Raw genomic sequence first — 115,343 nt, forward strand, 5'->3', positions numbered from 1 at the left:
CCTCGCCTCCCCGAATCCGTTTGGTGTGCCCCACCCGTTAGGCTGGGCCGAGGAGCGCAGGCAAAAGCGGATCAGGGCTCGCGATTGTCTGAGCCGCAGGCGAGTTCGAGCGAGACCCCGCTTTTACCGAGCACCGCAGGTTGCCCGCAGCGAAGCGGAGGGACCCAGACTGTCGGGTCGCCTTTTCTTTGGTGACTTTCTTTTGGCGAAGCAAAAGAAAGTTACTTGCCGCCGGGCAACCCCCGGCCAACGGTCGCAGCCTCGCCCAAGGACCTGCGGGACAGCCACATGCTAGCCCGCCTCCAAACCCTGCCCCGCGACAGCCGCGACACCCTCTTCCTGCTGGTGGTCATCGCCTGGGTGCTGCTGCCGCAAGTCAGCGAGCTGCCCTGGTGGTGCAGCGCGCTGGCGGCCGGCATGCTGCTGTGGCGCGGCCGGCTGGCCTTGGGCAATAAACCGCTGCCGAACAAATGGTGGCTACTGGGTCTGCTGGCCATTTCCATCGCCGCCACGCTGGCGACCCACCGCACATTGCTGGGCCGGGATGCCGGCGTCACGCTGATCGTGATTTTGCTGGCGCTCAAGACGCTGGAGCTGCGTGCCCGGCGCGACGCCTTTGTGGTGTTTTTCCTGAGCTTCTTCACGATGCTGACCAACTTTTTCTACTCCCAGTCGCTGCTGACGGCCTTCAGCATGCTGCTGGGTCTGCTGGGCCTGCTGACGGCCCTGGTCAACGCCCACATGCCCGTCGGCAAGCCGCCGCTGCTGCAGGCCGCCAGAACCGCCGGCTGGATGGCGCTGCTCGGTGCGCCGGTGATGGTGCTGCTGTTTGTGCTGTTCCCGCGCCTGGCGCCGCTGTGGGGCGTACCTTCGGATGCCATGACGGGCCGCAGCGGCCTGAGCGCCACCATGCAGGTCGGCACCATTGCCAGCCTGGCACTCGACAGCAGCATCGCCATGCGGATCGCGTTTGAAGGCCGGCCGCCACCCCAGCGCGAGCTGTACTTTCGCGGGCCGGTACTCTCCGCTTTTGACGGTCGCGAGTGGCGGCCCTCGACCCGCTCGGGGTTTCCGTCCCGCTACAAGCTGGCCGACAACCTGAGCGTGCAGGGCGTGCCTATTGCCTACCAGGTCACGCTGGAGCCGACCAGCCGGCCCTGGCTGTTTGTGATGGAGGCCGCGGCTGAAAGCCCCCGCCTGCCGGGCTACCAGACCCGCATGAGCAGCGACCTGCAATGGCTGACCGACCGGCCCATCACCGACCTGGTCCGTTACCAGGTGAAGAGCCACCCGGTGTTCAGGCACGGGCCCGAGCGGCAGGAAGTGGGCCTGCAGGAGTTTGTCGAACTGCCGCCCGGGTTCAACCCGCGCACGCTGGCGCTGGCCGCCGAGATCCGGCGCGACCCGCGTTACGCCCAGGCCGGTGGGCAGGCGCTGGTGCAGGCCGTGATGGACCGCCTGCGCACCGGCGGCTACACCTACACGCTGGAGCCCGGCGTGTACGGTGCCAACACCGCCGACGAATTCTGGTTCGACCGCAAGGAAGGGTTTTGCGAACACATCGCATCCGCCTTTGTGGTGTTGATGCGCGCCCTGGACGTGCCGGCCCGCATCGTCACCGGCTACCAGGGCGGTGAGCTCAACGCCGTCGATGGCTTCTGGACGCTGCGCCAGAGCGACGCCCACGCCTGGACCGAAGTCTGGCAGGCCGGCCAGGGCTGGGTGCGGGTAGACCCGACCTCGGCCGTCGCGCCCGGACGCACCGGGGCCTTCCAGCGACTGGCTGCACCGCAAGGGCTGGTTGGGCAGGCCCTGGGCACCTTCAGCCCGACACTGGCGGCGCAACTGCGCGCCACCTGGGAAGCGGTCAACAACCGCTGGAACCAGCTGATCCTCAACTACACGCAAGGCAAGCAGCTGCAACTGCTCAAGGACATCGGTTTTGAATCCCCGAGCTGGGAAGACCTGGCTTATGTGCTGATCGCCATCGTCGTGGCGGTCAGCCTGGCCGGTGTGGCCTGGACCCTGTGGGACCGCAGCCAGCACGACCCCTGGCTGCGCCTGCTGGGCCGTGTCCGCAAGCAGCTGGCCAGGGCCGGGCTGGACAGCCACGGCGCAAGCTCACCGCGTCAGCTGGCGCGTCAGGTTTTGCTGCGGTATGGCGACGAGGGCCGGGCGCTGCATGACTGGCTGCTGCAACTCGAGGCCCAGCGTTATGCCGGCACGCCCGCCGGCGGCACCGCCACCCCCTTGGCCCAACTCAAGAAACAATATGCCGGCCTGCGCTGGCCGGCCTGACTTTTTTTCCCGCTCGACACAACGGGGTATGCGCTTGGCGCCATACTGTCAGCCCGCCGCGCATTGTTTCCGTTTTTCTGGACCCGCCCCCTCCGCATGATTGCCCGCCCGTTATCTCCCCTTGCCTCGCCCCGCCTCTTTGCTGCTCTGCTTTTGATAGCTATCGGCGCAGGCACAGCAAGCGCCAGCACCGCAAAAGACCTCAAACCCCGGAGGATCAAGGTGCAGCAGGCGACCGAACAGGACAGCGCCTACGCCAGCCGACCCGAAGCCATGCGTTTTGCCGACGACCTGGCCAGCCGGCGCGACCTCGACGTGGCTTGGGTACGCAACGCCATCGGCCAGGCGCGCTTCAGCCCCACCGTTGTGCGGCTGATGCAGCCGCCGGCCAAAACCTTCACCAAGAACTGGCGCGTCTACCGCAGCCGCTTCATTGACCCCATCCGCATCGCAGCCGGCGCCGCCTTCTGGCAGGAGAACCAGGCCAGCCTGGCGCGCGCTGAAGCGGAATACGGCGTCCCCGCCGAAATCATCGTCGGCATCATCGGCGTGGAAACCATTTACGGCCGCGACACCGGCAAGTTCCGCGTGCTGGACGCCCTGACCACGCTGGCCTTCGACTTTCCGTCTGCCCATCCGCGGGCCCGCGAACGCAGCGAATTTTTCAAAGGCGAACTCGAACAGTTCCTGAGCCACCAGAACCGCCTCGGCGGCGACCCCTTGGTGCCGCGCGGCAGTTATGCCGGCGCCATGGGCATGCCGCAGTTCATGCCCTCCAGCTGGGTCAAGTACGCGGTGGACTTCGACGGCGACGGCAAGGTGGATTTGTGGAACAGCCCCGCCGACGTGATCGGTTCGGTCGCCAGTTATTTCAAGGCCTTTAACTGGCAGCCCGGCATGCCGACGCATTACCCGGTCCGGTTTGATGCGGCCACGCTGAACATGGACACGCTGATGGCCCCCGACATCCTGCCAACCTTCAGCGTGCCCAGCTTCACCGCCAAGGGCGCCGTGCTCGAAGGCCAGGCGCTGAGCCACACCGGGCCGCTGGCGCTGATCGAACTGCTCAACGGGGACCCCAACAACGGCGGCAGCGCGCCCAGTTACGTCGCAGGCACGGAAAATTTTTATGCCATCACGCGCTACAACTGGAGCAGTTATTACGCGATGGCGGTGATTGAGCTGGGACGGGAAGTGGCGGCGCGGGTGAGGTGAACCGCCATCGCGGATCAGGCTGGATTCACACCGGCTCGATCGTGATATCCACGAGCATCTCTTCCTCCCCGCCGCCATGGCGTATGCCCTTGATGGGCGGGCACGCGTTGTAGTCCGTGCCGACGGCCAGGCGCACATGGCGCTCATCGATCACGCAGCTGTGCGTCACGTCGATGCTGACCCAACGCCGGGCCGCCACGTCGAGGCAGATGTCGGCCCAGGCGTGGCTGGCCAGGTCCGGCTCGTTGGCGGCATAGAAATAACCACTGACGTACCGCGCCGGAATACCCAGGCTGCGACAGATGGCCACCATCACATGGGCCTGGTCCTGGCAGACACCGGCGCCGGCTTCAAAGGCCTGCAGCGCCGTGGTGGTCACGCTGGTGCTATTTTTTTGATAGCTGACGGCGCCCGCCACGCCTTGGCTCAGGGCCAAAAGCATGCCCAGATCGGTGACACCAGGCAGGCTGGACGGCTGCACAAAGCGGCGACCGAAAGCGGCCAGCGAAGGATGCGGCGCGGCCAATGCCGTCGGCCTGAGAAAAAAAGCCGGGTGCGGCATCGCCGCGTCGTCGGTGAATTCGGCCACGCCCAGCGTGTTCACCTGCCCCGCCGCGTTGACCAGGCTGCCCGTCACATGGGCCGCGGCATCTGCAACAAAGGTGTACGAGTGGATGCTGTTGCCGCAGCCGTCATGCTGCTCGTGCAACACCCCGGGCGCGCCCAGCGTCCAGAAGAGGACGGTTTGCGAGGGGCCGGACTTCGGCGTCAGCCACAGCGTCTGCAATGCATAACGCAGGGGCTCGGTGTAGCGGTAACGCGTGGTGTGCCGGACGTGTAACTTCATGGAGCCCCCACGTTCGCTCGATTCGAGCCTGCGGCAGCTCCCTGCCCCTCGCACTGGTAAAGGGGCTGCTGCGCCTGCGGCCCGGCAAAGCCGGTTCCGCGGCCCCTGCTTGAAGGGGATTTGACCCCCACCTTCAGAGGGTGCATAGGATCGCAGTTCACGCCGTCGCCGGTACCAGGAAGTCGCGGCTGATGTGGGCGCCGAGTTCGTTCACGCGGTCGAGGAACTGCGTCAGGTAGGCGTGCAGGCCGGTGGCCAGGATCTCGTCAATGCGCGCGTACTGCAGGTCGGCATTGAGCTTGCCGGCGCGGCGCACGGTCTCGCAGGTCTGGTCGTCGGTGACCCTCGCCAGGTTGCTCACCACCTCCTGCAGGCTGGCGGCCAGCGAGCGCGGCATGTCGGCGCGCAGGATCAGCAGCTCTGCCACGCGTTCGGGCTTGATCACGTTGCGGTAGACACGGCGGTAGATCTCGAAGGCGCTGACGCTGCGCAAAATCGCGCTCCAGTGGTAGAAGTCGTATTCCTGGTCTTTCACGCTGGCCGCGCCGTAGAAGTCGCTTTGCACCGCGTGAAACTTCACATCGACCAGGCGCGCGGTGTTGTCAGCGCGCTCGAGAAAAGTCCCCAGCCGCATGAAATACAGCGCCTCGTCCTGCAACATGGTGCCGACGGTGACGCCGCGCGACAGGTGGGAGCGGAACTTGACCCACTCGAAGAACTGGCCCGGGTCGCGCTCGAAGTCGCCATTGCGCAGCATGCGGAAAATCTCGAGGTAGGTCTGGTTCTGCGTTTCCCAGACCTCGGTGGTCAGCGTGCCGCGCACGGCGCGCGCATTCTCGCGCGCGTTTTTCAGGCAGGAGATGATGCTCGACGAATTTTTCTCGTCGCGCACCATGAAGTCCATCACGTCGCGCGCGTTCACGCCGCCGTATTTGCCTTCATAAGCGGCCGAGAGTTCGCTGATGCTGAGCAGCCCCTGCCAGCCCACTTGCGCCACGGCGGTCGATTGCGGCAGCAGCGAGGTCTGGTAGTTCACATCCAGCATGCGTGCGGTGTTTTCGGCGCGCTCTGTGTAGCGGGACATCCAGAAGAGGTGATCGGCGGTGCGTGACAACATTATTTGCTTCCTCCCTGCGACTGGCTTTGTGAATGCCCGGACTGCGATTGCGATTGCGACTGGGAGGGCGCACTGCTGTCGCCGTCTTCGAGTACCCAGGTGTCCTTGGTGCCACCGCCCTGCGAGGAGTTGACCACCAGCGAACCTTCTTTCAGCGCCACGCGGGTCAGGCCGCCCGGCACCATCTGCACGGTTTTTCCGCTCAGCACAAACGGCCGCAGGTCGATGTGGCGCGGCGCGATGCCGCTGTCGACATAGGTCGGGCAGGTCGACAGGCTCAGCGTCGGCTGGGCGATGTAGCCGGCCGGGTTGGCCAGCACGGCCTTGCGGAAATCCTCGATCTCGGCCTGCGTCGCTGCCGGGCCGACCAGCATGCCGTAGCCGCCGGCGCCGTGCACTTCCTTGATGACCAGGTCTTTCATGTTGGCCAGCGTGTACTGGAGGTCGTCCGCGTTGCGGCACATGTAAGTGGGCACGTTTTTCAGGATGGGTTTTTCACCGAGGTAGAACTCGATCATCTTGGGCACGTAGGGGTAAATGGACTTGTCGTCGGCCACACCGGTGCCGATGGCGTTGCACAGCGCGACATTGCCGCTGCGGTAGACATTGAGCAGGCCGGCGCAACCGAGGGTCGAGGTCGGCCGGAAGGCCAGCGGGTCGAGGAAGTCATCATCGACGCGGCGGTAAATCACGTCGACACGTTTCGGGCCGCGCGTGGTGCGCATGTACACGAAGTTGTCCTTGACGAACAGGTCCTGTCCCTCGACCAGCTCGACACCCATCTGCTGCGCGAGGAAGGCATGTTCGAAATAGGCCGAGTTGTACATGCCGGGCGTCAGCACCACCACCGTCGGCTCGGCGCGGTGTGCCGGCGAGTTGTCGCGCAGGGTCTCCAGCAGCAGGTCAGGGTAGTGCGCCACGGGCGCCACGCGGTTCTCGCTGAACAGGTCGGGGAACAGCCGCATCATCATCTTGCGGTCTTCCAGCATGTAGCTCACACCGCTGGGCACCCGCAGGTTGTCTTCCAGCACGTAGTACTCGCCCTCGCCCTGCGCGTTGGGGGCCCGCACGATGTCGATGCCGCTGATGTGCGAGTAGATGTTGCCCGGCACCTCGACGCCCATCATTTCCGGGCGGAACTGCGCGTTCTGGAAAATCTGCTCGGACGGGATCACGCCGGCCTTGATGATTTCCTGGTCATGGTAGACATCGTGGATGAAGCGGTTCAGCGCGGTGACACGCTGGATCAGCCCTTTTTCCATGCTGGCCCACTCGTGCGCGGGGATGATGCGCGGGATCAGGTCAAACGGAATCAGCCGTTCGGTGCCGCCGTTGTCGGGGTTGCCGTCGTCCTTGTCGCCATACACGGCAAAGGTGATGCCGACGCGGCGGAAAATCATTTCGGCTTCGGCGCGCCTGGCCTGCATGGTCGCTTCGGGCTGCCGGGCCAGCCAGCGCTGGTAGGCCTGGTAGTGCTCACGGACGCTGGACGCCGTGGCATTCATCTCATCAAACATGGGGCGGCTCATCGGCAGGGTCTCCAGCAGTTTTACGAATGGATCGTTATGCAGCTAGCTTAGCAAGTAATGCGCCAGTCGTTCGTAGGCCAATCACTATTTGTGTGGATTTCTAGCGCGGCGCGTCCATCCGGTGCTGCCAGTAACGCAGCGCCGCCTGCCGCTGGCAGCGGACCTCGGACGGGAGTTGGCTGGCCCAGCTCGCGGCGCCGCAGACCGGCGAGCTGACCACCACAATCCCGCGCTCGCTGTAGCGCGCCAGTACCAGTGGCGCCGGATGGCCAAAACGGTTGCGGTAGCCGGCCTGCGCGAACGCCAGCGTGGGCTGCACGGCATCCAGAAACGCCGCGCTGGACGAGGTCTTGCTGCCGTGGTGCGGCACCAGCAACAAGTCGGCCCGCAGCGTCGCGCCGGCCGCCACCAGCCGCAGCTCCTGCGCCAGCTCGATGTCGCCGGCCAGCAAGGCGCTGCGCCGGCCGTTGGACAGGCGCAGCACGCAGCTCATGGCGTTGGAGCGGGCCGGCATTGCATAGTCGCCGGCGGCCGGATGCAGGACCTCGAAGTCGACGCCATCCCATTGCCAACGCTGGCCCGCCACGCAGCGGGTGGCCGGGCGCAGCGCCTGCAACTCGTGGCCGTCTTCGATGGAACTGAGCAGGGCCGCCTGCGGCTGCATCGCCAGCACGGCCGGCGCGCCGCCAATGTGGTCGCTGTCGCGGTGGCTCAGCATCAACGTGTCCACACGTTCCCCCAGGGCGCGCAGCAGCGGCACCAGCACCCGGTGCCCGGCGTCGCTCTCACGCGAAAAGCGCGGCCCGCTGTCATAGACCAACGTGTGGCCAGCCGTGCGAACGACCAGTGCATTGCCCTGCCCCACGTCGGCGGCGATGAGCTCGAACTCGCCGGCCGGCGGCCGCAGCGGCTGCCAAAGCAGCACCGGCAGCAGCAGCGGCACCCCCAGCGCCCGCCAGTGCCAAGGCAGGCGCATGGCCAGCAGCAAACCGCCAGCCACACCGGCCACCGCACACCACAGCGGCGCAGCCGCCACGCTGATGCTGGCCAGCGGCCAGCGCGCCAGCCACTGCAGAAACAGCATCAGCGCCGCCACTGCGCCGGCCGCCAGGTCCCAGAACGGCGCCCAGAGCACCCCCAGCATGCTCAGGGGCGTGACCAGCAGGGTCACCCAGGGAATTGCCACGCCGTTGGCGAGCAGGCCGACCAGCGAGACCTGGTTGAACAGCAACAGCGACAGCGGCGTGAGCGCCAGGGTGACGATCCATTGCTCGCGGACGGACCGAAGCACCGCGCTGACCGCCGCGCCCAGCGAGGCGGGCAGCAGGGCCGTCCAGCGCGAAGTTTGAGAGCCATTTTGGCCTCCAGCCCTTACTGCATAAGCGCGATCAGCTCCTGAATCCGTAGCAAACAGGACACCCACCGCCACAAACGACAGCCAGAAGCCGGCCTGCAGCAAGGCCCAGGGATCCAGCGCCACCACGACCGCCATGGCCAGCAACCACACCTGCGGCCAGGGCCAGCGTTTGCCGCTCTGGTGCAGCAGCACCACGGCCGCCAGCATCCAGACCGTGCGTTGCGCCGGTACACCCCAACCGGAAAACAGCGCGTACGCCGCGGCCAGCAGCAGGCCGCCCCAGGCGGCAGCGCTGGCCGCAGGCAAAGCCAGACACAGGGCCGGGCTCCAGCGTGCCGAGCGCCGCCAGAGCCAACCGACGGCCAGCGCGGCCAGCCAGGCAAACATGGTGATGTGCAATCCGGAAATGCTCATCAAATGCGCGACGCCGGTGGCGCGGAACACATCCCAGTCGGCGCGTTCGATGGCGTTCTGGTCACCGACCAGCAGGGCCGCCACCACACCGGCCAGCTGGCGATCGCTCACGCGCGCATACACCGCCTCACGCATCCACTGCCGCGCCCGCTCGACCGGGTGGCGCCAGCCGTCGGCCAGCAGCTGCGGCGGCGCATCGCGCGGCCCGGCGCGCACATACCCGGTGGCCTGCAGGCCCTGCTCCCAGAGCCAGAGTTCGTAGTCGAAGCCGTGCGGGTTGCTGTTGCCATGCGGCGCCTTCAGTCGCACCGTCATGCGCCAGGTTTCACCGGCACGCAGGTTCTGCGGCTGGCGTTGCAACGCAAGCAGCGCCGCGGGGGCATCCAGGCTTTCAGCGTCGGCGGGTTCCCGGCTGCCAAAACCCGCATACCAGCCGAGGTAGACCTGCGCCGGCAACACCACCGGCTGCCCGTCCAGCCGGGCGCTCTGCACCGCAAACCGGAAACGCAGGCCATCGTCGCCGCGCTGGGGCATCGCCAGCACCCGGCCGGTGACCTCGATGTCCCTGCCTTCCAGCGCCGGTGCCAGTGCGCCGACCTGGAAGGCAACCGCGCGCAGGCCGGTCAAGGCAAACCCGGCCGCCAGCGCCAGCAGCAGCGCCGCCAGGCAACGCGCGGACCAGGCCGCTGTCGCCGGGGACGTGGTGAGCACCACTAGGCCGGCCAGCACGGCGGCACCGATGGCGATGCCCGCATACCCTCCGGCCTCCCACAGCCCACGCTGCTGCAACTGCAGGGCGGCGCCCGCCACAAAGCCGAGCAGGACCGCGCCCAGCAGCCTGGCCCCGGGAGGCGTCGCGGCTGACATCACTTTCACCAAACGCCCCCCTTGTTTGTTCTGCCCTGCGGTTTCCGATCCCGTGCTTAACGGAGAACTCAGGCGCTGCGCTGACAGCCATGTCGGCCTTTGGCGCAGCTCTTGCTTGCATGGACCGCATTAAAACCGTTATTCAGGGGGCCAGTCGCCGAAAGCATGCTGTTTCTGCGGCATAGTGCCAACACAGCTCCTGAAATATTCGAAAAGCGAGATTGCCTTGTCCATCCATGTAGCCCTCAGTCACATCACCCACTACCAGTACGACCGGCTGGTTCGCCTCGGCCCGCAGGTGGTCAGGCTGCGGCCGGCGCCGCACAGCCGCACCAAGGTGCTGTCGTATTCGCTGACGGTCGAGCCCAAGGGCCATTTCATCAACTGGCAGCAGGACCCGTTTGCCAACTACCAGGCGCGGCTGGTGTTTCCCGAGCCGACGCGCGAGTTCAAGGTCACGGTGGATCTGGTCGTCGAGATGGCGGTGTTCAACCCGTTTGACTTCTTCCTCGAGCCTGAAGCCGAGGAGTTCCCCTTCAAGTACAGCAAGGAACAGGCGCACGAACTGGCGCCCTACCTCGCCACCGAGCCGGCCACACCGCTGCTCAAGAGTTATCTGGCAGCCATCGACCGCACGCCCAAACGCACCATCGACTTCCTGGTCGGGCTGAACCAGAAGCTGCAGCACGACATCAAGTACGCCATCCGCATGGAACCCGGCGTGCAAACGCCGGAAGAAACCCTGCAGCTGGCCGTGGGTTCCTGCCGCGACACCGGCTGGCTGATGGTGCAGCTGTTTCGCCACCTCGGGCTGGCCGCACGTTTTGTCTCGGGTTACCTGATCCAGCTCAAGGCCGACGTCAAGTCGCTCGACGGCCCCAGCGGCGCCGAGGCCGACTTCACCGACCTGCATGCCTGGTGCGAGGTGTTTCTGCCCGGCGCCGGCTGGGTCGGCCTGGACCCGACCTCCGGCCTGATGGCCGGCGAAGGCCACATCCCGCTGGCCTGCACGCCCGAACCTTCGAGCGCGGCGCCGATTGAAGGCGGTGTGGACGAAAGCGAAGTGGAGTTTGCCCACCACATGGGTGTGCAGCGCATCTTCGAATCGCCGCGCGTGACCCAGCCCTACACCGACGCCTTGTGGGCCGATGTACTCAAACTCGGTCACCAGGTGGATCAGGACCTGGTCGCCGGCGACGTGCGCCTGACCATGGGCGGCGAGCCGACCTTTGTTGCCACCCAGGACCGCGACGCCGCCGAATGGAACATCGACGCGCTGGGCCCGACCAAACGCGGCTACGCGACCGAACTCGTGCAGAAGCTGCGTGCCGAATACGGCAACGGCGGTTTCCTGCACTTTGGCCAGGGCAAGTGGTACCCGGGCGAGCAGTTGCCCCGCTGGGCGCTGAGCATTTTCTGGCGCAAGGACGGCCAGCCGGTCTGGCAGAACCCGGCGCTGTTCACCGACGAACGCCAGCCCTGCAGCTACACCAGTGACGATGCACGCCGTTTCACCGAGACGCTGGCCGGCAAGCTGGGCCTGTCCGCCCAACACATCACGCCGGGTTACGAAGACACCTGGTACTACCTGTGGCGCGAGCGCCGCCTGCCGGTCAATGTGGACCCCTTCGACACCAAGCTCGACGATGCAATGGAGCGCGCCCGCCTGCGCCGCGTGTTCTCGCAGGGTCTCGATGCGGTGGTCGGGTATGTGCTGCCGCTCAAGGTGCGTGATGAAGACGCAAAAGGCAAAGGGCCCCAGTGGTCCACCGGCCCCTGGTTCTTCCGCGACGAACGCATGTATTTGATGCCCGGCGACTCCCCCATGGGTTACCGCCTGCCGCTGGACTCGGTGCCCTGGGTCTCGGAAACCGACTTCCCCTACATGACCGAGGCCGACCCGTTTGCACCACGGGACGAACTGCCCTCGACCGCCGCTTTGGCCGCGCGTTACAACGCGGCCACCGGACAAGCCGCACCCAGTCCCGCACCTGCAGCGGCCGCACCCGTCACCGGCCATAACAGCGCGACCATGCTGGCGCAGTACATGGCGCGTTACATGACGGGCAGCGGCCCGCGCAACGAAGCCAGCCGCCTGCTGCAGTTCAGGCCGGCCACGTTCAGCACGGATGCGCGCTTCGTCCAAAGCGTGAAAACGCCCCCCACGGCAGCCAAGCCGGCCCCTGCGGCCGTGGATGACAACGCCCGCATGCCCAAACCCGGCGAGTCCGCCGCCTGGCTGACACGCACCGCGCTGTGTGTGGAAGTGCGCGACCCGACACGCGCCAACGGCCCCCAGGACAAGCCAAAGGCAGCCAAGGCAGCACCGAAAGAAAAAGGCGCGAAGGCCGAAACCGGCGCGCTCTACATCTTCATGCCGCCGCTGGAGCGCCTCGAAGACTACCTGGACCTGCTGGCGGCCGTCGAAGCGAGCGCGCAAGCGCTGGGCCTGCAGATCGTGCTCGAAGGTTACCCACCCCCGCGTGATCCGCGCCTGAAGATGCTGCAGGTCACGCCCGACCCCGGCGTCATCGAGGTCAACATCCACCCTGCCTACAACTGGAACGAGCTGGTCGAGCACACCGAGTTCCTCTACAAGATCGCGCACGAAACGCGCCTGTCGGCCGAGAAGTTCATGACCGACGGCCGCCACACCGGCACCGGCGGCGGCAACCACTTCGTTCTCGGCGGCGCCACGCCACCGGACAGCCCCTTCCTGCGCAAGCCGGAAATGCTGGGCAGCCTGATCGCCTACTGGCACAACCACCCGTCGCTGAGCTACCTGTTCTCGGGCATGTTCATCGGCCCGACCAGCCAGGCGCCGCGTGTTGATGAAGCGCGCAACGACCAGCTGTATGAACTGGAGATCGCGCTGCGCGAGATCGCTGCCAACCGCGAGAAATACGGCGAGGATATGCCGCCGTGGATCGTGGACCGCACGCTGCGCAACATCCTGGTGGACGTCACCGGCAACACGCACCGCAGCGAGTTCTGCATCGACAAGATGTACTCGCCCGACTCGGCCACCGGCCGCCTCGGCCTGCTGGAGTTGCGCGCTTTCGAGATGCCACCGCATGCACGCATGAGCATCGTGCAGCAGCTGCTGCTGCGCGCGCTGGTCGCGCGTTTCTGGAACAAGCCTTACCACGGCCGTATGACGCGCTGGGGCACCGAACTGCACGACCGCTTTCTGCTGCCGGGTTTTGTGCGTATGGATTTTGCCGACGTGCTGACCGAACTCAACGAAGCCGGCTACGCCTTTGACATGTCTTGGTTTGACCCCCACTTCGAGTTCCGCTTCCCGATGATCGGCCAGGTGAAAGCCAACAGCATCGAGCTGACCTTGCGCAGCGCGCTGGAGCCCTGGCACGTGATGGGCGAAGAAGGCTCGTCCGGCGGCACCGTGCGTTACGTGGACTCCTCGCTGGAACGTGTCGAGGTGCATGTGACGGGCCTGAACGACAACCGCTACGTGATCACCGCCAACGGCCGCGCGCTGCCGCTGCAAAGCACCGGCACCGTCGGTGAATACGTGGCCGGCGTGCGTTACAAGGCCTGGAACCCGCCCTCGGCCCTGCACCCGTCAATCGGCGTGCATGCGCCGCTGACCTTTGACATCGTGGACACCTGGATGGAACGTTCCCTGGGCGGTTGCCAGTACCATGTGGCGCATCCGGGTGGCCTGAGCTACGACACGCTGCCGGTCAACTCCTACGAAGCCGAAAGCCGGCGCCTGAACCGCTTTTTCCAGATGGGCCACAGCCCCGGCAAGATGCGCGTTCAGCCGGCACAGCCGAGCCGGGAATTTCCGTTCACGCTGGATCTGCGCTGACGCTTACCACCCGCGTCTGTCTTGCGGCAACAACAACAGCGGTCCCTTACCGTGTGATCGTGCGCTGAACCGCGTCCCGATGCTGCCTGAACGGCCTGCAAGGTAAGCATAAAGGCATACTTGGGCCACCGTGGATAACAACCCCTCTCTTTTTGCAGCCGCCGCGCTGGAAGCGCCTGGCGATCTGGCGCTGGCCCTGGCGCTGCCGGCTTCCGCCGGTCACTTTGACGAGCTCCACGGTCGAACCCTGGACAAGGCCGCGCCCGTGGCCAGTCAGATGCAGGGCCAGAGCCACGGCCAGACCCAGCAAATGCTGCAGCTGGCGGGTACCGCCGTGGCGCCCGCGCCAGCACCCGGCGCCGGCACCACCGCTGCCCCGGCGGCCAGCCTGGCGCCCGACTGGAGCCGCTTTTTCAACTTTCTCGGGGGCGACGGTTTTGACGACCTGAACCACCGCACCGCCAACCTGCAGCGCCAGATCCGCGACAACGGCGTGACCTACAACGTCTACGCCGACGCCAACGGCCCGCAGCGACCCTGGTCGCTGGACCTGTTTCCGCTGATCCTGTCGGCGCAGGACTGGGCGCAGATCGCCGCCGGTGTGCAGCAGCGCGCCCGGCTGCTGGAGCGCATCATGGCCGACGTGTACGGCCCGCAGCAACTGCTGGCGCTGGGCCTGCTGCCGGCGGCGCTGGTGCAGGGCCACCCCGGCTACCTGCGCGCCATGCACGGCGTGCAGCCGGCCGGCGGCACCTTTCTGCACATTGCCGCCTTCGACCTGGCACGCGGCCCCGACGGGCGCTGGTGGGTGGTGTCACAACGCACCCAGGCGCCTTCGGGCCTGGGTTACCTGCTGGAAAACCGGCTGGCGATCTCGCGGCTGTTTCCCGAGGCCTTCCGCGAACTGAAGGTGCAGCGCCTGGCCGCTTCCTACAAGGCGCTGGTCGACGGCATGAAGGCGGCCAGCCCGGCGCGCGCACGCGGCGAGGAAAGCCGCATCGTGCTGTTGACCCCCGGCCCCTACAACGAGACCTATTTCGAACACGCCTACCTCGCGCGTTACCTCGGCCTGACCCTGGTGGAAGGCAGCGACCTGCTGGTGCGCGACGACAAGCTTTACCTCAAGACGCTGCAGGGCCTGGAACCCGTGCATGGCCTGCTCAAGCGCCTGGACGACGAGTTTCTCGACCCGCTGGAACTGCGGTCGGACTCCACGCTCGGCGTGCCGGGTTTGCTGCAGGCGATACGCGCCGGCAACGTGCTGGTGGCCAATGCGCCAGGCTCGGCCTTTCTCGAATCCAGCGCGCTGCTGGGCTTTCTGCCGGCCCTGTCGCGCCACCTGCTCGACGAGCCGCTGGCCCTGCCCTCGCTGGCCACATGGTGGTGCGGCGAGCAGGCCGCGCTGCAGGCGGTGCTGCCGCGTCTGAAGGAATGTGTCATCAAGGGCACCTATCCAGAGTCGGGCATTGAATCGGTGATTGCGCAGACGCTGTCGCGCCGCGAACTCGATGAATGGGCCGGCCGCCTGGTCCGGCGCAGCGAAGACTACACCGTGCAGGCCTACCTGCCGCTGTCCCAGACGCCCACCTGGCAGGGGCAGCGGATTGCCCCCCGCTCGACCATGCTGCGCGTGTTTGCGGTGGCCGACGGCGCGGGCTCCTGGCAGGTCCTGCCCGGCGGGCTCGCGCGGCTGGCCGGTCCCAATGACAAGATCGCCTCCATGCAGCAAGGCGGCAGCAGCGCCGATGTGTGGGCGCTGGCCGACTCTGCACCACCGCGCAAGACGAGCACCGGCGCCGCCACGCCCCCCCCTGCCGACGGCGCGCCGTCGGCGGCGGGTCTGACGGCGGAACCGGGCGCCCAGCCCCGGGCGGCAAGCCCGGCACGGCACAAACCGCCGGTCACCAGCCGCGCCGCCGAAAACCTGTTCTGGCTGGGCCGCTACACCGAGCGCACCGAAAACGCGATCCGCATGGCCCAGCTGACGCTGCAGTCCCTCAACGGTGAAGACCAGTCCTCGCAACCTCTGCTGGCCTGGCTGTCCGAGCTGACCATGAAAAACGGCCTGGTGATGGACTCGGTGCCGCCTGCGACGCAGTCGCGCCGCGTGTTTGAACGCTCGCTGATTGCCAGCCTGGCCGACACCGAAGACGCCGCCAGCGTCGGCTACAACCTGCGCGCGCTCAAGGGCGCGGCCTCGGCGGTGCGTGAGCGGCTGTCGCAGGAACAGTGGCACGTGATCATGCGCGCCGAGGCCGATTTTTTCTCACGCTGCAAAGCCTTCAGCGGATCCGAACACCCCGCGTCGCAAGCGGTCGAATACTCCTCGGTGGAAGCGCTGGCGGCGCTGGAGTCGGCCAGCGGCTTCCTGGCCGCCATGACCGGCGCGCAGACCGACCGCATGAGCCGCGACGACGGCTGGCGCCTGCTCAGCACGGGGCGCCACATCGAACGGCTCAACACACTGGCGTCCTCGCTGATCCTCGGCTTTGAAACCGGCGCCGTGTTCGACGAAGGCGGCTTCGGCGCCATCCTCGCGCTGTTCGACAGCACCATTACCTTCCATGCCCAGTACCAGCAGCAGCGCGATGTGCCGGCGCTGCTGGACCTGCTGGTGCTGGACCGCGACAACCCGCGCTCGCTCGGCTGGGTCACCCAGACGCTGCGCGGCCGCCTGGCGCGCTTGGCGGAAAACACCGTGGGTGCACCGCAGCCGGTGCCTGACCTGACGCCCACCCTGCCCGACCCGGGCAGTTGGCGGCTGGACGACCTGTGCTCCCCCGCTCCCGGCGCGCAGGGCAGCGAACCGTACGCGGGCCTGCTGGCGCAGCTCGAGCTGTGCTGCAGCGCCGCCTTCGAGCTCTCGGACACGCTGAGCCGGCGTTACTTCAGCCACGTGGCCCCGGACGAACACAGCCTGGGCGCCTGAACGGCGCCGGCTTTCCTTTTTTCTCCCGCCATGCTGCTTCACCTTGTCCATGAGACGCGTTATGCGTACAGCCCCACCGTCGAAAGCGCCCACCATGTGCTGCACCTCAAGCCGGCCAGCCATCCTGGCCAGCAGCTGCTGCGCCACCGGCTGACGATCAGCCCGCAACCGGCACGGCTGCAGGAGCTGACCGATGTGTACGGCAACACGCGCACCTATTTCTCGCTGCACACGCCGCACGACAAGCTGACGGTGGTCGCCGACAGCATCGTCTCCACCCTGGCGCTTGCCGCAACGCCGGGCGACGCGCCAGCCGGCCTGCCCTGGGAGCAGGTGCGCGAGCAGTTCCGCTACCACGCCGGCGCAGCCTATGACAGCGCCTGCGAATTCCTGTTCGCCTCACCCTACATCCCGCGCGACGAGGCGTTTGCGGAGTTCGCCCGGCCCAGCTTCACGCCCGGACGTCCCTTGCCCGAGGCGGCGCAGGACCTGATGGAGCGCATCCACACCGACATGGCCTACGACAGCGAAAGCACCGAGGTGGGCACGCCGGCGCTGGAGGCGCTGCAACTGGGCAAGGGCGTGTGCCAGGACTTTGCCCACATCATGGTCGCCTGCTGCCGCGCCATGGGCGTGCCGGCGCGTTATGTCAGTGGGTACCTGCTGACCAACCCGCCGCCGGGCCAGCCGCGTCTGATCGGCAGCGATGCCTCCCATGCCTGGGCCTCGGTGTACTGCCCCGTGGAAAGCGAGGCCGGCGGCCTGGCGCTGGCAGAAGGCCAAAGCCCGGGCGTCTGGCTGGACTTCGACCCCACCAACAACCGCGCACCGGGCGAGGACTATGTCACCCTGGCCATTGGCCGCGATTTCCTGGACGTCTCGCCGATGCGAGGCGTGATACGCGGCGGCGCGCGCCACGTGCTGGACGTGGCCGTGACGATGACACCCATCACCAAGCTGCCCGAATCCGAGTGATGCCACCAGACGGCAGCACCGGGACTAAAATTGCTGGCCCTCCTCCGGAGAAGCTATCTTTTTCATAGCTGCTTGCGCCCGTCGTATAAGGGCCTGGCGCCTTTTTCGTTCATATTTTTCAAACCACCCCTTTCAGGAGCGTTTCATGACCCAAGCCACCGGCCCCATTTACGACAAGCTCAAAGCCCTGGGCATCACCCTGCCACCGGTCTCCACGCCGGCAGCGGCCTATGTGCCTTTTGTGCAGACCGGGAAACTGGTTTTCCTCTCAGGCCACATTGCCAAACAAGAAGGCAAAGCCTGGGTTGGCCAGCTCGGCAAGACCATGGGCACGGAGGAAGGCAAGGCCGCGGCCCGCGCGATTGCGATCGACCTGATGGGCACGCTGCAGGCGGCCGTCGGTGACCTCGGCAAGATCACACGCATCGTCAAGCTGATGAGCCTGGTCAACTCGACCGGCGACTTCACCGAGCAGCACCTGGTGACCAACGGCGCCAGCGAACTGCTGGGCGAGGTGTTCGGCCCTGTCGGAAGCCATGCCCGCAGCGCTTTTGGTGTCGCGCAAATCCCCATGGGCGCCTGCGTCGAGATCGAGCTGATCGCCGAAGTGGCCTGAGAACCTCGATGCCATGAAAAAAGGACGGCATGGCCGTCCTTTTTTATTGCGCCAAGAGCCGCCCGGCCCGCCGCCTCAGGCGCGCTCGGCCACCCAGCCCTGCACCGAGGCCAGCGCCGCCGGCAGTTTTGACGCATCGGTGCCGCCGGCCATGGCCATGTCGGCCTTGCCACCGCCCTTGCCACCGACCTGCTGGGCCACGAAATTGACGAGTTCGCCAGCCTTGACCTTGCCCACGCTGTCGGCGGTCACACCGGCCGCGATCTGCACCTTGTCGCCATCGACCGCGGCCAGCACGATGACCGCGGTTTTCAGCTTGTCCTTGAGTTTGTCCATGGTGTCGCGCAGGGTTTTGGCGTCGGCGCCTTCGAGCTTCGCGGCCAGCACCTTCAGGCCCTTGACATCGACGGCCTGCGCCATCAGCTCATCGCCTTGCGCCGAAGCCAGCTTGCCCTTGATGGCCGTGATTTCTTTTTCCAGATCGCGCATCTGCTCGAGCAGGCTGCTGACACGCGCCGGCACTTCATGCGGTGTGACCTTGAGCGTTCCCGCCACGCCGCCGAGCGTGGCTTCCATGGCCTGCACATAGTTAAGCGCCGCCAGGCCGGTGACAGCCTCGATGCGCCGAACACCGGCCGCCACGCCGCCCTCGGCGGTGATGGTGAAGAACCCGATGTCGCCGGTGCGCGCCACGTGAGTGCCGCCGCACAGCTCCTTGCTCGAACCAATGCTCAGCACTCGCACCTTGTCGCCGTACTTCTCGCCAAACAGCATCATGGCGCCTGTCTTCTGCGCGGCTTCCATGTCCATCACGCTGGCGTCGGTGGCGACGTTGGCCAGGATCTCGGCGTTGACGCGCGCTTCAATCTCGCGGATCTGTTCGTCGGTCACCGGCGCGTTGTGGGCAAAGTCGAAGCGGGTTTTCTCGGCATCGACCAGCGAGCCTTTCTGCTGCACATGGTCGCCCAGCACTTCGCGCAAGGCCTTGTGCATCAGGTGAGTGGCGCTGTGGTTGCGCACGGTGGCGGCACGCATGGCGAGGTTGACGCGCGCCGACACATGGTCACCCACGTTGAGCGTGCCCTGCGCCACGCTGCCGTGGTGGCCGTACACATCGGCCTTGATCTTCTGGGTGTCACCGACTGCAAAATGCGCCGAGCCGCTGATCAGTTCGCCCTGGTCGCCCACCTGGCCGCCGCTTTCGGCATAAAACGGGGTGTTGTCCAGCACCACCACGCCCTGCTGGCCGGTCTTGAGCGCTGCCACCGGCAGGCCGTCGGCGTACAGGGCCACAATTTTTCCGCTGGCTTCCAGGGCTTCGTAGCCGGTGAACACATTGCCTTCGCCGGTGTAGTCGAGCGCGCGGTCCATCTTGAACTTGCCGGCAGCGCGTGCCTGGTTTTTCTGTTTGTCCATGGCGGCGGTGAAGCCGGCTTCGTCGACCTCGACACCGCGCTCGCGGCAGACATCGGCCGACAGGTCCAGCGGAAAACCGTAGGTGTCGTGCAGCTTGAAGGCCACGTCGCCGGGCAGCACTTTCGCGCCACCGGCCAGGGCAGTGTCCAGAATCGTCATGCCGATTTCCAGCGTTTCAAAGAAACGCTCTTCCTCGGCCTTCAGCACGGCAGTGATGCGCGCCTCGTCGCTCCGGAGCTTGGGATAAGCCTCGCCCATCAGCTTGACCAGGTCGGCCACCAGCTTGTGGAAAAACGGCGTTTTCTTGCCCAGCTTGTAGCCGTGGCGGATCGCGCGGCGGATGATGCGGCGCTGCACATAACCGCGACCTTCGTTGGACGGGTTGACGCCGTCGCTGACCAGGAAGGCGGTGGCGCGGATGTGGTCGGCGATGACAAACAGGGACTTGTTGCCCAGGTCCTTCTCGCCGGTTTCGCGCGAGGCCGCCTTGATCAGCGCGTCAAAGATGTCGATTTCGTAGTTGCTGTGCACATGCTGCAGGATGGCGGCCAGGCGCTCCAGCCCCATGCCGGTGTCCACGCAGGGCGCCGGCAGCGGCTTGACCGACCCGTCGGGCTGCATGTCGAACTGCATGAACACGTTGTTCCAGATCTCGATGTAGCGGTCGCCGTCCTGCTCGGGCGAGCCGGGTGGGCCGCCGGCGATCTCGGGGCCGTGGTCGAAGAAAATTTCGCTGCAGGGACCGCAGGGGCCGGTGTCGGCCATCATCCAGAAGTTGTCGCTGGCGTATTTGGCGCCCTTGTTGTCGCCGATGCGCACCACGCGCTCGGGCGGCAGGCCGATTTCTTTTGTCCAGATGTCGTAGGCCTCGTCGTCGTCGATGTAGACCGTGGCCCAGAGTTTGTCGGCCGGCAGCTTGTAGACCTCGGTCAGCAGTTCCCAGGCCCATTTCAGCGATTCACGCTTGAAGTAGTCGCCAAAGCTCCAGTTGCCCAGCATTTCGAAGAAGGTGTGGTGGCGTGCGGTGTAGCCGACGTTTTCGAGGTCGTTGTGCTTGCCGCCGGCGCGCAGGCAGGCCTGCACCGAGGCCGCACGCACATAGGAGCGTTTGTCGGTGCCGAGGAACACGTCCTTGAACTGCACCATGCCCGAGTTGGTGAACATCAGGGTCGGGTCGTTGCCCGGCACCAGCGAGCTCGACGGCACCACGGTGTGGCCCTTGGACGCGAAAAAGTCCAGAAAGGTCTTGCGGATGTCGGCGACGGTGAATGTGGGTGTGCTCATGTTTTGGTAGTTGCTGGTGACGCCGGCGCCGGCCGGGCGAGGGCCCCGGAGCGGCCGACCGCACCGGGATGCTGGGTTTGCCTGAGCCTTGAATTATAAGTTTCGCGGACCCGGCGCCCGGCCGCCCTGCGTAAAGCCGTCCGAGGCGCTATGCTTGTGGGCTGTTGCCACTGCGCCGCTGCCGGCGGCCGCTTTCGAAAGAGACTTCCATGGACATGAAAACCTCCCCGATTTCGCTGCTCAAAGACCCCAGCCTGCTCAAGACCGACGCCCTGATCAACGGCCAATGGGTCAAGGGCACGGCCCGTTTTGATGTGAACGACCCCGCCACCGGCCTCAAACTCGCCGACGTGGCCAACCTGGGCGCCAAGGAGGCGGAAGCCGCGATTGCCGCCGCCAACGCGGCCTGGCCCGCCTGGCGCAGCAAGACCGGCAAGGAGCGCCACGCGATCCTGCTCAAGTGGTACCAGCTCCTGATGGCCAATGTCGAGGACCTGGGCCGCATCATGACCGCCGAGCAGGGCAAACCTTTTCTAGAGGCCAAGGGTGAAGTGGCCTATGGCGCGAGTTTTGTCGAGTGGTTTGCCGAAGAGGCCAAACGGGTCAACGGCGAAACCCTGCCTCAGTTCGACAACAACCGCCGCCTGATGGTCTTGAAGCAACCCATCGGTGTCTGTGCGGCGATCACGCCGTGGAACTTCCCGCTGGCCATGATCACCCGCAAGGTCGCGCCAGCCCTGGCCGCCGGCTGCCCGGTGGTGATCAAGCCCGCTGAATTGACACCGCTGACGGCCCTGGCCGCGGCCGAGCTGGCGATGCGTGCCGGCGTTCCCGCCGGGGTACTGAACGTGCTGACCGCCGACAGCGACAACTCCATCGCCGCCGGCAAGGTCTTTTGCGCCAGCGACACCGTGCGCCATATCAGCTTCACCGGCTCCACCGAGGTCGGCCGCATCCTGATGGCGCAAAGCGCACCCTCGATCAAGAAGCTGGCGCTGGAGCTGGGCGGTAACGCGCCCTTCATCGTGTTCGACGATGCCGATGTGGACTCGGCCGTGGAAGGCGCCATGGCCAGCAAATACCGCAACGCCGGCCAGACCTGCGTTTGCGCCAACCGCATTTATGTGCAGGACGGCGTGTATGACCAGTTCGTCGAGAAATTCGCCGCCAAGGTCAAGCTGCTCAAGGTCGGTAACGGCTTCGAGGACGGCGTGGTGCAGGGCCCGCTGATCGAGGATTCCGCCGTGGAGAAAGTGCAGCGCCATGTGGACGACGCAATCGCCAAGGGCGGCAAGCTGCTGGCCGGCGGCAACAAACTCACAGGCCAGTTCTTCGAACCTACCGTCATTTCCGAAGCCACCGGCGACATGCTGTGCGCCAAAGAGGAAACCTTCGGCCCGTTTGCGCCGGTGTTCCGCTTCAAGCATGAGCAGGAGGCGATTGACGCGGCCAACAACACCGAGTTCGGCCTGGCCAGCTACTTCTACAGCCGCGACATCGGCCGCATCTACCGCGTGGCCGAAGCGCTCGAATACGGCATGGTCGGCATCAATGCCGGCGTGATTGCCATCGAACACGTGCCTTTCGGCGGCGTCAAGCAGTCGGGCCTGGGCCGCGAAGGCTCCAGCCACGGCATGGAAGAGTACCTGGAAATGAAATATCTTTGCCTGGGAGACATCCTCAAATGAACCGCCGACTTTTTATCCATGCCGGCGTCGCCGTCGCAGGCGCTACATTTTTAGTAGCTGCCGGCGCCCAGGGGACGGGGGCTTCAGGCCAAAAACGTCACAAACTCGTGATCCAGGTCAGTGACAACGATCCGGCCAAATGGAACCTGGCGCTGAACAATGCCAAAAACGTGCAGGACGACGTGGGCGCGGCCAACGTGGACATCACCCTGGTCGCCTACGGTCCGGGCATAGGCATGCTGAAGCTGGAGTCGCCCGTGGGCGCGCGTGTTGCCGAAGCCCTGAAAGCCAATGTGCGCGTGGTGGCCTGTGAAAACACCATGCGCGGCGCAAAACTGGGCAGGGACGACATGCAGTCCGGCATCAGCTACGTGCCAGCCGGCGTGACCGAGATCATGAAGAAGCAGGGTGAAGGCTGGGCTTATTTGCGTCCCTGAGCGTTTTTTGCCGGCAGTTCACTTTTATAATCAGCTGAGCTTTTCAGCCTGAAGGCGGGTGTAGTTCAATGGTAGAACTTTTGCTTCCCAAGCAAATAGCGTGGGTTCGATTCCCATCACCCGCTCCACATCTTCCCGCCCCGGCTTCCGGCCGCGGTACCTCTCACACGGCGACGGCCGGACTGTCCACCACCACCGCGCCCAGGGTGAAATAAAACGTAGCCCCCTGCCCTTCGGAAGCCTCGGCCCAGACGCGGCCGCCATGCCGGTCGATGACGCGCTTGACGGTGGCCAGCCCGATGCCGGTACCGGCGTAGTCCGTGGAGGAATGCAGCCGCTGGAAGGTGCCGAACAACTTGTCGACATAGGCCATGTCGAAGCCGGCGCCGTTGTCCCTGACGAAATAGCGGGCTTCGCCGTCTTCCCCGGTTTCGCAGCCCACATCGATGCGTGCCAACGGCTGCAGGGACGTGAACTTCCACGCGTTGCCCAGCAGGTTCTGGATCACCACCGACAGTAGCAGAGGATCACCGCGCGCCAGCAGCTTCTCCTGGATGTGGATCTCCACCTCGCGTTCCGGCTCCCGCTCGCGACACGACTGAAACACTTGCGTGGCGATCTTTGCCAGATCCACCGTCCCGGCGCGCAGCGGGTCCCGCGACAGCTTGGCGAGCAAAAGCAGTCCTTCGATCAGCTCGCCCATCTGACGGGTGCCGGCACGGATACGGCTAAGGTAGTGTTTGCCCTTTTCGCCCACCTTCTCCGATGCCATGCGCTCCATCAGCTGACTGAAACCATCAATGGTGTTGAGCGGGGAACGCAGGTCGTGTGAGACGGAATAGGAAAACGCTTCGAGCTCGCGGTTCACCGCCTCGAGCTGCGAGGTGCGCTGCCTCACCCGCTCCTCCAGTTCTGCATTGAGGCGCAGGATGCTTTCCTGGGCCTGCTTGCGCTCGGTGATGTCCTGGGTCGAGCCATGGAGCCGGATGACCTTGCCGCTGTCATCACGCACCACTTCGCCAATGACCCTGACCCAGACCCGGCGTCCGCTGCCAACAATGATTTCCATTTCTTCATCAAAGGGCGTTCCGCTGTCGATGCAGGCTTCCATGACTGCTTCTATCTTCGCCCGCCATCCGGGCGACCCGTAAAACTCCAGGGCTTGCTGCAGGGAGGGATGGGTTCCGGGCGGCACCTCGTGGATATTGCAGACCTCGTCGGACCAGACCACATGATCCGCCGGCAAATCCAGCATCCAGCCGCCTATCCGCGCGGTGCGCCCTGCAATCCTGAGCAAGGCTTCGCTCTGGCGCAGCTTGTCCTGGATCGCCCGGCGCTCGGTGATGTCTTCGGTCACCGAGATGATGTGTGTGGCCTCCCCTGACGCGGACCGCACCATGGACACTGTGGAATGAACCCACACGGCGGATCCATTCTTTTTCAGGTAGCGCTTTTCTTCCGAGAAGCTTTCCAGCTCACCAGCCAGCATCCGGTCCCTCTGCGCGGCGTAGCGGGTCCGGTCTTCAGGATGGGTCAACTCCCGCGTGTCCATGGCCTGCAACTCGGCCTCGGTGTAGCCCACGATGGCGTAGTAGGCCGGGTTGGCCATCAGGAAGCGTCCGTCAGGCGTGTTCATCACGATGCCTGTTGCGGCGGTGCCAAACATCAGCTGAACCATGTCCTGGCTGACCTTGAGTTGCTGCTGCGCCTCGGTCCGCCGCAACACCTCGGCCTGCAGCTGCCAGGTGCGCTCGCGCACACTGCGGCGCATCTGCAGATTCCAGAGAAGCACCAGGGCCATCAGCGCGACGACGCCAAAAAGCGCGCCGGCCAGCCACCGCACCAGGGAAGGCGGCAGGCCCGTGCGCGGTTCGAACATCAGCCCCGCCAGGGAGTAGTCCGCCTTGACCATGCCCAGGCTCGCCAGCGTCCGCGCAATCGATTCCAGTCGCCCGGGGTTCAGGTGCCCGATCTCCACCAGATCGGGCAGCACCAGGGGCCGCATCTGCATCGCCTCGCCCAGCAGGGCCTCGCGGGTCAGTCCGCGCTGGCGCACACCCTGCATGCCGACGATCAGGTCGGCGATTTCCTGTTCGTGGGTGAAGGCATATTCCCAGCCCTTGCGGGTGGCGCGCAGAAAGGCGGCGGTGCGCTCCGGCGCACGCTCTGTCTGGGCCTCGGTCGTAAAGAGGATGTCACCATAAAAATCAACGCCATAGTCCAGGCTGCGCATGGTCGCGGGCACCACGCCGCGGGCGCGGAGCATGGCGGGTTCCACCGTCGAATAGGCGGACACAGCATCCACCCGACCCTCGATCAGGTCATCGAGCTTCCAGGACTGAGGAAGAATGTTGACGCGCTGGGGGTCGATGCCCTCGCGCTTGAGCACGGCGCGAAGCTGGATGCTGCCCTGCCCGTCAGAAAGCATGACCTTGGCGCCCACCAGGTCGCTGGGCGCGCGGATCTGGCGGTCGGCCCGGCTCATGAGGATGTAAGGCGAATGCTGGAATATCGCCGCCAGCGCCACCAGCGGCTGCCCGTTGATGCGGTCGATCAGCAGGTCCGAATCCCCGATGCCGTAATGCGCATCCCCCTTGAGAACCGTGGCAATCACCGGCCGGTCTGCACCGCCCTCGCGAATCGTGACGTCCAGACCTTCATCGCGGTAAAAGCCCTTGGCCAGCGCGGCGTAATAACCGGCAAACTGGAACTGGTGCAGCCACTTGAGCTGCAGGGTGACGCGTTCGGGTGGTTGGGTGTCGGGGGCGGCATGCACCGGACTGGTGCAAGCGAGCCAGAGGGCAATCACCGTAAAAAGGGTCAACCCCGCCACCGCCCGACTCACCGGATTCGGCAAAGACTTTGGCGAGCGGCGCGAGCGAAACATTGTGAATTCAGTCTAGCACGCGCTTACCTTGTTCTTGAGGGAAAGTACTACTTTCGATGACCCAGATCAAGCTCCGTTTTTGATAGCGGAAAGCGCACGACTGCCTTCGATTGGCAAGCTGTTTCAACCAAAAAAAACGGGCTCGAGGCCCGTTTTTGTTTTACCAGAAAAGGCGGATTACATCGTCTTGCAGATTGTGTAGATGTTGGTGTCGATGTACCCGTTTGCAGCCAATACCGCTGCGCCCGGCGCGGTATTTGCACCGACCACACCCAAAGTCGCTCGGAACGAACCACCATCCGTAACTCCGTCGTCCAGCATCGTATCCAGCGCGCGGGCTGCTTTCCCGGGAACCTGGGATGCGCACACAGAGCTTCCAGTCATGCCGGTCACGCCGGGACCGACGCTGATCAGGCCGTTGTAGGCGCTACGAGGCAAAGCGGCAATACCAGCGTCAGCAGGATTCCCGGTAATGAAGCCTGCTGCCTTCAAATGCTGGAAGAAAGCCACGCCTTCGCCCACGGCTGTAAACGTATTGGCTTGGAGAATCGTGAGAATGCCGTCGTTGTTGCCAAAGGCCGTGACAGTTGCCCAGTTGCCCCCGCGAGCCGTCAGCGTAGCGAGAGGGCCATCATCACCCGGTATTCTCTTGAACCGGTCGGTGTAGCTGATCATGCCCGCCGCAATGGCGTCCATGTCCTTACCCAGATTCTTCGCCCGGCTGCTCTCAATCAGTTCCTGACCTTTGAGCACGCCTGCCAACAGCAAACCCACAATCACCAGCACGATTGCGATTTCCACCAATGTGAAACCGGCTTGTTTCTTGAATGTTTTCATTCATCAACTCCAAATTAGACGGCGCGAACTGCACCGGTAAGAAAATGTATCTTTTGTTTTAAGAATGTGGGAGTCAGGATTTTTTACAGGGGATAGACAGCACCACCCGGATGCCGTCGCCAAGAGGTTCAGCGAAAAGCTCCCCCCCCGCTGCCTGCGCCTGTTTGCGCGCCTGGTACATGCCCAGACCCTTGTTAACCGTCCCGGACGTCGCCCAGGGCTCAAAAAGTCTGTCCAACGGAATCTCCAGCGGCAGCTGCGGTGTTTCGAAATGAACAACGATGTCCTGTCCTTCTTCCATCACCCGTACCCTGCAGTGTGCCGGCAGAACGCGCTCGCGCGACAAGGTGGACACATTGCCCAGCACATTGTCGAGCACTGTCGCGAGCGCCTGCTCGTCCCACTGCAACCATGCACCGCCTTCGAGCTCGATCTCGACCTGGTGCAATTCTCCGGCCTGGCGGATGTGTTCATCCAGATCCAGCATGGGCGCAGCCTCGGGATGTTCCCGCGAGGTCAGCGGCGCTGAGAGTGATGGCTGCCAGGTGGGATTGAGCAAGGCCTTCGCCATGCGCTCTGCCCGGTTGGCCGCCAAGGCGGCATTGCTGCGCAACCGCCGCGCGCGGACCATCAGCGTCTGGTCGTCCTGTGCCGCCGCAAAGTCTTCTGCCACCAGCTGTACCCATTGCGCCAGGTTGCGCATGTCGTGCTGGAGAAAAACACCGACCCGCGCACGCTGGCTGACCGCTGCCACCAGCGCGAGCTGGCGGGCCGCAAAGGCCCCTTGAAGCATGGCAAACAGCACCTCGGCAGCCTGCACGGCAAACAGGTGGCGCTCACCGCGCAAGCCCTTGAGCCCGATGCGAAAGTCCAGCGAAATATCGTCAAACTGAAAGCTCTGACAAAGCACGCGGTCATCCAACCGCCGCCGGCCCCCCCCATCGGGCGCCGCCCCATGCACGATGGCCGGAATGGGCGGCCCCATGCGGGTGAGCACCGGCGAGCCATACCAGTTCCCCCGCCAGTCCATGCTGACCAAGCCCAGCTGCGCAAGCGTGCGCTGGTGCAGCACCAGCGTGCCCAGCAAGTCATCATGCAAGGCCTCGCGCAAGGCCAGCAGCTGGCCCATGCGCCGACGATGCAGGCGGCTTAGGTGGCGCAGCCACAGCATCGTGAAACCGATGCTCAGCCCGGCCACCACCAGGGCCACCGCGGCATCGTAGAGGTCGATCAAGACGCCACTCTTTCAATGCCGAACTTTTTCATGAAGTAATACAGATGCTCACGGGTCAAGCCCAGCTTGCGGGCGGCCTGCGCCACATTGAACTGGCTTTCGGCCAGCACCGACCGCACCAGTTTTTCCTGCGCCGCCTCGCCGAACTCACGGACGCCTTCGCTGATCGGCGCGGTCAGCGTCATGCGCGCCTGTCCATCGGTGCTGAGCTGCTTTTCTGCCTGCAGAAACAACACCGCGCGCGCCAACGCCTCGCGCACACGCTGGCTGCTCGCGGGTTTGTTCAGAAAGTCAAACGCACCCAGGCCGATGGCGGTGAGTGCCACCGCGGGTTCGTCCTGGCCCGTCAGCACGATCGCCTTGAGCGAAGGCCGCTCCAGCATGAGCAGGCGCAGCAACTCCAGCCCCTCCGTGGGGTCGTTCGGATGCGGTGGAAGGCCCAGGTCGAGCACGGCAAGGTCAAACGGCGCCTGCGCCTGCCGGGCAATCACCAGCGCTTCAGCAGCAGAGCCCGCCGAAAGCACGCTGTAACCCATGTCTTCAAGCGAGCCGCACCACCAGTCGCGCAGAGAGGGGTCATCTTCCACAACAAGGACAGTGCGCCGATCTGTCATGGTTTAAGTACTATTTTTTAAAACAGTTGAAGCCAGAGTGCCGCATCGAATCAGAAACCCCGTCCCTTAGGGCAATACGCCGTTCGCCTGCATACGTTGCGTCAATTGGGCGCCAGTGACCCATGCGATCAAGTCGTCGAAGTACAGATTAACCGGTGTAGTTGCTTCGATACGTTCATGCAAAACAAAAATCCGGTTGTTATCTGTGTTAGCCGCTTCGTCCACGCTTAGAGCTGGCGGAGCGGCATTGAGATTCGCGCCAGTGGAAAACACCAGAAAGGCAGGATTCGCGAGTTGTCGAGCTCCGGCTCCGGCGCAATTGGGGTTGCCCAAGGCGTTGCAGATAAATATGTCGCTGACGGTGTCGATGGTCGGGTTGTAGTAGGCATTCCGAATTCCGTCACTGTGCGTGAATGGATAACAGGTAGAAGCACCTCCGGCGCACTGAGTTGAACCCACGGGGACAGAAAAGGACAACGTGACACTGCCGTTGTTAACCGTCGTGTTCGTTGTAGTGGGCACCACATAGCGCAAGGGTCTCGCCCAAGAATCCACAACAAGGCCATCCACTGCGCGTTGGCCTGGTAAGCCCAACGTCGCTGCCGGCAAGAACCCCCCATTCGCCGTATTCGGGTTGGCTGTTGTGAAGCATCGACCACGCTCCTGACCCGCAGACGTCGCGGGCGGGACGACTTCAGCGCCACCACACCCCCCCGCCGCATTGGTGCAAAAGCTTTCCAAGCCATTACTTGTCAAGGTGGCAGGACAGGGAAGGCGGCGGTTGACCATTGCAAAAGCGACAATGGCTTCGCTCGCATCCTGCAACTGGCGTTGCGTGTCGGAAAACCTTTTGTTTATCAATTGCGGGCCCAAGGCAGCGAGTCCCGCCCCGAGGGCAAGACCTGCAATGACCAGCACCAACGCAATCTCTATCAAACTGAATCCGCGCTGGCGGATTTTTGGCGAGGGGCTCAGGCCCTCAGCTTTCAGGGGGATACGAGACTCGAGTAAACGCAGGATCATTTTCTTGGCTTCATTGGTCATATCGTTCCTCAGGTTTTGGCATCACCGCGCTATCACTTTCGGCGGAATAATCCGGATTGACCCCGGCGGCAACAAATCCACCGACTGCCCGGAAGGCACATCAATCACCTGCCCCGGTCTGGCTTTGAGTTGCATGTCCTGGCCCCCAGGCTGCAGCACCCCCGCCTGCCCCGCCAAAGAGCGCAAAGGATTGGCTGCGGCACGGCCATACAGCGGCTGGTCATTGACCCACACCGTGCTGCGGTTGCCCGAACGGACCACCACGCCACTGACGACCAGGGTATCCGGCAAGCCCGTGGCGGCTTCACCTGATGCATCCTTTGGGAGTACCTGCACGCCGCCGTCTGCATTGCCGACGGCATTGCGTGCCGATTCAAGATTTCGGCGCTGAGCAGGCGAAAGGATCAGCGTCCCAAGTTCGCGGGACATAGGGCTTAGGCCAGGCACGGTCAGCGCCGGCCCTGCTGTCTGCGCCATGGCTGCACAGGCCGTGAACGCTGTCATGCCAACCGCGACCACCCGGGCCCCGAACCCTGGCGTCTTGACAGACATCAAGAAGAGTTTCATCACGGGCTCCGCCTTCATGGCGCCTTGGGCGCCGCGCCTTCGGCCACCACGTACAACCACGACAACTCACAACGCACATCGACCGCTGGAACCGAGCGGCCCGCATTGGTGAATATTTTCTGGTCGTAACCGCAGTTGTCGGTCGTGTAATAACCAGCTTTGCCGCCTTGCAGGCGCGCCAGCAGGCTCATCCACTCTTCCTCATGGACACCGCTGACACCGAGCTTCATGGGTACCCGTACCAGGTGGGCGACCGTTTCCCCGGTCTTGTCGTCGTTCAGGGGTTTGATTTTTTCCTGCGCGCCCAGTTCCCACACCAAGGTACTTTTGCGCAGGTCGCGGGCAGCGGCCTCCAGCACTTCGAGCAGGGTGAGCCGGTCGGGCGTATGGGCAAAGCGCGACTGCTGGAGCTTGCCAAACATCTGCAGGTTCTCCTCCAGCCTGACCCGGTCCGACTGGGTGTTCGCTAGCGACTGGTTGGCGGCGGCCAGCACAGCTTGGGCCTTGCTTTGCTCCTGTGCAATGCTGCCAGCCAGCCAGCTTGCGCCGCCGGCCAGCGCCGCAGCGATGACGCACATGACCGCACCCAGCACCAGCGGCCGGGCCGCCATACGCCAGACGCTGCGCGGGGTTTGCAGGTCCGTCATGGCGCCACCTTTTCCAGACACAGGTCCAGCGTCCGTGCGCCCACCTCGCCGAGCGTGCCAGTCTGGACCTGCACAGGGTCCAGCGTCACTGTGGACTTGAGCAGAAAGGCAGACCAGCCCCCGGTATTCAAACCGGCCAGCAAGCCATCCTGCAGTTGCAGCGCCTGCCGCTGCGTCAATGCCAGAGGAAGCGTCGCCGTAAAGCTCAGCAAGGCCAAGGCTGGCTTGGCAGGTTCCGCAGCAGGCGCCGCCGCTGCTGCAGCGACATCGACCACCTTGGGGCAGCCAAAAGGTTGAACCGCCGCGGGAGGCGCGCCGGCGGCCTGCACCTGCAGACGTGGCAATGCCCAGCTGATCTTCTGCACCTCCACCCCGGGCGCAACTTTCAATGCGCCGGCCAGATGTTGAAGACCGGCAATCTGGTCGGGCTGCGACGCGAGGGTTTGCTGCCAGGCCTGGACCGACGCCACCGCGAGGCCGGCCTGGCTCAGGTCCCCCTTGGCGCGAAGGACTTCCTGGCTGGCCTGCTGATTGATGACTGCCGCGCGCGCCAGTTGCTCCTGGGCCAGGTTGCGCTTGCCCCATGACAGCCACAACAAGTCGGCCGACCACAACACGGCCAGGGCCAAAGCCGCGATGCCGCCGTACTTCGCACCGGCGGAGATCTGCGCGGCGCGCCATTGCGTGCGTGACTCGTCCGGCAAAAATTGCAGTTGTGCAGAGGCCGACTTGAGGCGCGGCAGCAGCCGGGCATAAGCGTCGGTCACGCCTTCAATGAATTGCACGTCCAGTGCAGGGTCAGCACCAACTTCGGCAAGTGCCTGCTGGTCGTCAAACGGCAACCACATCTGCGTGGCGACCGGCTGGTCGGCACTGCCCAGCCACTCCTGCGAAATCAGGTACTGGACGGTTCTGCGCGCCTCGGCCAGCACAAAGGCCGCTGACAGGCTGCCTTCGCCCACACTCAGCGCCAGCCGCGAAAACAAGGGGGTCTTGCCGCGAACCAGCACCTGCCGCAACCCGGCAGGAGTGGCCACCAGGGCCAGCGTGGGCCGCAGGCTGGCTGGCTCCGGCGGCACTGGTGGGCCTTGCACCAGCGGATCGGTGCGCGGCCGCCGTGGCAACTTCTGCTTGACCTCCAGCGCGATCAGGGCCGCCAGCGGCCACAAGCCCTTGACGCGAATATGGTGCGCTGTGAGGGCAGCCAGCCACTGCGCGATGCGCTCGCCTTGCCCCATACCGATCAGGCTGACGCGGGTCGGCGGCCGCCATGAGCCGGAGGGCACCAGCACGGCAGCGCGGTACGGGTTGTCACGCATCTGCTGCAACAGCCGGCGCTGCAGCAGCTGCTGCCGGGTGCCGGCCAGCCAGATCGGCGGCAAGACGTTGCGGATGTAGGCCTCGTCCATGATGTCGCTAACCAGCGAGCAGTTGCCGCGCGGCGGCATGTGGGCGGCGATCCAGGCGAGCGGGTCGTCCCCGGCGCCCGCCGTTGCGACAGGTTCGGCGCTGGCCCCGCTCAACCGGTACAGGTGGACCGACTGCTGCGCGATGACAAGGGCAAATTCAGACATACCTAAAACTTGACCTTGGAAATCAGATCGTAAATCGGCAACATCACGGACGACATGATCCAGGCAATCATGCCGCCCAGCACCAGCGTAAGCACCGGCTGTATCAGCCCCTGCAGCTTTTCAATGGCATCGTTGACTTCCCGGGTGTAGAAATAGCTGACGTTTTCCAGCGCCTTGTCCAGGCCGCCGGTGCTTTCGCCGACCCGGATCATGCGCACGACCAGCGCGGGGAACAAGGTGGTTGCAGCGAAGGAATCCGACACCTTCTGTCCCTGGGAAATGCTCAGCGCTGCACCGCTGATGGCCTTTCGATAGGCGGCGTTGTCCGAAAGGCTCAGGCAGAACCCGAGCGCGTCGAGGACCGAAACGCCGCTTTTGTACATCAGCCCAAAGGACTTGGCAAAACGCGCCATGATGATTTTCTTGAGGATGGGGCCAAAGATGGGGGCCCGCAATTTGGCGCTGTCTATCCAGAGCCGGGCCGCCGGCGACAGGCGCACGGCCGTGATCCACGTGACCGCCACCAGAACAACCACCAGGGGAATGGTGTACCAGTAATTCACCAGAAAGCCGGAAAATGCCACGAGCGCGCGCGTCTGGATGGGCACCGTGCCGCCCAGATTCTTGATGAAGCCAAGCAACTGTGGAACGAGGTAGATCATCAGAAAACCAACGGCACCCAGCACCACGGTACCGGCAAACACCGGGTACATCAGCAGTTTTTTGGTCTGCGCGGAAATCTCGTCCGACCACTTCAGGCTTTCCACAAGCTCGGCCAGCACTTCCGGCAACTTGCCCGTGGCCTCGCCGGTACGGATCAGGTTGACGTTGACCTTGTCGATGCCGGCAGGCGATTGCTCGAGCGCCTCCGACAGGCTGGCACCGCCCTCGATGCGGTCCACCAGGTCCGAGATAAACCGCCGCACGGTAGGTGTGTCGGCAGAGTCGCGCAAATCGATCAGCGATTCAAACAGGGGCACACCCGCATGGCTCATCGTCTGCATGTGGATGAAGATGTTGATGAGTTCCTTGCTCTCCAGCTTCTTGCGCGCAAACAACGTGGCGGCCCGCACAGGCGTGGCCTTCAGAAGCTCCAGCTGCATGCGGCCCAGACGCGCTTCCAGGTCCGACTCGCTGGTGGCGGACTGGCGCCCCGAGATGGTCCGGCCCTCGGCCGTGATCGCGCGGTAGTTGAACTCCAGCATCAGTTGGCCAGCCGGGTCAGGTCCACCACGCGGGCCACTTCTTCGAGCGAGGTCGTGCCTGCCAGCACGCGGCCCAGCCCGTCTTCGGCCATGGTGGTGAAACCGTTGCTGCGCGCGTGGGCCAGCAGCTCGGGTGTGCGGGCGTTGCGCGACAGCAGGTCGTCCAGTCCCATGTCGAAACGCAGCAACTCCATGATGCTGGTTCGACCCTTGTAGCCCTGGTTTTTGCAATGGGTGCAGCCCACGGCGCGGTACAGGCTGAGCGGTAGATGGTGTGCAACGCCCAGCAGCGACTTTTCCACATCGCCGGCGTCGTAGGCCACCTTGCACTTGGGGCACAGCAGGCGCACCAGCCGCTGCGCGACGATGCCGATCAGGTTGCCGGTCATCACGCTCACGGGAATGCCCAGGTCCAGCAGCCGCGCAATGGCCAGCACCGCCGAATTGGCGTGCAGGGTGGAAAACACCTGGTGGCCCGTCATGGCGGCACGAAAAGCCATTTCTGCCGTCTCATGGTCGCGGATCTCGCCCACCAGGATGATGTCCGGATCCTGCCGCATCATGGAGCGGATGCCATTGGCAAAGTCCATCTTGGGGTTGTCGGCGGCCGACGCCTGGCGGATGCGCGCCATCGGGTATTCGACCGGGTCCTCCAGCGTCATGATGTTGACACTCTCGGTGTTCATCTCGTTGAGGATGGAGTACAGCGTGGTGGTCTTGCCGCTGCCGGTCGGCCCGGTCACAAGGATGATGCCGTAGGGCCGCGCCAGCATCAGCCGCAAGGTGTTCATGCGGTCGGCAGGCAGCCCCATCTTGTCCATCGGCACGATGGACTTGCGCCGGTCCAGCACACGCAGCACGAAGTTCTCGCCGTGGATGGTCGGCTGTGCGGCCGCACGAAAGTCGACGTCGTGCCCGCGGATGACCATGGAAATACGTCCGTCCTGCGGCGCCCGTGTCTCGGCAATGTCCATGCCCGACAGGACCTTGAGCCTGACCAACAGCGCCGCCCAGTACTGCCTGTGCAGCACGCGCACCTGGCGCATGACGCCGTCGATGCGGTAGCGAATGCGCAGAAAACCCTCTTCAGGTTCGAAGTGGATGTCGGAAGCACCTTCGAGTACAGCATCGGCCAGCAGTGCATCGATGAGCCGGACAATGGGATGCGCAAACGCCTCCGCGCCGCGCATGGACAGCGCGCTGTCGTCCATCTTGCCGGTGCGCAGTCCCTTGAGGATGTCGTCAATGGAGAGCACGTAACCGTAGAAACGGTCGATCGCGGCCTTGATGTCCGCCTTGGACGCCAGCCGCCAGCGCAGTGAAATGTCCGCAGGCACCGCAGAGCGGCACTGATCCATGGCCACCACGTCATTGGTGTCGCTGATGGCCACCGTCAACTGCCGGCTCTCGTCGTCAAAACCAACCGGGAAAACATCGTAGTTCTGTGCCAGCGTTTTCGGGATGAGCTTGATCGCCCCGTCGTCGGGGACCATGTCGTCGAGGCGGATGGCTTCCGTCGCGCTGGCTGCCGCCATGATGGCCGTGAGGTCGTCGAGAGACAACATGCCCAGGCTGACCAGGATGTCACCGAAAGAGCCGCCGCGCTTTTCACGCTCGGTCCAGGCGATCTCGGCTTGGTCGTGGGTGATCAGGCCGCTGCGCTCAAGCTCAAGGTAGAACGACGTCGGGTTGTAGACGTCGAGTTTGGCGTTCATCGGGAAGCCCCCGCAGCTGCGCTAGCCCTCAGTGCGGCCAGCCGGCTGCGCGCGCTGTTTTCGTCAAACCCCGAAGCACGGCCCTGGGCCAGCCCGATCGCAGTTTCGTAGTACTGCGCCGCGAGGCCGGACTTGCGCAGGTGATCCAGCGTGACCGCCAGGTTGTAGGCAAATTGCGGCTCCTGGGGCGCAGCGGAATGGGCCTTGAAAAACAGGGGTTGCGCCTCGGACCAGCGCTTTTCGCCGGACAGGACCAGGCCCAGGGCGTTGTTCAGGTCGGCCTCCTGCGGGGAACGGGCCAACATTTCCCGCAGCCTGGACTCCTGCTGGGGTTCGCCCGCGTTGGTGACCAGGCTGCTCAGGCCGGCCAGCGCGGTGGCGTTTTGCGGCTCCAGGCGCAAGACGCGCTTGTAGGCGTCCATGGCCGGTTCGCGCTGGTTGCTGGCATGAGCAATGACGGCCAGGCCGAGCCAGGCATCACGCTGGGCCGGATCGGCCCGGAGAACCTCCTGATAAAGCCGGGTGGCCTCGGCGGTCTTGCCCGCCTGGTAAGCCGCATAGGCAGCGTCCATGAGCGAGGCAGGTCTGGCAACGTTGGGACGCAACGCCACGCCCGGCTCGCCAGCGGCGACACCCGCCCCTTGGCGGCTGTCGCCGCTGGCTGGCGCCTGCCTGGCGACGGTGTTGCGCGCAGGGCTTTGCGCAACCACGCGGGGCCGAGACACCACCGCCACTGGTCGCGAGGATGGGGGGCTCTGGCCGCGAGCCGCGCCTGACGCGGGCGGCGGGACCATGCCGGCAACCGGCTGTGCAGCGGCGGGGGCGCTCCTGTCTGCGCTGGGCGCACCCCTCGTTTCAGCGGTCGCCACCGGCACGTTGCCGGTTGCAGCAAGCTCGCCAGGGGGCGCCGGGGATGCTTCGGGCGCCGGGACCTGCGGGGCGACGACTGGCACGATGGGTTTGCCCGCAGCCAGTGTGCTGGACGACCCGAAAAGTGCATCCCCGAACAGCAGAAAAGCGGCCACGGGCAGTGCCACCACCAGCGCCACGGCGGCCAGCAGCCATTGCCGCCGCTGCGGCTTGTTCGGCGCCTTCCGGGTGCTGGCACCCGCCATCGCGCTCGCTGCCGAGATCGCCTGGCGTTGGGTGGTTCCCGAAACCGGAGCGACCCTGTCCAGGGGCCCCGCAGCAATCGGCGCTGCGTCGGGGGCTGGGGACACGGTAGCTCGCCCGGCGAAAGGCCCCGTTGAGGGGCGAACCGGTTCGCGAGCCACTTGGGCGGCGGCCCAGCCCCCCGCGCCAGGACCCGCAGACTGGCCAGCTTCTGCGCCAGTTGGCCGGGCATAACGTCCGTAGGGCTGGATCGGAGTCCGGGGATCGGGAGCCACGGTCACGGTTGGAGGCGCGGCTTGCGGCAACGGCGCGGCGACAGGCTCCTCCGACACCAGCGTCAGGTCCGGAAAATCCGTCTCGGGCGCTGATGCCTGGGGCACCAGGAACGTCTGCGCACCAGTGCCGGTCGGCTCCATGCTCGGTACCAAAGGCGGTGTCTGCGCCTGCAAGGTCAACTCGGCACCGGACGCCTGCGCTGGGTTCGCAGGCGTCGGCCCCACGGGTACCGTGGGTGCCGGGCCGGCGCCGGTCGCAGACGCGTCCAGCTTGCGCTTGCGGGAGTCCTCCTCTGCCCGGCGGAGCGCGTCGAGCAACAAGCTCATGGCCGGCGCCCCACAGGCACCGGTGTACCGATGGAAAGCTGGCTACGGATAAAGGAGGCGTCGCCGTCAATGCTCGAATCGCGCAGGATGGTGGGACGCAGGAAAATGACCAGTTCACTTTTGTTGGACTGGTTGCTGCGGACCTTGAACAGTTCGCCGACAACCGGCACATTGCCCACGCCGGGAATCTGGTCCGTGGCGTTGTTCTGGTCGTCCTGCATCAGGCCACCCAGCACCGCGGTCTCGCCGTCCCGCACCTTCATGATGGATTCGAACTCGCGTGTCTGAATTTCAGGAATCCGGTTGGTGACACCGGCAAGCGCCAGCGCCGGACTGGGATCATTGACATAACTCATGATCCGGGACACCGACGGACGCAGGTTCAGCGTGATTTCACTGTCATCACCTACCTGGGCCGTCACATTCATGAGAAAACCCACCGGCACGGTGTTGATGGTGGTGGTGTAAACCGCTGCGGTGGGGGCTACGCCAAGGGATCCTGGGGTTCCCGGCGTCACCGAGATCGTGAAATACACCTTGTTGTCCACCACCTTGAGCAGCGCAGCCTGGTTGTTCATGACACTGACCTTGGGGCTGGAAAGCACACGGGTCTTGCCGAACGATTCGAGGAGGCGAACCGTGCCCGCAATGTCCGAGCGTCCGGGTCCGGTCCGCGCAAAACCCAAGGTGCCAAGAAAAGGTGGATTGCTGCCGGTCAGCAAGGCACTCCCTCCCCCCGGCGCCTGGATGAACGAAAGCGCGGTGTTGCCCACGCTCAGTGCGTTGCGGATCACCGACCAGTTGATGCCCTGCTGGTAGTCGTTGGAAAGGCCGACTTCCACAATGGTGGCCTCGATCAACACCTGGCGCCTGGCATTGCCCACCACCTGGTCGAGAAACTCGCGCACACGTGCATGCTGTTTGCCCGTGGCGCGAACGCTGATCACGCCCGTCTCCGGATTGGCGATCACCGAGGCGGCCTCGCGATACAGCGGTTGCGGCGCGGGAGCCGCTGCGGGCGCAGCTGTGCCGGTGATGGTTCGGGCGGCAGCGCCCAGCGCGCCGGCCACGGACGTGGCAGGTGCCGGCGCAGCGGGCACCGCAGCAGGCGCGGCGGCCGTGGTTTCAATGACCTTGTCGGTTTCCCGGAGCAGGTCACGGAGGTTTTCCGTGAGCGTGACCCAGAACCGGTTGTTGGACGTGTTGCGAATGGACGCGGACGAGGAGTTGCCGGTGCCCGAGGCGGTGCCCTGCCCCGTGGTCGCGACCTGCGACTCGGAACCGGTGCTGCTGACCGAATCGCGCGAGATGTTGGGGTAGTCCGCCTTGTACAGCCGCAGAAACGGCGCATCGGGCAACACGAACAGGTTTTTGCCGTCCAGCTCGTACCGCATGTCCACCTGTCGTGCCAGGCGATCCAGTAGTTCGGAAATCGTCTGGTCCAGCGCATTGAGCGTGACGGTGCCGGTTATGCCCGGGTGAATATCGAGGTTCAATTTGGCATCGCGGGCCAATGCAAACAGCAGGGTCTGAACGTTGACGTTGCTGACCACCACGCTGTAGGTTTCCTGAGGTTTGACCGCCCGGGGCGCGGGCAGACGCGGTGCGCCGGCCGAAAGCGGGGGAATGCTGACGACCTCGCTGGAAGCCTGGGCGAGCGGCGGAACCGGGGCGGGCTCATCGACCAGGTGTCCCCTGGACATGGGTGGCGGCGGTGTGGCACAGCCTGCCAGCACCAGCGCGGCCAGCAAGACCGGCTTCCAGGCGGGGCAAAGGGTTTTCAAGGGACAGGTTCCTTACGGATGGCGTCGAGGCTGCGCACAACCGGGTTGTAGCGCCTGATGGCAGCAGGAGCAGATTGAATGAACGCCAGGGCGTCCGCACGAGTGTCGAAGTGCCCTGCATAGAGGGCGTGGGAGAGCTGGCGCTGGTAGAGCCGGTTGTGGACGAGCACCGGCGCGGCGGACTGCGCAGCGCCATCCAGCGCCGCCTGGACTTCGTTGGCCATCGCCAGCAGCTCGGCATCCCGCGGGGCGCGCTGGGACAGCAGCTGAACCGTGAACCCCTGGCTGGAGGGCCTGGCAATGAACTCGTCCGTGGCCTGCATGCGAACGGCCAGGGAGTTGTCCTTCAGCTTCGCCACCAGCGCAGGCTCGGCGAGCGACGCTTTGGCAGCAACAGGCGACGGCGAATGCGGGGCTGCAGGGACTGCACCGGTGGCTGAACTGCCGGACGGGGCAGCGGCAACAGCAGCGGCAGCTGGTGTTGGTGTTGGTGTTGCAGCGGAAACGACCGGACCTTGCGCCACGCGGGCGGCCGCGACCGGCTGTGATGGCGACGGCGGCTGGCTGGCGGACGGACGCAAAGCCGCCTCGGCAACCAGCGGCGTCACCGGCTGGGTCATCGCCACGCGCTCATTCCTGTCCGGTCCGCGTCCACCACCCAGAAAATACCCCACGCCCAGGGCGACCAGCACCCCGAAAGCTGCCAGCGCAGACCGGCGCCACAGGCCTGCAGAGTGTCCGCCCGTGGTGGAAGCAAACAGGCTGGCGCGCCTGGTGGTTGGCAGGCTGTCGCCGACCGCGCGGCGCACCTGGTCGATACCCACTTGCGGCACGCCTTCCGCATACGCGGCCAGCAGGGACTTGTCGGCCAGCATGTTGAGCTTGCGAGTACGGCCTTCGGAGGCCTGAACCAGCAGGCGCAGCGCGGCAGCATCAAACAGCTCGCCCCCCTTCCATCCGGCCTTGTGCAGGCGGAACATCAAGTAAGCCGACGCGTCCTGGGCATCGAGCGGCTGCAGTTCAAACCGGTGGCTGATCCTGTCCTTGACCTGCCTGAGTTGCGGCGCGGCCAGCAGTTCGTCCAGCTCGGGCTGGCCGAACAGCACAATTTTCAGCAGCTTGTTCTGGGTCGTCTCCAGGTTGGACAGCAGGCGGATTTCCTCCAGCGTGGTCGCCGGCATGCTGTGGGCCTCGTCAATCACAACGACCACGCGCCGGCCCTGGGAGTAACGCTCGATGAGCACGGACTCCAGCGCCGCCAGCATGTGGGCGCGGTTGCCTTGCGGCGGCTCGGGCATCAGGTCGCGCGCAATGGCGCCCAGAATTTCGTCGCGGTCAAACACCGGGTTGGCCAGGTAAACCGTGTCCGACGCCAAGGGCCGCAGCCGCTCCAGCAACATGCGGCTTAGCATGGTTTTGCCCATGCCGATTTCACCCACCACGCTCACGATTCCCTCGTCATGCATGGAAGCGACGATCAATCCTTCGAGGATGTCGCCACGCTGGCCTCCGGTAAAGAAGAGTCCTGTGTCGGGTGTAATTCGAAAAGGATCCGTCGACAAGCCGAAGTGATCTAGGTAAAGAACACTCATGTTTTCAAATACTTGTTAAGGAATGCTCATGTTGCGCATGGTCGTTTTCCAAGGGCGCTTGTAAGAAGGATTATGCGTTTGAAACCGAAAATGCAAAAATTTGTTACACCCCCAAAGGGAGCGACTGTTGCTTTCCGGGAATCAAGGGCGTGGCCGCGGGACGGCCACCCTTGGCCGTGCACATTCACGAAAAGGGCATCCGGGCGCCCGAGCGGCTGACGCGAGGACGCCAATTCTTGCGGTTGGAGCGGGACAGGCGGCCGGGCCGGCCGGCGCCAGTCAGTGACGCGCCACCGTCTGCCCGGACGGCGCGCGCCCAGCCCCGGAAAATGGGCGGGGGTGGGGAAATTTGTTGTTGTCGTCAGGCAGCGTGAACGCGCCTGACGACGCAGGGTTGCCTAGAGCAGCTTGCAGCCGGTCTTGGCCTGCAGGGCCTCAAGGGTCACCCCGGGTGCCAGTTCAACCACTTTCAGGCCCTCCGGCGTGACATCCATCACGGCCAGGTCGGTGATGATGCGGTCCACCACACCGACCCCGGTCAGGGGCAAGGTGCATTTTTCGAGGATTTTCAGGTCTTCCGTGCCGTCTTTCTTCTTCGCGACATGCTCCATCAGGATGATGACCCGCTTGACGCCGGCCACCAGATCCATCGCGCCGCCCATGCCCTTGATCATCTTGCCCGGAATCATCCAGTTGGCCAGGTCGCCGTGTTCGCTGACCTGCATGGCCCCCAGGATGCTGAGGTTGATCTTGCCGCCGCGAATCATGGCAAAGCTGTCGTGGCTGCCGAAAATCGACGAACCCTTGATGGTGGTCACCGTCTGCTTGCCGGCGTTGATCAGGTCGGCGTCCACCTCGTCTTCATACGGGAAGGGGCCAATGCCCAGCATGCCGTTTTCGCTTTGGAGCCACACCTCGATGTGGTCGGGCACGAAGTTGGCCACCAGCGTCGGGATGCCGATACCGAGGTTCACATAAAAACCGTCTTCGAGTTCCTGCGCCGCGCGCGCGGCCATTTGGTCCTGGGTCCATGCCATGTTCGTGCTCCTCAAACTTTACGGTCGCGGGTGGTGCGCTTTTCAATGCGCTTCTCGGGCGTGGGGTTGTGCACGATGCGGTGCACGTAGATGCCGGGCAGGTGGATGTCGTCGGGCGCCAGCTCGCCAGTGGCGACGATGCGTTCCACTTCCACGATGCAGATCCTGCCCGCCATGGCAGCGGCCGGGTTGAAGTTGCGCGCCGTCAGATTGAAGCGCAGGTTGCCCGAGCGGTCGGCGATGTCGGCCTTGACCAGCGCCACATCAGGCACCAGCGAGCGCTCCATGAGATAGGTTTCACCATCGAATTCGCGCAGTTCCTTGCCTTCGGCGACGAGGGTGCCGACACCGGTCTTCGTGAAAAACGCCGGGATGCCGGCGCCGCCCGCGCGCAGCTTCTCGGCCAGCGTGCCCTGCGGTGTGAACTCCAGCTCCAGCTCGCCGGCCAGGTACTGGCGCTCGAACTCCTTGTTCTCGCCGACATAGCTGGAAATCATCTTTTTGATCTGCCGGGTCTCGAGCAGCTTGCCCAGGCCGAAGCCATCGACACCGGCATTGTTGGAGATCACGGTGAGGTTTTTGACCTGGCTGGCTTTCAGCGCTTCGATCAGGGCCTCGGGAATGCCGCACAGGCCAAAACCACCGACAGCCATCAGCTGACCGTCCTTGACGACGCCCTTCAAGGCCTCATCAGCGGAGGGGAAAATTTTATTCACAGAAATCTCCTGCAGAGCTTCAACACGAACTTCAAAAGCCTTACGATACTACCTAACTACATACGTAGTTATCCCTAAAGTCAAACCCGCACTCCCGGCTCACCTGCACCACCATGGACATTGATTACCGCCTGGCATTCGACATGGCTCCTGTGGGTCTGGTGCTGTCGCGCAACCGGGCCATTGTGGACTGCAACCAGCATCTGTGCGAGATGTTCGGGGCCACGCGCGAGCAACTCACCGGCCAGTCCTTCCAGATCCTCTATCCGAGCGCGGACGAGTATGAACGCATAGGCGCGCGCATGCTGCCCATTCTCAATGCCAAGGGACACTACGCCGACGACCGCATCATGAAACGGGTGGACGGCCGCCTCAAGGGCGAGACCTTCTGGTGCCATGTGACGGGGCGCGCACTGAACCGGGCGGCGCCGCACGAGTCCGGCATCTGGACCTTCGAGGACCTCAGTTCACGCCGGCCCGTCAAGGCCGAACTCACCGCGCGCGAACGCGAAGTGGCCGCGCACCTGATGGACGGCCTGACGTCCAAGGAAATCGGCCGCGCCCTGGTCATCAGCCACCGCACGGTGGAGATCTACCGCGCCCGCCTGATGCGCAAGTACAAGGCCTCGACGACCGCTGACCTGGTGCACAAGCTGATGGCGGGTTGAGTCAGACGCTCCTCTATTGATAGCAACTCCCGCCCGCCCACAAAGGGCTGACGGCATTTTTGACTCCTATTTTTCTAAATCATCACCTTGGACACCCGCGCAGGCCTGTCGGCCAGGTGGTCTTGGGCGTAGCCGCGGTCGGTCGCGGCCAACTGGTCGAACGGCAACGCCTGCTTGACCAGCACCACGGTGCACGGCGCTGCCATGGCAACGCGGATGGGCACCGTGGCCAGCAGCCGCTGCATCTGCAACCCGTGGGTGGCCGCACCCATCACGATCATGCTGACCTGGTTGCCTTGCGCATAACGCAGCAGGGCCTGGGCGACGTCCCCGTTTTCGAGGATGTGGAAAGACACGGTCTGGCCGCTGAGGTCCAGCGGCTCGGCCCATTGCCGCAGCATGCCGAGGTAGCGCCGGTGCACCGTGGTCTCGCTGGAGGCGCTATCGTGGCCCGGCGTTTCTGACGGGTCGATGACACTCACACAGGCCAGCCGTGCACCGGGTACGGTACCAAGGGCACGCGAGACCGCCCCGCGCAGGGAGTACAGGGTGGCATCACTGACGTCACGGTTGGGAACCGCCACCATGATGATGGGCACCTCGTCGATCTGCCGTGACGGCAGTGCGCTCGGCTGGTAATGCATGCCGGCGGCGCGCACCCAGCGTTTGAGGTGCGCCCAGAACCCCGTGGCCCGGATGCGGCGTCCACGATCGGTCACCTGCACCTGCTGCGGATGGGACAGGTCGAAGGCCAGGTGCGCGGCGGACGCATAACGCCGCGCGGCCTCCGGTTCCAGACAGCGCAGGATCACTTCCTGCAGCCATTCGGGCAGCTCAGGGCGCCACTTGCGCGGCGGCACCGGGTCCATCCACAAGCGCTGGCGCAAACCGCCGCTGGTCTGCGGATTGCCAAACGGCAGCTCACGCGTGGCCAGCTCATACAACATGACACCGATGGCAAAAATGTCGCTGCGCGGATCACCACGCATGCCCACCACCTGTTCGGGCGCCATCCAGGTGGGCGATCCCACGGCGGGGCGCAACTCCTCCGCCAGCAGGTCCGGGTAGTGGGCGTGGCAGGACAGGCCGAAGTCGAGCAGCACCGCCAGGCCGTCCGGCCGGATCAGCACGTTGGCCGGCTTGAGGTCCAGGTGGCAGACGTCCTGCAGGTGCAGGCTGTGCGCGGCCTGCGCCACGGCCGCGCCCAGCCGGGCGATCTCTTCAGCCGGCAGCGGCGCGCGGTTGTCGTCCAGCCATTGCTGCAGGGTGCGCCCGGAAACCTGTTCCATGACCAGGTAAGGCAGCTGCGTCAGGTCGCCGGCGGCCACCAGGCGCGGCACATGCGGCCCGGTAAGCACCGACAGGATTTGCCGCTCCACCTCGAACCCGACGATGTTCTCCGCGCCGTCGCCCTCGGTCATGCGCGGCACCTTCATGACCATGGGAAAGGGCCCGCGCTGCGCAGCACCCGCATAAGCGACCTGGTAGATGTGGGCCATGCCGCCGGCATGCAGGCAGTCGCCGACTTCGAAGCCGTCGATCACCGTGCCAGGCTCCAGCAGTTTCACAAGCCCTGCTCCAGCCGTTTCGCAAAGACCTCGGGCAGCCCCGCGGCCCGGATATCGGCCGCAGCCGCGAGATGGTCATAGGCGACCCGGTGAAAAGTCAGTTCCGCGCGGGCCGCATCAAACATCGCATACATCGCGCCGGTGTCCCCATCACGCGGCTGTCCGACCGATCCGACGGTGGCAATCCAGCGGCGATGCGGCGGTACCGGAATGGCGGCGCCCGCAGTCGGTTCAAAACGCAGGAGGCGCTGGCTCGCACCCCGGAAATAAAGGATCTGCTGGTGCACGTGACCGCCAAAGACATAACGCACGCGCGTGTCCGCACAGGCCGCATGGAGGCTGGCCTCGGCCCGGTGGCCGCTGTCGACATACAGCCAGCGCTGCGGCGCGTCGGCGCTGGCATGCACCAGAAACATGGCGCCGTCGGTGGCTGTCAGCGGCAGGCCCGCCAGAAAATCCAGGTCGGCGGGCAGCAGTTGCGAGCGCGTCCACGCTGCACCACCCGCATCCATCGTGCCGGCCTGGTCGTGCGGAGCCACCGCCAACGCATCGTGGTTCCCACGCAGGACGATCGCGCCGTCCCGTTCCAGTTCACGCAGCCGGCGCACCACCTGCGCAGGTTGCGCGCCGTAACCCACCAGATCGCCGAGCACGGCGAAACGCTGCGCGCCCTGGGCGGCGGCGTGGTCCATGCAGGCGTCCAGCGCGCGCAGGTTGGCATGAATGTCGGACAGCAGGGCAATTTTCATGAGTGGTTGGGCACATCATCGGCCCTGAACCTGATGCCAGGCTTGCATCCGCAACCGCCGGCATAGGGTGGCAGGCGTTCCTCAGGACGGCTACGCTTACCGGCCGGATAGCTATCATATTAATAGCTATTCACGCTTGCAGCTATTGGGCTGGAGGCCTAAAACACCTCAAACCAAGGCTGGTTGCGGGGCCAGCGCCAATGACCGGCGCTGACTGAGCTGTCCGCTCAGAGCGCGCCCGGGTCGGGCTCGCGGCGGATGGACTCGCGTGAACGGTGGTCGCGCAGCTTGTCCAGCGTGTGTTCAAGCACCCGCTTGAGCTTCTCGCTCGCGCCCCGGAAAGCTTCGTCCTGGCTGGCGGCGTGGTGGTTGACGGCCAGCGGCTCGTGGTGCGCAAGCCGCGCCTCGATCATGCAGCGCTTGTGGTCGGTGCTGGTCTTGTCGCTGTTTTCATCGCTCATGTGCACCTCGATCCGGGTGATGTCGTCCTTGAATCGGCTCAGCGACGCGTTGAGTTCCGTACTCGCCCAGCGCTCAAACGATTCACCGGTATGGATGGTGTGGTTGGAGTTGACTTGAACTTGCATGTCGTTTTTCCTTTCAGGTCGGCCAGCTGCGGCGTGCAGGCCGGGCTGCCATGGAGTCACACGGTGGCGACTGAAAATTCATTGTGCGCCCTGCCCGCTTGGCGCCATGTAGTCCGCGTTCCTTCACCCAGGTAGGGAGACTGAAAACCAGGGCTGTCTTTCTGCAGCACCAGATCGCAGGCATAAGGACAGTTTTGTGGCCTGCGGAGACGCCAGTCAGCGGCATCCGCGCGAAAAGGCATCGCCATGAAAAACGGACCCCGAAGGGTCCGTCTGTCACTCACCAGCCAGGCTGGATCATTTTTCACCAGAAGCGATTTCGCCTTTCTTGACAGCGGCGGCAGCAGCGGCTTTGCGCTTGGCCCGGGCGGCAGCGCGCTCCTGCTTGGTGGCCACCTTGGCGGCACCGGCGCCCGTCTCTTCACCAGGACGGCGCGTGGTCGCCTTGGCGGCAGTGTCCGCGCCTTCCACTTTGCGGGCAGCCTTGGCGGTGGCCTTCTCGGCAGGCGTCGCCTTGGGCATGGTCTGGCCCTTGGCTTGTTCCGGATCGGCTTCGCCCCCTTTGGTCTGGGCAAAGGCATTGACGGCCAACATCTGGGCAAGAACGAGGCTCACGGGAAGCAACAGTTTTTTCATGAAAAATCTCCAGGATGGTTGATGAACAAGGCAATGAAGTATTTCATGCGGAGGGTATTGCGAACTTGAGCTTTATCAACTGCAAAGCATGAACCGGAACTGCCCCCGCGCCGCATGCGGCTTCCCGCCGGTACTGCCGCACGGAAGCAGCGAAACAAGGTGAAAGTGATGGTTTCGAGCCCAAGACAAGACGCAAGCCTCAGCGAAGGCGCGCTTTCATGCTTCGATATTTTCGGGTTGCAGTACTAGGGTGCCGTGAGCTGCCGCTGGTACTCCTTGCGTTTCATGTCGAGGTAGGCGGCGCGGTCAACCTCATGCAACTGGCGAGCGTATTTCTCGGTCGCTGCGAACCAGCCCTCCAGACCTTTCTCCAGCCGTTGCGACGGCGGCGCCGACAGTGCGTCGAGGTAGGTCTCGATCGCGAGGTAGTAGCGCATCGTGTTTCGCTCCACCACGCCGCGTACCCCGCCGATAAGCGACTGCGGCTCGCCAGGAGAACCCGCCGCGACTGGCGTGAAACCAACCTTTCCGCGGCCCAGGGTTGCCAGGTACAGCTGCATGGCGACACGCCCGGTGCGCCCGTAGGAGAACGAGTACCGCATGTGAATGAAGCTTTGGCCTGCCGCAATCGGAATGGCCTCCAGCAGGATGCGGTAGTCGTGGGTATCCAGCGGGCCATCGGCAGCTTCAAGCTCGATGTCCAGGTAGTCCGGCTGTACGACCGCTGCGCGGTAGGAAAAAAGAACCGTGGAGGCCTCCACCAGCGGCCGGTCATGCTTGCGACCGATCCGTACATCCAGCTGAGGCGCCCCCCCGGCGGTTCTGGCGCGGCAGAACTTGATGTTCAGGTGCAGGATCAGCATGTCACACCAGTGCCGGGGGTCGCTCAGCGCAGCACTGACTTCCCCGAACGGGTGCTTGACCAGGGCATAGACATCACCCTCCAGCTGCTCGGCGCGTTCCGTCGATTCCAGGTACAGGGGACCCTGGAATTGATTGCTGGCAAGTTGGGGACCCAGGGCAACGAGTTTGGCACGCAAAGCGGCCGGACCGAGGGCCTGTGAGCCGCCGGCACTCCAGGCGGGCATGGACAGCCCGAGCCAGAACGGCACCACAATCAGGTAGCGGGCGACCCGCGGAATGGCATGGACAAACCACATCATGTTGCCATTATTGGCAGCTGTTTCGCCACGGGCTTTGCGGCAGGTCAAGACCCGTCCAGCCCATGCACAGGAAAACCCGACCGGCCGGCGGTTTACGTGCTACTTGCCGTCAATCACCTCGGCCGCGCTGCGGAAGGCATCCACCGCCGTGGGCACACCGCAATACACGGCCGCGTGCAGCAACACTTCCTGTATCTCCGCTGACGTTGCGCCGTTGTTGAGCGCACCGCGCACATGCGCCTTGAGTTCGTGCTGCTTGCCGAGCGCCGTGAGCATGGCCACCGTGATCAGGCTTCGCGTCTTGAGCTCCAGGCCCGGACGTTGCCAGACATCGCCCCAGGCCTTGGCGGTGATGTGTTCCTGAATGGGACGGGTGAAATCGGTGACGTTGGCGAAAGCATTGGCTACAAAGTCTTCGCCCATCACCTGCTTGCGGGTGGTCAGGCCCTGTTCAAATGCCGTGTTCATGGATGTCTCCGGAATGAAACCGCCAGCATAACGCGGCCCGTTTCTGCCTGCCCTTTCCTCGGCCTGGCGCCTGCTCCCCCGTGCTCGGGCTCCTTCACCCAGGCCAGACAGATAACATTCAACTATCAGCGACATTAGAAACATTGAGTTGATCTATCGACCAGCCACTTCTAGACTCTGCTGGACCTCCCAAAAAATGCCTGCCCCCATCAAGGAACACCCCATGTCAACCGAAACACAATGCCCCTTCTCAGGCGCTGCTCTCAAGCCCACCGTGGCCGGCGCCAGGTCCAATGCCGACTGGTGGCCAAATCAGCTCAACCTCAAGCTGCTGAACCAGAACTCGCCTCAATCCGACCCCATGGGCAAGGCCTTCAATTACGCCGAGGAGTTCAAGAGCCTGGATCTGCATGCGGTGATCAGCGACCTGCATGCGCTGATGACTGATTCGCAGGACTGGTGGCCCGCGGACTACGGCCACTACGGGCCCTTCTTCGTGCGCATGGCCTGGCACAGCGCGGGCACCTATCGCATTGCTGATGGCCGTGGCGGCGCGGGTTCCGGCACGCAGCGGTTTGCCCCGCTCAACAGCTGGCCGGACAACGGCAACCTCGACAAGGCGCGCCGCCTGCTCTGGCCCATCAAGCAGAAGTACGGCCGGAAAATCTCCTGGGCCGACCTGATCGTTCTGGCAGGCACCGTGGCCATGGATTCCATGGGCTTCAAGACCTACGGCTTTGCCGGCGGCCGCGCGGATGTCTGGGAACCGGAGGACATCTACTGGGGGCCTGAGGCCGAGTGGATGGGCGACAAGCGCTACACCGGCGACCGAGTGCTCGAGAACCCGCTCGGTGCGGTCCAGATGGGCCTGATCTACGTGAACCCGGAAGGCCCGAACGGCCAGCCTGACCCGCTCGGTTCGGCGCGCGACATCCGCGAAACCTTTGCCCGAATGGCCATGAACGACGAGGAAACCGTCGCGCTCACCGCCGGCGGACACACCTTCGGAAAATCCCATGGCGCGGCGGATCCGGGCCAGTACGTCGGTCCCGAGCCCGAGGGCGGCAGCATCGAGGACCAGGGTTTTGGCTGGATCAACAAGTTCGGCAGCGGGCATGGCGTCCACACCGTCACCAGTGGCATCGAGGGCGCCTGGACCAACAACCCCATCCAGTGGGACAACGGCTATTTCGAGAACCTGTTCGGCTACGAGTGGGAACTGACCAAAAGCCCGGCCGGCGCCCACCAGTGGAAGCCCACCGACCCGGCCGCTACCACCACCGTGCCGGATGCGCATGAACCTGCACTGCGTCATGCCCCGATGATGACCACTGCCGACATGGCCATGCGCATGGACCCGGCCTACGAGAAGATCTCGCGGCGCTTCATGGCCGACCCGCGGGCGTTTGCGGATGCCTTCGCCAGGGCCTGGTACAAGCTGACGCACCGCGACATGGGCCCGATCACACGCTACCTCGGTCCGCTGGTGCCCCAGGGCCAGTTGTTGTGGCAGGACCCGCTCCCCTCGGTGGACCATGAACTGGTCAGCGCGCAGGACATCGCGGCGCTCAAGGCCAGGGTCATCGCCTCCGGGCTGTCAATCGCCCAGCTGGTCAACACGGCCTGGGCCTCGGCCTCGACCTTCCGCGGCAGCGACAAGCGCGGCGGTGCCAACGGTGCGCGCATCCGCCTCGCGCCGCAAAAGGACTGGGAGGTCAACCAGCCGGCCGAACTGGCGACAGTGCTGGCTGCCCTGGAAACCATCCAGCAGGCGTTCAACGCCGCGCAGTCAGGCAACAAGAAAATCTCGCTGGCCGACCTGATTGTTCTGGGTGGCTGCGCTGCGGTGGAGGCCGCTGCCGCAAAGGCCGGTCACCAGGTGAAGGTGCCGTTCTCGCCGGGACGCACGGATGCGTCACAGGAACAGACCGACGTGGACTCCTTCGCCCCGCTCGAGCCGGTTGCAGACGGATTCCGCAACTACAGCCGCACCGGACAGCAGGCGTCGTTGGCTGAATTGCTGGTGGACCGCGCCAACCTGCTGACACTGACAGCGCCGGAGATGACGGTCCTGGTCGGCGGCATGCGCACCCTCACCGCCGGCACCGGACACGGTGTTTTCACGAAGCGGTCCGGAACGCTGAGCAACGACTTCTTCGTCAACCTGCTGGACATGCGCACCCAGTGGCGCAAGTCCGGGGCATCCGATGGCGTGCTCGAAGGCCGCGACCGGACGACAGGCGATCTCAAATGGACGGCTACCGTGACCGACCTCGTTTTCGGCTCGAACTCCCAGCTGCGCGCCCTCGCGGAGGTCTATGCATGCAGCGACGCGCAAGAGGCCTTTGTGCAGGACTTTGTAGCGGCCTGGAACAAGGTGATGAATCTGGACCGTTACGACCTGGCGTAATCTGGCGGGAGTGGTCGCCTGGTAGCGCAGCGAATGTGCTGATGCTTCCGGGCGACTGCCAGCAAACAAGCTGGCCGTATCATTGCCAAAACAACCGCAATGAGAGACAAGTCCATGACCACAAGATACCCCCTGCCCGACCTCAATACCTTGCCCGACGACATCAAGGCCAAAGTGCTGGAGGTGCAGGAGAAAGCCGGCTTTGTTCCCAACGTGTTTCTGGCGCTGGCGCGCCGTCCGGCGGAGTGGCGTGCCTTTTTTGCCTACCACGACGCCTTGATGTTGCGCGAAGAGTCGGGCCTGAGCAAAGGCGACCGCGAGATGATCGTGACCACCACGAGTGCGGCCAACCACTGCCTGTATTGCGTGGTGGCGCACGGCGCCCTCCTGCGGATCTACGAGAAAAAACCGCTGGTGGCGGACCAGGTGGCGGTGAACTACCGCAAGGCCGACATCACGCCGCGCCAGCGCGCCATGCTGGACTTTGCGATGAAGGTCTGTCAGAAGTCGGACGAGGTGGAAGAAGGCGACTTCGCCGCGCTGCATACCCACGGCTTCAACGACGAGGACATCTGGGACATCGCCGCGATCACCGCCTTCTTCGGCCTGTCCAACCGCATCGCCAGCTTTTCCAGCATGATGCCCAACCCCGAGTTTTACCTGATGGGCCGGCTGCCAAAACAGAAATAGGGAAACAGGGGTCGCTGGCCCGGTCAGCGCAGTTTGCCGGGTTTGCGTTCGGGCTTGTGCTGCTCCGCGCGCTGGCAGGAGCGCCGGAAATCCTCGAGGGTTTTCTGCGCACCGCCCAGCACGCTGTCGGCCGGGTAAACGCCCGCCGCGTTCAACTCGCCAAACGACGCACCGGTGAGCAGAGCCAGGCCATCGCTGGCATGCTCGGCCGTGTAGATGTGGAACCGTCCCGCGGCCACCGCCTCCACCACCTTGCGTTCAAGCATCAGGTGGCGCCGGTTGCGGTGGGGAATCAGCACCCCCTGGCTGCCGTCCAGCCCGACAATCTCACAGCTGCGGAAGTAGCCCTCAATTTTTTCGTTGATCCCGCCCACTGGCAGCATGTCGCCATGCTGGTTGATCGCCCCGGTCACGGCGATGCCCTGTTTCAGCGGCAGCCCCGACAGGGACGACAGCAGCACATACAGTTCGGCGCAGGAGGCGGAATCGCCCTCGACGCCGTGGTACTCCTGCTCGAAAACAATGGCCGCATTCAGCGCCAGCGGCGCAAGATGGGCAAACAGCGCCGACAGGTAGCTGTGCAGGATGAGCACCCCCTTGTCATGGATGGGTCCGGAAAGTTCCACCTCGCGCTCCACGTTGAGCAGGCCCTCGTCGCCGGCGTAGGTGCGCGCCGTGACCCCCACCGGAAAACCGAAACGGTAGTCGCCCAGGTCGATCACGGTCAAGGCATTGAGCTGTCCCACCTTCTCGCCGGTCAGGACCAGCAACCGCTCCCCGTCTGCGATGGTTTCCTGCTGGCGCTGCTCGGGGTAATCGTGCCTGTAGTTGCGGGCGCGAAGCGCCGCCTCGACGTCCTGCAGGTCCACCAGGGACGCGCCCCGCACGCGACACATGGCGGCGCTTTCCATCACCAGGGCCTCGGTGCGGGAAAAGATGGCGCTCTGACGGGCCTGGTCGTCCACCTCGCGGTGGGAGTCTTCCAGCAGGCGCGCGACGGCCGCTGCAGAAAAGTGGGGAAGGCCCATCTTGCGGCAGGTGTGCGCGACAAAAACCGCCGAAGCCCGGCGGGTGTCCGCGTTGGCCGGAAAACTTTCGGCCACATCCACCTTGCAGCGAAAACGGCGGGTGAACTCCGGATCGCTCTCCTGCAGGAGGTAGTACTCCTCGACAGCGCCGATCAGGATGATCTTGACATCCGCATCGACCGGTTCCGGCTCCAGCGCCACGGCGGCGATGGGCGAATACGTCACGCCGGACTCCTCGATCTGGACGCGGCCGCTGCGCAGGAAGCGGCGCAGCTTTTCCCACACCAGATCATCGGCCAGCAGGTCGTTCAGGTGCAGCATCAGGAAGCCGCCGTTCGCCTTGAGCAGGCTGCCCGCGCGTATGCGCGAGAAATCCGTCACCCGCACATCGTTGTCGGACTGGTACTCGATGCTGCCAAACAGCCGGCGCAGCAGGGGGTTGTCCTCGACCATCACCGGCGCGCCGGTCAGGCCGTGGTTGTCCACCACCAGGTTGACGCGGTAACGGCCCAGCACGGAGGCCAGCGCCTCCAGCCGGACCTCCTCGTCGGTGTCGCCGGCCTGGAACAGCTCCAGATTTTCGAGCACATCGTGCAGGACCAGGTCGAGGTAGTTGCCGAGCTTGACCGAGTCCTTGATCTGTTTGCGCAGCTCGTTGCGGATCTCCTGCAGCTCGTGCTCCACCATCGGCTTGACCACCTGGCGGCGCAAGGCCGCCAGGCCTTCGTGCAGGACCCGTTCCATGGACCGGGTTTTATCGAGAAACCGGGCGATTTCAGCACGCAGTTCCTGCTCGGCGCGATCAATCTCGACACGCCGCTCTTTCGGCAACGCCAGCGCCTCGCTTTCAGTCAAGGCCCGACCCTTGTCGTCCCTCAGGGTGAAAACCAGGTGGCCCGCCTCGCGAAACAGTGAAAAGTTCCGGGCCTCGGCAAACGCATCCAGCTCCGCGTAGGCCGGGTCCTCTTCTGCCTTGTAACTTTTTTCGATGCGTTCGCTTTCCGTGCGGAAATCCTGGTCTGCCAGACGTTTGGGAATTTCTGCCTGCAGCGTTTTGGTCAACTGCAACATCAGCTGGCGCAGCAGCCGGCCCTGCCCGGCCGGCATGCGCAAGGCCCGGGGCCGCTCGGGGGCGTCGAAATTGTGGAGGTAACACAGGTCCGGGGGCACCGGCCGGCTGGCCGCCGCCGTCTTCATCATCTGCAACAGCAGCGTCGATCGTCCCGTACCGACCTCGCCCAGCACGAAAAGGTTGTAGTCGGGCTGCGCCATCGCCAGGCCAAAGCGGGCCGCGGTTTCGGCACGCTCCTGGCCGATCCAGTGCATCGGCTGGTCCAGCAGTTCGGACGTGTCCGCAAACCCCAGAAGCCCGGGGTCGATGGCAAGACGCAGATCAGCGGGAAGGACTTTGGCGACAGGCATGGCGGGCTGGCAAGGTGGATGGATGGCCCGATTTTGCGCTCAGCTGACCAACTGGCGCATCCAGTCGGGCAAGGCGGCGGCCTTCTGGCTCGGGAAGTCGACCCAGATCGTGGTGGCACCGCCGGCGGCGTAGATCACACCGGGCTGGTCGGCGCGCTCCATCGTGCCCCAGCTCTCGAAGGTGGTGCGTGCCGGGTCGCTGACGTACATCTTGACCAGCACGTCGCCCGGGTATTCGAGCTGCTTGTAGAAATTGCAAAACGCATTGACGATGACCGGGCCTTCGCCCTGGGGGTCGGGCACACAGCCGATGGAATGCATCCAGTCGATGCGAACCGTCTCCAGGTAGCGGAAATAACTGGTGTTGTTGACGTGGCCCATGGCGTCCATATCACCCCAGCGGATCGGGACGCGCATTTCAAAAACCAGTTTCTTGATGTCGGGAATGTCAATTTTCATGGCGCTGTGAAGAAGATGGGAAATTGGAAAGGAAAAAAGATAAAGAAAAAGGGGATGACTGAAGAACAGGCGCTCAGCGGCGCGAGCCTCAGAGCCCGAAGCCGTCGTCCGCCGCAATGACGGCGCCGTTGATGAAATGGCTCTGCCCGCTGGCCAGCATCACCAGCAGCGCGTCCAGGTCTTCCGGCTTGCCAATGCGCTTGCGCGGCAGCATCTGCACCAGCTTTTTCCCCTGCTCGGTTTCCCAGTGGTGGTGATTGATCTCGGTGTCGATGTAGCCCGGGCAGATGGCGTTGACGTTGATGCCGAACTTGCCCCACTCCAGCGCCATGGCCTTGGTCATCTGCACCACCGCAGCCTTGCTCATGCAATACACGCCGATCTGCGGCAACACGCGCAGGCCGGCCATGGAGGCAATGTTGATGATGTGCGCACCGGAAAAGGAGCCCGGCGCCGCGCCGCGCGACCGCGCCAGCATGCGTTTGCCGACTTCCTGCGCCACAAAAAAGGCGCCCTTGACGTTGGTGCCGAAAATATAGTCGTAGTCATCCTCGCCCACGTCCTGGATGCGCTGCGTGGTACTCACGCCGGAGTTGTTCACGAGGATATCGATGGGGCCGACCTCGGTTTCAGCGTGCGCCACCGCCGACTTGATGCTCGCATGGTCGGTCACATCCAGCAGGACCACATGCGCATCACCGCCTTCAGCCTCGATCTGCGCGCGCAGATCCTTGAGCTTGTCCATCCTGCGGCTGGCCAGCACCACCGCTGCGCCGGCACGGCTCAGGGTTTTGGCAAACTGGGCGCCCAGGCCGCCGGATGCGCCGGTCACGAGCGCGACACGTCCTGAAAGATCCAGGCTGTAAGCCATTAGAGGGTCCTCTCGATAAAAGGGGACCGAGGCGAACGAGGGTTCGACCCGGTGGATTCACGACATAAAATCAGGCGCAGAGCTGCGGCCGTTACCTGACGGACAACCGTCCCTGAAATTGATTATCAGCGAGTCCACCATGAATAACCAAGAGATCCTGGCCCAGTTCGGCCCCCGTGAAGCGATGGAATACGACGTGGTCGTGGTCGGAGGTGGGCCAGGCGGTCTGGCCACGGCCATTCGACTGAAACAGCTGGCCGCAGAAAAAGGCACGGAGCTTTCCGTGGTGGTGCTTGAAAAAGGGTCCGAGCCCGGCGCGCACATTCTCTCCGGCGCGGTCATGGACCCCAAGGCCCTCACCGAGCTGATTCCGGACTGGAAAGAACTCGGCGCACCGCTGAATCAGCCGGTGACCAGCGACGAGGTGCTGTTCCTCAGCGAAACGGGCGCCACCAAAACCCCGGCCTTTTTTGTGCCTGAATGTTTTCACAACGAGGGCAACTACGTGGTCAGCCTCGGCAATGTGGTGCGCTGGCTGGCGCAGCAGGCCGAAAACCTGGGGGTGGAAATTTTCCCTGGCTTCGCCGCCGCCGAAGTGCTCTACAACGACAACGGCTCGGTCAAGGGCGTGGCCACCGGCAACCTGGGCGTCGGCAAGGACGGCCAGCCGAGCGACCATTTCCAGCTCGGCATGGAGCTGCACGGCAAGTACACCATTTTTGCCGAGGGCGCACGCGGCCACCTGGGCCGCCAGCTGATGGCGCAGTTCAAGCTCAACGAGGGCAAGGACCCGCAGGCCTACGCGCTGGGCGTGAAGGAACTCTGGGAAATCGATCCGGCCAAACACAAGCCCGGCCTGGTCGTGCACACCGCCGGCTGGCCCATGGACAGCCAGACCTATGGCGGCGGCTTCATGTACCACCTGGAAGACAACAAGGTCACGTTGGGCCTGGTGGTTGGCCTCGACTACACCAATCCCTGGCTCAGCCCGTTCGAGGAAATGCAGCGCTGGAAAACGCACCCCAGCATCAAGGCCTACCTCGAAGGCGGCAAACGCATCAGCTACGGCGCGCGTGCCATCACGGCCGGCGGCATGGTCAGCCTGCCCAAGACCGTGTTCCCTGGCGGCGCGCTGATCGGCTGCGAGGCCGGTTATCTCAATGCCGCACGCATCAAGGGCAGCCATGCCGCGATCAAGACCGGCATGCTGGCGGCCGAAGCCGCCTTCGACGCTGTGACCGCAGGCCGCCAGCACGACGAACTGAGCGCCTATCCGCAAGCCTTTGCCAAAAGCTGGCTGCATGCCGAACTGAACCAGGCGCGCAATTTCAAGCAATGGTTCAAGAAAGGCGTGTATGTCGGCAGCTTCATGACCGGCATCGAGCAATGGCTGCTGCCCAAGCTGGGCATCCGCAACCCGCCGTGGACGCTGCGTCGCAAGGTGGCCGACCACGCCATGCTCAAACCGGCCGCCGAGTGCCCGCAGATTGTTTATCCCAAGCCCGACAACAAGATCACCTTCGACCGGCTAAGCTCGGTGTTTGTTTCCAACACCAACCATGAAGAGCAGCAACCGGCGCACCTGACCCTCAAGGACGCCAGCGTGCCGGTCAACATCAACCTGGCGACCTACGCCGGTCCGGAGTCGCGCTACTGCCCGGCGGGTGTCTACGAGTTTGTGAAGAACCCCGACAACAGCGACCGCCTGCAGATCAACGCGCAGAACTGCGTGCACTGCAAAACCTGCGACATCAAGGACCCGACGCAAAACATCGTCTGGGTCACGCCCGAAGGCGGCGGCGGCCCCAACTACAGCGGCATGTAGAGCCATGAAGGGTGGGCGCGCTTCCGCAAAAGTGGAAACCGCCCTGCCCGGCCCGAACCTTCACCCGACGCGTCGCCCGGGAAACGACACCCCCGACGCCTTTTCCGATCAACATTCAGAGAAGACCCACCTCCCATGAACATTGTCATCACCGGCGGCGCCGGTTTCCTGGGCGTTCGCCTGGCCCGCGAACTGCTCCAGCAAGGCACGCTATCCCTGGCCGGCAGCCCCGCGCAAGCCATCACCCGCGTGACCCTGGTGGACAGGGCCGCACCACCGGCCGACCTGATGGCCGACGACCGGGTGCGCGCGGTCGAAGGAGACCTGAATGCCCTGCTCGAAGCAGACCCGGCCACCAGCCCCGTGATCGCCAGGGACACGGCCGTGGTTTTTCACCTCGCCGCAGCAGTCAGCGGTGAATGCGAAGCCGACTTCGACCTCGGCATGCGCAGCAACCTCGATGCCACGCGTGCCCTGCTGGAAGCCTGCCGCCGCCTGAAGACCTCGCCGACGGTGGTGTTTGCCAGTTCGCTGGCCGTGTTCGGCAATTCACCGCAGCAGCCCCTGCCCGCGGTGATTGAAGACACCACCTTGCCGACGCCGCAAAACAGCTACGGCATCCAGAAATTCATCGGTGAGCAACTGGTGGCCGACTATGCCCGCAAGGGTTTTGTGCGCGGCCGCAACGTGCGCCTGATGACCGTGAGTGTGCGCCCCGGCAAACCCAACGGCGCCGCCTCCAGTTTCCTGAGCGGCATGATCCGCGAGCCGCTGGCCGGCGTGCGGGCCGTGTGCCCAGTGGCCCCCGACACACCGGTGGCGCTGTCGTCGCCCAGCCGCACCATCCGCGGCCTGATCCGGGCGGTGGAGGCGAGCGACGCTGACTGGGGCGCGCGCACCGCCATCAACCTGCCGGCCCTCAAGACCACTCCTGGCGAGATGGCGGCAGCGCTGGAGCGCCTGGCAGGCAAGGAGGTTGCGGCACTGATCGACTGGACGCCGGACGCCGCGATTGCCAACATCGTGACCAGCTGGCCGGCCCACATCGACGCAGCGCGGGCCCGCCGGCTGGGCTTGCTGCCCGACGACAGTTTCGACGCCATCATCGGAGAGTACTTAAGCGAAAACCCCTAGGCGGCGCAACACACCAGGAGGTGAAAATTGCAAGTTGTATGACAACTTTTCCCTCCACCCCTTTTTTCATCCCGAGGAGACACTCCATGACTTTTTTCAAACCCACGCTGACCCGGCTCACCCTGGGCATGACGCTCGCACTCGGCCTGGTGGCCGGTGCGGCGGCGCAGACGACCATGAAGATCAGCATCTCGACGTCGCAGAACTCCCACCAGGGCGTGGCCATCGACACTTTCGCCAAGGAAGTGGAAAAGCGCACCGGTGGCCGTTACAAGGTCCAGACCTTCTACAACGGCGCCCTCGGCGGCGAGCGCGAATCCATCGAGGCCGTGCAGCTGGGCACCCAGGAGCTGGCTTTCTCCTCCACCGGCCCGGTCCCCAACTTCGTGCCGGAAACCAAGATTCTCGACGTACCCTTCCTGTTCCGTGACAAGGCCCATGCACGTGCCGTGCTGGACGGCCCGATCGGCCAGGAATTGCTGGGCAAATTCGATGCCAAGGGTTTCAAGGCTTTGGGCTGGGCCGAAAACGGTTTCCGCCACATGACCAACAGCAAGCGCGACGTGAAGGCGCCCGAGGACCTGAAGGGCCTGAAAATGCGCACCATGGAAAATCCGGTGCACATTGCGGCCTACAAGGGCTTCGGCATCATCACCACCCCCATGGCCTTCCCTGAGGTGTTCACCGCCTTGCAGCAGGGCACGGTTGACGGCCAGGAGAACCCGCTGTCGGTCATCATTTCCGCCAAGTTCGACCAGGTCCAGAAACACCTGTCGCTGACCGGCCACGTCTATTCGCCCTGCATCTGGGTGATGAACAAAGGCGTGTTCGACAAGCTCAGCGCTGCCGACAAGAAGGCCTTCCTTGAAGCCGCTGCCGAAGGCACCAAGGCCAACCGCGCCCGCGTGGACGAAGACGATGCCAAAGGCGTGGCCGACCTGCGCGCCAAGGGCATGACCGTGATCGACAACGTCGACAAGGCCAAGTTCGTCGCCGCCCTGGCACCCGTGAACGCCGAGTTCGAGAAGCAGTTCGGCAAGGCCAACATCGACAAGATCCGCAGCGTCAAGTAAGCTGCCTCGTTCGCTACATTTTTTGTAGCTGAACACGCCCGCAGCCATTAGGCTGGCGGGCGTTTTCCTTGTAGAACCGGTATTCCCATGAAAAACACCTTTCTCACACTCGAACGCTGGACCACCGGGTTTGCCACGCTGGTGGCCTGCCTCATGCTGGTGATTGCCTCCTCGCTGGGCATGTTCCAGATCGTGACGCGCTTCGTGCTCGAGCAGCCCGCCGAGTGGAGCGAGATCCTGATCCGGCTGTCGCTGATCTGGATGGTTTTCATGGGCATACCGGCCGCCTTTCGCCAGGGTGCCATGGTCAGCGTCGATGTGCTGTACCGCTGGAGCCCGATCAAGGTCAAACGCATTCTCGACTGGGTGGTCTGCCTGGCCGCGCTGGCCCTCATCGGCGTCATCATCTGGTGGGGCTGGGACTACGCCATTCGCGGGCAAGTGCAGTCCATGGCCGGCCTGGAGTCCATCTCCATGTTCTGGGGTTATGTGGCCATGCCGATAGGCGGCATGTTCTGCGTGATCGGCATCATCGGCAACCTGCTGGATCCGCAGCGCGAGGAACTGGAGACGGCAACATGAGCTGCATCACCACCACCGACACCAACCTTTTTTCAGGGATCGCCCAATGACCGCCGTCATGCTGACCACCATGATCGTGTGTTTCGCACTGACGATCTCCGTTGCCGTGTCCATCGGACTGGCTTCCATCTTCGGCATCCAGGCGTCCAACGCTCACATGCTGATCTCCGTCAAGGAGATGTTCAACGCCATCAACAAGTTTCCGCTGGCAGCCATTCCGTTTTTCATCCTGGCCGGCAACCTGATGGAGACCGGCGGCATTTCGCGCCGCCTGGTCGAGTTTGCGAAAAGCATTGTCGGCGGCGTCCAGGGCGGCCTGCCCATGACCTGTGTGCTGACCTGCATGATTTTTGCCGCGGTCTCCGGCTCGTCAGTGGCCACCACCTTTGCGGTCGGTGCGATCCTGATTCCCGCTCTGATCAAACATGGCTACCCCACCAGCTACGCCGCGGCCCTGCAGGCCACCAGCGCCGAACTCGGCGTGATCATTCCACCGTCGATTCCGCTGATCCTGTACGGCGTCAGCGCCGAGGTCTCGATCGGTGAGCTGTTCATCGCCGGCGTCGGCCCGGGCATCCTGATCAGCCTCGCGTTGATGGCTTTTGTCTATGTGTATTGCAAGATCAAGGGTTGGGGCAAGAACGACGGCGACGGGCGCCTGGGCTTCTTCAAGGCCACCTGGCAGGCCGGCTGGGCCCTGCTGATGCCGGTGATCATTCTTGGCGGCATCTATGGCGGCATCTTCACGCCGACCGAGGCGGCCGCCGTGGCGGTGTTCTACGCGCTGATTGTCGGCGGGGTGATCTACCGCGAGATCAAGCTGCCGACACTGGTGCTGGTGCTGCGCAAGTCGGTGATCTCCAGCGCCGTCATCATGTTCATCATCGCCAATGCGGGGCTTTTTGCCTTCCTGATCACGCGTGCCGGCGTGCCCGATGCGATTGGCCGCTGGCTGGAGGCGGTGCTGCAGTCGCCCACCCTCTTCCTGCTGGGTGTCAATGCTGCGCTGTTCATCATCGGCATGTTCATCGAAACCAGCGCCGCCATCATCGTGCTGGCGCCCATCCTGGCCCCGGTGGCCATGCACTTCGGCATCGACCCGGTGCATTTCGGCCTGGTGATGGTCGTCAACCTGGCGCTGGGCATGATCACGCCGCCCTTCGGCGTGAACCTGTTTGCGGCCTGTACCGTCGCCAAAATATCACTGGACCGCATCATCGGGCACCTGATTCCGTTCGTGCTGGTGATCATCGTCTGCCTGATGGTGATCACCTATTTCCCGGCCATCTCGCTGACATTGCGCGACCTGGTGTATTCAAAATAGCCCCCACGCTCCCCACTGCGTGTAGATCCCGAGGCCTTGCAGGCCGCGGCTCGCGAGACGCTTCGCCTCTGTCGCCTGTCCAAACCTGCTCAAGCAGGTTTGGAGCCGCAGGCTCCAGCCCCTCGGTGGCGCTGCGCCTGCGGGCCGGTCCCGGCCTTGGGCTACACTTACACAGTCAGGAGAGAGTTTTCCCCGAGAAAACCGCCGAAGGCGCATGCGGCACCCCAATGGTGCTCTGAACGCTCAGGCAAAAGGACTGGCAACCGCCACCCGGGCGAACATCTTCCGGGCGGCGTTCCCTACTGGAGAGAGGCCACCTTCGAGGTGGTCCACCGAAGGAGCAAACCTGCATCGCCAGGCGAATCTCTCAGGTAAAGAGGACAGCAGGGGCAGCCCATGATTTTTCATGGATAACGACTTGCCCCCGGAGAACGCCTGTGTCCGCCACCGATCCTGAACTGCTGAAAACACCGCTGTACGACCTGCACCTGGAACTGGGCGCGCGCATGGTGCCGTTTGCCGGTTATGCCATGCCGGTGCAATACCCGGCCGGCCTGATGGCCGAGCACCACCACACCCGCCAGGCCGCCGGTCTGTTCGACGTCTCGCACATGGGCCAGTTGCGCCTGGTCGGTCTTGAGGCCGCAGCCGCGCTGGAGACGCTGATCCCGGTCGATGTGATGGACCTGCCCGCTGGCAAGCAGCGCTATGGCCTGCTGCTCAATGAGGACGGCGGCATCATCGATGACCTGATGTTCTTCAACCGCGACTACCTCAATGGTGGCGACATCTTCGTCATCGTCAACGGCGCCTGCAAGGTCGGTGACATCGCGCATATCCAGGCCAACATCGGCACGCGCTGCGAGGTCATTCCCATGCCCGAGATGGCGCTGCTGGCACTGCAGGGCCCGCAGGCCGTCACCGCGCTCTCGCGCCTGGCCCCCGGCGTCGAGAAACTGGTGTTCATGACCGGCGGACGTTTTACCGTCGCCGGTTGCGATTGCTTTCTCACCCGCAGCGGCTACACCGGCGAAGACGGTTTCGAGATCTCCGTGCCCGCCGCGCAGGCCGACACGCTGGCCCGCGCCCTGCTGGCCCAGCCCGAAGTCAAACCGGTCGGCCTGGGCGCGCGCAATTCGCTACGGCTCGAAGCCGGCCTGTGCCTCTACGGCAATGACATCGACACCACCACCACACCGGTCGAAGCCAGCCTGAACTGGGCGATCCAGAAAGTACGCCGCACCGGCGGTGCGCGCGCCGGCGGCTTTCCGGGTGCAGACAAGGTGCTGGCGCAACTGGCCGACCCTGCCACCTTGACCCGCAAACGCGTGGGCCTGGTGGCGCTGGAGCGCATTCCCGTGCGCGACCACACGGCCCTGCAAAGCCTGGACGGCACGCCGATTGGCGAAGTCACCAGCGGCCTGCTCGGCCCCAGCATCGACAAACCCGTGGCCATGGGCTACGTGAAGCCTGAGTTCTCGGCCATGGGCACACGCGTGAACGCCATCGTGCGTGGCAAACCCGTGCCCATGGAAGTAAGCCCCATGCCTTTTGTTCCGAATCGCTATTTCCGCGGTTGAAGTTTTTATTATTCTGGAGAACCCCCATGATCAAGTACACCGAAGACCACGAATGGATCAACGTTGACGGCGACATCGCCACCGTCGGCATCACCCCCCACGCGCAGGACGCGCTCGGCGACGTGGTGTTTGTGGATCTGCCGTCCGTCGGCAGCACGCTGGCGCAAAAAGAGGTTGCCGGTGTCGTCGAGTCGGTCAAGGCCGCGGCCGACGTCTACATGCCCATCAGCGGCGAAGTCACCGAAGTCAACGAAGCCCTGCGCGACGACCCGTCGCTGGCCAACACCGACCCGCTGGGCGCCGGCTGGTTCTTCAAGGTCAAGCTGGCCGACAAGTCGCAGCTGGACACGCTGATGGATGAGACCAGCTACACCACCTTCTCCGCAACAGCGTAGATAGCCCTCCCGCCCACCGTTCGGACTGAGCCTGTCGAAGTCTTGCCTCACTGTTCACCGCCCCTTCGACAAGCTCAGGGCGAAAGAATCCTGGAAACCGCCATGTTGATGCCCACCGCCAAGCCGCTGCGCGAGCTTGAAAATGCTTCCGAGTTCATTGCCCGCCACATCGGCATCGATGAGGCCGACGAAACCCACATGCTCAGCGTCGTGGGTTCTGCGTCCCGGCGTGCGCTGATCGACGGCATCGTGCCGCGCAGCATTGCCCGCAGCCAGGCGATGGCCATTCCGGCGCCTGTCACCGAAGCCCAGGCACTGGCCGAACTCAAAGCCATGGCGGCGAAGAACAAGGTCTTCAGGAGTTTCATCGGCCAGGGCTATTACGGCACCCACACACCCGGCGTGATCCTGCGCAACATCCTGGAAAACCCCGCCTGGTACACCGCCTACACGCCTTACCAGGCCGAAATTTCGCAGGGCCGCATGGAGGCGCTCATCAATTTCCAGACCATGGTCTGCGACCTGACCGGCATGCCGATGGCCAACGCCTCCATGCTCGACGAAGCCACGGCCGCCGCCGAAGCCATGACCCTGGCCAAACGCAGCGTCAAAAGCAAAAGCAATGTGTTCATCGTGGCCGGCGACTGCCACCCGCAGACCATCGAGGTGATCCAGACGCGGGCCAAGCCGCTGGGTATCGAGGTCAAGGTGAGCACGGCCGCCGCGACCGTGCCGCAGCTGATGGCCGAGGGCAACTACTTCGGCGTGCTGGCGCAGTACCCGGCCACCACCGGCAGCATCCATGACCTGCGGCCGCTGGCCGGCCAGGCGCATGTGGACGGCGCTGCGCTGTGCGTGGCCGCGGACCTGCTGGCGCTGACCTTGCTGGCGCCTCCCGGCGAATGGGATGCCGACATCGTGCTGGGCAACACCCAGCGCTTCGGCGTGGCCATGGGCAACGGCGGGCCGCACGCGGCCTACCTCGCCTGCCGCGACGAGTTCAAGCGCTCCATGCCGGGCCGGCTGGTCGGCGTCAGTATCGACGTGCACGGCAACCCGACCTACCGCCTGGCGCTGCAGACCCGCGAGCAGCACATCCGCCGTGAAAAAGCCACCTCCAACATCTGCACCGCACAGGTGCTGCCGGCCGTGCTGGCCAGCATGTACGCGGTGTACCACGGGCCGCAGGGCCTCAAGCGAATCGCCCAGCGCGTGGCCAGCTACACCGCGATTTTTGTGCGCGGCATGCAGCAGATGGGCTACGACATCACCAATACCAGTGCCTTCGATTCGGTCACCATCAAGACCGATGACGCTACTAATTCGATAGCTGAACGCGCCCGCCAGTCGGGGGCCAACCTGCGCTGCCGCCTGACCAACCACCTGGGCGTGTCGCTCGACGAAACCACCACGCGGGAAGACCTGGAGATGCTCTGGTCCTTCTTCGTCAAGCCCGGCCAGCCGATGCCGCGCCTGAGCGACTTCGAAAAAGGCGTCGAGCCGCTGATCCCCGAGGAGCTGCGCCGCACCAGCGACTTCCTGACGCACCCGGTGTTCAACACGCACCACTCCGAGACCGGCATGCTGCGCTACATCCGCATGCTCAGCGACAAGGACCTGGCGCTGGACCGCAGCATGATCCCGCTGGGCAGCTGCACCATGAAACTCAACGCCACCAGCGAGATGATTCCCGTCACCTGGCCCGAGTTTGCCCACATCCACCCGTTTGCGCCGCCCGACCAGTTGCAGGGTTATGCCGAGCTCGACCAGCAGCTGCGCGACTGGCTGTGCCAGGCGACGGGTTACGCCGGCATCAGCCTGCAGCCCAACGCCGGCTCGCAGGGCGAATACGCCGGCCTGCTGGTCATCAAGGCCTGGCTGGAAGCCAACGGCCAGGGCCACCGCAACATCTGCCTGATCCCCTCGTCGGCCCACGGCACCAACCCGGCCAGCGCGCAGATGGCCGGCATGACGGTGGTGGTCACCGCCTGCGATGCCCAGGGCAACGTCGACATGGCCGACCTGAAAGCCAAGTGCGAACAGCACAGCGCCAACCTGGCCTGCATGATGATCACCTACCCGAGCACGCACGGTGTGTTCGAGACGCAGGTGAAAGAGCTGTGCGCGCTGGTGCACAGCCATGGTGGCCGTGTCTACGTGGACGGCGCCAACATGAACGCGCTGGTCGGCGTGGCCGCCCCGGGCGAATTTGGCGGTGACGTGAGTCACCTGAACCTGCACAAGACATTTTGCATTCCGCACGGCGGCGGCGGCCCCGGTGTCGGCCCGGTCTGCGTCGTGGCCGACCTCGTGCCCTACCTGCCCGGCCATGCCACGGCCGGCCTGCCGGTCAACGGCGTGGGCGCCATCTCTGCCGCGCCGCTGGGCAATGCGGCTGTGCTGCCGATCAGCTGGATGTACTGCCGCATGATGGGCCCCGAGGGCCTGCAGCAGGCGACTGAAGTGGCCATCCTCAGCGCCAACTACATCAGCGCGCGGCTGAAGGACCACTACCCGACGCTGTACGCCAGCGAGAACGGCCACGTCGCCCACGAATGCATCCTGGACCTGCGCCCGCTGAAGGAAACCAGCGGCGTCAGCGCCGAAGACGTGGCAAAACGCCTGATGGACTATGGCTTCCACGCGCCCACCTTGAGCTTCCCCGTGCCCGGCACGCTGATGGTCGAACCCACCGAAAGCGAAACCCTGGCCGAGCTGGACCGTTTCATCAACGCCATGGTAGCCATCCGCGAAGAGATCCGCCAGGTGGAAAACGGCAGCTGGCCGCAGGACAACAACCCGCTCAAACACGCGCCCCACACCGCTGCCAGCCTGCTGGGCGCGGACTGGGACCGGCCGTATTCGCGCGAAACCGGCGCCTTCCCGCTGGCCACGCTCAAGCAGGTCAAGTACTGGCCGCCGGTGGGCCGCGTCGACAACGTCTATGGCGACCGCAACCTGTTCTGCAGCTGCGTACCGGTGGCCGATTACGCGTGAGCCAGCGTCCCGGGGCCCCACAGCCCCGGGAAATTTTTGCTCCTGATTCCATAGCTGCCTCCGCCCGTCCTGAAAGGGCTGAAGGCAGATTTCACTTGCAAGCCGGGGTTGGCAGCCGATCCGAAGTCGTCAGCCCTTGACGGCGATCAAGGCCGCACGGCCGCACCAGCCCAGAATGTCGTCGACCTTTCCCTGTTGACGATTGTGGAGGTGCCCCATGAACGACGATATCCAACGCAAAATCCTGGCGCTGCTGGACCAGCATCGCATCATGACGGTGGCGACGCTTCGGCCCGATAGCTGGCCCCAGGCCACGACGGTAGGCTATGTGAACGACGGCCTGACGCTATATTTTCTTTGCGGGCTGGACAGCCAGAAGGCAGCCAACCTGGCGCGGGACAACCGGCTCTCACTGACCATCGATCACGACACGGCGGATCTGATGGCCATCACCGGCCTGTCGATGGCCGCCCATGCGCAGGCGGTGACCGACCGGGCCGAAGCCGAAAAAGTCCTGCGCATGCTGCCGCTGAAATACCCGGAGGCCAAGCCGCTGCCGATGAAGATGCCGGAGCCGGACGAGGTCCGCATCTTCCGCGTCACACCCTCGGTCATCTCCGTTCTTGATTACACCCAGGGCTTCGGGCATACGGATTTCGTCACCTGTTGATGGCGGCGTTCTCGCGGCCATGCGCTCCACCTTCAGCACTGAACTCGTCAACAACCCGCTGGACGACGCCGGGCTGTATGTGGATTTCATGTTCGAGAAGCGGGCGCTGCTTTTCGATCTGGGCGATCTCACCGTGCTGCCAGCCAAAAAGATTCTGCGGATCTCGGATGTGTTTGTCACGCACACCCACATGGACCACTTCTACGGTTTCGACCGGCTGCTTCGCCTCTGCCTGGGCCGCCACAAACACATCCGCCTGTATGGCCCGCCCGGTTTCACCGCCCAGGTCGGGCACAAGCTGGCCGCCTACACCTGGAACCTGGTCGACAACTATCCCGGCGACTTCGTGATCGATGTCTGGGAGATCGATGCCGCCTGGCAGGCCCGGGGTACGCGCCTGCGCTGCCATCGGCATTTTCAGCCGGAGCCCCTCGCGCCGCGGCAATTGCACGGCGGGGTGTTGCTCGATGAGCCGGGTTTCCGCGTGTGTGCGGCGTTTCTCGACCATGGAACGCCCTGTCTCGGCTTTGCCGTCGAGGAAAAAGCCCACGTGAATGTGTGGAAGAACCGGCTGGCTGGCCTCGAGCTGGGTGTCGGGCCCTGGTTGAAGGACCTCAAGGCGGCGGTGATGCAGGGCATGCCCGATACGACGCCGGTGCGGGCCGCCTGGCGCGACCGCCATGGCGCGCATGAACGCGTGTTGCCTCTGGGCGAACTCAAGGCCGGGGTCCTGCGGCTGGTGCCGGGCGAGAAGATCTGCTACGTGACCGATGTCGCCTTTCACCCGGACAACGTGCAACGCATCACGGCCCTGGTGGCCGATGCCACGCAGCTGTTCATCGAATGTGTGTTCCTCGACGAGGACGCCAGCCATGGCGCCCGCAAGCTGCACCTGACCGCACGGCAGGCCGGCCACATCGCGCGTGCGGCCGGCGCCAGGCTGGTGATTCCCTTCCATTTTTCACCCCGCTATGCGGGCCGCGAAGACGAACTGCGCGCGGAGATGGAGGCGGCGCGGCAAGAGGTCTAAAAACTACTGCGCCTCCTCCACGCCATACAGCTGCTTGTGCCCCCGGTCGGTGTACAGCTGCGCCACACGTTCGGCCACCTGCCTGTCCTTGAAGTAGCCCATGACCGCCCGGTTGTTGTTGTCATCGCGTCGCCAGAGCAGCCAGCGGCGTTCGCCCAGGTCTGGCGACACCCATGGCAGGTCTTGCGGTGCCAGCTTGAACGCGGCGCAGATCTTGGCCACCAGTGGCGCCGGATAACGAACGTCCCCCCGGGCCAAAACCTCCAGCAGATGGTCGGGTGGCGGGGCTTCACGCGCCGCATGCAGAAGATAGACCTGGCCCTCGTGGCCGATCACCGCCTGCCACGGCCCGGGTTGATCGGGCGTGGCAGTCTTGATGGACTTCGCTGGCGTAAACACAAGACCAAAACGCTGTTCCGCCTGGGCCACGGTGAAGGGCAGCCGGCAGAGCGCCGTTTCGGCGCCGGTGGCCACCCAGTCGTCTGCCTGCAACTGGTGAATCATCGCTGGCGCTCCTTTCCACAGACGATGGTGAAAGACAGGTGCAGCCGCTGCCCAGGGACAGCCCGGTATGATTCCCGGCCATGCCCCCCTCAGATCATCTGCCATGTTCGACCACCTGATCACTTTCCTTCTGCACTGGGCCATCACCGCGCTGTCACTCTGGCTGGCCAGTCGCGTCTTTCGGGGCATCAGTTTCGCCGATACCTCGTCGCTGGTCATCTCGGCGCTGCTGCTCGGTTTTGCAAATGCCATTGTCAAGCCGCTGCTGATTGTGCTGACCTTGCCGCTGACCTTGCTGACCTTCGGCCTGTTCCTGCTGGTCATCAATGCCCTGATGATTCTGCTGGTCTCCGCGCTGGTGCGCGGCTTCAAGGTCTCCGGTTTCTGGACGGCCTTTTTTGCCAGCATCTTCATTGCCGTGTTGAGCTGGGTGATAGGCGCCTTCGTGCTGGTGGGCAGCGGTCCCGACGCCATCCCCATGCAGATGCCCGGCAGCGGCGTGTGGCTCTGAGTCCCGCAGGCGCGGGTTTGGCCCAGACATCACATCAAATCGGCCACCAGCCCATGCGGGACAGGCACCAGAAGCTATCTTTTAGATAGCGTCCCCGGCAGCGAGTTGCTCCAACCATCCCATCGCCTCGCCCAACTCCTGCGGCGTGATCTCGTGCGCACTCGGGTAGTCGGCGTAACGCAAGGTGATCGGCAGTGTTTCCGCCAGCGCGCGAATGGCATGCGCATGGGCCAGCGGAATCACCTGGTCGCGCGTGCCGTGGCTGAGCCAGAGCTGCCTGCCCTGCAGCGCGTCAGCCGGTGCCAGCAAGGGCAGCACCTGCGGCAACAGTCGGCTGTGCATCACCATCGCCGCCTGCAGCAGCGCGGGCTGGGTCAGCAACAGAGAGAGCGCCATGATGCCGCCCTGGCTGAAGCCGCCGACCACCACCCGCCCGGGCGTGATGCCCAGTTGCATTGCCGCCGCCGACACGGTCTGCGCGACGGTCTGCCGGCTGGCGACTTCCTGCGCCTCGTTGATGACACGATCCCCCTGTGCCGTCACGCCAAACTCGAACCAGGCAAAGGCGCGGGCACCCATCACGTTCGGGGCGCGCAGGCTCAGCACGTGGAAGTGGGCCGGCACGTGCGGCGCCAGGCCGAACAGGTCGTCCTCATTGCTGCCGACGCCGTGCATCAGCACCAGCAGCCAGGGCTGGGCCGTGCCCGCCGCGGCGGGACGGTGCAGGAAAGAAAGGGGCAGATCCATCGTCATCGGGAAACTCCGGGTTGGGCCAACAGGGCCAGTTGATTTCAGTGCGCCGGTACGGGCGCGGCAAGGGCAAACGTGTCCATCGCCAGCATGCTGTACATCACTTCACGGCTCAGGTAGTCGGGCCGCGGCCTCTGTGGGCCACCCCAACCGGCCGCACCGAGCGCGAAGAAGATCGGCAGGAAGTGGTCTTCGCTGGGGTGCGCACGCTGCGCGTCGGGTGCCTGGCGCCGGTAGTCCAGCATGGCAGAAAAATCACCGCGTTCCAGCGTGGACTCGACCCAGCGGCTGAAAGCGGCGACATAAGGCGCCGGCGCGCGCTCACCGCCAAAAAATTCGCCCAGGTTGTGCGTCATGCTGCCCGAACCGACCACCAGCACACCGCGCTCGCGCAGGCCGGCCAGGGCCTGGCCCAGGGCATAGGTTTCGGCCGGGCCATAAGACACCGGCAGCGCCACCTGCACCACCGGCACGCTGGCGTCCGGAAACAAATGCATCAGGGGCACCCAGGCGCCGTGGTCCAGCGGCCGGTTGTCGTCGCCCTGCGCGGCGATGCCCGCGCCCTGCAACAAGCCCAGCACCTCACGCGCCAGTTCCGGATGGCCGGGCGCGGGATAGTGCAAGGCATACAGCGCCTGCGGGAAACCGCCAAAGTCGTGCCAGGTGGCCGGCGCAGGATTCGTCATCACCGCGGGTGTGCGCGCCATCCAGTGCGGCGACATGAGCACGATGCCGCGCAGGCCAGTCCCGGCCGCCTCTTTCAGGGCCTGGCCCCAGCGCGTCAGCGCCGGCCCGGTAGTCCCCGGCTCCGTGGCAAACAGCGGCGCCCCGTGCGAGATGAACAGGGCAGGAAGAACGGAAGCGGAATGGGCAGACATGGAAGGACTCCTGGACGACAGGGATGAATCCGTCCAATGTAGTTGTCTACCCATGAAAGATAAATATCATATTTATTTATTGATTGTCCTGATATGAATGACAATCCAGTTTTCCAACCTCCTGTTCTCCATTCCCCAAGCCCCGCCATGGACCAGTTCCGCCAGATGGAAGCCTTTGTGGCCGTCGTGCAGAGCGGCAGCTTTGTGAAGGCGGGCGAACGGCTGGGCAGCTCCAAAGCCATGGTGTCGCGCCTGGTGCTGGAGCTGGAGGCGCGCCTCGGTGTGCGCCTGCTCAACCGCACCACACGCCGCCAGTCGCTGACCGAGGCCGGTGTGGCGTATGCCGAGCGCAGCCTCAAGATCCTCGATGACCTGGCCGAGGCCAACGCCGCAGCCAGCGCCAACACCGTGCAGCCGGTCGGCCGCCTGCGCATCAATGCCCCGGTGACCTTTGGCAACCTGCACCTGGCACCGCTGTGGGGCCGCTTCCTGCAGCAGTACCCGCAGGTCAGCCTGGACGTGACCCTGTCCGACCGCGTGGTGGACCTGGTCGATGAAGGGTATGACCTGGCCATCCGCATTGCTCGCCTGCCCGACTCCAGCCTGGTCGCGCAGCGGCTGGCAAGCACGCGGCTGGTGCTGTGTGCCGCGCCCGGCTACCTGAAGCGGCACGCCGCGATTCGCACGCTGGAAGACATCGCCGCACGCACGGTGATTGCCTACACCTACTGGTCGGGCGGCGACAGCTGGTCGTTTGAAGGGCCGAATGGCAAGGAGGACGTGCTCACGCAGCCACGCCTGCGCACCAACTCCGGTGACACCTGCCTGGCCGCCGCGCTGGCCGGCCAGGGCCTGATCCTGCAGCCCACCTTCATCGTCGGGCCGGCCCTGCACGACGGCCGCCTGAAAGAAGTGCTGCCCCGCTTCCAGGCACCCACACTGGACATTCAGGCGGTGTACCCGAGCCGGCAACACCTGTCGGTCAAGGTCAGGCGCATGGTGGAGTTTCTTGCAGACGCGTTTGAGAAACCCGCCTGGGCGGCTGCGGACGTGGTGCCGGCAGGTCGCTGATTCGCTACTGAATCAGGAGCTGCCGGCGCCCGTGAAACAAGGGCCAGAGGCCAAAAAGGCTTGAAGTTTTCAGCCAGCTACTCGCTGACCCCGCCCTTGCCGCGCGAGGCCTTGATCTCCGAACGCTGGCTTTTTCCCGCCAGGCGCCGCTGCTTCGAGCCATAGGTCGGCTTGGTGGCGCGGCGCACGCGCGGCGGCACCGCGACGCTGTTGACGATTTCGTTGAGCCGGGCCAGCGCGTCGGCGCGGTTCATCTCCTGGCTGCGGTGTTGCTGGGCCTTGAGGACCAGCACGCCTTCCTGCGTGATGCGGCTGTCGCGCAGGCACAGCAGCCGCTCCTTCACCTCCACGGGCAGCGACGAGGCCATGATGTCGAAGCGCAGGTGGACCGCGCTGGACACCTTGTTGACGTTTTGCCCGCCCGCGCCCTGCGCGCGAATGGCAGTGATCTCGACTTCGGCTTCGTTGACTTCGAGGGGCATGGGACATTCTAGAAGACGCTGCCATTGGATGAACCGAGCCGGCGGCTTCCTCGTTCCTTCCCTGAGCACCAGCAAACCCATGACCTCAGAAAAGAGAACAAGGGCCAAGACACGCCTGAGTTCCCCCTGCACACCCGCCCCGAATCCCGCACAATCCCCTGATCCGACCGGCCTTTCATGCACACCCGACACTTCCTCCAGCTCATCGCCCTGTCCGCCCTCTGGGGTGGCTCCTTTCCCCTGCTTCGCATTGCCAGCCCGGCGTTCGGCCCGTGGCTGCTGGCCGGCGTGCGCTGCATCCTGGCAGCGCTGGTGCTGACCCTGCTGATGCGCGCGCTGCGCGAGCACTGGCCGCCGCGTGCCGCCTGGCCGCGCCTGGCGCTGCTCAGTGTGCTGACGGTGGTCGCGCCCTTTGTGCTGTTCAACTGGGCCGCGCTGGTGATCCCGGCCGGGTATTCGGCGGTTCTCAACGCCACCGCGCCGCTGTTCGGCGTGCTGGGCGCCGCGCTGGCGCGCGAGGAGCGGCTCTCGGCGCGCCGCCTACTCGGTTGTGCCGTGGGTTTTGCCGGTGTCGCCCTGCTGGTGCAGCTGGGGCCGGTGGCGGTGACACCGCGCGTCGTGCTGGCCGCGCTGGCCTGCACCGCCGCTGCCGCCGCGTATGGCTTTGGCGCCATCCTGATGAAACGCGCGACCATGGCGCATGACCCGCTGCCGGCTTCGGCCGTGGTGCATGTGGCAGCCGCGGTTTTCCTGCTGCTGCCCTCCGGCGTCGCCCTGCCCTCGGCCCACTACACCAGCGGCGCACTGATCGCCGTGGGCGTGCTGGGCATCTTCACCTCGGGCCTGATGTACTGGATCAGCATGCGCCTGATGCGCGAGATCACGGCCAGTGCCGCCACCTCGGCGGCGTTCATGATTCCGCTGTTCGGCGTCGCCTGGGGCGGCATGTTTCTCGGCGAGCCGGTCACCTGGGGCATGGCGCCGGGCTGCGTGCTGGTGCTGGCCGCCACGGCGCTGATCACCGGCTTCAACCCCTTTCGCGCGCCGCCGGAACGCTGAACGGCCCAGCGTCGCACGCTACTTTATTGATAGCTGCTTGCGCCCATGGGGCAAGGGCTGCAGGCATAAATCGCTTGTAGACTTGCCGCCGGTCAGGGTGCAGCAGCCTCCAGGCCGCGCTGTACGCGCCAGGCCCGGTAGGCACAGCCCGTCGCGACCAGGCTGGCGGCCAGGCAGGCCCAGTACACACTGACCAGCCCGAACGCCGAACTCAGCAAACCACCAACGAGGCCACCCAGCACGCCCGGCAGGCCGTAAGCCACCACCACGTACAGCGCCTGGCCGCGGCCGCGCAGCCGTCCGGGGAAGTGATGCGACAGCAGCGCGATGCAGACCGTGTGGTGCGTCGCAAACGTCAGCGCGTGCAGCGCCTGCGCCACCAGCATGAGCAGCAGCACACCCGGCCAGACGGCAGTGATGCCCATGCGCAGCGCCATGGCGGCCGAACACACCATCAGCCAGGCGGTCAGGCTCAGCCGCGGCAACCAGCGGCCCTGGGTGTAGAACCAGCCGATTTCCACCACCACCGAAAACGCCCACAACACGCCGATCATGGTTTTGCTGTAGCCGTTCGCGTCGAGGTAGAGCGAGAAAAAGACGTAGATGCTGATGTGCGCCAGCACATGGAAAAACGCCGACGCAAAAAACCACTTCACGGCGCGCTGGCGAAAAATCGGCCAGATAGGCAGTTTCAAATCGTGGGCACTGACCGCCTCCTTCAGGTCCGGCAGCAGCCAGACGCTGACCGTCACCGCCAGCAGCGACAGAAAGGTCCAGGCCGGAAAGTGTTTCATGCCAAAGATCTCGAACCAGCTGCCCGCGGCAAACACCGTGAACAGAAAGCCCAGCGAACCCCACAGGCGCACGCGCCCGTAGCGCCGCGCGTCAAAGGCGCCGCCCTGGCTAATCAGGTGCGCCATGGCGGCTTCGCTCATGGGCATCATGGAACTCGTGTGGGTGAACATCACCAGCAGCACCGCCGTGAGCCACCAGACGCCGTAAGTGGATTCAAAGTCCAGCCACAAGCCGAGGGATGAAATCAGCGCCACCGTGGCGCCGTAACGCAGCAACTTGACGCGCTCTCCGGTGTGGTCGCTCAGCGCGCCCCAGCCGTAGGGCGCAAACAGCCGCGTGGCGGCCTGCACCGAAGTCAGCAGGCTGATCGCCAGGATGCTGAACCCCAGCTCCTTCAGCCACAGCGGCAGGTAGGGGTTGAAAAACCCGATGTGCGCAAAATAACTGGCCGACAGCGCCGCAAACGGCACCAGCTGGCGGCGCCTGGCAGCTGCTTCAGGCATGCTCAAGCCCGGTTCACGCGGAGCCCTTGATCGCCTGCATGGGCGGCACCACGTCGGCGCATTGCGCGCGCTGGCGCAGGGCGTGCTCCATCACCACCAGCGCCAGCATGGCCTCGGCAATCGGCGTGGCGCGTATGCCCACGCAGGGGTCGTGCCGGCCCTTGGTGACCACGGTGGTCGGGGCGCCGGCCATGTCCACCGACTCGCGCGGCGTGAGGATGGAACTGGTCGGCTTGATGGCAATCGACACTTCGAGGTCCTGCCCGGTGCTGATGCCACCCAGCACACCGCCGGCGTTGTTCGACTTGAAGCCCGCGGGCGACAGCGAGTCACCGTGCGTGGTGCCGCGCTGCGTGACGCTGGCAAACCCCGCGCCAATTTCCACACCCTTGACCGCGTTGATGCCCATCATGGCAAAGGCGATGTCGGCGTCGAGCTTGTCGAACAGCGGCTCGCCCAGGCCCACCGGCATGCCGGTGGCGGTGACTCGAATGCGCGCGCCGCAGGAGTCGCCCCCCTTGCGCAACTCGTCCATGTAGGCCTCGAGCTTTGACACGTCAGCCACCGGCGCAAAAAACGGGTTGTTCGGCACGTGCTCCCAGGCCTCGAAGGGAATGGCGATGTCGCCGATCTGCGTCATGCAGCCGCGGAAGGTGGTGCCGTATTTTTCCAGCAGCCACTTCTTGGCGACCGCGCCGGCCGCCACCATGGGCGCGGTCAGCCGGGCCGAGGCCCGGCCGCCGCCACGCGGGTCACGAATGCCGTACTTCTGCAAATAGCTGTAGTCCGCATGGCCGGGGCGGAAGGTGTCCAGGATGTTGCCGTAGTCCTTGCTGCGCTGGTCGGTGTTCCTGATCAGCAGGCAGATCGGCGTGCCGGTGGTCTTGCCTTCGTACACGCCGGAAAGGATCTCCACCGCGTCCGGCTCGTTGCGCTGCGTCACGTACTTGCTGGTGCCGGGCCGGCGCCGGTCCAGGTCGCCCTGGATGTCCGCCTCGCTCAGCGCCATGCCCGGCGGGCAGCCGTCAATCACGCAGCCAATGGCCGGGCCGTGGGATTCACCGAAGTTGGTGACTGCGAATAGGGTGCCGAAGGTGTTGCCGCTCATGCGGGGATTATCCCAGATGGCTTTGGTGCAGAAAACGAGCCAGAAGGCTGGATCGCCGTGATGATCGAGCGTCGAGCACAGCCGATGAACGCCAGCCTGGGTGCCCCTCCGAGAATGTCCTTCACGATAGGGGGAGCGCAACAAGCCTGGTGCGCATCCGAAGGCGCCCGTCTTCTTTCCGGGCGCGTATTGAACAGCGGGTCCTGCCGTCTGTCTCAGCCGCCCTGCACCGGCAAGGCAAAATGAAACACCGCCCCCTGGTCCACCTTGCCTTCCGCCCACACCCGTCCGCCATGGCGCGCCACCACGCGGCGCACGGTGGCCAGGCCGACGCCGGTGCCTTCGAATTCCTGGTCGGTGTGCAAACGCTCGAACACTTCGAAGAGCTTGCCGGAGTGGTTCATGTCGAAACCGGCACCGTTGTCGCGGACGGTATAGACCGCTTCGGCGCCCTCGATGCGCCCACTGACTTCAATCAACGGGCTGGCTGTGCGGCTGCTGTATTTCACTGCGTTGGACAGCAGGTTCACCCACACCTGCCGCAGCAGCCCGGGGTCGGCAGGCGCCGGCGGCAACAAACCAAGCTGGATCACCGGTTTTCGGGCACTGGGGCCGGTGACCGGCAGGTCGGCCACCACCTGCGCGGCCAGTCCATTCATGTCGACATCGGTTTTCTTGACCTCCTGCAGGCTGAGCCGGGAAAAAGACAGCAGGTCGTCAATCAGTCTGGCCATGCTTTTGACCCGCTTGCCGATGACGGACAGGTAGTGCAGGCCTTTTTCGTCGAGGCGGTCGGCGTAATTTTTCTCCAGCAGGCCCGCGTAACCGCCAATGACACTCAGCGGGGAACGCAGGTCATGCGATGCCGCCGAAGTGAAGCTTTCCAGGCTTTTGTTGGTGGCCTCCAGGTCGTCGGCCCGCACCTTCAGGGCGGAATGAAGGTCGTCGATCACCTTTTCCAGTTCTTTTTTCTGGGTGATGTCTTCGGAAATTCCCAGCACATGCGTGGGCTCGGCGGCCTCGCCAAAAACCGGCACCTTGCGGGTGTGCAGCACGCGCAGGCCTTTGCTCTGCGAGAAAAACCGCTCTTCCGGAATGTCCTCAATGATGCCGCTGGCCAGCACCCGGTGGTCCTGGGCGGAAAACCGGTCGGCGTGTTCCTTGCCGAACAGATCGTGGTCGGATTTTCCCAGCGCGTCCTCGCGCAGGATGCCCGTCAGTTTCTCCTGCGCAGAGTTGACACGCACATAACGCAGCTGATTGGCATCCTTGATGTATACCGGCGTCGGAATGTGCTCGATCATGGAATCGAGAAAACGGTTGGCTTCCAGCACCTCGGCCGTGCGTTCGCGCAACTGCTGCCGGCTTTCGTGAAGCTCGTTGTTGCGCTGCATGGCCGCGTCATAGGTGGACATCAGCAGGTTCAGTATCTGGGTGCGGCTGGCACTGATCTGGTGCCGCTCGCCGTGGAAAAAAATCTCGGCCGGCGGGCCATCTTCGGGCATATGCGTGATGTCGCGGTTGCTCAGGGCGTGCTCCACCCGGGCCAGCATGTGGCTACGCTCGTAGGGTTTGATGACGAAGCTGTCGGCGCCACACTGCAGGCCGAGCAGGACCTCGTTGGGGTCAGACAGGCTGGTGACGAGAATCACCGGCACCGGGGAGAGCCCGGGGCCGGCCTTGATCTGCCGGCACAGCTCATAACCGCTCATTTCGGGAATGGCCACCCCGCTGATGATCAGCGAGGGGCGGAGCCGGGTCGTCATTTCCAGCGCGGACTGGCCGTTGTCAACAACACTGACCTGGTAACCCTCTTCTTCGAGGATATGGCTCAGCATCTGGGCTTGGGCCGCGATGTTTTCCACAATCAGGATGTGTCTGGGCGAGGTGTCAGCTTGTCCTGCAAAGGCCACGGGTATCTCCTGGGAGCGTCAGCGCGCTCAATGATGAATGGCCTGAAAGAGGTGTTGCGATACGCATCCACACTCCTCCTGATGTAACAGATAGTACAAGTTATGCGCCCTTGATGTGCGCTGCCCCCATTTACTTTTTTCAGGCAGCGATTCCGCGGGTCAATGGGAACAGATCAGTTGATCAGAAGAATGTCACACGAACAACGGTAAAAAGAACAACCATTCTGGAACGGTTCCTGCTTGACTTCGTGCGGCCTTCCTGTGTTTGACGTCCCGATTGAAGGAGCCCCTGCCATGCTGGACCGCACCACTACCCAGTTCTCCCACGTCAAGCCGGGCGACACCGAGTTCGTCGCGGGCGGTTTGCGCGATTTTTTCCTCTACCGCGACCTCGGCATCGCCGAGGCGACCCACGGCAAGGTGATCGCGCACCTGGTCAAGGCGAACATGGCACCAGAAACAGGCACGGGGTGGCACCGCCATGAAGCAGATTTCCAGATTGTCATCATGGTCAAGGGCTGGGCCCGCTTCATGTACGAAGACAAGGAGACCCTGGTCGAAGCCGGCGACGTGGTGCACCAGCGCCCGGGCATACGTCACTACCTGTTCGACTATTCGCCCGACATGGAATACCTGGAAATCGTCTCGCCGGCCGATTTCAAGTCGATTGATGTGGAGCCGGTCTGCGAGATTCCGTCTCCAACGCCGTGGAAGTAGCTCCATGGCTGTAATGCCTGACCCGATCCGGCATCCATGAACCCGTCTTTCGTCGGGTAGCGCGCGGCATGGATTGCGGGTCAAGCCCGCAATGACAAACCACCAGCATGTCCCTTCCAGCAGGGGCCGCGGAACCGGCTTTGCCGGGCCGCAGGCGCCGCCCCCCAGTGGGGGGAAGCGGCCGTCAGGCCGCTCCGGGGGGCGTCAGAACTCCGCGTCGAGCTCGTCAATGTCGTCGGGCTCCTTCTTCGCGGCGGCCACCCACTCCTTCATGGCGGGCAGCTCCATGATGCGTTTGCAGTAGGCCGCACACACCTTGTCCAGCGCCACGTCGTAGGTCAAAAACCGCGTCACCACCGGCGCGTACATGGCGTCGGCCGTGCAGGGCTGTTTGCCGAACAGGTAGGGCCCGCCGTAGGTGGCCAGGCACTCCTTCCAGATGTCCACCACGCGGTCGATGTCGGCCTGCGCCCGCGACCAGACCTTGAAGTTGGGAAAATGCGCCTTGAGGTTCATCGGCAACGAAGAACGCATCGATGAAAAGCCCGAATGCATCTCGCCGCAGATGGCGCGACAGTGCGCGCGCGCCTTGACGTCGGCCGGGAGCATTCGCGCGCCCGGCCTGATTTCATGGAGGTATTCGGCAATTGCCAGCGTGTCCCAGACCTTGACGCCGTTGTGCTGCAGCGAAGGCACCAGCATGGAAGGCGCAAGCAACAGCATTTCGGCCTTCATGGCCGGGTCGTCGGGAGAAATCACCTTTTCGGTGAACTCCAGCCCCGCGAGTTTGGCCAGCAACCAGCCGCGCAGCGACCAGGCGCCATAGTTCTTGCTGCTGATCGTCAAAACGGCTTTGGTGGCCATGGCGCTGCTCCTCAGGACGGTAAGGGGACCCGCTGTAGCGGTGATGTCACAGCCGTCCGCAAGGGCTGTGCCAGGCTGTTGACAATCGGCGGACTGGCCCGTAACTTGCCTGCATGACAAGCACCGGGCCACCCGCCTGCACCATGTCAGGACACCCATGCTTTACCAGGCCTACCAAACCCAGTCCGACCTGATGTCGCCGTTTCGCCTGCTGGCCCAGGGCAGCAGCGCCGCCCTCTGGCTGGGCAAAACCGAGGGCACCCTGCTGCGCAAGCTGTCGGCCTCGATGGAGGTGTTCTCGCGCCTGCGCGTCACCCATTCGCGCCCCGCCTATGGCATCGGCGCAGTGAAGGTAGGCGAACGCGAACTCGCCGTGACCGAGGAAACCGTGCTGACCATGCCTTTCGGCACCCTGCTGCGCTTCAAAAAGGAAGAAGCCCCCGACCGGCCGCACCAGCCGGCCGTGCTGCTGGTGGCGCCGCTGTCGGGCCACTTCGCCACCCTGCTGCGCGAAACCGTGCGCACGCTGCTGCAGGACCACGACGTCTACATCACCGACTGGCACAACGCGCGCGACGTCTCGCTGCGCCACGGCCCGTTCGGGCTGGACGACTACATAGCCCACATGATCCGCTTCACCCAGGCCATCGGCCCCGGCACCCATGTGGTGGCGGTGTGCCAGCCCTGCGTGGCGGCGCTGGCGGCCGCGGCCATCATGGCCGAAGACGACGACCCGGCCCAGCCGCGCAGCCTGACGCTGATGGCCGGCCCTGTCGATTGCCGCGTCAACCCGACCGCCGTCAACACCCTGGCCACCAGCAAACCGATTGAATGGTTCGAGAAAAACCTGATCAGCCATGTACCGCTGCCGCACGCCGGCTACATGCGCCGCGTCTACCCCGGCTTTGTGCAGCTCAGCGCTTTCCTGAGCATGAACCTGGACCGCCACAAGAAGTCCTTCAAGGACCTGTACCAGTATCTGGTCGATGGTGACATCGACAAGGCCAACGTGATCCGCGTGTTTTATGACGAGTACCTCGCCGTCAACGACCTGCCGGCCGAGTTCTACCTGGAAACGGTCGAAAAAGTGTTCCAGACCTACGACCTGGCGCTCGGCAAGCTCAGTTACCGCGGCCGCATCGTCAACCCGGCGGCCATCCGCCGCACCGCGCTGATGACGGTCGAAGGCGAACGCGACGACATCTGCTCGGTCGGCCAGACGGTGGCGGCGCAGGACCTGTGCAGCAGCATCCGCCCCTTCATGAAAACCCACCATGTACAGACGGGTGTGGGGCACTACGGCGTGTTCAGCGGCAGGCGCTGGAACCAGCAGATCTACCCGCGAGTGAGGGAGATGATTCACGCCAGCATGGGGTGAACTTTAAGTAAAATCGGCCTCCAGCCCTTTGGATATGCGCGCAAGCGGCTATTGAATTGATAGCAATGTATCCTCACTTGTCATCCCGGACTTGATCCGGGATCCATGTTGGATAGCCCGTACTGCTGCGGTATGCCAACAAGCCGGGGGTTGCCCGGCGGCAACTCACTTTTCTTTGTCTCGCCAAAGAAAAGTAAGCAAAAGAAAGGCGACCCTGCTGTCTGCGACCCTCCGCTTCGCTGCGGGCAACCTGCGGTGCTCGGTCCAGCCGGGGTCGAGCTCGAACTCGCTACGCTCAGACAATCGCTCGCCCTGATCCGGCTGGACCTCCGCTCCTCGGCGCAGCCAGAAGGGTGTTGGGGTCAGGAGCGGGTTCGGGACCAGAGTCGGGTACGCAGTCGGGCTCCGGCGAGGACGCGCTTTGCGCGCCCTCGCCTCCCCGAATTTGTCTTGGTATTTGTCTCATCACCCGTCGGGCTGGGCCGAGGAGCGCAGCCGAAAGTGGATAAGGGCGAGCGATTGTCTGAGCCGAAGGCGAGTTCGAGCTCGACCCCACTTTCGGCGAGCACCGGAGGTTGCCCCGGAGCGCAGCGCAGGGGACCCAGACCATCGGGTCGCCTTTCTTTTGGGCACTATTCTTTGGCGAAGCAAAGAAAAGTGCCTCGCCCGCCGGGGCGAGTCCCGGCTTGCTGGCGAGCCACCGTCGGTTGAGACTAAGGCAATGTGTTTCCGAATCCGCTTCGGAAAGAAGTTCTACCGACCCTCAGAGTTTGGTCTCTGGTGTCTCGTCCTCTTCAGCCGGCCAGTCGCGGATATAGGCCTTGAGCATCTTGTTCTCGAAGTTCTGGCCATCGACCACGGCCTTGGCCACGTCGTAAAACGAGATCACGCCTTCGAGGACCTTTTTGTTGAGCACCGGCATGTAACGCGCATGGCGGCCCAGCATCATGCGGCGGACTTCGTCGATCTCGGTGTCGGGTGTGCAGGTCAGGGGGGCATCGTCCATGGCCGTGCGTACCAGCGTGTTGCCGATTTCGCCGCCGTTTTTGACAATGCACAGAATGACTTCACGGAAGGTCAGCATGCCCACCAAGTCGCCGTGTTCCATGACGACCAGCGAGCCGATGTCTTTTTCCGCCATGATCTGGGTCGCCTTGGACAGCGGCTCATCGGGCTGGACGGTGTAAAGCGTGTTGCCTTTGACGCGCAGGATATCTAGGACTTTCATGGGGCACTCCTTCAGGAATTTGTCTCGGCAGTCTTCAGGTTCTTCCCCGGTGCCGCCCGGCGGAAAATTCAGATCAAATATAGCCCACAATCCGTTTGCAAGCCACCTGAAGTTGTTTCAGGCTGGCTGCCTTTTTCCCTGATTCCTTCCGCCATTTTCTGGAGACTCCATGTCTGGCTACTCTGACCCGGGCTTCGACACGCTGGCCCTGCATGCCGGCGCCGCGCCCGACCCGGCCACTGGCGCGCGCGCCGTGCCGATCCACCTGACCACCTCGTTTGTCTTCGAATCCAGCGACCATGCCGCCAGCCTGTTCAACCTGGAGCGCGCGGGCCACGTTTATTCGCGCATCAGCAACCCGACCAACGCGGTGCTGGAGCAGCGCGTCGCCGCCTTGGAAGGCGGCATCGGTTCCATCGCCACCGCCAGCGGCCAGGCGGCGCTGCACCTGAGCATTGCCACCCTGATGGGCGCGGGTTCGCACATCGTCGCCAGCACCGCGCTGTACGGCGGCAGTCAGAATCTTTTGCACTACACGATGCGGCGTTTCGGCATTGAAACGACCTTCGTCAAACCCGGTGACATCGACGGCTGGCGCGCCGCGGTGCGACCCAACACCAAGCTCTTTTTCGGTGAAACCGTGGGCAACCCGGGGCTGGACGTGCTGGACATACCCACCGTGTCAGCCATCGCGCACGAGGCCGGCGTGCCGCTGCTGGTGGACTCGACGCTGACCTCGCCCTGGCTGATCAAACCTTTCGATCACGGCGCAGACCTGGTCTACCACTCGGCCACCAAGTTCCTGAGCGGCCACGGCACGGTGATTGGCGGCATCGTGGTGGATGGCGGCAGCTTCGACTGGGAAAAGTCCGGCAAATTCGCCGAACTGACCGAGGCCTACGACGGCTTTCACAACATGGTGTTCAGCGAGGAAAGCACCGTCGGCGCGTTTTTGCTGCGCGCGCGCCGCGAGGGCCTGCGCGACTTCGGCGCCTGCATGAGCCCGCACACCGCGTGGCTGATTTTGCAGGGCATCGAAACCCTGCCACTGCGCATGGCGCGGCACATGAGCAACACCGAAAAAGTCGTTTCCTTCCTGGCCAGCCACCCGCTCGTTTCGCGCGTCGGCCACCCAATGCTGGAGACCCACCCCAGCCATGCGCTGGCCAAAAGGCTGCTGCCGCGCGGCGCCGGCTCGGTGTTCAGCTTCGACATCAAGGGCAACCGTGAGCAGGGCAAGGCCTTCATCGAAACCCTCAAGGTGTTCAGCCACCTGGCCAACGTCGGCGACTGCCGTAGCCTGGTGATTCACCCGGCCAGCACCACGCATTTCCGCATGACCGACGAAGCGCTGGCGGGCGCGGGCATCACGCAGGGCACGATACGCCTGTCCATCGGCCTGGAAGATCCGGACGATTTGATTGACGACCTCAAGCGGGCGCTGAAGGCGGCGGAGAAAGCAGCATGATCCTCACCGTCAACGGCCACACCACCTACTGCTACACCGGCGGCAAGCCCTTCGATGCCGCCCAACCCACGGTGGTTTTCCTCCACGGCGTGCTTAACGACCACAGTGTCTGGATTCTGCAAAGTCGCTACCTGGCCCACCACGGCTGGAACGTGCTGGCCGTGGACCTGCCGGGCCACTGCAAAAGCGCGGGCGAGGCGCCTTCGACGGTGGAAGAAGCCGCCGGCTTTGTGGCCGCCCTGCTCGACGCGGCCGGCGTGCAGCGCGCCGCACTGATCGGCCACAGCTGGGGTTCACTGATTGCGCTGGAGGCCGCGTCCCGCCTGAAAGAGCGCGTGAGCCACCTCGTGCTGGTCGGCATCGCCTACCCGATGAAGGTGTCGCCCGCCTTGCTGGACGCCGCCCTGAACGAGCCAATGAAGGCACTGACCATGATCAATGTGTTTTCGCGCAGCACCCTGGCCGCACCGCCTTCGGCGCTGGGCCCGGGCACCTGGGTCTACGGCGCCAGCATGGCGCTGGGCCGGCGCGTGCTGGCGAGCAACACCCAGGTCAATGTGTTTCACCGCGGCTTCAAGGCCTGCGACAGTTATGCCAACGGCGACAACGCCATCACCCAGATCACCTGCCCGGTGCTGTTCCTGCTCGGCGCGCAGGACCAGATGACGCAGGCCAAAGCCGCACAGCCCCTGATAGCCAAGGCGCGGGCCAGCGGAAAAACCGTGCAGGTGATTAACGTTCCTGTCGGCCATCACCAGATGACCGAAGCGCCGGAAGAAACGCTGTTTGCGATGCGGGATTTTCTAAGCCCTTGAATGGATGTCACCCCGTCGTTCTAGGCAAAAAAAGAGCTAACGAGCAAAAACAATAGGTACCCGATCGATACAAGGCCTCCAACAACGAGAAAGATTCCAAAGATCGAAGCCCCTAAGTTGGCTATCTGGTCAAGGGCATCGGCAAGGGAGCCCGTGAAGAGCGGCCTCGGCGGGGGCATATTCATTTCCAAGAATTCAGGCAACCGCTGACCGTTCCTGGCCCGATAGACATCGACTACTGCGAGTAAAAAAACTGGCAAAAACAGGGTCGCGGAAGCGATTACTGCTACCAATCCGAGTCCCGCAGGCCAATAACAATAGCCAGAGATACAACCGACCACTAAGGCTCCAAAAGCGGTCCAAAGCCGAATTCTTGGATGCATCGCTCCTCCTTGGGCTGAGTTGATTTTTTGGACACTATAGCTTGCAGCAAAAAGCCAGCCTTTCTTTCTGATTGCACCTATCGCTCATGTTTCAATTCCAACCGTTCGCCCTCACCCCGCCGATGTCTCCCGAACGTGCCCGGCAAATCGCCGCCAGCTTCGATCTGCGCGCCCTGCCGCCCGACTTTTACGCCAACCCCTACCTGGGTCTACGCCCTGCTGCGCGAAACCGCGCCGGGGCCCCGGGAAATTTACGGGGGAATGCATTCATCTGTTGATTGCCATCAAGTCCCGACAAAAACCGGCCGGTAGAGTAGCAGTGCCATCACGCACGACAACACAACCACCTCCACGATTGCCATGACTTCCACCTCACGCCGCACCTTTGTCATTCACGCCCTCACCGCCAGCGGAGCGCTGGCGGCCAGCAGTCTGGCGCTGTCCCAGACGGCGGCCGCGCCCATGGTCAAGGACACCGACGCCAATGCCGTCGCCTTGGGCTACAAGGCCGACGCCACCAAAACCGACACCAAGAAGTACCCCAAGTACGCCGCTGGCCAGAACTGCGCCAATTGCGCGCTGTACCAGGGCAAGGCGACCGACGCGGCCGCAGTTTGCCCCCTGTTCGCCGGCAAGCAGGTCGCGGCCAAAGGCTGGTGCAGCGCTTGGGCGAAAAAAGCCTGACGCTGTCCGGCGCGGAAGGGTTACATCGCGCCACCCCCACGCGGCCGGCTTGAGACGGCCCGGCGCTATGGCTGTCCGCGTGCCAGAATCGTTGCATGACCGACGCCACGCCCTCCGCCATCACACCGCCCCTGTCGCCCGAACGTGTGCGGGAGATTGCCGCCAGCTTTGACCTGCGCTCCCTGCCGCCCGACTTCTACGCCAACCCCTACCCCGTCTATGCCTGGTTGCGTGAGCACGAACCCATCAAGCGCATGCCCGACGGCTCGTATTTCCTCACGCGTTACGCCGACCTGGTGGCGGTCTACCGCGATGCGCAGACTTTCAGTTCAGACAAGAAAGTGGAGTTCACGCCCAAGTACGGCGCGGGCGCACCGCTGCTCGAGCACCACACGACCAGCCTGGTCTTCAACGACCCGCCGCTGCACACGCGGGTGCGCAAGCTCATCATGGGCGCCCTCACGCGGCGCGCGATTGCCGACATGGAACCGGGCCTGGTCACCCTGGTGGACGGCCTGCTCGATGCCATTGAGGCCAGGGGCGACGGCGACCTGATCGAGGACTTCGCCTCGGCAATCCCGGTGGAGATCATCGGCAACCTGCTCGGCGTGCCGCATGCCGACCGCGGCCCGCTGCGCGACTGGTCGCTGGCGATTCTGGGCGCGCTCGAACCCAGACTCACCCCCGAACAGGAAGCGCTGGGCAACCGCAGCGTCAGCGAGTTCGCGGCTTACCTGCAGACGCTGGTGGCCGAACGCCGAAAAAATCCGGGCGATCCGGAGCACGATGTGCTGACGCGCCTGATCCAGGGCGAGGACGCCGGCGAAACACTGAGCGAAACCGAGCTGCTGCAGAACTGCGTTTTCATCCTCAACGCCGGCCACGAAACCACCACCAACCTGATCGGCAACGCCCTGGTCGCCCTGCAGGAGTGGCCTGGCGCCCGGGCGCACCTGCTATCAAAAGTGAAGCTGCCTGCGCAGGAACAGCAAGGGCCAGAGGCCGATTTGGCTGTTGAAATTGACGAGTTCCTGCGTTTCGAGTCGTCCAACCAGCTGGGCAACCGCCGCGCGCTCAAGGCCTGCCAGGTCGGCGGCGTGGACCTGCCCGAAGGCGCGCTGCTCACCTTGTGCATAGGCGCGGCGAACCGCGACCCGGCGCAATTCGACCACCCCGAGCAGCTGGACCTGACGCGCGACAACAACCGCCACCTCGCCTTTGGTTTCGGCATCCACCAGTGCGCCGGCCTGAGCCTGGCGCGGCTGGAGGGGCGCATCGCCGTCGGGCGCTTTCTGCAGCGCTTCCCCGACTACCGCCTGAGCGCCGCGCCGACCCGCGGCGGGCGCGCCCGCTTCCGGGGTTTTCTGAACGCGCCGTTTTCGATCACTTGATCCCGGGGAGTCGCTGTGGCTATCATGGGCTACAACAACACGCCAGGAGACCGCCATGGACACCACCCACACCAGCGCCCCGCCAGCAGCGGCAGACGCCAAAGCCTTCAAGAGTTTTGCCGAGTTTTACCCCTTCTACCTGAGCGAGCACAGCAACCGCACCTGCCGCCGCCTGCACTTTGCGGGCTCCAGCCTCTCGCTGCTGTGCCTGGCGGCAATGGTCGCCACGCGCAACCTCTGGTGGCTACTGGCCGGCCTGCTGTGCGGCTACGGTTTTGCCTGGGTCGGCCACTTCGTGTTTGAAAAGAACAAACCCGCCTCCTTCAAACGCCCGCTTTACAGCTTCATGGGCGACTGGGTCATGTACAAGGACATCTGGACCGGCAAGGTCAAGATCTGATGACCACCAACGACGGCATCCCGATGCAGCTCGAGACCCGGGCTGTGGACATTCTCTGCGGCATCACCACCGCCACCCTGACCACACTGCTGCTGAAAAAAGGCCTGCGCAATGTCTGGTTGCGCGGCGCCCGGCCGCTGCGCACCGGCCAGCCGCGTCTGGTCGGCCGCGCCTTCACCTTGCGCTTCGTGCCTGCGCGCGAAGACCTGGCGACGCCCGAGTCCTGGTCGTCGCCGATCTCGACCCGCGCGGCGATCGAGGACATGCCGGCGGGTTGCATCGCCGTGGTGGACGCGATGGGTGTCAGCGACGCCGGGATTTTTGGCGACATCCTGTGCGCCCGCATGCAAAAGCGCGGCGTGACGGCGCTGGTGACCGACGGCGTGGTGCGCGATCAGGCGGGCGTGCTGGGCACCGGCCTGCCGGTCTGGTGCAGCGGCACCGCCGCGCCACCCTCCGTGGCAGGCCTGACCTTTGTGGACTGGCAGCGACCGATTGCCTGCGGTGGCGTGGCGGTGTTTCCGGGTGACGTGATCGTGGCCGATGATGACGGCGCGGTGCTGATCCCGGCGGCGCTGCTGGAGGAGATGTTGCTGCTCGCACCCGAACAGGAGCGGCTCGAGTCCTGGATCATGAGCGAGGTCGACAAGGGGGCGGCCCTGCCGGGCCTGTACCCGCCCAACGCGGAAAACAAGGCGCGTTACGAAGCGGCGAAAAAAGCTGGCCAGTGAACGCGCTCGGCCGGCGCCCAGGCCGCTATCATTTTCATAACACGTCGCGCAGGCGCAGCGCCGAGAAATGCCCGTTTTCCCATAAATTTTTCATGGACGGGTCCTGGCTCAGCAGCAGCTGCGCCATCAGCGGCTCCAGCGCGGTGGAGGCCGGATCGGCCAGCAGCAGGTAACGCGCTTCGTGTTCGTCCTCCGGGTCGGTCAACTGGCCTATCCAGTCCAGCGCCATCAGGGTCTCCAGCACCGGTTCGAGCTGCAACACGTCCACCTGCAGCGCCTTGGCCAGCTCGGAGGCCTCCAGCCCGATGCGCGTGGTGCTGCGCGCCCGGTGCAGTTGCTGCAGCAGTTCCACCGCCAGCTGGAACTGCCAGCCATGCGCACTGCCGCGGCGCGCCACACCGGCGAGCAGGCTGGGCAGGTAGGCGGCAATCACCGCGCCCATCAGCACGATGACCCAGGCCACGTAAATCCAGACCAGCAGAATCGGCAAGGTGGCAAACGCGCCGTACACCAGCGAATAAGTCGGCACGCTGCTCAGGTACAGCGTCAGCAGCTTCTTGGCCAGCTCGATGCCCGCCGCGACAAACAGGCCGCCGGCCCAGGCGTGGCCCCAGCGCACAAAAGTGTTCGGCACATAACGGTACAGCGCCGCCATGCCGCCGGCGAGCAGGAAAAACTGCAGCACGTCCAGCAACACGCGCACGCCGCCCGGCATGTCACCCACCACGCCGCGTGAGCCGGAGATGACATACGACGTCACCGCCAGGCTGGCGCCCAGCACCAGCGGGCCCAGCGTGATGGCGGCCCAGTAAATCAGCACGCGCTGGGCCAGCGGTCGCGGCTTCTTCACGCGCCAGATGCCATTGAGCGTGCGGTCTATCGTCAGGATCATGGCAATCGCTGTGACCAGCAGCACCGCCAGGCCGGCGACACCGAGCTTGTTGGCCTGTTTGGCGAACTGGGTCAGGTAGCCGAGTACCTGGCGCGAAATGTTGTCGGGAATCAGGCTGTTGACCAGCCACACCTGCAGCGCGCCCTGCAACTTGGAAAACATCGGAAAGGCGGTGAAGATGGCCAGCGCCACCGTGAAAAACGGCACCAGCGCGATGCTGGTGGTGAAGGTCAGGCTGCTGGCCGTCAGGCCCATGTGGTCGTCGCGGAAGCGCTGGCGCAGCGTGATGGCGGTGTCGCGCCAGGGGAAGTGGGACAGCTCCGTCAATAACTGCTGCAGGGACTGCTGGAATTTCATCCCCGGTATCATGCCATCGACACAAGCATCAACATGACCATAACCAAAACAACACAGATAGACGCCACACGCTGGCTGGCCGTGGGCAGCCTGACCGCCCTGATCATTCTCGGCCTGGCCTGGGAGATGTGGCTGGCGCCGCTGCGGCCGGGCGGCTCGCTGCTGGCGCTGAAGGTGCTGCCGCTGTGTTTTCCGCTGGCCGGCCTGCTGAAAAACCGCATGTACACCTACCGCTGGCTCAGCCTGATGGTCTGGCTGTATTTCACCGAGGGCGCGGTGCGCGCCTGGAGCGACAAGCCGCCCGGCAACTACCTGGCCATGATTGAAGTGGCGCTGTGCCTGCTGCTGTTCACCGCCTGCGCCCTGCATGTGCGCATCCGCCTGAAAAACGGCGCAAAAACCATCCAACCGGCTGCCTGACAAACCTATGGACAAGATTCTCGATGCCTTGCGCGCCATCGTCGGCGACGCCCACGTGCTGACCGGGGGCGACCTCTCGGCCTGGGAGCTGGACTGGCGCAAACGCGCGCGCGGCAAGGCGCTGGCCGTGGTTCGCCCGGCCGATACGGCGCAGGTGGCCGCCGTCGTCCGGGCCTGCGCCGCGGCCGGCGTGTCCATGGTGCCGCAGGGCGGCAACACCGGCCTGGTCGGCGGCTCGACACCCGACGCCTCCGGCCGCCAGGTGGTGCTGAGCCTGCAGCGCATGAACGCGGTGCGCGCCGTCGACAGCGCCAACCTGACCATGACGGTCGAGGCCGGCTGCATTTTGCAGACCCTGCAGGAAACGGCCGAGAAAGCCGGCTTCCTGTTTCCGCTGAGCCTGGCCGCCGAAGGCAGCTGCACGATTGGCGGCAACCTTGGCAGCAACGCCGGCGGCACACAGGTCGTGCGTTACGGCAATGCGCGCGACCTCTGCCTCGGGCTGGAAGTCGTCACCGCGCAGGGCGAGGTCTGGGAAGGCCTCTCGGGCCTGCGCAAGGACAACACCGGCTACGACCTGCGCGACCTGTTCATCGGCAGTGAAGGCACGCTGGGCATCATCACGGCCGCGACCATGAAGCTCTACCCCATGCCGGCCGCGCAGCTCACCGCCTGGGCGGCCGTACCGTCGATGGACGCCGCCGTCACGCTGCTCGGGCTGGCGCATCGCCACCTGGGCGCGGGCCTGACCGGGTTTGAAGTGATGGGCCAGTTTGCGCTGGGCCTGGTGGCCAAACACTTCAAGCAGCAGCGCGTGCCGCTGTACGAGGAAACGGCATTTTGCGTGCTGCTGGAAAACTCCGACCACGAGTCGGAAAGCCATGCGCGCGAGCAGTTCGAACGCCTGCTGGAAACCGCCATGGAAGACGGCTGCGTCACCGATGCAGTGGTCGCGGAAAACCTGCAGCAGGCGCACCAGCTCTGGCATGTGCGCGAAAGCATTCCGCTGGCGCAGGCCGAGGAAGGCCTGAACATCAAACACGACATCTCGGTGCCGGTGTCGCTGATTCCCGAGTTTGTGCGCGTCACCGACGAGCTGCTCGAAAAAGCCATCCCGGGCGTGCGCCTGGTCAACTTCGGCCACCTCGGCGACGGCAACCTGCACTACAACGTGCAGGCCCCGGCCGAAGGCGACGCGGCCGCGTTTCTGCGCGAGCAGGAAGAAAACGTCAATGCCCTGGTCTACGACTCGGTGCAGGCCTTCGGTGGCTCGATCTCGGCCGAACACGGTGTCGGCAGCCTCAAACTCGACAAGCTCGAGCAGCACAAATCACCGGTCGCGCTGGGCCTGATGCGGGCCATCAAGCGCGGGCTGGACCCCGAGAACCTGATGAACCCGGGGCGGGTGCTGCGGGCATAATCAAAAGCTGCACGGCGGCCTTGCCGCCTCCTTTTTCCGGCTCCAGCCGACAGGTTGCCTCCATGACACGCCCTATCCGCTCCCAGTACGAACATTTCATGCGCCATGTGGACACCCACGGCGTGTTCAAGGCCGACCGCACCGGCACCGGCACCAAAAGCGTGTTCGGCTACCAGATGCGTTTCGACCTGAACGAAGGCTTTCCGCTGGTGACCACCAAAAAGGTCCACGTCAAGTCCATCGTGCATGAGCTGCTGTGGTTTCTGCAGGGCTCGAGCGACAACAACTGGCTGAAGGCGCGCGGCGTCACCATCTGGGACGAGTGGGCGCGCGAAGACGGCAGCCTGGGCCCGGTCTACGGTGTGCAGTGGCGCAGCTGGCCGACACCGGACGGCGGCCACATCGACCAGATCGCCGAGGTCATCCAGACCCTGAAAACCAACCCCGACTCGCGCCGCATCATCGTCAGCGCCTGGAACGTGGCCGATCTTTCCAAGATGGCGCTGATGCCCTGCCACGCGTTTTTCCAGTTCTACGTGGCCCCGGCCACCGAGCCGGGTGGCAAGGGCAAGCTCAGTTGCCAGCTCTACCAGCGCAGCGCCGACATTTTCCTCGGCGTGCCCTTCAACATCGCCAGCTATGCCCTGCTCACCCACATGGTGGCGCAGCAGTGCGACCTGGACGTCGGCGATTTCATCTGGACCGGCGGCGACTGCCACATCTACAGCAACCACGCCGAGCAGGTGGCGCTGCAGCTGAGCCGCGCGCCCTTCCCCTACCCGACGCTCAACATCAAGCGCAAGCCCGCTTCAATCTTTGATTACGAGTTCGAAGACTTCGAGTTCCTCGAGTACGAACACCATCCGGCGATCAAGGCGCCGGTCGCGGTTTAGGGGCCTTGATGGCTATCCAGGGCGTCAGCCACATCACCTTCATTGTGCGCGACCTGGATCGCATGGCGCGGTTTCTTTGCCAGGGCCTGGGTGCGAAAGAGGTCTACGACAGCAAGGCCAGGAATTTTTCGCTGTCACGGGAGAAATTTTTCATGCTCGGCGACATCTGGCTGGCTGCCATGGAGGGCGAGCCGCCGGCCGAACGCAGCTACCAGCACCTGGCCTTGAAGGTGGAAGCCGGAGAGCTGCCCGGCTTTGAAGCCCGGCTTCGCGCCTTGGGGGCAGAGGTTAGGCCGGCGCGGCCGCGCATCCCCGGCGAAGGCCAATCCCTTTATTTTCACGATTTCGACAATCACCTGTTTGAGCTGCACACAGGAACCCTGGAAGAACGGCTCAGGCAGTACAACGCATGAAATCTCCCCGCATCAACCTCATCTACGCCCGCGCAGCCAACGGCGTCATCGGCAAGGACGGCACCATGCCGTGGCATCTGCCGGAAGACCTGGCGCACTTCAAGCAGCTGACCCAGGGCTGCCCGGTCCTCATGGGCCGCAAGACCTGGGACTCGCTGCCACCGAAATTCCGCCCGCTGCCGGGACGGACCAACATCGTGATCACGCGGCAAGCGGACTGGCAGGCCGAAGGCGCGCAGCGCGTCGGCAGCCTCGAAGAAGCCCTGGAGTTGACCGGCGCTGCGCCCGAGGTCTGGGTCATCGGCGGTGCGCAGATTTACGCGCAGGCCGAGCCGCTGGCCAGCCGCATCGAAGTCACCGAGATTGCCGGGGATGTTGACGGCGACGCCCACGCCCCAACGCTTGGCCCTGGCTGGCGCGAAACCGCCCGCCATGACCACTTGGCCGCAAGCGGCCTGCCCTACAGTTTTGTTACGCTGGAACGCCCATGAAAATCGCGACCTGGAATGTCAACTCGCTGGCGGTGCGTCTGCCGCAGGTGCTCGACTGGCTGGCCGCCAACCCGGTCGATGCCTTGTGCCTGCAGGAACTCAAACTCAGTGACGACAAGTTTCCGCTGGAGGCGCTGGCAGCCGCCGGTTACCAATGCGCCGTTTTCGGGCAGAAGACCTACAACGGCGTGGCCATCCTGAGCCGCACGCCGCCGCGCGACATCGTCAAGAACATCAACGGGTTCAGCGACGAGCAGTCGCGCGTGATTGCCGCCACGCTGGACACACCGCAGGGCGAGCTGCGGCTGGTCAACGGCTATTTCGTCAACGGCCAGGCGCCGGGCACCGACAAGTTCGAGTACAAGATGCGCTGGCTCGACGGCCTGCGCAGCTGGCTCAAGGCAGAACTCGCGGCCCACCCCAGGCTGGTGGTGGTCGGTGACTTCAACATCACGATGGACGACCGCGACACCTATGACGCCGAAGGCCTGCGCGAAACCATCCACCACACGACCGAAGAGCGCGAGCACCTGAAAGCGCTGCTGGGGCTGGGCCTGCACGACGCCTTCCGCCTGTTCGAGCAGCCGGAAAAAAGTTACTCGTGGTGGGACTACCGCGAGTTCGCCTTCCGCCGCAACCGCGGCCTGCGCATTGACTACATCCTGGTCAGTGACACGCTCAAACCTGCGGTGAAGGGCTGCGTGATCGACAAGCTGCCGCGCAAAAACGAGCGGCCCAGCGACCATGTGCCGGTGATCGCCGAGTTCGATCTGCTATAAATAACATAGCTTCAAGCGACCGCCAGTCAGGGGCTTCGGCACATTTTTATCTAAAGTCGGCGCAACACCTGCCCGGGCGACTGGGGTGATTCAGCCACCTTCCCCAGCGCATGCCGCTGGCCGTTGCAGACTTCATGGCTGATGGCGAGGTTCTCCGCGTGGCTGTTGCCGCCCTCGCTCAGGGGCCGGATGTGCTCCAGCGTGGCAGCGGCCGGCAACACATGCTGGCCGCAGACCCAGCACGGCACCTGGCCATGCAGCTGGCGCGCCACGGTTTTGTAGATCTTGTCGCGGGTCAGTGCTAAACGGCTCATGGCAGGACTTTAAATCACGAGATGCTAGCGTAGGGCTCTTCAATCCAGCCGGGGCCGCGGGTCCGGCTTTGCCGGCCCGCAGGCGCAGCGGCTCCCTTGGGGCTGGAGCCTGCGGCTCCAAAGCTGTTTGAGCAGCTTTGGACAGGCGACAGAGGCGAAGCGTCCCGCGAGCCGCGGCCTGCAAGGCTCGGGCGCTACACGCAGTGAGCGACCGTGGGGGCCGTGTTCACTCTAAATTCAGTTCCTGGATTTTGCGCGTGATGGTGTTGCGGCCTATGCCCAGCTTCTGCGCAGCTTCGATGCGGCGCCCGCGCGTGTTGAGCAGCGCCGTCTGGATCAGCTTGGACTCGAAGCGCCGGGTCAGCACATCCCACACGTCGCTGCGACCGGTCGCCAGCAAGGCCATGGCCTCGGCTTCGAGCCCGCTTTCCCAGGTGCTGCTGCCGCTGGCTGTCGCGGGCGGGCTGCCAGCCTCCGCAAGCGGCACTGCGGCGCCGCCATGCGAAACGTCTGCCGCCGCAGCCCGCGGCAACTCGGCCGGCACGGACAGCGGCCGCTGCGGTGCCGTTCCGCCTTCGACCAGCACCGGCGACCGCCCCGGTTCGGGCACCGCGCCCAGCACCTCGGGCGGCAGGTCCTTGGCTTCGATGACCTGGGCCGGCGCCATCACGGTGAGCCAGTGGCAGATGTTCTCGAGCTGGCGCACATTGCCGGGAAAACTGAAGGTGCTCAGTTGCTGCAAAGCCGCATCGGAAATGCGCTTGGGCTCCACTCCGAGCTGCTTGGCGCTTTGCTGCAGGAAGTGGCGCGTCAGCATGAACACGTCTTCGCGCCGCTCGCGCAGCGCCGGCAGGCGCAGGCGGATCACGTTGAGGCGGTGGAACAGGTCTTCCCGGAAACCGCCTTCCTTGACGCGCTGCTCCAGGTCCTGGTGGGTCGCGGCAATCACGCGCACATTGGTCTTGACCGCGTTGTGGCCGCCGACACGGTAGAAGTTGCCGTCGCTGAGAACACGCAGCAATCGCGTCTGCAGGTCAAACGGCATGTCGCCGATCTCGTCGAGAAACAGCGTGCCGCCGTCGGCCTGCTCGAAGCGGCCACGGCGCATGGTCTGCGCGCCGGTGAAGGCGCCGCGCTCATGGCCAAACAGTTCGGACTCGAGCAGGTCTTTCGGGATGGCGGCGGTGTTGATGGCCACAAACGGGCCGTTGGCGCGCGGCGAATGTTTGTGCAAGGCACGCGCCACCAGTTCCTTGCCGGAGCCGGACTCGCCGGTGATCATCACCGTCACCATGCTCTGGCTCAGCCGGCCGATCGCGCGGAACACGTCCTGCATGGCCGGCGCCTGGCCCAGCATCTCGGGCGTGGCGGCCATGCGTTCCTCGGCCACTTCCTCGCGCTGGCTTTCCTCGACGGCGCGGCGGATCAGCTCGACCGCCTTCGGCAGGTCGAACGGCTTGGGCAGGTACTCGAAAGCACCACCCTGGAAGGCCGACACGGCGCTGTCCAGGTCGGAGAAGGCCGTCATGATGATGACCGGCAGGCCGGGCAGTTTTTCCTTGACCTTCTCGAGCAGGTCCAGCCCCGATCCGCCGGGCATGCGGATGTCGCTGACCAGGATCTGCGGGCCGTCTTCTTCGGTGGCGGTTTCCAGCGCGCTGAGCACTTCACGCGGGTTGGTGAAACTGCGCGTTGGCAGGCCCTCGCGCAGCAAGGCTTTTTCCAGCACAAACCGGATGGACTGGTCGTCGTCCACAATCCAGATCGGTTTCATGTTCTCGTCCCTTTGGTAAGACCGGTTATCCGTGAAAGACAACGGACGTCAAGGCAGAGGTATCAGCAACTTGAAGTCCGTGCGGCCGGGGACACTCTCGCACTCGATCAAGCCGTGATGTTGCTGAACAAAGGTTTGCGCCAATGTCAGCCCCAGTCCGGAACCGCCTTCGCGCCCCGAGATCAGGGGATAGAAGATGCGGTCCTTGATGGAGTCCGGAACACCCGGTCCATTGTCGATAACATGCAATTCCAATGCCAAGCGATAACGCTGCTTGCCAAAAGTTACCTGCCGGGCAATTCTTGTCCTGAAAGTGATCTGCGCGTCCCCCGCGGCAATACGCTCGGCGAGCGCCTGCGCGGCGTTGTGCGCGATGTTGAGCACGGCCTGGATCAGCTGCTCGCGGTCGCCGCGAAAGTCGGGAATCGAGATGTCGTAGTCGCGCATCACGCGCAAGCCCTTGGGGAACTCGGCCAGGATCAGCGAGCGCACCCGTTCACAGACCTCGTGGATGTTGACGTCGCCCACCAGATGCGGCCGGCGGTGCGGTGCCAGCAGGCGGTCCACCAGGGACTGCAGGCGGTCGGCCTCATGGATGATGACCTGGGTGTACTCGGTCAGCTCCCTGGACTCGATCTCCATCTGCAGCAGTTGCGCCGCGCCACGAATCCCGCCCAGCGGGTTCTTGATCTCGTGCGCCAGGTTGCGGATCAGCTCCTTGTTGGCCTGCGCCTGGTCGATCAGGCGCTCTTCGCGGTCCTGCTTGGCCTGCTGCTCGAGCGGCAGCAGCTCCACGATGGCCTCGCCCGGTGTGTCGGTCTGCGCCACCACCACATGCACGGGCATGGGTTCACGGTTCAGCGGCTTGAGCCAGGCGTCGTAACGCAGCGCGGCAAATTCATTGCTGCCGGCGCCTTCGAGTGCGTTGTGCAGGATGGCCGGCTCGGTGAAGCAGTCCGGGAGCTGGGAGCCTTCGATGGTACGGCGCGAGGTGCCCAGCGCGTCTTCCAGCGCCGCGTTGGCAAACACCACCACACCGTTGGTACGCACCACGGCGACCAGTGTGGCCAGCAGGTCAAAGGACTGGAAACGGGGGATGGCCGGAGCGGCCGCGGGCGCGGAAAGAGTGGGAGTAGGCTTTTTCAAGCCTTCCATTCTGACGCAGAACGGCTTACTGACGGACGGTGTTTACCGGCAAACGGGAAATTTCACGCTTCAGGCCGGCGATGTCGCTTTCGTGGCGGGCGATGCTTTCCTTCATTTCAGCGACACGGTCGAGGTAGCGCTGGTAATTGCGCCCTTCGATGCCCTGCTTCTCCGGCTGGCCGTTGTTGTACTCTTTTTGCTGCTCGGCGAGCCGGAGCTCGGCCTTTTTGAGTTCGGACTCCAGGATGGCGCGTGTGTCGCTGTCCCGGGCGCGTTGCGCGTCGTTGCTGGCGGCGGGTGATGCCTGCGCCGCGGCAGCCACACGCACCGCAGCAGGCCGGCTCTGCGGCAGGGTCTGGACCACCGTCACATTGCCGCCTTCAATCTGCCGGCAACCCCGCGACTGCGCATCCCTGGCATTGTTGATGTATTCGGGCGCAGCGCCTTCCTTGCCGCCGCAGCGGTAGATGCGCTCCTGCGCGAACGCGGCAGAGACACTGCTGGCGAGAAGAAGGGTGGAAATTGAAAGAAGTACTGTAGGTTTCATGCGTAACCCCAAGCGCCTGTTAGGGCAAGGACGGTCTGTCAGTATCCCGCAAACGTGTCAAAAAGCAAAATGGGCTACCAGATAACCATGCGACCCAATAAAAAAGGACGGCTTTCGCCGTCCTTTTTTGACCACAGACTGTAAAAAATTACAGTGAGTAGTACATGTCGAACTCGATCGGGTGGGTGGCCTGGCGCAGACGCGTGACCTCGCCCATTTTCAGCTCGATGTAGGCGTCGATCATGGAATCAGTGAACACACCGCCCTTGGTCAGGAAGCTGCGGCCCACATCGAGGCAGTCCAGCGCCTGGTCCAGGCTGTGACACACGGTTGGCACTTTCGCATCTTCCTCGGGCGGCAGATGGTACAGGTCCTTGGTGGCGGCTTCGCCCGGATGGATCTTGTTTTCCACGCCATCGAGACCGGCCATCATCAGGGCCGAGAAGCCGAGGTAGGGGTTCATCAGTGGATCGGGGAAACGCGCTTCGATACGGCGGCCCTTGGGGTTGGCGACGTAAGGAATGCGGATCGAAGCCGAGCGGTTTTTCGCCGAGTAAGCCAGCTTGACCGGCGCCTCGTAACCAGGCACCAGGCGCTTGTAGCTGTTGGTGCCGGGATTCGTGATGGCGTTGAGCGCGCGGGCGTGCTTGATGATGCCGCCGATGTAGTACAGCGCGAAGTCGGACAGGCCGGCGTAGCCGTCGCCGGCAAACAGGTTCTTGCCGTCTTTCCAGATCGACTGGTGCACGTGCATGCCGGAGCCGTTGTCGCCAACGATGGGCTTGGGCATGAAGGTGGCGGTCTTGCCGTAGGCATTGGCCACGTTCTGCACCACATACTTGAGGATCTGCGTCCAGTCGGCGCGCTGCACCAGCGTGCTGAACTTGGTGCCGATCTCGTTCTGGCCGGCACCGGCCACTTCGTGGTGGAACACTTCAACCGGGATGCCCAGCGATTCGAGGATCAGGGACATCTCGGCGCGCATGTCCTGCGTGCTGTCGACCGGTGGCACCGGGAAGTAACCGCCCTTGACGGTCGGACGGTGGCCGCGGTTGCCGCCTTCGAGTTTGGCGCCCGAATTCCAGGGGGCTTCGTACTCTTCGATCTTGAAGAAGGTGCCCGACATGTCGGTGTTCCAGCGCACGTCGTCGAAGATGAAAAATTCAGGCTCGGGACCGAAATAGGCGGTGTCGCCCAGACCGGAAGCCTTGAGGTAGGCCTCGGCGCGCTGTGCAATGGAGCGCGGGTCGCGGTCGTAGGCCTTGCCGTCGCTGGGTTCCAGCACGTCGCAGCTCATGAAGAGCGTGGTTTCTTCGAAGAACGGGTCGATGTTGGCCGTCTTCGGGTCAGGCATCAACTGCATGTCGGAAGCTTCAATGCCTTTCCAGCCTGCAACAGAAGATCCGTCAAAGGCATGGCCCGAAGTGAATTTGTCTTCGTCAAAGTGGGACACCGGCACGGTCACGTGCTGCTCTTTGCCCCGGGTGTCGGTAAAACGGAAGTCAACAAACTTGACTTCGTTTTCCTTGACCATTTTCATGACGTCTGCGACGGTCTTTGCCATCAGAATCTCCTGTTGCTGGATGGTGGTTAAAAAATTGTTTCGGCGTGGTCGAATGCACTTTTTGTGCCAAACCGCCCTCGCGGGTGTTTGCCGGTGATTTAAGGCCAAGCCCCTGATTGTGCCGTCATCCGGCCCCTGTTTGGGTGGCGCCGGACCGGCAAAACCGCAAAAGCCGCGAGAAAGTTGGCGCACCAAATAAGTGCGATATGCATTTGCACCGTATCGGTGCAATCTTTCAACGCACCAATTCAGGGCCCAGCTTGGCATTAAAAGTGTGCAGGCCCGCCAGCAAGGCCGGGTAGGCCGCGTTGACCGCGTCCGGCGCGCCCTTCACGCCCAGTTCGATGTGGCGACCGTACTCGGGGTGGTCCACGCTGGGCAGGCTGAACACCTTGACCCCGCTGTGGTTGGCCTCGATGTCGAGCATCAGTGGTGTCAAAGCGGCCTCCATCGACCCCATCACGATCACCGACTTTTCCGTGTAAGCCAATTTTTGGTGCAAGCCGGCATAGTGCGTGTCCAGCAGCCACTCCATCATCGGCCAGGCCATGACGGGGAAACCCGGGACGAAGTGGACGGCGCCCGCCCCCACCTGCACACTGAAACCCGGGATCTTGTTGTAGGGGTTGGGAATGATGGCAGCGCCGGCCGGAAACATGCCCATGTTCAGGCGGTGGATGTTGTCATGCCGGTCCGGCTCATAAGGCACGCCCTGCTCCCTGGCGATGTCCTGCATGCGCTCCCGGATCAGGCGTTCGGCCTCGGGGTGCAGCGCCAGCTCCACCCCCAGCGCGCGTGCGGCGCACTGGCGGGTGTGGTCGTCCGGTGTCGCGCCAATGCCGCCGGTGCAGAAAACGACATCGCCCGTGGCGCGGGCGGCGGCGAAGGCATGCGCCAGGGTGGCCGTGATGCGATCAGGGTCGTCGCCCACGTAGTCGGCATAACTGAGCGGCAGGCCGCGCGCGGCCAGCAGTTCAATGACCTTGGGCAGGTGTTTGTCGACGCGTTTGCCCGACAGGATTTCGTCGCCGACGATGATGAGTCCGAAGTGTGTGGTCATGGAAAAAACCGGAAAGTCATGGAAGGGAACCGGGCTGGCCACCCGGCGCGCCCAGGGTCGGTGCAGGCCCCGCAGGGCCTTGCAGCAGCAGGTCATCCGCTATCGTTTCAATAGCATCTTGCGCAAGGGGGTCGGGGGCCAGGGCATTGTTCTGCTTGCGAAGCTGCTCCAGCGCCGCCAGGCAGTAGTGGGAAAACCAGAGGGATGAAAAGGCAAACACCAGGGTGTAGATCCAGATCGCCACCGGCACGAGGATGGGCGCCATGGCGACAAACATCGCCCCAGAGGCCCAGATCAAGCTGGGCGCGGCGCCCAGGTAGCCGCTGAGCACGCCGATGCCGAGCAGGCTGCCGCGGTGGCGGCGAAAGAGTTCGCGCCGTTCTTCGGCACTCGCATGATCGACCAGCGCGTCGTAGGCCATCACCCGGTAGGTCAGCCAGCCCCAGATCAGCGGCGGCAGAATCAATATCAGCGGCGGAACCAGCCACAGCGGCATCGAGACGACCAGCGCGATGGCAGCCAACAGGGTCGAGCTGAGCGACCAGGCCAGACTGGCCAGCAGCGAGCCGCCTTTTTTTCGCTCCAGCAGCGGAAAGCGGCGCTCGGCCACCAGCGCCACCATGGCCGGTGTCATCAGCAGCGCGACAAACAGCAGCGCGGCAATCACGATCACGGGAATCGCCATGAAAAGCAGCAGCGCCGGCGCCAGCACCACGCGCAGGTTGCCCAGCCCCAGGCCCTCCAGCCAGCGCACCATGGTGCTCAGCAGCTCATAACTTTCCAGGCCACTGCGCACGGCGGCCAGGGCGTCTTCCCAGAAAAAATAGCCCAGCCCGAGCGAGATGACGACCATGATGATCAGCGGCAGAAACGACAGCGCAATCACCCGTGGGTGCAGGCAGTACATCGTCGCCCGCCAGAACGAATCAAGAAGCTTGTTCATGAAAGCAGTGTAGCCCCGCTGTATGTAGAGCCCCACGTTCAGTGGGCGGAACCAGCTGGGGCCGCGGGACTGGCTTTGCCAGACCGCAGGCGCCGCCCCCTTGAGGGGGGAACAGGCTACACGCAGTGAGCCTGGACGGGGGTGGTTTAAGCTTTTCCGACTAGACGCTTCAGCCCCACCCACTGCTGCGACCAGAAACCGCGGCCGTAGTCGCGCGACTGCTCGACCTGGTCGCGTATGCCGGTCGGGTCGTAACGATGTTCGAAGTTGGCGGTGCCGAAAAACACATCCCACCAGGGCAGCAACACCCCGAAGTTGTGGCCCCGGGCCGTGTTGTTGCCCGCCGGCTCGTGGCCGATGCCTATGCTGTGGTGCATCCGGTGAAAACGCGGGCTGACCCACAGGCGCTCACCCACCTGTCCGAACCAGAGCCGGACATTGGCATGCTGCAGGCTTTCGCTGAGCTGGGTCAGGGCCACGATGGCGATGAACTGGCCGGGCGCCACACCGATCAGCTGCGCAGCCAGCACCAGCAGGCAGTCAACCGCGATGTCGTCGAGCAGGTGGTTGCGGTTGTCGCTCCACATCGTCATCTGGCGCTGCGCGTGGTGCAGCGAGTGCAGGCGCCACCAGATATCCAGCTGGTGCTGGCCGCGGTGAATCCAGTAGCCCAGGAAGTCAAACGCCACCAGGTAGATCAGGAAGCTGACCACCGCGCCATCGGTCACGCCGGGCCAGAGCTGGTCGAGGTGAAAGGTGCCGTAGCCGGCGGTGCGCAGCACACCGAACAGTTCGTCAAACACCGGCTCCAGCGTCAGAAACAGGGCAATGCGGAACAGGCCCAGCCGGTGGATCAGGGTGTAGAGGATGTCGGTGCGGACGGTGGCGCGGTCCTGCACCGGCTCCACCGGCCGCCAGCGCTGCAGCGGTCCGAACACCACCAGCAGCACCAGGATCTGGATAACGCCGACCATGAACCAGGCCGTCCCCACGAAAGCGTCCTCGAGAAAGTTGGCCAGGCCCAGCGCGAACAGGACCGGCTGCACCACGGCCTCGAACAGCCATTGCTGCATGGCAGAAAAGCCGTTGCTCACCCCGTTGATCAAACTGTCCATGGTGCTATTTTGCCGCGGGCGCGGTGGCGGGCCGGGTGCTGGCGACCCAGGCCTGGTAACGCGGGTGCTCGCGCAGCGTCGCAAAACAGAAGCCGCGTTCCTTCAACCCGACAATCAGCGGCTCCAGCACGGCTGGAGCCCACGGGTCCTGGCGTGACCAGATGCCGAGGTGGGCCAGCAGGATGTCGCCCGGCCGGATGTCGCGCAAGGCCTTTTTCAGCAGCAGGTCGTTGGGGTAGGGGCCGCTGGGCAGCTCGTCGCCCAGAAAACCGGCGGGCGACCAGCCCACATGTTCATAACCGCAGGCTTTGGCCGCCGCCAGCAAGGCCGGCGAGGTCTTGCCGCCCGGCGCGCGGAACAACGGCAGCGGCTTCTTGCCGGTGATGGCCTCCAGCCGCGTGCTGGAACGGCCGATCTCTTCGCAGTACTGCGCGGCCGTCCAGGTGAACTCCCGACCCTCGGACGGGCCGGCCGAGGGTTTGATCCGGAATTGCGTCGGCCCGCCCGCCGCCGGCCGCAGGTCGGCGCGCCAGTAGCTGTGGTCCCAGGTGTGGGAAGCGAATTCATGGCCCTCGGCGGCGCGCGCCTTCCACCAGGGCGCCCAAGCCGCGCCCAGGCTGCCGTCCCCGGTTTTTGTGCGCTCGTTGGCGGCAAAAAAAGTGACCTTGACCTGGTGCTTGTTGAGAATGTCCGCGATCAGCGGCGCCACCTCCATGTGGCCGGTGTCCAGCGTCAGGTACACCGGCTTGCCGGGCTTGCCTTGCGCATCCAGACAGCCTTCAGCCCAAGCGGGTCGGGCACCAGAAGCTATGAAAAACGTAGCAATCAATAGCGCAACGAACGGTCGCAGAGCCCTCCCCTTCAAGCCGGGGCCGCGGGTCCGGCTTTGCCGGGCCGCAGGCGCTGCGGCCCCTTTCTCTGTGCCAGGTGCAGGGAGTTGCCGCAGGCTCGCAGTGAGCAACCGTGGGGGCTTATCTAGGGGCGTGATCCAGCGTCCAGACACCATGAGGGCTCTTTCCAACATTGACCTGGCGCACCACCTTGCGGCTGGCCATGTCGATCACCGTGAGTTTGCGCGCCCAGCGCGACGTGACATAAATGAATTTGCCGTCGCGCGAGACATCCATGCAGTCGGGCCCGCCGGGCGCCGGGTACACGTCCACCACGGCCATGGTCTGCAGGTCGATCTTGCTGATGCTGTTGCCCACGCGGTTGCTGACCAGCACATGGCGGCCGTCGCCCAGCGCGCGAAAGGCATGCGCACCCGCGCCGGTCTTGATGAGGCGGCTGCGCTGCGGCTGCTTGCCGCTCACGTCATAGACCTCGACCGAGTCGCTGCCGGTCAGTCCGACCAGCAGGAACTTGTCGTCGGCCGTGCCGAACACGTCGGCGGGCACCGAACCGGTCGGCGTGCGCCACTTGATGGTCTGGGTCGGCAGGTCGATCGCGATCAGCTCGTCGCTGTCCTGCATCGACGAATACACCGTGGTGCTTTTGCTGTCGATCCACAAATGGCTGGGCGTCTTGCCGGTGGGAATACGTTTGACCAGGGTGACATCGGTGCCGTCCCAGCGGTAGATGTCGATGTGGTTGAGCCGGTTGGCCGCCGTGACAAACCACTTCATGTCGGGCGAAAAGCGCAGGTGGTAGGGGTCGATGATGCCGCGCACCACGCGCTGGACCTCGGCGGTCCGGGGGTCGATGAAGGTCAGCGTGTCCGACAGCGCGTTGGCCACGATCACCGATTTTTCGTCAGGCGTGAGGTACAGATGGTGCGGCTGCTTGCCGGTGGGGATGCGCCGGGTTTCCGTCCAGTCGACCGGATTGATCACGCTGACGCTGTCACTGAGCGAATTGAGCACCAGCAGGGGCATGGTCGAGGTCTGGGCCAGGGCCGGGACAGCGGCTGCGCCCAGCCAGGTGCACAGGACGGCGGCAAACAAACGGAGGGGGAAATTCACGCAAGGGCTTTCTTCGGACAACCGGCAAGTTTACCGGCAGGCTTTTCATAACGCGCCAGGGGCCCGGTCCGCTTACATCCCTTACGATCCGGTGATGAATTTGACAGAGATCGCCGGCACACGGCTTGAAGTACAACACATCGCCGGATCGGCCGGCCTGGCGCCGCTTGTTTTCCTGCACGAAGGCCTGGGCTCGGTCAGTCTGTGGACCCAGCGCGGCCGCAGCTGGCCAGAAGCGCTCTGCCAGGCCACAGGCCGCGCCGGCCTGCTCTATTCGCGGCGCGGCTATGGCCGTTCCGACCCGGTGCCCGATGTGCGCGGCGCCGGCCGGCTGGCGCCCGACTACATGCACCGCGAAGCCTGGGAGGTGTTGCCGGCCCTGCTGGCCAGCCAGGGCATCGCCCGGCCCGTGCTGCTGGGCCATTCGGACGGCGCCAGCATCGCCCTGCTCCACGCCAGCCGACATCCGGTGAGCGCCGTCATCGTCATGGCGCCGCATTTGATGGTCGAGGATGTCGCCGTGCAGGCGATTGGTGAAGCGACAGCGGCCTTTGAGTCGGGCGGATTGAGGGAAAAGCTGGCCCGCCACCACGCCGATGTGGACAGCGCCTTCTGGCAATGGAACGATGTCTGGCTGTCGCCCGGCTTTCGCAGCTTTGACATCCGGCCCGACTGCCGGCGCATCCGCGCACCGCTGCTGGCCATCCAGGGACTGGGTGATGAATACGGCACGCTGGCGCAGCTCGACGAGCTGGCGCTGGCCGCGCCGCAGACCGTGCAACTGCGGCTACCCGAGTGCGGCCATTCGCCGCAGCGCGACCAGCCGGAGAGGACGCTGGAAGCAGTTGCCGCTTTCCTGCAGCGGTTGCCGTAACGCTATCGATTCAATAGCTATCAACGCCCGTCAGACAAGCGCCAGAGGCACTTTCCACCATCGGACACGGGGGTTCTGGCAGTCAGCCGGCAATGGCCGCCAGATCCTGCGCCGTCAGCCAGCGCCACTGGCCGGGTTTCAGGTCGGCCGGCAGATCCAGCGACCCGATGCGTGAACGGTGCAGGCCCGCCACGTCTTCCACCCGGTTGCCCACCGCCGCAATCATGCGTTTGACCTGGTGGTACTTGCCCTCGGTGAGCGTCAGGCGCAGGGTCTGATCGCCGGTTTTTTCGCAGGCGGCGGCGCGCACCGGCTTCGGGTCATCGTCCAGCACCACGCCCGCCAGCAGCTTGGCAACCTGCTTGTCATCGACCGGGTGTTTGGCTGTGACCTCGTACACCTTGGGCACATGGTGCTTGGGTGAACTCATGCGGTGGATGAACTTGCCGTCGTCCGACAGCAGCAGCAGGCCTGTGGTGTCCTGGTCCAGCCGCCCGACCGCTTGCACCCCGGCCGCCGCCCCGCCGCCGCGCTGGCGAATCGGCGCCGGCAGCAGGGTGTAAATGCTCGGGTAGGTACTGGGTTTTTGCGAACACTCGTAGCCGGCCGGCTTGTGCAGCATCAGATAGGCCTTCTCGTGGTATTCCCAGTCCACGCCCTGGACCGTGAACCTCAGTCCCTCCGCTACAAAATCCATAGCTGGCTCCGTACAGGGGACGCCGGCTACCGCCACAAAACCCTGTTGAATCAGGCCGGCGCAGACGCGCCGCGTGCCAAACCCCTGGGAGAAAAGAATGTCCTGCAGTTGCATGTTTTTTGCCATGTGCCTATTGTCGCCGGGCCGGACACGGTCCCGGCCTACCGCGCAACAGCCCGTCGGCTTTCAGGGGCCGGCCGGGCGTCTGGGTAAGCTTTTCCCGATCGATGCAACGGATTCCGGCACGCCGTGCCGCGCAGCCAAAGCATCACACCCTCCGTTTTTCGACCCATGATGAAAAAAAAGCGCCTTGTGCTGACAGTTTTGCTCACTTTCCTGATCACCGTGGCTGGCGTGCTGCTCGTCCTGAACTTCAGCACCGGTGAAAAAAAGGTCGACCGCGAGTTGCCGCGCCTGTACGCCACGCACGACCCCCAGTTCCGCCGCGCCATGGGCGCCCTGCTCGGCCCCGCCCTGGTGGGCGGCAACCGGGCCCGGGAGCTGCTCAACGGCGACCAGATCTTTCCCGCCATGCTGCAGGCCATCCACGGCGCCCAACGCAGCATCACCTTTGAAACCTACATTTACTGGTCCGGCGATGTGGGCCGCCAGTTCGCCGACGCGCTGGCCGAACGCGCCCGGGCCGGCGTGAAGGTGCATGTGCTGCTGGACTGGGTCGGCAGCGCCAAGATCGATGCCTCGTTTTTGGAGGAGATGGAAGCGGCCGGCGTGGAGATCCGCAAGTTCCACAAGCCGCACTGGTACAACCTGGCGCGCATGAACAACCGCACCCACCGCAAACTGCTGGTCGTTGACGGCAAAACCGGCTTCACCGGCGGCGTGGGCATTGCGCCCAAGTGGACCGGCGCCGGCCAGGACGCCGACCACTGGCGCGACTCCCATTTCCAGATCGAGGGCCCGGCCGTCGCCCAGATGCAGGCGGTGTTCATGGACAACTGGCTCAAGGTCACCGGCAAGGTGATGCACGGCGAAGCCTATTTCCCGGCCCTGCAGGCGGTCGGCAGCAGCGACGCCCAGGTGTTTTCCAGCTCGCCCTCGGGCGGCAGCGAAAGCATGCAGCTGATGTACCAGCTGTCCATCACCGCGGCCGGGAAAAGCATCGACCTGTCGAGTGCCTACTTTGTCCCCGACGAACTCACCACCCGGGCTCTGACCGATGCCCTGAAACGCGGCGTGAAGATCCGCATCATCACGCCCGGAGAAATCATCGACACCGACACCGTGCGTGCCGCGTCGCGTGGCAGCTGGGGGCCGCTGCTGGAGGCCGGCGCGCAGATCCACGAATACCAGCCCTCCATGTACCACTGCAAGGTCATGATCGTGGACCAACTGCTGGTCTCGGTCGGCTCGACCAACTTCGACAACCGCTCCTTCCGCCTCAACGACGAGGCCAACCTCAATGTCTACGACGAAACCTTTGCCGCGCGGCAGACCCGGGTGTTTGAGGACGACCTGAAGCGCTCCCGACAGATCACCTACGAGGAATGGGCAAACCGCCCCCTGAAAGAAAAGTTCAAGGAACGGCTGGCGCTGCTGCTCGAGTCCCAGCTTTGACAGGGTGTGCCTCCGGCCACCCTCAAATGCCGGCGGTTGGCCGGTCGAACTGCGATTTTCCAAAGAAAAAGGCCGCTGACTATCTCTAGTTAGCGGCCTTTGTCAGGTCGGATGGTGGAGCTGGGGGGATTTGAACCCCCGTCCGCAAGCCTTGTTCGGGCAGATCTACATGTTTAGCGGTCTGATTTGAGTCTCGCCACCTGTGTCGCGCAGTCGCACGCTACACAGGACGCCAGCACCCTATTTTCTTGCCCCGGGTTAAGGTACCCAGCCCGGAGCCAGCCGATGAAATTATCTTTACAGCCGGGAGCATTCAGCTTGCGCTAAACACCCCTTGCCCAGCCCATCGGCCTGCTGTTGTAAAGCTCACTGGCAATTAAGCAGCGAGTGCGAAACGTTCGTCGTTTGCAGTTAGTTTGTTTGAATCAGTTTTACGAGCACACTCAGCTCGACATGCACCACACCGCGTCCGAACCCACGTCGAAACCAATGCAGCCCCAAGCAGAGTAGTTTAAGCCATCCGCAGCAAATTCAAGAGGGAGGACGGCGAAACAATGGTGGCGTCGGCTTTCCAGTGCCGGGTATCGGCCAGCGCGCCGAGGTAACCATAGGCTGCGGCCACGGTCGGCATGCCGGCGGCGCGCCCAGCGACGATATCCCGCTCGTCATCACCGACATAGACACAACGCCCGGGATGGAGCTGGAGCTGACGGGCGGCTTCCAGCAACGGCGCCGGATGCGGCTTGGCGTGCGGGGTGGTGTCGCCGCTGATGATGGTCTGCGCGGACTCAAACAGAGGCATCCTGCGCGTCAGCGGCAGGGTAAAACGCGCCGATTTGTTGGTCACCACGCCCCATTTGAGGCCGGAACGGTCAATTTGCGCGATCAGCTCGGCCACGCCGTCAAAGGCATAGGTGCGCTCGGTCATGCAGGCTTCGTAATTGGCGAAAAACTCTTCCTTCAGATCGCCGAAACCGTCGTCGTCGGGCGTCAGCCCGAAAGCAATGCCAATCATGCCGCGCGCACCGGCCCCGGCCATGGGACGGTAGTCGGCCAGCGGCAGCGACGCCAGACCGCGGTCGGTGCGCATCTTGTCGGCGGCAGCGCCCAGATCGGGCGCACTGTCGATCAGCGTGCCGTCCAGATCGAACAGCACCGCCTCAATGTCGTTGAACATCGGCCCCATCACGGTTTCTGCGTGGCCAGCAGGTAGTTGACGCTGGTGTCGGCGCTGAGCCAGTAATGGCCGGTCAGCGGGTTGTATTCCATGCCTTTGGTCTGTTGCAGATCGAGCCCGGCACGGCGGCAATAAGCGGCCAGTTCGCTGGGTTTGATGAATTTGGCGTATTCGTGGGTGCCGCGCGGCAACAGGCTCAGCACGTACTCCGCACCAACGATGGCAAACAGAAAGGCCTTGGCATTGCGGTTGATCGTGGAAAAGAACACCTGACCGCCGGGCTTGACCAGCGTCGCGCAGGCCCGCACCACGGAGGACGGATCGGGCACATGCTCGAGCATTTCCATGCAAGTCACCACATCAAAGCTCCCTGGCTGTTCGGATGCCAGAGCTTCAGCACTGATCTCCCGGTATTCGACACCTTGGGTATTGGCCTCCAGCGCATGAAGCTGCGCCACTTTCAGCGCCTTGCTCGCCAGGTCGATGCCCAGAACCTGGGCGCCCCGGCGGGCCATGGCATCGGCAAGAATGCCGCCACCGCAGCCAATATCGAGGACGCGCTTGCCCTGGAGCGGCGCCAGGCCCTCGATCCAGCCCAACCGCAAGGGATTGATCTGGTGCAGGGGGCGAAACTCGCTCTCGGTGTCCCACCAGCGGTGGGCCAGATCGGAAAATTTGGCCAGTTCGGCCGGGTCTGCGTTTTCAGTGGTGTGCATAGGTCCGATTATCGCCCGCCCATAAAAAAACCGCGCCGTAGCGCGGTTTTTTAAGCGATCCGTGAAGGATTACTTGTTGGCGCGGGTGCCAACCACTTCGATTTCCACGCGACGGTTCTTGGCGCGGCCTTCGGCGGTCTTGTTGTCAGCAACTGGCTGTTTCTCGCCTTTGCCTTCAGTGTAGACGCGGTTTTTCTCGATGCCCTTGGACACCAGATAAGCCTTGACAGATTCCGAGCGGCGAACCGACAGCTTCTGGTTGTAGGAATCGCTACCCACTGCATCGGTGTGACCGACAGCAATGATGACTTCCAGGTTGATGTCCTTGATCTTGCCGACCAGGTCGTCAAGCTTGGCTTTGCCTTCAGGCTTGAGCACAGACTTGTCAAAGTCGAAGAACGCGTCAGCAGCGTAAGTGACCTTGGTGGCTGCGGGAGGAGCTACTGGTGCAGGAGCAGGAGCAGGTGCAGGTGTTACAACAGCAGGTGCGGGAGCAGGAGCTGCTACAGGAACAATAGCGCCGTCGCAACCTGGAGCGGCAGTAGCCGGGGTCCAGTTGGAATCGCGCCAGCAGTATTCGTTGGTTCCGTTTTTCCAGACCAGCTCATTGGTGCCGTTTTTCCAGTTGTCAATTGTTTGTGCACCAGCGGCGGTTGCAAGCGCTGCGGAAGCAAACAACATTGCCACTTTGTTGAGTTTCTTCATGGTTCTCCTCTAGAGAAAAGCCGCAGACTTGCTGCGATTGGATACACGCCGTAAGTGACCATCACTCAAAGCGTTACAGTTATTGTGCCATAGCTCATTGACCGTTCAAGCGCGCTAGCGGCTTCGTCTGACAGAGAATCGAGAATCCTTTGTTTTCTGTTGCGGACTTGCCACACCCCGATCAGACCCGGCTCAGGCCTTAAAATCAGCAGGCTTATCTCCCTGCGCGTTGCAATATCCTTTTCAGGCCTCTCATGACCCAGTTTGCCAAAGAAACCCTGCCCATCAGTCTTGAAGAGGAGATGCGGCGCAGCTACCTGGATTACGCAATGAGCGTGATCGTGGGTCGCGCCCTGCCAGATGCGCGCGATGGCCTCAAACCGGTGCACAGGCGCGTGCTGTTTGCGATGCACGAGCTCAACAACGACTGGAACCGGCCTTACAAGAAATCGGCCCGTATCGTCGGCGACGTGATCGGCAAGTACCACCCGCATGGCGACCAGTCGGTGTATGACGCGATTGTCCGCATGGCCCAGGATTTTTCCATGCGCCACATGCTGGTGGACGGCCAGGGCAACTTCGGTTCGGTGGACGGCGACAGCGCCGCGGCCATGCGTTACACCGAGGTGCGCCTTTCCAAGATCGCCCAGGAGATGCTGACCGACATCGACAAGGAAACCGTCGATTTCGGGCCCAACTATGACGGCAGCGAAAAAGAGCCTCTGGTTCTTCCTTCGCGCATCCCCAACCTGCTGATCAATGGCTCGGGCGGCATCGCGGTGGGCATGGCCACCAACATCCCGCCGCACAACATCAACGAGGTCGTGGATGCCTGTCTGCACCTGCTGAAGAACCCCCAGGCCAGCATCGATGAACTGATGGAAATTATCCCGGCGCCCGACTTCCCCACCGCCGGCATCATTTACGGCATCAACGGGGTCAAGGACGGTTACCGTACCGGCCGCGGCAAGGTCGTCATGCGTGCGCGCTGCCACTTCGAGGACATCGACAAGGGCCAGCGCCAGTCCATCATCGTGGATGAGCTGCCTTACCAGGTCAACAAGAAGACGCTGCAGGAACGCATGGCCGAGCTGGTCCACGAGAAAAAAATCGAGGGCATCAGCCACATCCAGGACGAAAGCGACAAGTCCGGTATGCGCCTGGTCATCGAGCTCAAGCGCGGCGAAGTGCCCGAGGTGGTGCTGAACAACCTGTACAAGCAGACGCAGCTGCAGGACACCTTCGGCATCAACATGGTGGCGCTGGTCAATGGCCAGCCCAAGCTGTGCAACCTGAAAGACCTGATCCAGGTGTTTCTGTCGCACCGCCGCGAGGTGGTCACGCGGCGCACGGTCTACACGCTGCGCAAGGCGCGCGAGCGCGGCCATGTGCTGGAGGGCCTGGCCGTCGCGCTGGCGAACATCGACGACTTCATCGCCATCATCCGCAACGCGCCGACACCGCCGGTGGCCAAGGCCGAACTGATGCTGCGCCCTTGGGACAGCAGCCTGGTGCGCGAAATGCTGACACGCACCCGCGCGGACGGCGGCGTGGTCAATGCCGACGACTACCGCCCGGACGGGCTGGAGAAAGAGTTCGGCATGGGCAGCGACGGCCTGTACCGCCTGTCCGAAACCCAGGCCCAGGAAATCCTGCAGATGCGCCTGCAGCGCCTGACCGGCCTGGAGCAGGACAAGATCGTTGCCGAGTACAAGGAAGTCATGGCGGAAATCGACGACCTGCTCGACATCCTGGCGCGTCCGGAGCGTGTTTCGACCATCATCGGCGAAGAACTCGCCGTCATCCGCCAGGAATTCGGCCAGTCCAAGCTGGGCCTGCGCCGCAGCCAGGTCGAGCACAGCTCGTTCGACCTGAGCACCGAAGACCTGATCACGCCGACCGACATGGTGGTCACGCTGTCGCACACGGGCTACATCAAGAGCCAGCCCCTGTCGGAATACCGGGCGCAAAAACGCGGCGGCCGCGGCAAACTCGCCACGGCCACCAAGGAAGACGACTGGGTCGACCAGCTCTTCATCGCCAACACGCACGACTACATCCTGTGTTTTTCCAACCGCGGCCGGCTTTACTGGCTCAAGGTGTGGGAAGTGCCGGCAGGTTCGCGCGGCTCGCGGGGCCGGCCCATCGTCAACATGTTCCCGCTGCAGGAAGGCGAAAAAATCACGGTGGTGTTGCCGCTGACCGGCGAAAAGCGGACCTTCCCGGCGGACCAGTATGTGTTCATGGCGACCAGCATGGGCACGGTCAAGAAAACCCCGCTCGAAGACTTCAGCAACCCGCGCAAGGCCGGCATCATTGCCGTGGACCTCGATGACGGCGACTACCTGATAGGCGCCGCGCTGACCGACGGCAAGCATGACGTGATGCTGTTCTCCGACGGCGGCAAGGCGGTGCGTTTCGATGAAAACGACGTGCGTCCGATGGGCCGCAATGCCCGCGGCGTGCGCGGCATGATGCTCGACGAAGGCCAGGGCGTGATCGCGATGCTGGTGGCGGAAGATGAGGAACAAAGCGTGCTGACGGCCACCCAGAACGGTTACGGCAAACGCACCTCCATCCAGGAATACACGCGCCACGGCCGCGGCACCAAAGGCATGATTGCCATCCAGCAAAGCGAGCGCAACGGCAAGGTCGTCGCCGCCACCCTGGTGCACACCGACGATGAAATCATGCTGATCACCGACAAGGGCGTGCTGGTTCGCACCCGCGTCAGCGAGATCCGGGAGATGGGCCGCGCCACCCAGGGCGTCACACTGATCGGCCTCGACGAAGGCTCCCAGCTCAGCGGCCTGCAGCGCATCGTGGAGAACGATGCCAGCCTGGACGACAATGAACCCGACACAGACACAGGCACACCTGCCTCCAACCCGGAAACGAATTGATGAAAAAACTGCTCACCACCCTCCTGATTGCAGGCTGCGCCTTCTCGGCTGCGAGCCAGGCCCAGACGACTGATCCCAAGCTCGAGTGGGCCACCCGGCTGGTCGCCCTGCAACAGGGACCGGACCTGGACAGCCTGGTCGAACAACTGGCCGGCAGCGCCACCCAGGACCTGATCGCCGGCTGGGAATCCCGGCTGGAAACCTCCGTCCCCGCGGCCAAGCAGGCCAAGGCCACCGAAGAACTCAACGCCGAGCTTGCCAAGTTCGCCGCAGATGCCAACAAGATCATCGGCAGCAAGGTCAGCCAGGCCAACCGGGATGCCCTGGTGCCGGCCTACATGGACCGCTTCACCCTGGACGAACTCAAGCAGCTCACCGCTTTTTTCGAGTCTCCCGCCGTGAAAAAATACAAGGCGACCACGCCTGACCTGGTCAATGTGTTTGTGAAAAAACTGGTGGACAGCTCCAAAACCGAGATCCAGGCCCGCGCCAAGCAGTTCAATGAAACCGCCACCAAAATCGTAGGCAATGCTCCAGCGGCCAAACCTGCACCCGCGGCCAAACCCGCGAAGAAATGACGCGGGGTTGTCCCCCCAAGCCGGCGCGCCGTCGCCCAACCTTCCGCCTTTGCGACGCCCGCCTGCCCGCCGGGCTTGAGACGCCTTATCCATGACCCAAAGCCTCCAGCAACTTCGCGTAAAAATCGATTCGGTCGACCAGCAACTGCTGGCGCTCCTGAACCAGCGTGCCGCGCTGGCCAACGAGGTCGGCGAGATCAAGCGCCAGGACGGCTCGCCGGTCTTCCGGCCGGAACGTGAAGCCCAGGTCATCCAGGGGCTGCAGGCGGCCAACCCCGGCCCGCTCAAAGGGGACAACATCGCCCACATCTGGCGCGAAGTCATGTCGGCCTGCCGCGCGCTCGAGGCACCCCAGCGCGTGGCCTACCTCGGCCCTGCCGGCACCTTCAGCGAGCAGGCCGCGGTGCAGTTTTTCGGCTCCAGCATCGAACACGTGCCCTGCGCCAGCTTTGACGAGGTGTTTCGCGCCGCGACGGCCGGCACCGCCCAGTTCGGCGTGGTCCCGGTGGAGAACAACACCGAAGGCGTGGTGACACGCACGCTGGACCTGTTCCTCAATTCACCGTTGCATGTGGTGGGCGAGACCAGCCTGCTGGTGCGCCACAACCTGCTGCGGCTGTCCGCTTCGCTGGACGGTATCGAGGTGGTGCTTGCCCACGCCCAGGCCCTGGCTCAGTGTCAGGGTTGGCTCAGCACCCATTTGCCAAACGCCGAGCGGCGCGCGGTCTCCAGCAATGCCGAAGGCGCGCGCCTGGCGGCCAGCAACCCCGCGTGGGCCGGCATCGCCAGCGAACGTGCGGGCGCCGAATTCGGCCTGCACATTGCGGCCCATGCGATCCAGGACGACGCCTTCAACCGCACCCGCTTCGCAGTGATCTGCCTGCCGCAGGTGCTGGGCGCGCCGCAGGCGTCGGGCAAGGACTGCGTCAGCCTGATCGTGTCGGTTCCGAACAGGCCGGGCGCGGTCCACGACATCCTGGTCCCGCTGAAGACCCACGGCGTGTCGATGACACGTTTCGAGTCACGCCCTGCCCGCTCGGGCCAGTGGGAGTACTTCTTCTACATCGATTTGCAGGGCCACCCTTCGCAGCCCAATGTGGCGGCGGCCCTGAAAGACCTGCAGCAGCTTTGCGCGTTCTACAAAGTGCTGGGCACCTACCCGGTCAGTGACTGAAAAAATGAATCAATTGCAGGCAACCTTGGCACCCCTTCATGTTTGAACAGTTAGGTCTGATCGGCTGCGGCCTGATGGGTGGCTCCTTTGCGCTGGCGCTCAAACGCGCCGGTCTGGTCAAACGGGTGGTGGGTTACAGCAAGTCGCCGTCCACGACCGAGCGCGCGCGCCAGATGGGCGTGATCGACGTGGAAGCACCTTCGGCATTGCTGGCGGTCTCCGGCGCCGACATCGTGCTGCTGGCCGTGCCGGTGTCGGCCACCGAGGCCACCTTCAAGGCCATCCGCCATCTGGTGACGCCCACCACGCTGATCATGGACGTCGGTTCCACCAAGCGCGATGTCGTGGATGCCGCACGCCGGGTGCTGCGCGATCACCTCGGTTGTTTTGTGCCGGCCCATCCAATCACCGGGAAGGAAGTCTCGGGTGTCGAACATGCCGATGCGGACCTGTACACCGGCAAGCAGGTCATCCTGACGCCGATCGAGCGCACCTTCACGGTCCAGCTCCAGAAAGCCGTGGATGTCTGGACGGCGCTGGGCTGCAATGTCGTGAAGATGTCCCCCCAGTCGCATGACGCTGCGTATGCCGCCGTCAGCCATCTGCCGCACCTGATCGCGTTTGCGCTGATCAACAGCATCTCCGGCCAGGCCCAGGGCAAGGACTACCTGTCGCTGGCCGGCCCGGGGTTTCGCGACTTCACCCGCATTGCGGCGAGCGACCCCAAAATGTGGCGGGACATCCTGATTGCCAACCGGGAAGAGCTGCTGGAGCAGTCGAAGATTTTCCAGGCCAGCCTGCACTCGCTTGAAAAGCTGATCAGCAGCGGCGACGGCGATGCGCTGGAAGCAGGCATCGACCACGCCAGCCATACGCGCGCCAACTGGCGGATCACTCCCCCCAAAGCCCTCAAATAGGCGCGGGGCCATGTTCGATACCGAGTTCCTGGACATTCCAGCACTGACGGGCGCCGGTGGCAGCGTGCACCTGCCCGGCTCCAAAAGCATTTCCAACCGGGTCCTGCTGCTCGCGGCGCTGAGCGAGGGCCGCACCACGGTGCATGACCTGCTCGCCTCCGACGACACCGCCGTGATGCTGGCCGCGCTGCGCCAGCTTGGCTGCACGGTGGCGCAAAGCGGCAACAGCGCCGTCATTGACGGCCTGGGCGGCCAGCTGGCGCCAAGGCAGGCCAAACTTTATCTCGGCAACGCGGGCACCGCCATGCGGCCGCTGACAGCGGCGCTGGCGCTGCTGGGTGGCGACTTTGAACTGTCGGGCGTGCCGCGCATGCATGAGCGTCCGATCGGCGATCTCGTCGATGCCCTGCGCGGCCTCGGTTGCGCCATTGACTACTTGGGCGAAGACGGTTTTCCGCCGCTGCGCATCCGTACCGGCCAGCTCACACTGGATGCGCCCATCCGCGTGCGCGGCGACGTATCCAGCCAGTTCCTGACCGCCCTGCTGCTGGCCCTGCCACTGGTGGCCACACGCGATATCCACATCGATGTGATCGGCGAGCTGATTTCCAAACCCTATGTCGACATCACGCTGAACCTGTTGGCGCGTTTCGGCATCGCCGTCCGGCGCGAGGGCTGGCAACGTTTCACCATTCCGGCCGGTAGCCGCTATCGATCGCCCGGCGAGATCCATGTCGAAGGGGACGCTTCATCCGCTAGCTATTTCATAGCGCTTGGCGCAATAGCAGCGGGGGCTGCAGGCCAAAATGGCATAGAAATTGCCGGTGTGGGCGCGGACTCCATCCAGGGTGACATCCGTTTTGTGGACGCCGCGCGGATGATGGGCGCCCACGTCGACAGCACGCCCAATACCTTGCGTATCTCGCGCGGCGCCTGGCCGCTCAAGGCCATCAGCCTGGACTGCAACCACATTCCCGATGCGGCCAT

General features: G+C 64.3%; 98 protein-coding genes, 1 tRNA gene, 1 other RNA gene and 2 riboswitches (1 of these 102 running past the window's edge). Of the genes, 46 read left to right on the forward strand and 54 right to left on the reverse strand.

The window, feature by feature from the left end; genetic code table 11:
- The first annotated feature begins 288 nt into the window (after window positions 1–288).
- Both AAG813_RS08580 and mltB read left to right on the forward strand, forming a co-directional pair.
- Complete coding sequence (locus AAG813_RS08580; protein WP_341913896.1) at window positions 289–2,298, forward strand: DUF3488 and transglutaminase-like domain-containing protein; 2,010 nt, start codon at window positions 289–291, stop codon at window positions 2,296–2,298.
- A 96-nt stretch (window positions 2,299–2,394) separates the two neighbouring features.
- Entirely contained in the window at window positions 2,395–3,513 is a 1,119-nt protein-coding gene (mltB, locus tag AAG813_RS08585; protein WP_341913897.1) for a lytic murein transglycosylase B, read from the forward strand.
- 25 nt (window positions 3,514–3,538) lie between these two features.
- Here the strand turns inward: mltB and AAG813_RS08590 are convergent, their stop codons facing one another.
- From AAG813_RS08590 to AAG813_RS08605, 4 genes are all read right to left on the reverse strand, one after another.
- On the reverse strand, window positions 3,539–4,360 hold the full coding sequence (locus tag AAG813_RS08590) for a transglutaminase family protein (RefSeq protein WP_341913900.1): 822 nt from the start codon (window positions 4,358–4,360) through the stop codon (window positions 3,539–3,541).
- Window positions 4,361–4,517: 157 nt separating this feature from the next.
- Window positions 4,518–5,477 carry an alpha-E domain-containing protein gene (locus AAG813_RS08595; RefSeq protein WP_341913902.1) on the reverse strand — a complete coding sequence of 320 codons (960 nt, stop codon included), beginning with the start codon at window positions 5,475–5,477 and terminating at the stop codon, window positions 4,518–4,520.
- The gene (locus tag AAG813_RS08600) at window positions 5,477–7,006 is read right to left on the reverse strand and encodes a circularly permuted type 2 ATP-grasp protein (RefSeq protein WP_341913904.1); all 1,530 of its coding nucleotides are present in this window, start codon (window positions 7,004–7,006) and stop codon (window positions 5,477–5,479) included. Before AAG813_RS08600 ends, AAG813_RS08595 begins: the two co-directional genes overlap by 1 nt.
- Before the next feature lie 100 nt (window positions 7,007–7,106).
- Window positions 7,107–9,644 (reverse strand): DNA internalization-related competence protein ComEC/Rec2, encoded by a 2,538-nt coding sequence (locus tag AAG813_RS08605; protein WP_341913906.1) that lies wholly within the window; start codon window positions 9,642–9,644, stop codon window positions 7,107–7,109.
- 226 nt (window positions 9,645–9,870) lie between these two features.
- Here AAG813_RS08605 and AAG813_RS08610 point away from each other — a divergent pair, with 226 nt between their 5' ends.
- The 4 genes from AAG813_RS08610 to AAG813_RS08625 all read left to right on the forward strand — a co-directional run bounded on the left by AAG813_RS08610 (window position 9,871) and on the right by AAG813_RS08625 (window position 17,996).
- Window positions 9,871–13,476 carry a transglutaminase family protein gene (locus tag AAG813_RS08610; RefSeq protein ID WP_341913908.1) on the forward strand — a complete coding sequence of 1,202 codons (3,606 nt, stop codon included), beginning with the start codon at window positions 9,871–9,873 and terminating at the stop codon, window positions 13,474–13,476.
- A gap of 130 nt (window positions 13,477–13,606) precedes the next feature.
- Entirely contained in the window at window positions 13,607–16,405 is a 2,799-nt protein-coding gene (locus tag AAG813_RS08615) for a circularly permuted type 2 ATP-grasp protein (protein WP_341913910.1), read from the forward strand.
- Window positions 16,406–16,435: 30 nt separating this feature from the next.
- Window positions 16,436–17,380, forward strand: coding sequence for a transglutaminase family protein (locus AAG813_RS08620; RefSeq protein WP_341913911.1), 945 nt, complete (start codon window positions 16,436–16,438; stop codon window positions 17,378–17,380).
- A 145-nt stretch (window positions 17,381–17,525) separates the two neighbouring features.
- On the forward strand, window positions 17,526–17,996 hold the full coding sequence (locus AAG813_RS08625; protein WP_341913914.1) for a RidA family protein: 471 nt from the start codon (window positions 17,526–17,528) through the stop codon (window positions 17,994–17,996).
- 75 nt (window positions 17,997–18,071) lie between these two features.
- On the opposite strand, the gene alaS is transcribed toward AAG813_RS08625, so the two are convergent.
- On the reverse strand, window positions 18,072–20,696 hold the full coding sequence (gene alaS, locus AAG813_RS08630) for an alanine--tRNA ligase (RefSeq protein ID WP_341913916.1): 2,625 nt from the start codon (window positions 20,694–20,696) through the stop codon (window positions 18,072–18,074).
- 209 nt (window positions 20,697–20,905) lie between these two features.
- On the opposite strand from alaS, the gene AAG813_RS08635 reads away from it, so the two are divergent.
- The 3 genes from AAG813_RS08635 (at window position 20,906) to AAG813_RS08645 (ending at window position 22,949) form a co-directional block, all read left to right on the forward strand.
- Window positions 20,906–22,384: an NAD-dependent succinate-semialdehyde dehydrogenase gene (locus tag AAG813_RS08635; protein ID WP_341913917.1), complete on the forward strand. Its 1,479-nt coding sequence runs from the start codon at window positions 20,906–20,908 to the stop codon at window positions 22,382–22,384.
- The gene (locus tag AAG813_RS08640; protein ID WP_341913919.1) at window positions 22,381–22,821 is read left to right on the forward strand and encodes a DsrE family protein; all 441 of its coding nucleotides are present in this window, start codon (window positions 22,381–22,383) and stop codon (window positions 22,819–22,821) included. The genes AAG813_RS08635 and AAG813_RS08640 overlap by 4 nt, the downstream gene beginning before the upstream one ends.
- 54 nt (window positions 22,822–22,875) lie before the next feature.
- Window positions 22,876–22,949: transfer RNA gene (locus AAG813_RS08645), tRNA-Gly, on the forward strand.
- A gap of 35 nt (window positions 22,950–22,984) precedes the next feature.
- Here AAG813_RS08645 and AAG813_RS08650 read toward each other — a convergent pair.
- From AAG813_RS08650 to AAG813_RS08720, 15 genes are all read right to left on the reverse strand, one after another.
- The gene (locus AAG813_RS08650; RefSeq protein ID WP_341913921.1) at window positions 22,985–25,645 is read right to left on the reverse strand and encodes an ABC transporter substrate-binding protein; all 2,661 of its coding nucleotides are present in this window, start codon (window positions 25,643–25,645) and stop codon (window positions 22,985–22,987) included.
- A 240-nt stretch (window positions 25,646–25,885) separates the two neighbouring features.
- Window positions 25,886–26,545 carry a prepilin-type N-terminal cleavage/methylation domain-containing protein gene (locus AAG813_RS08655; protein ID WP_341913923.1) on the reverse strand — a complete coding sequence of 220 codons (660 nt, stop codon included), beginning with the start codon at window positions 26,543–26,545 and terminating at the stop codon, window positions 25,886–25,888.
- 73 nt (window positions 26,546–26,618) lie between these two features.
- Window positions 26,619–27,779, reverse strand: a complete 1,161-nt coding sequence (locus AAG813_RS08660; RefSeq protein ID WP_341913926.1) for a hypothetical protein — start codon at window positions 27,777–27,779, stop codon at window positions 26,619–26,621.
- Window positions 27,776–28,393, reverse strand: coding sequence for a response regulator (locus tag AAG813_RS08665; RefSeq protein WP_341913928.1), 618 nt, complete (start codon window positions 28,391–28,393; stop codon window positions 27,776–27,778). The genes AAG813_RS08660 and AAG813_RS08665 overlap by 4 nt, the downstream gene beginning before the upstream one ends.
- Window positions 28,394–28,459: 66 nt before the next feature.
- On the reverse strand, window positions 28,460–29,437 hold the full coding sequence (locus AAG813_RS08670; RefSeq protein WP_341913930.1) for a prepilin-type N-terminal cleavage/methylation domain-containing protein: 978 nt from the start codon (window positions 29,435–29,437) through the stop codon (window positions 28,460–28,462).
- Between the two features lie 21 nt (window positions 29,438–29,458).
- A complete protein-coding gene (locus tag AAG813_RS08675) occupies window positions 29,459–30,004 on the reverse strand; it encodes a hypothetical protein (protein WP_341913932.1) in 546 nt (181 codons plus the stop codon).
- Between the two features lie 14 nt (window positions 30,005–30,018).
- Window positions 30,019–30,651: a hypothetical protein gene (locus AAG813_RS08680; RefSeq protein ID WP_341913934.1), complete on the reverse strand. Its 633-nt coding sequence runs from the start codon at window positions 30,649–30,651 to the stop codon at window positions 30,019–30,021.
- On the reverse strand, window positions 30,648–32,225 hold the full coding sequence (locus AAG813_RS08685) for a hypothetical protein (RefSeq protein ID WP_341913936.1): 1,578 nt from the start codon (window positions 32,223–32,225) through the stop codon (window positions 30,648–30,650). The genes AAG813_RS08680 and AAG813_RS08685 overlap by 4 nt, the downstream gene beginning before the upstream one ends.
- Before the next feature lie 2 nt (window positions 32,226–32,227).
- Complete coding sequence (locus tag AAG813_RS08690) at window positions 32,228–33,430, reverse strand: type II secretion system F family protein (RefSeq protein WP_341913938.1); 1,203 nt, start codon at window positions 33,428–33,430, stop codon at window positions 32,228–32,230.
- Entirely contained in the window at window positions 33,430–35,145 is a 1,716-nt protein-coding gene (locus tag AAG813_RS08695; RefSeq protein ID WP_341913940.1) for a GspE/PulE family protein, read from the reverse strand. Before AAG813_RS08695 ends, AAG813_RS08690 begins: the two co-directional genes overlap by 1 nt.
- Window positions 35,142–36,365, reverse strand: a complete 1,224-nt coding sequence (locus AAG813_RS08700) for a tetratricopeptide repeat protein (protein WP_341913942.1) — start codon at window positions 36,363–36,365, stop codon at window positions 35,142–35,144. Before AAG813_RS08700 ends, AAG813_RS08695 begins: the two co-directional genes overlap by 4 nt.
- Window positions 36,366–36,856: 491 nt before the next feature.
- A complete protein-coding gene (gene mshL, locus AAG813_RS08705; RefSeq protein WP_341913945.1) occupies window positions 36,857–38,644 on the reverse strand; it encodes a pilus (MSHA type) biogenesis protein MshL in 1,788 nt (595 codons plus the stop codon).
- Window positions 38,641–40,110 (reverse strand): AAA family ATPase, encoded by a 1,470-nt coding sequence (locus tag AAG813_RS08710; protein ID WP_341913947.1) that lies wholly within the window; start codon window positions 40,108–40,110, stop codon window positions 38,641–38,643. The genes mshL and AAG813_RS08710 overlap by 4 nt, the downstream gene beginning before the upstream one ends.
- Window positions 40,111–40,634: 524 nt before the next feature.
- Window positions 40,635–41,273 (reverse strand): CoA transferase subunit B, encoded by a 639-nt coding sequence (locus AAG813_RS08715; protein WP_293595499.1) that lies wholly within the window; start codon window positions 41,271–41,273, stop codon window positions 40,635–40,637.
- Window positions 41,274–41,284: 11 nt separating this feature from the next.
- Window positions 41,285–41,989, reverse strand: coding sequence for a CoA transferase subunit A (locus tag AAG813_RS08720; RefSeq protein WP_341913952.1), 705 nt, complete (start codon window positions 41,987–41,989; stop codon window positions 41,285–41,287).
- 113 nt (window positions 41,990–42,102) lie between these two features.
- On the opposite strand from AAG813_RS08720, the gene AAG813_RS08725 reads away from it, so the two are divergent.
- Window positions 42,103–42,657, forward strand: coding sequence for a PAS and helix-turn-helix domain-containing protein (locus AAG813_RS08725; protein ID WP_096699128.1), 555 nt, complete (start codon window positions 42,103–42,105; stop codon window positions 42,655–42,657).
- A gap of 74 nt (window positions 42,658–42,731) precedes the next feature.
- On the opposite strand, the gene AAG813_RS08730 is transcribed toward AAG813_RS08725, so the two are convergent.
- The 6 genes from AAG813_RS08730 to AAG813_RS08755 form a co-directional block, all read right to left on the reverse strand.
- Entirely contained in the window at window positions 42,732–44,225 is a 1,494-nt protein-coding gene (locus AAG813_RS08730; RefSeq protein ID WP_341913955.1) for a bifunctional serine/threonine-protein kinase/universal stress protein, read from the reverse strand.
- Window positions 44,222–44,974: a metallophosphoesterase gene (locus AAG813_RS08735; protein ID WP_341913956.1), complete on the reverse strand. Its 753-nt coding sequence runs from the start codon at window positions 44,972–44,974 to the stop codon at window positions 44,222–44,224. The genes AAG813_RS08730 and AAG813_RS08735 overlap by 4 nt, the downstream gene beginning before the upstream one ends.
- A 227-nt stretch (window positions 44,975–45,201) precedes the next feature.
- Complete coding sequence (locus AAG813_RS08740) at window positions 45,202–45,561, reverse strand: HPF/RaiA family ribosome-associated protein (RefSeq protein WP_341913958.1); 360 nt, start codon at window positions 45,559–45,561, stop codon at window positions 45,202–45,204.
- A 297-nt stretch (window positions 45,562–45,858) separates the two neighbouring features.
- Window positions 45,859–46,197 (reverse strand): hypothetical protein, encoded by a 339-nt coding sequence (locus AAG813_RS08745; protein ID WP_341913960.1) that lies wholly within the window; start codon window positions 46,195–46,197, stop codon window positions 45,859–45,861.
- Window positions 46,198–46,442: 245 nt separating this feature from the next.
- A complete protein-coding gene (locus tag AAG813_RS08750) occupies window positions 46,443–47,360 on the reverse strand; it encodes a hypothetical protein (protein ID WP_341913962.1) in 918 nt (305 codons plus the stop codon).
- Between the two features lie 99 nt (window positions 47,361–47,459).
- Window positions 47,460–47,828 (reverse strand): carboxymuconolactone decarboxylase family protein, encoded by a 369-nt coding sequence (locus AAG813_RS08755; protein WP_341913964.1) that lies wholly within the window; start codon window positions 47,826–47,828, stop codon window positions 47,460–47,462.
- Between the two features lie 223 nt (window positions 47,829–48,051).
- Here AAG813_RS08755 and katG point away from each other — a divergent pair, with 223 nt between their 5' ends.
- Complete coding sequence (gene katG / locus AAG813_RS08760; RefSeq protein WP_341913967.1) at window positions 48,052–50,238, forward strand: catalase/peroxidase HPI; 2,187 nt, start codon at window positions 48,052–48,054, stop codon at window positions 50,236–50,238.
- Between the two features lie 114 nt (window positions 50,239–50,352).
- On the forward strand, window positions 50,353–50,928 hold the full coding sequence (locus AAG813_RS08765; protein WP_341913969.1) for a peroxidase-related enzyme: 576 nt from the start codon (window positions 50,353–50,355) through the stop codon (window positions 50,926–50,928).
- A 23-nt stretch (window positions 50,929–50,951) separates the two neighbouring features.
- Here the strand turns inward: AAG813_RS08765 and AAG813_RS08770 are convergent, their stop codons facing one another.
- The 3 genes from AAG813_RS08770 to AAG813_RS08780 form a co-directional block, all read right to left on the reverse strand.
- Window positions 50,952–53,378, reverse strand: a complete 2,427-nt coding sequence (locus tag AAG813_RS08770) for an ATP-binding protein (protein WP_341913971.1) — start codon at window positions 53,376–53,378, stop codon at window positions 50,952–50,954.
- A 39-nt stretch (window positions 53,379–53,417) separates the two neighbouring features.
- Window positions 53,418–53,837 (reverse strand): acyl-CoA thioesterase, encoded by a 420-nt coding sequence (locus tag AAG813_RS08775; RefSeq protein WP_096664868.1) that lies wholly within the window; start codon window positions 53,835–53,837, stop codon window positions 53,418–53,420.
- Between the two features lie 88 nt (window positions 53,838–53,925).
- Entirely contained in the window at window positions 53,926–54,708 is a 783-nt protein-coding gene (locus AAG813_RS08780; protein ID WP_341913974.1) for an SDR family oxidoreductase, read from the reverse strand.
- Window positions 54,709–54,847: 139 nt separating this feature from the next.
- Between AAG813_RS08780 and AAG813_RS08785 the strand changes: the two genes are divergently transcribed.
- The 10 genes from AAG813_RS08785 to AAG813_RS08830 all read left to right on the forward strand — a co-directional run bounded on the left by AAG813_RS08785 (window position 54,848) and on the right by AAG813_RS08830 (window position 67,318).
- The gene (locus tag AAG813_RS08785; protein ID WP_341913975.1) at window positions 54,848–56,533 is read left to right on the forward strand and encodes an electron transfer flavoprotein-ubiquinone oxidoreductase; all 1,686 of its coding nucleotides are present in this window, start codon (window positions 54,848–54,850) and stop codon (window positions 56,531–56,533) included.
- A gap of 135 nt (window positions 56,534–56,668) precedes the next feature.
- Complete coding sequence (denD, locus tag AAG813_RS08790) at window positions 56,669–57,667, forward strand: D-erythronate dehydrogenase (RefSeq protein WP_341913977.1); 999 nt, start codon at window positions 56,669–56,671, stop codon at window positions 57,665–57,667.
- Window positions 57,668–57,753: 86 nt separating this feature from the next.
- Window positions 57,754–58,740: a TRAP transporter substrate-binding protein gene (locus tag AAG813_RS08795; RefSeq protein ID WP_341913979.1), complete on the forward strand. Its 987-nt coding sequence runs from the start codon at window positions 57,754–57,756 to the stop codon at window positions 58,738–58,740.
- Between the two features lie 87 nt (window positions 58,741–58,827).
- Window positions 58,828–59,322, forward strand: coding sequence for a TRAP transporter small permease (locus tag AAG813_RS08800; RefSeq protein WP_341913981.1), 495 nt, complete (start codon window positions 58,828–58,830; stop codon window positions 59,320–59,322).
- 46 nt (window positions 59,323–59,368) lie between these two features.
- Window positions 59,369–60,646 carry a TRAP transporter large permease gene (locus tag AAG813_RS08805; RefSeq protein WP_341913983.1) on the forward strand — a complete coding sequence of 426 codons (1,278 nt, stop codon included), beginning with the start codon at window positions 59,369–59,371 and terminating at the stop codon, window positions 60,644–60,646.
- Between the two features lie 166 nt (window positions 60,647–60,812).
- A riboswitch (glycine riboswitch) is annotated at window positions 60,813–60,915 on the forward strand.
- A gap of 23 nt (window positions 60,916–60,938) precedes the next feature.
- Window positions 60,939–61,040: riboswitch (glycine riboswitch) on the forward strand.
- A gap of 112 nt (window positions 61,041–61,152) precedes the next feature.
- A complete protein-coding gene (gene gcvT, locus AAG813_RS08810; RefSeq protein WP_341914130.1) occupies window positions 61,153–62,226 on the forward strand; it encodes a glycine cleavage system aminomethyltransferase GcvT in 1,074 nt (357 codons plus the stop codon).
- A 26-nt stretch (window positions 62,227–62,252) separates the two neighbouring features.
- Window positions 62,253–62,621, forward strand: a complete 369-nt coding sequence (gcvH, locus tag AAG813_RS08815) for a glycine cleavage system protein GcvH (protein ID WP_341913985.1) — start codon at window positions 62,253–62,255, stop codon at window positions 62,619–62,621.
- A 102-nt stretch (window positions 62,622–62,723) separates the two neighbouring features.
- Complete coding sequence (gcvP, locus tag AAG813_RS08820) at window positions 62,724–65,618, forward strand: aminomethyl-transferring glycine dehydrogenase (protein WP_341913987.1); 2,895 nt, start codon at window positions 62,724–62,726, stop codon at window positions 65,616–65,618.
- 217 nt (window positions 65,619–65,835) lie between these two features.
- The gene (locus AAG813_RS08825; RefSeq protein WP_341913989.1) at window positions 65,836–66,288 is read left to right on the forward strand and encodes a pyridoxamine 5'-phosphate oxidase family protein; all 453 of its coding nucleotides are present in this window, start codon (window positions 65,836–65,838) and stop codon (window positions 66,286–66,288) included.
- Window positions 66,289–66,307: 19 nt separating this feature from the next.
- Window positions 66,308–67,318 carry an MBL fold metallo-hydrolase gene (locus AAG813_RS08830; protein WP_341913992.1) on the forward strand — a complete coding sequence of 337 codons (1,011 nt, stop codon included), beginning with the start codon at window positions 66,308–66,310 and terminating at the stop codon, window positions 67,316–67,318.
- Window positions 67,319–67,321: 3 nt separating this feature from the next.
- Here the strand turns inward: AAG813_RS08830 and AAG813_RS08835 are convergent, their stop codons facing one another.
- Complete coding sequence (locus tag AAG813_RS08835) at window positions 67,322–67,822, reverse strand: hypothetical protein (protein WP_341913994.1); 501 nt, start codon at window positions 67,820–67,822, stop codon at window positions 67,322–67,324.
- 103 nt (window positions 67,823–67,925) lie between these two features.
- Between AAG813_RS08835 and AAG813_RS08840 the strand changes: the two genes are divergently transcribed.
- Entirely contained in the window at window positions 67,926–68,333 is a 408-nt protein-coding gene (locus AAG813_RS08840) for a phage holin family protein (RefSeq protein ID WP_341913996.1), read from the forward strand.
- An 81-nt stretch (window positions 68,334–68,414) separates the two neighbouring features.
- Here AAG813_RS08840 and AAG813_RS08845 read toward each other — a convergent pair whose 3' ends face one another.
- The gene (locus AAG813_RS08845; protein WP_341913998.1) at window positions 68,415–69,086 is read right to left on the reverse strand and encodes an alpha/beta fold hydrolase; all 672 of its coding nucleotides are present in this window, start codon (window positions 69,084–69,086) and stop codon (window positions 68,415–68,417) included.
- Between the two features lie 38 nt (window positions 69,087–69,124).
- Window positions 69,125–69,961, reverse strand: coding sequence for a class III extradiol ring-cleavage dioxygenase (locus AAG813_RS08850; RefSeq protein WP_341913999.1), 837 nt, complete (start codon window positions 69,959–69,961; stop codon window positions 69,125–69,127).
- A 147-nt stretch (window positions 69,962–70,108) separates the two neighbouring features.
- Here AAG813_RS08850 and AAG813_RS08855 point away from each other — a divergent pair, with 147 nt between their 5' ends.
- Window positions 70,109–71,032, forward strand: coding sequence for a LysR family transcriptional regulator (locus AAG813_RS08855; protein WP_341914002.1), 924 nt, complete (start codon window positions 70,109–70,111; stop codon window positions 71,030–71,032).
- A 77-nt stretch (window positions 71,033–71,109) separates the two neighbouring features.
- Here AAG813_RS08855 and arfB read toward each other — a convergent pair whose 3' ends face one another.
- On the reverse strand, window positions 71,110–71,514 hold the full coding sequence (arfB, locus tag AAG813_RS08860) for an alternative ribosome rescue aminoacyl-tRNA hydrolase ArfB (protein WP_341914004.1): 405 nt from the start codon (window positions 71,512–71,514) through the stop codon (window positions 71,110–71,112).
- A 177-nt stretch (window positions 71,515–71,691) separates the two neighbouring features.
- Here arfB and AAG813_RS08865 point away from each other — a divergent pair, with 177 nt between their 5' ends.
- Complete coding sequence (locus AAG813_RS08865; protein ID WP_341914006.1) at window positions 71,692–72,573, forward strand: DMT family transporter; 882 nt, start codon at window positions 71,692–71,694, stop codon at window positions 72,571–72,573.
- Between the two features lie 92 nt (window positions 72,574–72,665).
- Here AAG813_RS08865 and AAG813_RS08870 read toward each other — a convergent pair whose 3' ends face one another.
- The 3 genes from AAG813_RS08870 to AAG813_RS08880 all read right to left on the reverse strand — a co-directional run bounded on the left by AAG813_RS08870 (window position 72,666) and on the right by AAG813_RS08880 (window position 76,892).
- Window positions 72,666–73,871, reverse strand: a complete 1,206-nt coding sequence (locus tag AAG813_RS08870; protein ID WP_341914008.1) for an MFS transporter — start codon at window positions 73,869–73,871, stop codon at window positions 72,666–72,668.
- Window positions 73,872–73,884: 13 nt separating this feature from the next.
- On the reverse strand, window positions 73,885–74,979 hold the full coding sequence (aroC, locus tag AAG813_RS08875; RefSeq protein WP_341914010.1) for a chorismate synthase: 1,095 nt from the start codon (window positions 74,977–74,979) through the stop codon (window positions 73,885–73,887).
- Window positions 74,980–75,194: 215 nt separating this feature from the next.
- Entirely contained in the window at window positions 75,195–76,892 is a 1,698-nt protein-coding gene (locus AAG813_RS08880) for an ATP-binding protein (protein ID WP_341914012.1), read from the reverse strand.
- A 294-nt stretch (window positions 76,893–77,186) separates the two neighbouring features.
- On the opposite strand from AAG813_RS08880, the gene AAG813_RS08885 reads away from it, so the two are divergent.
- The gene (locus tag AAG813_RS08885) at window positions 77,187–77,609 is read left to right on the forward strand and encodes a cupin domain-containing protein (protein ID WP_341914014.1); all 423 of its coding nucleotides are present in this window, start codon (window positions 77,187–77,189) and stop codon (window positions 77,607–77,609) included.
- 204 nt (window positions 77,610–77,813) lie between these two features.
- Here the strand turns inward: AAG813_RS08885 and AAG813_RS08890 are convergent, their stop codons facing one another.
- Window positions 77,814–78,473, reverse strand: a complete 660-nt coding sequence (locus AAG813_RS08890; RefSeq protein WP_341914016.1) for a glutathione S-transferase — start codon at window positions 78,471–78,473, stop codon at window positions 77,814–77,816.
- A gap of 157 nt (window positions 78,474–78,630) precedes the next feature.
- Here AAG813_RS08890 and phaZ point away from each other — a divergent pair, with 157 nt between their 5' ends.
- Window positions 78,631–79,851 carry a polyhydroxyalkanoate depolymerase gene (phaZ, locus tag AAG813_RS08895; RefSeq protein WP_341914019.1) on the forward strand — a complete coding sequence of 407 codons (1,221 nt, stop codon included), beginning with the start codon at window positions 78,631–78,633 and terminating at the stop codon, window positions 79,849–79,851.
- A 763-nt stretch (window positions 79,852–80,614) separates the two neighbouring features.
- Here phaZ and AAG813_RS08900 read toward each other — a convergent pair.
- Window positions 80,615–81,079 carry a CBS domain-containing protein gene (locus tag AAG813_RS08900; RefSeq protein WP_341914021.1) on the reverse strand — a complete coding sequence of 155 codons (465 nt, stop codon included), beginning with the start codon at window positions 81,077–81,079 and terminating at the stop codon, window positions 80,615–80,617.
- Window positions 81,080–81,248: 169 nt separating this feature from the next.
- Between AAG813_RS08900 and AAG813_RS08905 the strand changes: the two genes are divergently transcribed.
- From AAG813_RS08905 to AAG813_RS08930, 6 genes are all read left to right on the forward strand, one after another.
- Complete coding sequence (locus AAG813_RS08905) at window positions 81,249–82,547, forward strand: O-acetylhomoserine aminocarboxypropyltransferase (RefSeq protein ID WP_341914023.1); 1,299 nt, start codon at window positions 81,249–81,251, stop codon at window positions 82,545–82,547.
- The gene (locus AAG813_RS08910; protein ID WP_341914025.1) at window positions 82,544–83,362 is read left to right on the forward strand and encodes an alpha/beta hydrolase; all 819 of its coding nucleotides are present in this window, start codon (window positions 82,544–82,546) and stop codon (window positions 83,360–83,362) included. The genes AAG813_RS08905 and AAG813_RS08910 overlap by 4 nt, the downstream gene beginning before the upstream one ends.
- A gap of 743 nt (window positions 83,363–84,105) precedes the next feature.
- The gene (locus AAG813_RS08915; protein ID WP_341914027.1) at window positions 84,106–84,429 is read left to right on the forward strand and encodes a high-potential iron-sulfur protein; all 324 of its coding nucleotides are present in this window, start codon (window positions 84,106–84,108) and stop codon (window positions 84,427–84,429) included.
- A 95-nt stretch (window positions 84,430–84,524) separates the two neighbouring features.
- The gene (locus tag AAG813_RS08920; RefSeq protein ID WP_341914029.1) at window positions 84,525–85,820 is read left to right on the forward strand and encodes a cytochrome P450; all 1,296 of its coding nucleotides are present in this window, start codon (window positions 84,525–84,527) and stop codon (window positions 85,818–85,820) included.
- Window positions 85,821–85,875: 55 nt separating this feature from the next.
- Window positions 85,876–86,220, forward strand: a complete 345-nt coding sequence (locus AAG813_RS08925; protein ID WP_341914031.1) for an Mpo1-like protein — start codon at window positions 85,876–85,878, stop codon at window positions 86,218–86,220.
- 23 nt (window positions 86,221–86,243) lie between these two features.
- On the forward strand, window positions 86,244–86,951 hold the full coding sequence (locus AAG813_RS08930; RefSeq protein WP_341914132.1) for a ribonuclease activity regulator RraA: 708 nt from the start codon (window positions 86,244–86,246) through the stop codon (window positions 86,949–86,951).
- Between the two features lie 34 nt (window positions 86,952–86,985).
- Here the strand turns inward: AAG813_RS08930 and AAG813_RS08935 are convergent, their stop codons facing one another.
- Window positions 86,986–88,200: a YihY family inner membrane protein gene (locus tag AAG813_RS08935; RefSeq protein WP_341914033.1), complete on the reverse strand. Its 1,215-nt coding sequence runs from the start codon at window positions 88,198–88,200 to the stop codon at window positions 86,986–86,988.
- Between the two features lie 33 nt (window positions 88,201–88,233).
- Between AAG813_RS08935 and AAG813_RS08940 the strand changes: the two genes are divergently transcribed.
- The 6 genes from AAG813_RS08940 to xth all read left to right on the forward strand — a co-directional run bounded on the left by AAG813_RS08940 (window position 88,234) and on the right by xth (window position 92,616).
- Window positions 88,234–88,620 (forward strand): DUF2069 domain-containing protein, encoded by a 387-nt coding sequence (locus AAG813_RS08940; protein ID WP_341914035.1) that lies wholly within the window; start codon window positions 88,234–88,236, stop codon window positions 88,618–88,620.
- Between the two features lie 7 nt (window positions 88,621–88,627).
- Window positions 88,628–90,040, forward strand: coding sequence for an FAD-binding oxidoreductase (locus tag AAG813_RS08945; protein WP_341914037.1), 1,413 nt, complete (start codon window positions 88,628–88,630; stop codon window positions 90,038–90,040).
- A gap of 62 nt (window positions 90,041–90,102) precedes the next feature.
- A complete protein-coding gene (locus AAG813_RS08950; protein WP_341914039.1) occupies window positions 90,103–90,933 on the forward strand; it encodes a thymidylate synthase in 831 nt (276 codons plus the stop codon).
- Between the two features lie 8 nt (window positions 90,934–90,941).
- Window positions 90,942–91,346 (forward strand): FosX/FosE/FosI family fosfomycin resistance hydrolase, encoded by a 405-nt coding sequence (gene fosX, locus AAG813_RS08955; protein ID WP_341914041.1) that lies wholly within the window; start codon window positions 90,942–90,944, stop codon window positions 91,344–91,346.
- Window positions 91,343–91,837 (forward strand): dihydrofolate reductase, encoded by a 495-nt coding sequence (locus AAG813_RS08960; RefSeq protein ID WP_341914043.1) that lies wholly within the window; start codon window positions 91,343–91,345, stop codon window positions 91,835–91,837. The genes fosX and AAG813_RS08960 overlap by 4 nt, the downstream gene beginning before the upstream one ends.
- Window positions 91,834–92,616 (forward strand): exodeoxyribonuclease III, encoded by a 783-nt coding sequence (gene xth, locus AAG813_RS08965; protein ID WP_341914045.1) that lies wholly within the window; start codon window positions 91,834–91,836, stop codon window positions 92,614–92,616. The genes AAG813_RS08960 and xth overlap by 4 nt, the downstream gene beginning before the upstream one ends.
- Window positions 92,617–92,666: 50 nt before the next feature.
- Here the strand turns inward: xth and AAG813_RS08970 are convergent, their stop codons facing one another.
- From AAG813_RS08970 to AAG813_RS09015, 10 genes are all read right to left on the reverse strand, one after another.
- Window positions 92,667–92,930 (reverse strand): HNH endonuclease signature motif containing protein, encoded by a 264-nt coding sequence (locus AAG813_RS08970; protein ID WP_341914048.1) that lies wholly within the window; start codon window positions 92,928–92,930, stop codon window positions 92,667–92,669.
- A 226-nt stretch (window positions 92,931–93,156) separates the two neighbouring features.
- Window positions 93,157–94,704 (reverse strand): nitrogen regulation protein NR(I), encoded by a 1,548-nt coding sequence (gene ntrC, locus AAG813_RS08975; RefSeq protein ID WP_341914050.1) that lies wholly within the window; start codon window positions 94,702–94,704, stop codon window positions 93,157–93,159.
- A 48-nt stretch (window positions 94,705–94,752) separates the two neighbouring features.
- Complete coding sequence (glnL, locus tag AAG813_RS08980; RefSeq protein ID WP_341914052.1) at window positions 94,753–95,859, reverse strand: nitrogen regulation protein NR(II); 1,107 nt, start codon at window positions 95,857–95,859, stop codon at window positions 94,753–94,755.
- A gap of 16 nt (window positions 95,860–95,875) precedes the next feature.
- A complete protein-coding gene (locus AAG813_RS08985; protein WP_341914054.1) occupies window positions 95,876–96,397 on the reverse strand; it encodes a hypothetical protein in 522 nt (173 codons plus the stop codon).
- 148 nt (window positions 96,398–96,545) lie between these two features.
- Window positions 96,546–97,961 (reverse strand): type I glutamate--ammonia ligase, encoded by a 1,416-nt coding sequence (glnA, locus tag AAG813_RS08990; RefSeq protein ID WP_300571601.1) that lies wholly within the window; start codon window positions 97,959–97,961, stop codon window positions 96,546–96,548.
- 235 nt (window positions 97,962–98,196) lie between these two features.
- Window positions 98,197–99,021 carry a molybdopterin-binding protein gene (locus AAG813_RS08995; RefSeq protein ID WP_341914058.1) on the reverse strand — a complete coding sequence of 275 codons (825 nt, stop codon included), beginning with the start codon at window positions 99,019–99,021 and terminating at the stop codon, window positions 98,197–98,199.
- Between the two features lie 16 nt (window positions 99,022–99,037).
- On the reverse strand, window positions 99,038–99,964 hold the full coding sequence (locus AAG813_RS09000; protein ID WP_341914060.1) for an EI24 domain-containing protein: 927 nt from the start codon (window positions 99,962–99,964) through the stop codon (window positions 99,038–99,040).
- A gap of 146 nt (window positions 99,965–100,110) precedes the next feature.
- Window positions 100,111–101,079, reverse strand: a complete 969-nt coding sequence (locus AAG813_RS09005) for a sterol desaturase family protein (RefSeq protein WP_341914062.1) — start codon at window positions 101,077–101,079, stop codon at window positions 100,111–100,113.
- A 4-nt stretch (window positions 101,080–101,083) separates the two neighbouring features.
- Window positions 101,084–101,851 (reverse strand): polysaccharide deacetylase family protein, encoded by a 768-nt coding sequence (locus AAG813_RS09010; RefSeq protein WP_341914134.1) that lies wholly within the window; start codon window positions 101,849–101,851, stop codon window positions 101,084–101,086.
- A gap of 199 nt (window positions 101,852–102,050) precedes the next feature.
- The gene (locus AAG813_RS09015) at window positions 102,051–103,040 is read right to left on the reverse strand and encodes a YncE family protein (RefSeq protein ID WP_341914064.1); all 990 of its coding nucleotides are present in this window, start codon (window positions 103,038–103,040) and stop codon (window positions 102,051–102,053) included.
- Between the two features lie 94 nt (window positions 103,041–103,134).
- On the opposite strand from AAG813_RS09015, the gene AAG813_RS09020 reads away from it, so the two are divergent.
- Window positions 103,135–103,914 carry an alpha/beta hydrolase gene (locus AAG813_RS09020; RefSeq protein ID WP_341914067.1) on the forward strand — a complete coding sequence of 260 codons (780 nt, stop codon included), beginning with the start codon at window positions 103,135–103,137 and terminating at the stop codon, window positions 103,912–103,914.
- 82 nt (window positions 103,915–103,996) lie between these two features.
- Here the strand turns inward: AAG813_RS09020 and AAG813_RS09025 are convergent, their stop codons facing one another.
- Window positions 103,997–104,725, reverse strand: coding sequence for a 16S rRNA pseudouridine(516) synthase (locus AAG813_RS09025; RefSeq protein ID WP_341914136.1), 729 nt, complete (start codon window positions 104,723–104,725; stop codon window positions 103,997–103,999).
- A 180-nt stretch (window positions 104,726–104,905) separates the two neighbouring features.
- Between AAG813_RS09025 and AAG813_RS09030 the strand changes: the two genes are divergently transcribed.
- Window positions 104,906–106,186, forward strand: a complete 1,281-nt coding sequence (locus AAG813_RS09030; RefSeq protein ID WP_341914070.1) for a phospholipase D-like domain-containing protein — start codon at window positions 104,906–104,908, stop codon at window positions 106,184–106,186.
- A 112-nt stretch (window positions 106,187–106,298) separates the two neighbouring features.
- Here the strand turns inward: AAG813_RS09030 and ssrA are convergent.
- The 4 genes from ssrA to ompA form a co-directional block, all read right to left on the reverse strand.
- Window positions 106,299–106,685, reverse strand: a transfer-messenger RNA (tmRNA) gene (gene ssrA / locus AAG813_RS09035).
- A gap of 12 nt (window positions 106,686–106,697) precedes the next feature.
- Window positions 106,698–107,363 (reverse strand): HAD-IA family hydrolase, encoded by a 666-nt coding sequence (locus AAG813_RS09040; protein ID WP_341914071.1) that lies wholly within the window; start codon window positions 107,361–107,363, stop codon window positions 106,698–106,700.
- Between the two features lie 8 nt (window positions 107,364–107,371).
- Window positions 107,372–108,079 carry a bifunctional 2-polyprenyl-6-hydroxyphenol methylase/3-demethylubiquinol 3-O-methyltransferase UbiG gene (ubiG, locus tag AAG813_RS09045; protein ID WP_341914073.1) on the reverse strand — a complete coding sequence of 236 codons (708 nt, stop codon included), beginning with the start codon at window positions 108,077–108,079 and terminating at the stop codon, window positions 107,372–107,374.
- A 69-nt stretch (window positions 108,080–108,148) separates the two neighbouring features.
- The gene (ompA, locus tag AAG813_RS09050; protein WP_341914075.1) at window positions 108,149–108,784 is read right to left on the reverse strand and encodes an outer membrane protein OmpA; all 636 of its coding nucleotides are present in this window, start codon (window positions 108,782–108,784) and stop codon (window positions 108,149–108,151) included.
- Between the two features lie 254 nt (window positions 108,785–109,038).
- On the opposite strand from ompA, the gene gyrA reads away from it, so the two are divergent.
- The 5 genes from gyrA to AAG813_RS09075 all read left to right on the forward strand — a co-directional run.
- The gene (gyrA, locus tag AAG813_RS09055) at window positions 109,039–111,687 is read left to right on the forward strand and encodes a DNA gyrase subunit A (RefSeq protein ID WP_341914077.1); all 2,649 of its coding nucleotides are present in this window, start codon (window positions 109,039–109,041) and stop codon (window positions 111,685–111,687) included.
- A complete protein-coding gene (locus tag AAG813_RS09060; protein WP_341914079.1) occupies window positions 111,687–112,265 on the forward strand; it encodes a DUF2059 domain-containing protein in 579 nt (192 codons plus the stop codon). The genes gyrA and AAG813_RS09060 overlap by 1 nt, the downstream gene beginning before the upstream one ends.
- Before the next feature lie 91 nt (window positions 112,266–112,356).
- Window positions 112,357–113,439, forward strand: coding sequence for a prephenate dehydratase (gene pheA, locus AAG813_RS09065; protein WP_341914082.1), 1,083 nt, complete (start codon window positions 112,357–112,359; stop codon window positions 113,437–113,439).
- Window positions 113,440–113,477: 38 nt separating this feature from the next.
- Window positions 113,478–114,356, forward strand: coding sequence for a prephenate dehydrogenase/arogenate dehydrogenase family protein (locus AAG813_RS09070; RefSeq protein ID WP_341914084.1), 879 nt, complete (start codon window positions 113,478–113,480; stop codon window positions 114,354–114,356).
- 10 nt (window positions 114,357–114,366) lie between these two features.
- Window positions 114,367–115,343: the 5' end (the start) of a bifunctional 3-phosphoshikimate 1-carboxyvinyltransferase/cytidylate kinase gene (locus AAG813_RS09075; RefSeq protein WP_341914086.1), read on the forward strand. 1,006 nt of this gene lie beyond the right edge of the window; only the first 977 of its 1,983 coding nucleotides appear in the window; the start codon lies at window positions 114,367–114,369; the stop codon falls past the right edge of the window.

The organism is Polaromonas sp. YR568 (genome assembly GCF_943371715.1).
Taxonomy (GTDB): domain Bacteria; phylum Pseudomonadota; class Gammaproteobacteria; order Burkholderiales; family Burkholderiaceae_C; genus Polaromonas.

Bases quoted from the DNA above. Each gene is read 5' to 3' on its own strand.
- AAG813_RS08595 (WP_341913902.1), bottom strand. From the start codon at position 5,477: ATGTTGTCACGCACCGCCGATCACCTCTTCTGGATGTCCCGCTACACA.
- AAG813_RS08765 (WP_341913969.1), top strand. From the start codon at position 50,353: ATGACCACAAGATACCCCCTGCCCGACCTCAATACCTTGCCCGACGAC.
- gcvT (WP_341914130.1), top strand. From the start codon at position 61,153: ATGGTGCCGTTTGCCGGTTATGCCATGCCGGTGCAATACCCGGCCGGC.
- AAG813_RS08805 (WP_341913983.1), top strand. From the start codon at position 59,369: ATGACCGCCGTCATGCTGACCACCATGATCGTGTGTTTCGCACTGACG.
- gyrA (WP_341914077.1), top strand. From the start codon at position 109,039: ATGACCCAGTTTGCCAAAGAAACCCTGCCCATCAGTCTTGAAGAGGAG.
- AAG813_RS08985 (WP_341914054.1), bottom strand. From the start codon at position 96,397: ATGAAACCTACAGTACTTCTTTCAATTTCCACCCTTCTTCTCGCCAGC.
- AAG813_RS08740 (WP_341913958.1), bottom strand. From the start codon at position 45,561: ATGCAAGTTCAAGTCAACTCCAACCACACCATCCATACCGGTGAATCG.
- phaZ (WP_341914019.1), top strand. From the start codon at position 78,631: ATGCTTTACCAGGCCTACCAAACCCAGTCCGACCTGATGTCGCCGTTT.
- AAG813_RS08900 (WP_341914021.1), bottom strand. From the start codon at position 81,079: ATGAAAGTCCTAGATATCCTGCGCGTCAAAGGCAACACGCTTTACACC.
- AAG813_RS08825 (WP_341913989.1), top strand. From the start codon at position 65,836: ATGAACGACGATATCCAACGCAAAATCCTGGCGCTGCTGGACCAGCAT.
- AAG813_RS08685 (WP_341913936.1), bottom strand. From the start codon at position 32,225: ATGTCTGAATTTGCCCTTGTCATCGCGCAGCAGTCGGTCCACCTGTAC.
- AAG813_RS08605 (WP_341913906.1), bottom strand. From the start codon at position 9,644: ATGTCAGCCGCGACGCCTCCCGGGGCCAGGCTGCTGGGCGCGGTCCTG.
- fosX (WP_341914041.1), top strand. From the start codon at position 90,942: ATGGCTATCCAGGGCGTCAGCCACATCACCTTCATTGTGCGCGACCTG.
- glnA (WP_300571601.1), bottom strand. From the start codon at position 97,961: ATGGCAAAGACCGTCGCAGACGTCATGAAAATGGTCAAGGAAAACGAA.
- AAG813_RS08870 (WP_341914008.1), bottom strand. From the start codon at position 73,871: ATGCCTGAAGCAGCTGCCAGGCGCCGCCAGCTGGTGCCGTTTGCGGCG.
- AAG813_RS08655 (WP_341913923.1), bottom strand. From the start codon at position 26,545: ATGAAAACATTCAAGAAACAAGCCGGTTTCACATTGGTGGAAATCGCA.
- AAG813_RS08715 (WP_293595499.1), bottom strand. From the start codon at position 41,273: ATGGCATGGACCCAGGACCAAATGGCCGCGCGCGCGGCGCAGGAACTC.
- AAG813_RS08735 (WP_341913956.1), bottom strand. From the start codon at position 44,974: ATGAAAATTGCCCTGCTGTCCGACATTCATGCCAACCTGCGCGCGCTG.
- AAG813_RS08750 (WP_341913962.1), bottom strand. From the start codon at position 47,360: ATGATGTGGTTTGTCCATGCCATTCCGCGGGTCGCCCGCTACCTGATT.
- xth (WP_341914045.1), top strand. From the start codon at position 91,834: ATGAAAATCGCGACCTGGAATGTCAACTCGCTGGCGGTGCGTCTGCCG.
- AAG813_RS08675 (WP_341913932.1), bottom strand. From the start codon at position 30,004: ATGAAACTCTTCTTGATGTCTGTCAAGACGCCAGGGTTCGGGGCCCGG.
- AAG813_RS09020 (WP_341914067.1), top strand. From the start codon at position 103,135: ATGAATTTGACAGAGATCGCCGGCACACGGCTTGAAGTACAACACATC.
- AAG813_RS08785 (WP_341913975.1), top strand. From the start codon at position 54,848: ATGAATAACCAAGAGATCCTGGCCCAGTTCGGCCCCCGTGAAGCGATG.
- AAG813_RS08780 (WP_341913974.1), bottom strand. From the start codon at position 54,708: ATGGCTTACAGCCTGGATCTTTCAGGACGTGTCGCGCTCGTGACCGGC.
- denD (WP_341913977.1), top strand. From the start codon at position 56,669: ATGAACATTGTCATCACCGGCGGCGCCGGTTTCCTGGGCGTTCGCCTG.
- AAG813_RS08725 (WP_096699128.1), top strand. From the start codon at position 42,103: ATGGACATTGATTACCGCCTGGCATTCGACATGGCTCCTGTGGGTCTG.
- AAG813_RS08890 (WP_341914016.1), bottom strand. From the start codon at position 78,473: ATGGCCACCAAAGCCGTTTTGACGATCAGCAGCAAGAACTATGGCGCC.
- AAG813_RS08770 (WP_341913971.1), bottom strand. From the start codon at position 53,378: ATGCCTGTCGCCAAAGTCCTTCCCGCTGATCTGCGTCTTGCCATCGAC.
- AAG813_RS08885 (WP_341914014.1), top strand. From the start codon at position 77,187: ATGCTGGACCGCACCACTACCCAGTTCTCCCACGTCAAGCCGGGCGAC.
- AAG813_RS09070 (WP_341914084.1), top strand. From the start codon at position 113,478: ATGTTTGAACAGTTAGGTCTGATCGGCTGCGGCCTGATGGGTGGCTCC.
- AAG813_RS08920 (WP_341914029.1), top strand. From the start codon at position 84,525: ATGACCGACGCCACGCCCTCCGCCATCACACCGCCCCTGTCGCCCGAA.
- AAG813_RS08755 (WP_341913964.1), bottom strand. From the start codon at position 47,828: ATGAACACGGCATTTGAACAGGGCCTGACCACCCGCAAGCAGGTGATG.
- alaS (WP_341913916.1), bottom strand. From the start codon at position 20,696: ATGAGCACACCCACATTCACCGTCGCCGACATCCGCAAGACCTTTCTG.
- mltB (WP_341913897.1), top strand. From the start codon at position 2,395: ATGATTGCCCGCCCGTTATCTCCCCTTGCCTCGCCCCGCCTCTTTGCT.
- AAG813_RS08915 (WP_341914027.1), top strand. From the start codon at position 84,106: ATGACTTCCACCTCACGCCGCACCTTTGTCATTCACGCCCTCACCGCC.
- arfB (WP_341914004.1), bottom strand. From the start codon at position 71,514: ATGCCCCTCGAAGTCAACGAAGCCGAAGTCGAGATCACTGCCATTCGC.
- AAG813_RS08945 (WP_341914037.1), top strand. From the start codon at position 88,628: ATGGACAAGATTCTCGATGCCTTGCGCGCCATCGTCGGCGACGCCCAC.
- AAG813_RS09040 (WP_341914071.1), bottom strand. From the start codon at position 107,363: ATGTTCAACGACATTGAGGCGGTGCTGTTCGATCTGGACGGCACGCTG.
- AAG813_RS08795 (WP_341913979.1), top strand. From the start codon at position 57,754: ATGACTTTTTTCAAACCCACGCTGACCCGGCTCACCCTGGGCATGACG.
- AAG813_RS09000 (WP_341914060.1), bottom strand. From the start codon at position 99,964: ATGAACAAGCTTCTTGATTCGTTCTGGCGGGCGACGATGTACTGCCTG.
- AAG813_RS08950 (WP_341914039.1), top strand. From the start codon at position 90,103: ATGACACGCCCTATCCGCTCCCAGTACGAACATTTCATGCGCCATGTG.
- AAG813_RS08835 (WP_341913994.1), bottom strand. From the start codon at position 67,822: ATGATTCACCAGTTGCAGGCAGACGACTGGGTGGCCACCGGCGCCGAA.
- AAG813_RS08850 (WP_341913999.1), bottom strand. From the start codon at position 69,961: ATGTCTGCCCATTCCGCTTCCGTTCTTCCTGCCCTGTTCATCTCGCAC.
- AAG813_RS09030 (WP_341914070.1), top strand. From the start codon at position 104,906: ATGAAAAAAAAGCGCCTTGTGCTGACAGTTTTGCTCACTTTCCTGATC.
- AAG813_RS08745 (WP_341913960.1), bottom strand. From the start codon at position 46,197: ATGAAAAAACTGTTGCTTCCCGTGAGCCTCGTTCTTGCCCAGATGTTG.
- AAG813_RS08625 (WP_341913914.1), top strand. From the start codon at position 17,526: ATGACCCAAGCCACCGGCCCCATTTACGACAAGCTCAAAGCCCTGGGC.
- AAG813_RS08905 (WP_341914023.1), top strand. From the start codon at position 81,249: ATGTCTGGCTACTCTGACCCGGGCTTCGACACGCTGGCCCTGCATGCC.
- ompA (WP_341914075.1), bottom strand. From the start codon at position 108,784: ATGAAGAAACTCAACAAAGTGGCAATGTTGTTTGCTTCCGCAGCGCTT.
- AAG813_RS08970 (WP_341914048.1), bottom strand. From the start codon at position 92,930: ATGAGCCGTTTAGCACTGACCCGCGACAAGATCTACAAAACCGTGGCG.
- AAG813_RS08670 (WP_341913930.1), bottom strand. From the start codon at position 29,437: ATGACCAATGAAGCCAAGAAAATGATCCTGCGTTTACTCGAGTCTCGT.
- AAG813_RS08590 (WP_341913900.1), bottom strand. From the start codon at position 4,360: ATGAAGTTACACGTCCGGCACACCACGCGTTACCGCTACACCGAGCCC.
- AAG813_RS09025 (WP_341914136.1), bottom strand. From the start codon at position 104,725: ATGCAACTGCAGGACATTCTTTTCTCCCAGGGGTTTGGCACGCGGCGC.
- AAG813_RS08775 (WP_096664868.1), bottom strand. From the start codon at position 53,837: ATGAAAATTGACATTCCCGACATCAAGAAACTGGTTTTTGAAATGCGC.
- gcvP (WP_341913987.1), top strand. From the start codon at position 62,724: ATGTTGATGCCCACCGCCAAGCCGCTGCGCGAGCTTGAAAATGCTTCC.
- AAG813_RS08800 (WP_341913981.1), top strand. From the start codon at position 58,828: ATGAAAAACACCTTTCTCACACTCGAACGCTGGACCACCGGGTTTGCC.
- AAG813_RS08930 (WP_341914132.1), top strand. From the start codon at position 86,244: ATGCAGCTCGAGACCCGGGCTGTGGACATTCTCTGCGGCATCACCACC.
- katG (WP_341913967.1), top strand. From the start codon at position 48,052: ATGTCAACCGAAACACAATGCCCCTTCTCAGGCGCTGCTCTCAAGCCC.
- pheA (WP_341914082.1), top strand. From the start codon at position 112,357: ATGACCCAAAGCCTCCAGCAACTTCGCGTAAAAATCGATTCGGTCGAC.
- ntrC (WP_341914050.1), bottom strand. From the start codon at position 94,704: ATGAAACCGATCTGGATTGTGGACGACGACCAGTCCATCCGGTTTGTG.
- AAG813_RS08695 (WP_341913940.1), bottom strand. From the start codon at position 35,145: ATGAACGCCAAACTCGACGTCTACAACCCGACGTCGTTCTACCTTGAG.
- AAG813_RS08940 (WP_341914035.1), top strand. From the start codon at position 88,234: ATGACCATAACCAAAACAACACAGATAGACGCCACACGCTGGCTGGCC.
- AAG813_RS08845 (WP_341913998.1), bottom strand. From the start codon at position 69,086: ATGACGATGGATCTGCCCCTTTCTTTCCTGCACCGTCCCGCCGCGGCG.
- AAG813_RS08830 (WP_341913992.1), top strand. From the start codon at position 66,308: ATGCGCTCCACCTTCAGCACTGAACTCGTCAACAACCCGCTGGACGAC.
- aroC (WP_341914010.1), bottom strand. From the start codon at position 74,979: ATGAGCGGCAACACCTTCGGCACCCTATTCGCAGTCACCAACTTCGGT.
- AAG813_RS08925 (WP_341914031.1), top strand. From the start codon at position 85,876: ATGGACACCACCCACACCAGCGCCCCGCCAGCAGCGGCAGACGCCAAA.
- AAG813_RS08710 (WP_341913947.1), bottom strand. From the start codon at position 40,110: ATGCATGACGAGGGAATCGTGAGCGTGGTGGGTGAAATCGGCATGGGC.
- ubiG (WP_341914073.1), bottom strand. From the start codon at position 108,079: ATGCACACCACTGAAAACGCAGACCCGGCCGAACTGGCCAAATTTTCC.
- AAG813_RS08600 (WP_341913904.1), bottom strand. From the start codon at position 7,006: ATGAGCCGCCCCATGTTTGATGAGATGAATGCCACGGCGTCCAGCGTC.
- AAG813_RS08855 (WP_341914002.1), top strand. From the start codon at position 70,109: ATGGACCAGTTCCGCCAGATGGAAGCCTTTGTGGCCGTCGTGCAGAGC.
- AAG813_RS08580 (WP_341913896.1), top strand. From the start codon at position 289: ATGCTAGCCCGCCTCCAAACCCTGCCCCGCGACAGCCGCGACACCCTC.
- glnL (WP_341914052.1), bottom strand. From the start codon at position 95,859: ATGGAAGGCTTGAAAAAGCCTACTCCCACTCTTTCCGCGCCCGCGGCC.
- AAG813_RS08960 (WP_341914043.1), top strand. From the start codon at position 91,343: ATGAAATCTCCCCGCATCAACCTCATCTACGCCCGCGCAGCCAACGGC.
- AAG813_RS08690 (WP_341913938.1), bottom strand. From the start codon at position 33,430: ATGCTGGAGTTCAACTACCGCGCGATCACGGCCGAGGGCCGGACCATC.
- AAG813_RS09060 (WP_341914079.1), top strand. From the start codon at position 111,687: ATGAAAAAACTGCTCACCACCCTCCTGATTGCAGGCTGCGCCTTCTCG.
- AAG813_RS08935 (WP_341914033.1), bottom strand. From the start codon at position 88,200: ATGAAATTCCAGCAGTCCCTGCAGCAGTTATTGACGGAGCTGTCCCAC.
- AAG813_RS08910 (WP_341914025.1), top strand. From the start codon at position 82,544: ATGATCCTCACCGTCAACGGCCACACCACCTACTGCTACACCGGCGGC.
- AAG813_RS08680 (WP_341913934.1), bottom strand. From the start codon at position 30,651: ATGACGGACCTGCAAACCCCGCGCAGCGTCTGGCGTATGGCGGCCCGG.
- gcvH (WP_341913985.1), top strand. From the start codon at position 62,253: ATGATCAAGTACACCGAAGACCACGAATGGATCAACGTTGACGGCGAC.
- AAG813_RS08665 (WP_341913928.1), bottom strand. From the start codon at position 28,393: ATGACAGATCGGCGCACTGTCCTTGTTGTGGAAGATGACCCCTCTCTG.
- AAG813_RS09005 (WP_341914062.1), bottom strand. From the start codon at position 101,079: ATGGACAGTTTGATCAACGGGGTGAGCAACGGCTTTTCTGCCATGCAG.
- AAG813_RS08865 (WP_341914006.1), top strand. From the start codon at position 71,692: ATGCACACCCGACACTTCCTCCAGCTCATCGCCCTGTCCGCCCTCTGG.
- AAG813_RS08635 (WP_341913917.1), top strand. From the start codon at position 20,906: ATGGACATGAAAACCTCCCCGATTTCGCTGCTCAAAGACCCCAGCCTG.
- AAG813_RS08995 (WP_341914058.1), bottom strand. From the start codon at position 99,021: ATGACCACACACTTCGGACTCATCATCGTCGGCGACGAAATCCTGTCG.
- AAG813_RS08640 (WP_341913919.1), top strand. From the start codon at position 22,381: ATGAACCGCCGACTTTTTATCCATGCCGGCGTCGCCGTCGCAGGCGCT.
- AAG813_RS08620 (WP_341913911.1), top strand. From the start codon at position 16,436: ATGCTGCTTCACCTTGTCCATGAGACGCGTTATGCGTACAGCCCCACC.
- AAG813_RS08840 (WP_341913996.1), top strand. From the start codon at position 67,926: ATGTTCGACCACCTGATCACTTTCCTTCTGCACTGGGCCATCACCGCG.